General features: G+C 64.8%; 113 protein-coding genes (2 of these 113 only partly in view). 52 read left to right on the forward strand and 61 right to left on the reverse strand.

Annotated elements, in window-relative coordinates:
* The 4 genes from OSH05_RS18850 to OSH05_RS18865 all read left to right on the forward strand — a co-directional run.
* On the forward strand, positions 1-811 hold the 3' end of the coding sequence (locus OSH05_RS18850) for a bifunctional rhamnulose-1-phosphate aldolase/short-chain dehydrogenase (RefSeq protein ID WP_104218104.1). 1,292 nt of this gene lie to the left of the window's left edge; the window shows 811 of its 2,103 coding nt (coding positions 1,293-2,103); its start codon lies off the left edge, out of view; its stop codon occupies positions 809-811.
* Between the two features lie 189 nt (positions 812-1,000).
* The gene (rhaI, locus tag OSH05_RS18855) at positions 1,001-2,293 is read left to right on the forward strand and encodes an L-rhamnose catabolism isomerase (protein ID WP_104218103.1); all 1,293 of its coding nucleotides are present in this window, start codon (positions 1,001-1,003) and stop codon (positions 2,291-2,293) included.
* Between the two features lie 225 nt (positions 2,294-2,518).
* Positions 2,519-2,788 carry a glycine zipper domain-containing protein gene (locus OSH05_RS18860; RefSeq protein WP_104218102.1) on the forward strand — a complete coding sequence of 90 codons (270 nt, stop codon included), beginning with the start codon at positions 2,519-2,521 and terminating at the stop codon, positions 2,786-2,788.
* A gap of 157 nt (positions 2,789-2,945) precedes the next feature.
* Positions 2,946-3,218, forward strand: a complete 273-nt coding sequence (locus tag OSH05_RS18865; protein ID WP_104218101.1) for a glycine zipper domain-containing protein — start codon at positions 2,946-2,948, stop codon at positions 3,216-3,218.
* 74 nt (positions 3,219-3,292) lie between these two features.
* Here OSH05_RS18865 and OSH05_RS18870 read toward each other — a convergent pair whose 3' ends face one another.
* Both OSH05_RS18870 and OSH05_RS18875 read right to left on the reverse strand, forming a co-directional pair.
* Positions 3,293-4,915 carry a peptide ABC transporter substrate-binding protein gene (locus OSH05_RS18870; RefSeq protein ID WP_104218100.1) on the reverse strand — a complete coding sequence of 541 codons (1,623 nt, stop codon included), beginning with the start codon at positions 4,913-4,915 and terminating at the stop codon, positions 3,293-3,295.
* 126 nt (positions 4,916-5,041) lie between these two features.
* Positions 5,042-5,446 (reverse strand): YbaK/EbsC family protein, encoded by a 405-nt coding sequence (locus tag OSH05_RS18875; RefSeq protein WP_266352799.1) that lies wholly within the window; start codon positions 5,444-5,446, stop codon positions 5,042-5,044.
* Positions 5,447-5,632: 186 nt separating this feature from the next.
* Between OSH05_RS18875 and OSH05_RS18880 the strand changes: the two genes are divergently transcribed.
* A complete protein-coding gene (locus OSH05_RS18880; RefSeq protein WP_104218098.1) occupies positions 5,633-6,250 on the forward strand; it encodes a hypothetical protein in 618 nt (205 codons plus the stop codon).
* Positions 6,251-6,279: 29 nt separating this feature from the next.
* On the opposite strand, the gene OSH05_RS18885 is transcribed toward OSH05_RS18880, so the two are convergent.
* Entirely contained in the window at positions 6,280-7,176 is an 897-nt protein-coding gene (locus OSH05_RS18885; protein WP_104218097.1) for a metallophosphoesterase family protein, read from the reverse strand.
* Between the two features lie 110 nt (positions 7,177-7,286).
* Here OSH05_RS18885 and OSH05_RS18890 point away from each other — a divergent pair, with 110 nt between their 5' ends.
* From OSH05_RS18890 to OSH05_RS18900, 3 genes are all read left to right on the forward strand, one after another.
* Complete coding sequence (locus OSH05_RS18890) at positions 7,287-7,748, forward strand: NUDIX domain-containing protein (RefSeq protein WP_266352802.1); 462 nt, start codon at positions 7,287-7,289, stop codon at positions 7,746-7,748.
* 219 nt (positions 7,749-7,967) lie between these two features.
* The gene (locus OSH05_RS18895) at positions 7,968-8,468 is read left to right on the forward strand and encodes a GNAT family N-acetyltransferase (protein ID WP_104218096.1); all 501 of its coding nucleotides are present in this window, start codon (positions 7,968-7,970) and stop codon (positions 8,466-8,468) included.
* Between the two features lie 77 nt (positions 8,469-8,545).
* Entirely contained in the window at positions 8,546-9,976 is a 1,431-nt protein-coding gene (locus OSH05_RS18900) for an arylsulfatase B (RefSeq protein ID WP_104218095.1), read from the forward strand.
* A gap of 7 nt (positions 9,977-9,983) precedes the next feature.
* Here the strand turns inward: OSH05_RS18900 and OSH05_RS18905 are convergent, their stop codons facing one another.
* From OSH05_RS18905 to OSH05_RS18920, 4 genes are read right to left on the reverse strand one after another with little or no spacing between them, the layout of a single operon-like run.
* Entirely contained in the window at positions 9,984-12,062 is a 2,079-nt protein-coding gene (locus tag OSH05_RS18905) for a hypothetical protein (protein ID WP_104218094.1), read from the reverse strand.
* Positions 12,059-14,872, reverse strand: a complete 2,814-nt coding sequence (locus OSH05_RS18910) for a DUF4159 domain-containing protein (RefSeq protein ID WP_104218093.1) — start codon at positions 14,870-14,872, stop codon at positions 12,059-12,061. The genes OSH05_RS18905 and OSH05_RS18910 overlap by 4 nt, the downstream gene beginning before the upstream one ends.
* Positions 14,869-15,786 carry a DUF58 domain-containing protein gene (locus OSH05_RS18915; RefSeq protein ID WP_407660420.1) on the reverse strand — a complete coding sequence of 306 codons (918 nt, stop codon included), beginning with the start codon at positions 15,784-15,786 and terminating at the stop codon, positions 14,869-14,871. Before OSH05_RS18915 ends, OSH05_RS18910 begins: the two co-directional genes overlap by 4 nt.
* A gap of 5 nt (positions 15,787-15,791) precedes the next feature.
* Positions 15,792-16,808: an AAA family ATPase gene (locus OSH05_RS18920; RefSeq protein WP_104218091.1), complete on the reverse strand. Its 1,017-nt coding sequence runs from the start codon at positions 16,806-16,808 to the stop codon at positions 15,792-15,794.
* 108 nt (positions 16,809-16,916) lie between these two features.
* On the opposite strand from OSH05_RS18920, the gene OSH05_RS18925 reads away from it, so the two are divergent.
* The 4 genes from OSH05_RS18925 to OSH05_RS18940 are packed head-to-tail and all read left to right on the forward strand — an operon-like array spanning position 16,917 to position 19,645.
* Entirely contained in the window at positions 16,917-17,522 is a 606-nt protein-coding gene (locus tag OSH05_RS18925; protein WP_104218090.1) for a DUF1285 domain-containing protein, read from the forward strand.
* Positions 17,523-17,524: 2 nt separating this feature from the next.
* Complete coding sequence (locus tag OSH05_RS18930) at positions 17,525-18,157, forward strand: CoA pyrophosphatase (protein WP_104218089.1); 633 nt, start codon at positions 17,525-17,527, stop codon at positions 18,155-18,157.
* Between the two features lies 1 nt (position 18,158).
* Entirely contained in the window at positions 18,159-18,422 is a 264-nt protein-coding gene (locus tag OSH05_RS18935; RefSeq protein WP_104218088.1) for a DUF6111 family protein, read from the forward strand.
* Positions 18,419-19,645 (forward strand): CCA tRNA nucleotidyltransferase, encoded by a 1,227-nt coding sequence (locus OSH05_RS18940; protein WP_104218087.1) that lies wholly within the window; start codon positions 18,419-18,421, stop codon positions 19,643-19,645. Before OSH05_RS18935 ends, OSH05_RS18940 begins: the two co-directional genes overlap by 4 nt.
* A gap of 73 nt (positions 19,646-19,718) precedes the next feature.
* Here OSH05_RS18940 and OSH05_RS18945 read toward each other — a convergent pair whose 3' ends face one another.
* The 4 genes from OSH05_RS18945 to OSH05_RS18960 all read right to left on the reverse strand — a co-directional run bounded on the left by OSH05_RS18945 (position 19,719) and on the right by OSH05_RS18960 (position 24,606).
* Complete coding sequence (locus OSH05_RS18945; RefSeq protein ID WP_104218232.1) at positions 19,719-20,606, reverse strand: cytochrome c1; 888 nt, start codon at positions 20,604-20,606, stop codon at positions 19,719-19,721.
* A gap of 29 nt (positions 20,607-20,635) precedes the next feature.
* Entirely contained in the window at positions 20,636-21,904 is a 1,269-nt protein-coding gene (locus OSH05_RS18950) for a cytochrome b (protein ID WP_104218086.1), read from the reverse strand.
* 19 nt (positions 21,905-21,923) lie between these two features.
* Positions 21,924-22,484 (reverse strand): ubiquinol-cytochrome c reductase iron-sulfur subunit, encoded by a 561-nt coding sequence (gene petA / locus OSH05_RS18955; protein ID WP_104218085.1) that lies wholly within the window; start codon positions 22,482-22,484, stop codon positions 21,924-21,926.
* Between the two features lie 292 nt (positions 22,485-22,776).
* A complete protein-coding gene (locus tag OSH05_RS18960) occupies positions 22,777-24,606 on the reverse strand; it encodes an ABC transporter ATP-binding protein (RefSeq protein WP_104218084.1) in 1,830 nt (609 codons plus the stop codon).
* A gap of 410 nt (positions 24,607-25,016) precedes the next feature.
* Here OSH05_RS18960 and OSH05_RS18965 point away from each other — a divergent pair, with 410 nt between their 5' ends.
* Positions 25,017-25,484, forward strand: a complete 468-nt coding sequence (locus tag OSH05_RS18965) for an SRPBCC family protein (RefSeq protein WP_104218083.1) — start codon at positions 25,017-25,019, stop codon at positions 25,482-25,484.
* A 2-nt stretch (positions 25,485-25,486) separates the two neighbouring features.
* On the opposite strand, the gene OSH05_RS18970 is transcribed toward OSH05_RS18965, so the two are convergent.
* Positions 25,487-27,337, reverse strand: a complete 1,851-nt coding sequence (locus OSH05_RS18970; protein WP_104218082.1) for an ABC transporter ATP-binding protein — start codon at positions 27,335-27,337, stop codon at positions 25,487-25,489.
* Between the two features lie 63 nt (positions 27,338-27,400).
* Between OSH05_RS18970 and OSH05_RS18975 the strand changes: the two genes are divergently transcribed.
* From OSH05_RS18975 to OSH05_RS19000, 6 genes are all read left to right on the forward strand, one after another.
* On the forward strand, positions 27,401-27,880 hold the full coding sequence (locus OSH05_RS18975; protein ID WP_104218231.1) for a tRNA (cytidine(34)-2'-O)-methyltransferase: 480 nt from the start codon (positions 27,401-27,403) through the stop codon (positions 27,878-27,880).
* A complete protein-coding gene (gene hemF, locus OSH05_RS18980) occupies positions 27,877-28,764 on the forward strand; it encodes an oxygen-dependent coproporphyrinogen oxidase (protein ID WP_104218081.1) in 888 nt (295 codons plus the stop codon). The genes OSH05_RS18975 and hemF overlap by 4 nt, the downstream gene beginning before the upstream one ends.
* Positions 28,765-28,783: 19 nt before the next feature.
* On the forward strand, positions 28,784-29,653 hold the full coding sequence (locus tag OSH05_RS18985) for an S-methyl-5'-thioadenosine phosphorylase (protein WP_104218080.1): 870 nt from the start codon (positions 28,784-28,786) through the stop codon (positions 29,651-29,653).
* Between the two features lie 83 nt (positions 29,654-29,736).
* On the forward strand, positions 29,737-30,279 hold the full coding sequence (locus OSH05_RS18990) for an adenine phosphoribosyltransferase (RefSeq protein ID WP_104218079.1): 543 nt from the start codon (positions 29,737-29,739) through the stop codon (positions 30,277-30,279).
* Positions 30,280-30,281: 2 nt separating this feature from the next.
* Positions 30,282-30,926: a glutathione S-transferase family protein gene (locus OSH05_RS18995; RefSeq protein ID WP_104218078.1), complete on the forward strand. Its 645-nt coding sequence runs from the start codon at positions 30,282-30,284 to the stop codon at positions 30,924-30,926.
* A gap of 90 nt (positions 30,927-31,016) precedes the next feature.
* Positions 31,017-32,465 (forward strand): DUF4282 domain-containing protein, encoded by a 1,449-nt coding sequence (locus OSH05_RS19000; RefSeq protein WP_104218077.1) that lies wholly within the window; start codon positions 31,017-31,019, stop codon positions 32,463-32,465.
* A 118-nt stretch (positions 32,466-32,583) separates the two neighbouring features.
* Here the strand turns inward: OSH05_RS19000 and ychF are convergent, their stop codons facing one another.
* From ychF to OSH05_RS19015, 3 genes are all read right to left on the reverse strand, one after another.
* Entirely contained in the window at positions 32,584-33,678 is a 1,095-nt protein-coding gene (ychF, locus tag OSH05_RS19005) for a redox-regulated ATPase YchF (RefSeq protein WP_104218076.1), read from the reverse strand.
* Between the two features lie 167 nt (positions 33,679-33,845).
* Positions 33,846-34,553, reverse strand: a complete 708-nt coding sequence (pth, locus tag OSH05_RS19010) for an aminoacyl-tRNA hydrolase (RefSeq protein WP_104218075.1) — start codon at positions 34,551-34,553, stop codon at positions 33,846-33,848.
* A gap of 36 nt (positions 34,554-34,589) precedes the next feature.
* Entirely contained in the window at positions 34,590-35,204 is a 615-nt protein-coding gene (locus OSH05_RS19015; protein ID WP_104218074.1) for a 50S ribosomal protein L25/general stress protein Ctc, read from the reverse strand.
* A 201-nt stretch (positions 35,205-35,405) separates the two neighbouring features.
* Here OSH05_RS19015 and OSH05_RS19020 point away from each other — a divergent pair, with 201 nt between their 5' ends.
* From OSH05_RS19020 to OSH05_RS19035, 4 genes are all read left to right on the forward strand, one after another.
* Positions 35,406-37,454, forward strand: coding sequence for an acyltransferase family protein (locus OSH05_RS19020; RefSeq protein ID WP_104218073.1), 2,049 nt, complete (start codon positions 35,406-35,408; stop codon positions 37,452-37,454).
* 82 nt (positions 37,455-37,536) lie between these two features.
* Positions 37,537-38,409, forward strand: a complete 873-nt coding sequence (gene exbB, locus OSH05_RS19025) for a tonB-system energizer ExbB (protein ID WP_266352813.1) — start codon at positions 37,537-37,539, stop codon at positions 38,407-38,409.
* A 5-nt stretch (positions 38,410-38,414) separates the two neighbouring features.
* Entirely contained in the window at positions 38,415-38,834 is a 420-nt protein-coding gene (gene exbD / locus OSH05_RS19030; RefSeq protein WP_104218072.1) for a TonB system transport protein ExbD, read from the forward strand.
* Positions 38,835-39,033: 199 nt separating this feature from the next.
* A complete protein-coding gene (locus tag OSH05_RS19035) occupies positions 39,034-39,381 on the forward strand; it encodes a hypothetical protein (protein WP_104218071.1) in 348 nt (115 codons plus the stop codon).
* A gap of 69 nt (positions 39,382-39,450) precedes the next feature.
* Here OSH05_RS19035 and OSH05_RS19040 read toward each other — a convergent pair whose 3' ends face one another.
* The 5 genes from OSH05_RS19040 to lgt all read right to left on the reverse strand — a co-directional run bounded on the left by OSH05_RS19040 (position 39,451) and on the right by lgt (position 43,843).
* Entirely contained in the window at positions 39,451-40,383 is a 933-nt protein-coding gene (locus tag OSH05_RS19040; protein ID WP_104218229.1) for a ribose-phosphate pyrophosphokinase, read from the reverse strand.
* A gap of 147 nt (positions 40,384-40,530) precedes the next feature.
* Positions 40,531-41,046, reverse strand: coding sequence for a hypothetical protein (locus OSH05_RS19045; protein WP_133163067.1), 516 nt, complete (start codon positions 41,044-41,046; stop codon positions 40,531-40,533).
* Positions 41,047-41,160: 114 nt separating this feature from the next.
* A complete protein-coding gene (pgeF, locus tag OSH05_RS19050) occupies positions 41,161-41,931 on the reverse strand; it encodes a peptidoglycan editing factor PgeF (protein WP_104218069.1) in 771 nt (256 codons plus the stop codon).
* Positions 41,928-43,016 (reverse strand): class I SAM-dependent methyltransferase, encoded by a 1,089-nt coding sequence (locus OSH05_RS19055; protein ID WP_104218068.1) that lies wholly within the window; start codon positions 43,014-43,016, stop codon positions 41,928-41,930. The genes pgeF and OSH05_RS19055 overlap by 4 nt, the downstream gene beginning before the upstream one ends.
* Positions 43,013-43,843 carry a prolipoprotein diacylglyceryl transferase gene (gene lgt / locus OSH05_RS19060; protein ID WP_104218228.1) on the reverse strand — a complete coding sequence of 277 codons (831 nt, stop codon included), beginning with the start codon at positions 43,841-43,843 and terminating at the stop codon, positions 43,013-43,015. Before lgt ends, OSH05_RS19055 begins: the two co-directional genes overlap by 4 nt.
* 166 nt (positions 43,844-44,009) lie before the next feature.
* On the opposite strand from lgt, the gene OSH05_RS19065 reads away from it, so the two are divergent.
* On the forward strand, positions 44,010-44,300 hold the full coding sequence (locus OSH05_RS19065; RefSeq protein ID WP_104218067.1) for an accessory factor UbiK family protein: 291 nt from the start codon (positions 44,010-44,012) through the stop codon (positions 44,298-44,300).
* Between the two features lie 25 nt (positions 44,301-44,325).
* Here the strand turns inward: OSH05_RS19065 and OSH05_RS19070 are convergent, their stop codons facing one another.
* Positions 44,326-44,754: a DUF1330 domain-containing protein gene (locus tag OSH05_RS19070; protein ID WP_266352817.1), complete on the reverse strand. Its 429-nt coding sequence runs from the start codon at positions 44,752-44,754 to the stop codon at positions 44,326-44,328.
* Positions 44,755-44,865: 111 nt separating this feature from the next.
* On the opposite strand from OSH05_RS19070, the gene OSH05_RS19075 reads away from it, so the two are divergent.
* Positions 44,866-45,201 (forward strand): GIY-YIG nuclease family protein, encoded by a 336-nt coding sequence (locus OSH05_RS19075; RefSeq protein ID WP_104218065.1) that lies wholly within the window; start codon positions 44,866-44,868, stop codon positions 45,199-45,201.
* Between the two features lie 147 nt (positions 45,202-45,348).
* Here the strand turns inward: OSH05_RS19075 and OSH05_RS19080 are convergent, their stop codons facing one another.
* Complete coding sequence (locus OSH05_RS19080; protein ID WP_104218064.1) at positions 45,349-45,852, reverse strand: type III secretion system chaperone family protein; 504 nt, start codon at positions 45,850-45,852, stop codon at positions 45,349-45,351.
* A gap of 326 nt (positions 45,853-46,178) precedes the next feature.
* Complete coding sequence (locus OSH05_RS19085; RefSeq protein ID WP_104218063.1) at positions 46,179-46,391, reverse strand: cold-shock protein; 213 nt, start codon at positions 46,389-46,391, stop codon at positions 46,179-46,181.
* A 448-nt stretch (positions 46,392-46,839) separates the two neighbouring features.
* On the opposite strand from OSH05_RS19085, the gene OSH05_RS19090 reads away from it, so the two are divergent.
* A complete protein-coding gene (locus OSH05_RS19090; RefSeq protein WP_104218227.1) occupies positions 46,840-47,691 on the forward strand; it encodes a dienelactone hydrolase family protein in 852 nt (283 codons plus the stop codon).
* A 478-nt stretch (positions 47,692-48,169) separates the two neighbouring features.
* On the opposite strand, the gene OSH05_RS19095 is transcribed toward OSH05_RS19090, so the two are convergent.
* From OSH05_RS19095 to lepB, 3 genes are all read right to left on the reverse strand, one after another.
* Complete coding sequence (locus OSH05_RS19095; protein ID WP_104218062.1) at positions 48,170-48,910, reverse strand: hypothetical protein; 741 nt, start codon at positions 48,908-48,910, stop codon at positions 48,170-48,172.
* Between the two features lie 144 nt (positions 48,911-49,054).
* Positions 49,055-50,227 (reverse strand): MFS transporter, encoded by a 1,173-nt coding sequence (locus OSH05_RS19100; protein ID WP_104218061.1) that lies wholly within the window; start codon positions 50,225-50,227, stop codon positions 49,055-49,057.
* Between the two features lie 101 nt (positions 50,228-50,328).
* A complete protein-coding gene (lepB, locus tag OSH05_RS19105) occupies positions 50,329-51,111 on the reverse strand; it encodes a signal peptidase I (RefSeq protein ID WP_104218060.1) in 783 nt (260 codons plus the stop codon).
* Between the two features lie 187 nt (positions 51,112-51,298).
* Between lepB and OSH05_RS19110 the strand changes: the two genes are divergently transcribed.
* The 5 genes from OSH05_RS19110 to minE all read left to right on the forward strand — a co-directional run bounded on the left by OSH05_RS19110 (position 51,299) and on the right by minE (position 55,336).
* On the forward strand, positions 51,299-52,120 hold the full coding sequence (locus OSH05_RS19110; protein ID WP_165801510.1) for an SH3 domain-containing protein: 822 nt from the start codon (positions 51,299-51,301) through the stop codon (positions 52,118-52,120).
* 157 nt (positions 52,121-52,277) lie between these two features.
* Positions 52,278-53,360: an LLM class flavin-dependent oxidoreductase gene (locus tag OSH05_RS19115; RefSeq protein ID WP_104218058.1), complete on the forward strand. Its 1,083-nt coding sequence runs from the start codon at positions 52,278-52,280 to the stop codon at positions 53,358-53,360.
* A gap of 163 nt (positions 53,361-53,523) precedes the next feature.
* Entirely contained in the window at positions 53,524-54,234 is a 711-nt protein-coding gene (minC, locus tag OSH05_RS19120) for a septum site-determining protein MinC (protein ID WP_104218057.1), read from the forward strand.
* Between the two features lie 26 nt (positions 54,235-54,260).
* A complete protein-coding gene (gene minD, locus OSH05_RS19125; protein WP_104218056.1) occupies positions 54,261-55,076 on the forward strand; it encodes a septum site-determining protein MinD in 816 nt (271 codons plus the stop codon).
* Entirely contained in the window at positions 55,073-55,336 is a 264-nt protein-coding gene (gene minE / locus OSH05_RS19130) for a cell division topological specificity factor MinE (RefSeq protein ID WP_104218055.1), read from the forward strand. The genes minD and minE overlap by 4 nt, the downstream gene beginning before the upstream one ends.
* A 21-nt stretch (positions 55,337-55,357) precedes the next feature.
* On the opposite strand, the gene OSH05_RS19135 is transcribed toward minE, so the two are convergent.
* The 4 genes from OSH05_RS19135 to parA are packed head-to-tail and all read right to left on the reverse strand — an operon-like array spanning position 55,358 to position 58,249.
* Entirely contained in the window at positions 55,358-55,663 is a 306-nt protein-coding gene (locus OSH05_RS19135; protein ID WP_104218054.1) for a UBP-type zinc finger domain-containing protein, read from the reverse strand.
* Positions 55,660-57,339 (reverse strand): FAD-dependent oxidoreductase, encoded by a 1,680-nt coding sequence (locus OSH05_RS19140; RefSeq protein WP_104218053.1) that lies wholly within the window; start codon positions 57,337-57,339, stop codon positions 55,660-55,662. Before OSH05_RS19140 ends, OSH05_RS19135 begins: the two co-directional genes overlap by 4 nt.
* 38 nt (positions 57,340-57,377) lie before the next feature.
* Positions 57,378-57,605: a SlyX family protein gene (locus tag OSH05_RS19145; protein ID WP_104218052.1), complete on the reverse strand. Its 228-nt coding sequence runs from the start codon at positions 57,603-57,605 to the stop codon at positions 57,378-57,380.
* On the reverse strand, positions 57,602-58,249 hold the full coding sequence (parA, locus tag OSH05_RS19150; RefSeq protein ID WP_104218051.1) for a ParA family partition ATPase: 648 nt from the start codon (positions 58,247-58,249) through the stop codon (positions 57,602-57,604). Before parA ends, OSH05_RS19145 begins: the two co-directional genes overlap by 4 nt.
* A gap of 177 nt (positions 58,250-58,426) precedes the next feature.
* Here parA and uvrB point away from each other — a divergent pair, with 177 nt between their 5' ends.
* The 3 genes from uvrB to OSH05_RS19165 all read left to right on the forward strand — a co-directional run bounded on the left by uvrB (position 58,427) and on the right by OSH05_RS19165 (position 62,660).
* Positions 58,427-61,255, forward strand: a complete 2,829-nt coding sequence (uvrB, locus tag OSH05_RS19155; RefSeq protein ID WP_104218050.1) for an excinuclease ABC subunit UvrB — start codon at positions 58,427-58,429, stop codon at positions 61,253-61,255.
* Between the two features lie 341 nt (positions 61,256-61,596).
* On the forward strand, positions 61,597-62,220 hold the full coding sequence (locus OSH05_RS19160; protein ID WP_104218049.1) for a glycoside hydrolase family 25 protein: 624 nt from the start codon (positions 61,597-61,599) through the stop codon (positions 62,218-62,220).
* Positions 62,220-62,660 carry a hypothetical protein gene (locus tag OSH05_RS19165; protein WP_133163065.1) on the forward strand — a complete coding sequence of 147 codons (441 nt, stop codon included), beginning with the start codon at positions 62,220-62,222 and terminating at the stop codon, positions 62,658-62,660. The genes OSH05_RS19160 and OSH05_RS19165 overlap by 1 nt, the downstream gene beginning before the upstream one ends.
* Before the next feature lie 44 nt (positions 62,661-62,704).
* On the opposite strand, the gene OSH05_RS19170 is transcribed toward OSH05_RS19165, so the two are convergent.
* A complete protein-coding gene (locus tag OSH05_RS19170) occupies positions 62,705-63,430 on the reverse strand; it encodes a phytochelatin synthase family protein (RefSeq protein ID WP_104218047.1) in 726 nt (241 codons plus the stop codon).
* 61 nt (positions 63,431-63,491) lie between these two features.
* Entirely contained in the window at positions 63,492-64,319 is an 828-nt protein-coding gene (locus tag OSH05_RS19175; RefSeq protein ID WP_104218046.1) for an SDR family NAD(P)-dependent oxidoreductase, read from the reverse strand.
* Positions 64,320-64,471: 152 nt separating this feature from the next.
* On the opposite strand from OSH05_RS19175, the gene OSH05_RS19180 reads away from it, so the two are divergent.
* Entirely contained in the window at positions 64,472-64,729 is a 258-nt protein-coding gene (locus tag OSH05_RS19180; RefSeq protein ID WP_104218045.1) for a hypothetical protein, read from the forward strand.
* A 16-nt stretch (positions 64,730-64,745) separates the two neighbouring features.
* Here OSH05_RS19180 and OSH05_RS19185 read toward each other — a convergent pair whose 3' ends face one another.
* Entirely contained in the window at positions 64,746-65,096 is a 351-nt protein-coding gene (locus tag OSH05_RS19185; protein WP_104218044.1) for a lysozyme inhibitor LprI family protein, read from the reverse strand.
* A gap of 88 nt (positions 65,097-65,184) precedes the next feature.
* Between OSH05_RS19185 and arfB the strand changes: the two genes are divergently transcribed.
* A complete protein-coding gene (gene arfB / locus OSH05_RS19190; protein WP_104218043.1) occupies positions 65,185-65,604 on the forward strand; it encodes an alternative ribosome rescue aminoacyl-tRNA hydrolase ArfB in 420 nt (139 codons plus the stop codon).
* 81 nt (positions 65,605-65,685) lie between these two features.
* Entirely contained in the window at positions 65,686-65,940 is a 255-nt protein-coding gene (locus OSH05_RS19195; protein WP_104218042.1) for a GlsB/YeaQ/YmgE family stress response membrane protein, read from the forward strand.
* A gap of 3 nt (positions 65,941-65,943) precedes the next feature.
* Here the strand turns inward: OSH05_RS19195 and OSH05_RS19200 are convergent, their stop codons facing one another.
* Complete coding sequence (locus OSH05_RS19200) at positions 65,944-66,192, reverse strand: YgaP family membrane protein (RefSeq protein WP_104218041.1); 249 nt, start codon at positions 66,190-66,192, stop codon at positions 65,944-65,946.
* A gap of 73 nt (positions 66,193-66,265) precedes the next feature.
* Here OSH05_RS19200 and OSH05_RS19205 point away from each other — a divergent pair, with 73 nt between their 5' ends.
* Both OSH05_RS19205 and OSH05_RS19210 read left to right on the forward strand, forming a co-directional pair.
* Positions 66,266-67,060, forward strand: a complete 795-nt coding sequence (locus tag OSH05_RS19205; protein WP_104218040.1) for a DUF72 domain-containing protein — start codon at positions 66,266-66,268, stop codon at positions 67,058-67,060.
* A gap of 199 nt (positions 67,061-67,259) precedes the next feature.
* Positions 67,260-67,658 (forward strand): septal ring lytic transglycosylase RlpA family protein, encoded by a 399-nt coding sequence (locus OSH05_RS19210; RefSeq protein WP_104218039.1) that lies wholly within the window; start codon positions 67,260-67,262, stop codon positions 67,656-67,658.
* Positions 67,659-67,665: 7 nt separating this feature from the next.
* Here OSH05_RS19210 and modC read toward each other — a convergent pair whose 3' ends face one another.
* The 3 genes from modC to modA are packed head-to-tail and all read right to left on the reverse strand — an operon-like array spanning position 67,666 to position 70,284.
* Positions 67,666-68,739: a molybdenum ABC transporter ATP-binding protein gene (gene modC / locus OSH05_RS19215; RefSeq protein ID WP_104218226.1), complete on the reverse strand. Its 1,074-nt coding sequence runs from the start codon at positions 68,737-68,739 to the stop codon at positions 67,666-67,668.
* The gene (modB, locus tag OSH05_RS19220; protein WP_104218038.1) at positions 68,736-69,431 is read right to left on the reverse strand and encodes a molybdate ABC transporter permease subunit; all 696 of its coding nucleotides are present in this window, start codon (positions 69,429-69,431) and stop codon (positions 68,736-68,738) included. The genes modC and modB overlap by 4 nt, the downstream gene beginning before the upstream one ends.
* A gap of 55 nt (positions 69,432-69,486) precedes the next feature.
* Positions 69,487-70,284 carry a molybdate ABC transporter substrate-binding protein gene (modA, locus tag OSH05_RS19225; protein WP_104218037.1) on the reverse strand — a complete coding sequence of 266 codons (798 nt, stop codon included), beginning with the start codon at positions 70,282-70,284 and terminating at the stop codon, positions 69,487-69,489.
* A gap of 174 nt (positions 70,285-70,458) precedes the next feature.
* On the opposite strand from modA, the gene OSH05_RS19230 reads away from it, so the two are divergent.
* The gene (locus OSH05_RS19230; RefSeq protein ID WP_104218225.1) at positions 70,459-71,079 is read left to right on the forward strand and encodes a glutathione S-transferase family protein; all 621 of its coding nucleotides are present in this window, start codon (positions 70,459-70,461) and stop codon (positions 71,077-71,079) included.
* Between the two features lie 206 nt (positions 71,080-71,285).
* Entirely contained in the window at positions 71,286-71,621 is a 336-nt protein-coding gene (locus OSH05_RS19235) for a hypothetical protein (RefSeq protein ID WP_133163064.1), read from the forward strand.
* Between the two features lie 14 nt (positions 71,622-71,635).
* On the opposite strand, the gene OSH05_RS19240 is transcribed toward OSH05_RS19235, so the two are convergent.
* Together OSH05_RS19240 and OSH05_RS19245 are read right to left on the reverse strand one after the other, a co-directional pair.
* Entirely contained in the window at positions 71,636-71,989 is a 354-nt protein-coding gene (locus tag OSH05_RS19240) for a DMT family protein (RefSeq protein ID WP_104218035.1), read from the reverse strand.
* A 205-nt stretch (positions 71,990-72,194) separates the two neighbouring features.
* Positions 72,195-73,187, reverse strand: a complete 993-nt coding sequence (locus tag OSH05_RS19245; RefSeq protein ID WP_104218034.1) for a substrate-binding domain-containing protein — start codon at positions 73,185-73,187, stop codon at positions 72,195-72,197.
* A gap of 494 nt (positions 73,188-73,681) precedes the next feature.
* Here OSH05_RS19245 and OSH05_RS19250 point away from each other — a divergent pair, with 494 nt between their 5' ends.
* From OSH05_RS19250 to OSH05_RS19260, 3 genes are all read left to right on the forward strand, one after another.
* Positions 73,682-74,425 (forward strand): ATP-binding cassette domain-containing protein, encoded by a 744-nt coding sequence (locus OSH05_RS19250; RefSeq protein WP_104218033.1) that lies wholly within the window; start codon positions 73,682-73,684, stop codon positions 74,423-74,425.
* 37 nt (positions 74,426-74,462) lie between these two features.
* A complete protein-coding gene (locus tag OSH05_RS19255; protein WP_104218032.1) occupies positions 74,463-75,461 on the forward strand; it encodes an ABC transporter permease in 999 nt (332 codons plus the stop codon).
* A gap of 69 nt (positions 75,462-75,530) precedes the next feature.
* On the forward strand, positions 75,531-75,887 hold the full coding sequence (locus OSH05_RS19260) for a winged helix-turn-helix domain-containing protein (RefSeq protein WP_104218031.1): 357 nt from the start codon (positions 75,531-75,533) through the stop codon (positions 75,885-75,887).
* Here OSH05_RS19260 and OSH05_RS19265 read toward each other — a convergent pair.
* The 5 genes from OSH05_RS19265 to OSH05_RS19285 form a co-directional block, all read right to left on the reverse strand.
* Positions 75,867-77,156, reverse strand: a complete 1,290-nt coding sequence (locus tag OSH05_RS19265; RefSeq protein ID WP_104218030.1) for a BaiN/RdsA family NAD(P)/FAD-dependent oxidoreductase — start codon at positions 77,154-77,156, stop codon at positions 75,867-75,869. The genes OSH05_RS19260 and OSH05_RS19265 overlap by 21 nt on opposite strands.
* A 365-nt stretch (positions 77,157-77,521) precedes the next feature.
* Positions 77,522-78,343 (reverse strand): lytic murein transglycosylase, encoded by an 822-nt coding sequence (locus OSH05_RS19270; protein ID WP_104218029.1) that lies wholly within the window; start codon positions 78,341-78,343, stop codon positions 77,522-77,524.
* A 135-nt stretch (positions 78,344-78,478) separates the two neighbouring features.
* Entirely contained in the window at positions 78,479-78,955 is a 477-nt protein-coding gene (locus OSH05_RS19275) for a YaiI/YqxD family protein (protein ID WP_104218028.1), read from the reverse strand.
* Positions 78,956-79,227: 272 nt separating this feature from the next.
* Positions 79,228-82,422, reverse strand: a complete 3,195-nt coding sequence (locus OSH05_RS19280; RefSeq protein ID WP_165801509.1) for an autotransporter outer membrane beta-barrel domain-containing protein — start codon at positions 82,420-82,422, stop codon at positions 79,228-79,230.
* Between the two features lie 309 nt (positions 82,423-82,731).
* Positions 82,732-83,964, reverse strand: a complete 1,233-nt coding sequence (locus OSH05_RS19285) for a lytic murein transglycosylase (RefSeq protein ID WP_104218026.1) — start codon at positions 83,962-83,964, stop codon at positions 82,732-82,734.
* Between the two features lie 190 nt (positions 83,965-84,154).
* On the opposite strand from OSH05_RS19285, the gene OSH05_RS19290 reads away from it, so the two are divergent.
* Positions 84,155-85,660 carry a DHA2 family efflux MFS transporter permease subunit gene (locus OSH05_RS19290; RefSeq protein WP_104218025.1) on the forward strand — a complete coding sequence of 502 codons (1,506 nt, stop codon included), beginning with the start codon at positions 84,155-84,157 and terminating at the stop codon, positions 85,658-85,660.
* Here the strand turns inward: OSH05_RS19290 and OSH05_RS19295 are convergent.
* Positions 85,657-87,723, reverse strand: coding sequence for an elongation factor G (locus OSH05_RS19295; RefSeq protein ID WP_104218024.1), 2,067 nt, complete (start codon positions 87,721-87,723; stop codon positions 85,657-85,659). The genes OSH05_RS19290 and OSH05_RS19295 overlap by 4 nt on opposite strands.
* Positions 87,724-87,930: 207 nt before the next feature.
* Positions 87,931-88,440 carry a DUF992 domain-containing protein gene (locus OSH05_RS19300; RefSeq protein ID WP_104218023.1) on the reverse strand — a complete coding sequence of 170 codons (510 nt, stop codon included), beginning with the start codon at positions 88,438-88,440 and terminating at the stop codon, positions 87,931-87,933.
* A gap of 216 nt (positions 88,441-88,656) precedes the next feature.
* Here OSH05_RS19300 and OSH05_RS19305 point away from each other — a divergent pair, with 216 nt between their 5' ends.
* Positions 88,657-89,622 carry a magnesium transporter CorA family protein gene (locus tag OSH05_RS19305; protein ID WP_104218022.1) on the forward strand — a complete coding sequence of 322 codons (966 nt, stop codon included), beginning with the start codon at positions 88,657-88,659 and terminating at the stop codon, positions 89,620-89,622.
* Between the two features lie 6 nt (positions 89,623-89,628).
* Here the strand turns inward: OSH05_RS19305 and OSH05_RS19310 are convergent, their stop codons facing one another.
* The 3 genes from OSH05_RS19310 to OSH05_RS19320 form a co-directional block, all read right to left on the reverse strand.
* Positions 89,629-91,071, reverse strand: a complete 1,443-nt coding sequence (locus OSH05_RS19310; protein ID WP_104218021.1) for a phospholipase D-like domain-containing protein — start codon at positions 91,069-91,071, stop codon at positions 89,629-89,631.
* A gap of 19 nt (positions 91,072-91,090) precedes the next feature.
* Positions 91,091-91,534, reverse strand: a complete 444-nt coding sequence (locus OSH05_RS19315) for a VOC family protein (RefSeq protein WP_104218020.1) — start codon at positions 91,532-91,534, stop codon at positions 91,091-91,093.
* Positions 91,535-91,637: 103 nt separating this feature from the next.
* A complete protein-coding gene (locus OSH05_RS19320) occupies positions 91,638-92,840 on the reverse strand; it encodes a pyridoxal phosphate-dependent aminotransferase (RefSeq protein WP_104218019.1) in 1,203 nt (400 codons plus the stop codon).
* A 190-nt stretch (positions 92,841-93,030) separates the two neighbouring features.
* Between OSH05_RS19320 and msrP the strand changes: the two genes are divergently transcribed.
* Positions 93,031-93,990 (forward strand): protein-methionine-sulfoxide reductase catalytic subunit MsrP, encoded by a 960-nt coding sequence (msrP, locus tag OSH05_RS19325; protein WP_104218018.1) that lies wholly within the window; start codon positions 93,031-93,033, stop codon positions 93,988-93,990.
* 3 nt (positions 93,991-93,993) lie between these two features.
* On the opposite strand, the gene OSH05_RS19330 is transcribed toward msrP, so the two are convergent.
* From OSH05_RS19330 to trxB, 3 genes are all read right to left on the reverse strand, one after another.
* Positions 93,994-94,686, reverse strand: coding sequence for an alpha/beta fold hydrolase (locus tag OSH05_RS19330; RefSeq protein WP_104218017.1), 693 nt, complete (start codon positions 94,684-94,686; stop codon positions 93,994-93,996).
* A gap of 476 nt (positions 94,687-95,162) precedes the next feature.
* Entirely contained in the window at positions 95,163-96,053 is an 891-nt protein-coding gene (locus OSH05_RS19335) for a LysR family transcriptional regulator (protein ID WP_104218016.1), read from the reverse strand.
* Positions 96,054-96,089: 36 nt separating this feature from the next.
* Positions 96,090-97,058, reverse strand: a complete 969-nt coding sequence (gene trxB / locus OSH05_RS19340) for a thioredoxin-disulfide reductase (protein ID WP_104218015.1) — start codon at positions 97,056-97,058, stop codon at positions 96,090-96,092.
* Between the two features lie 206 nt (positions 97,059-97,264).
* Here trxB and OSH05_RS19345 point away from each other — a divergent pair, with 206 nt between their 5' ends.
* Complete coding sequence (locus tag OSH05_RS19345) at positions 97,265-97,729, forward strand: Lrp/AsnC family transcriptional regulator (RefSeq protein WP_104218224.1); 465 nt, start codon at positions 97,265-97,267, stop codon at positions 97,727-97,729.
* 138 nt (positions 97,730-97,867) lie between these two features.
* Here the strand turns inward: OSH05_RS19345 and OSH05_RS19350 are convergent, their stop codons facing one another.
* The 4 genes from OSH05_RS19350 to carB form a co-directional block, all read right to left on the reverse strand.
* The gene (locus tag OSH05_RS19350; protein WP_165801508.1) at positions 97,868-98,077 is read right to left on the reverse strand and encodes a hypothetical protein; all 210 of its coding nucleotides are present in this window, start codon (positions 98,075-98,077) and stop codon (positions 97,868-97,870) included.
* A complete protein-coding gene (locus OSH05_RS19355) occupies positions 98,074-98,616 on the reverse strand; it encodes a DUF1697 domain-containing protein (RefSeq protein ID WP_104218014.1) in 543 nt (180 codons plus the stop codon). The genes OSH05_RS19350 and OSH05_RS19355 overlap by 4 nt, the downstream gene beginning before the upstream one ends.
* A 7-nt stretch (positions 98,617-98,623) precedes the next feature.
* The gene (gene greA / locus OSH05_RS19360; RefSeq protein WP_104218013.1) at positions 98,624-99,097 is read right to left on the reverse strand and encodes a transcription elongation factor GreA; all 474 of its coding nucleotides are present in this window, start codon (positions 99,095-99,097) and stop codon (positions 98,624-98,626) included.
* Positions 99,098-99,348: 251 nt separating this feature from the next.
* Complete coding sequence (gene carB, locus OSH05_RS19365) at positions 99,349-102,663, reverse strand: carbamoyl-phosphate synthase large subunit (RefSeq protein ID WP_104218012.1); 3,315 nt, start codon at positions 102,661-102,663, stop codon at positions 99,349-99,351.
* A 232-nt stretch (positions 102,664-102,895) separates the two neighbouring features.
* Here carB and ypfJ point away from each other — a divergent pair, with 232 nt between their 5' ends.
* Genes ypfJ through OSH05_RS19380 form a run of 3 tightly spaced genes read left to right on the forward strand, consistent with a single transcriptional unit; the run spans position 102,896 to position 104,936 of the window.
* Positions 102,896-103,816 (forward strand): KPN_02809 family neutral zinc metallopeptidase, encoded by a 921-nt coding sequence (gene ypfJ, locus OSH05_RS19370; protein ID WP_104218011.1) that lies wholly within the window; start codon positions 102,896-102,898, stop codon positions 103,814-103,816.
* A gap of 6 nt (positions 103,817-103,822) precedes the next feature.
* Positions 103,823-104,419, forward strand: coding sequence for a DUF1003 domain-containing protein (locus OSH05_RS19375; protein WP_104218010.1), 597 nt, complete (start codon positions 103,823-103,825; stop codon positions 104,417-104,419).
* Positions 104,406-104,936 carry an Imm26 family immunity protein gene (locus tag OSH05_RS19380; protein WP_104218009.1) on the forward strand — a complete coding sequence of 177 codons (531 nt, stop codon included), beginning with the start codon at positions 104,406-104,408 and terminating at the stop codon, positions 104,934-104,936. The genes OSH05_RS19375 and OSH05_RS19380 overlap by 14 nt, the downstream gene beginning before the upstream one ends.
* A 39-nt stretch (positions 104,937-104,975) precedes the next feature.
* On the opposite strand, the gene OSH05_RS19385 is transcribed toward OSH05_RS19380, so the two are convergent.
* Complete coding sequence (locus OSH05_RS19385; RefSeq protein ID WP_104218008.1) at positions 104,976-105,890, reverse strand: alpha/beta fold hydrolase; 915 nt, start codon at positions 105,888-105,890, stop codon at positions 104,976-104,978.
* A gap of 260 nt (positions 105,891-106,150) precedes the next feature.
* Here OSH05_RS19385 and OSH05_RS19390 point away from each other — a divergent pair, with 260 nt between their 5' ends.
* Complete coding sequence (locus OSH05_RS19390; protein WP_104218007.1) at positions 106,151-108,265, forward strand: DUF6600 domain-containing protein; 2,115 nt, start codon at positions 106,151-106,153, stop codon at positions 108,263-108,265.
* A 121-nt stretch (positions 108,266-108,386) separates the two neighbouring features.
* On the opposite strand, the gene OSH05_RS19395 is transcribed toward OSH05_RS19390, so the two are convergent.
* From OSH05_RS19395 to dnaG, 4 genes are all read right to left on the reverse strand, one after another.
* Positions 108,387-108,677 (reverse strand): HlyU family transcriptional regulator, encoded by a 291-nt coding sequence (locus OSH05_RS19395; RefSeq protein WP_104218006.1) that lies wholly within the window; start codon positions 108,675-108,677, stop codon positions 108,387-108,389.
* A 71-nt stretch (positions 108,678-108,748) separates the two neighbouring features.
* Positions 108,749-109,330: a Uma2 family endonuclease gene (locus OSH05_RS19400; RefSeq protein ID WP_104218005.1), complete on the reverse strand. Its 582-nt coding sequence runs from the start codon at positions 109,328-109,330 to the stop codon at positions 108,749-108,751.
* Between the two features lie 67 nt (positions 109,331-109,397).
* Positions 109,398-111,377, reverse strand: coding sequence for an RNA polymerase sigma factor RpoD (gene rpoD, locus OSH05_RS19405; RefSeq protein ID WP_104218004.1), 1,980 nt, complete (start codon positions 111,375-111,377; stop codon positions 109,398-109,400).
* Between the two features lie 166 nt (positions 111,378-111,543).
* A protein-coding gene (gene dnaG / locus OSH05_RS19410) for a DNA primase (protein WP_104218003.1) crosses the window boundary here: on the reverse strand, positions 111,544-112,156 show its final stretch. It continues 1,325 nt past the right edge of the window; 613 of the gene's 1,938 nt are visible here — the last part of the coding sequence; its start codon lies beyond the right edge, outside the window; the stop codon is at positions 111,544-111,546.

Consider the following 112,156-nt stretch of genomic DNA (forward strand, 5'->3'; position numbering starts at 1 on the left):
GAAGGCGAAGAGCCTCGCCGGTCGCATCGCCTTCATCACGGGAGGCGCCGGCGGTATCGGCTCGGCGACGGCCGTGCGTTATCTGCAGGAAGGCGCGGTCGTCATGATCGCCGATATCGACCAGTCGGCGCTCGACCAGAGCGTCGAGGGGCTCGGCAAGCGTTTCGGCAAGGACAATGTCCGCGGTGTCCTCGCCAACGTCACCGACGAAGCCGGCGTGATCGACGCGTTCCGCACGACACTGATCGAGTTCGGCGGCCTCGACATCCTCGTGTCCAATGCCGGCATCTCCTCGGCGGCGCCGTTCGAGGATACGACGCTGGAGGTGTGGGACAAGAATATCGCCATTCTCGCCACCGGCTATTTCCTTGTGTCGCGCGAGGCCTACCGCATCCTGAAGCGGCAGAAGCTCGGCGGATCGATCGTCTTCATCGCCTCGAAGAACGGACTCGCGGCCTCGGCGGGCGCGTCGGCCTATGGCGCGGCGAAGGCGGCGGAAATCCATCTGGCCCGCTGCCTCGCGCTGGAGGGTGCGCCCTTCGGCATCCGCGTCAACACGGTCAATCCCGATGCAGTGCTGCGAGGCTCGAAGATCTGGCAGGGCGAATGGCGCCAGCAGCGCGCCCAGTCGAACAAGATCGGCGAGGATGATCTCGAGGAGTTCTACCGCAAGCGTTCGCTGCTGCAGCGCAGTGTGTTCCCTGAGGATATCGCCGAGGCCGCTTACTTTCTCGCTTCCGACCTCTCGGCCAAGTCGACCGGCAATATCATCAATGTCGATGCCGGCAATGCGGTGAGCTTTACGCGCTGAGGCCGCCGTCCATTCTACTATGCTGGTCCTCTGACGTGACTTTCTGCGCTTCCCGTGCTCACGGACGAAAATCCGCTCGGCTCCGGTTCTCGAAAGCCACGCCAGCCCGCCACGCCTAGAAAATGGTCGGTCGATCTCTGTCGAGCATCGACACGAAGAAAACGAAATCCCACGGGGAGGACCCGCCCAATGACCGATCTTCCGATTTCCGCCGAGCACCTCGCCGAGAGCAACAAAGCGGAGGAAGCCGCGCTCGCCAACGACTATTCGCATCTCGGCGAGCAACTCGACCGGCGCGGCATCGATATCGACGCGATCACCCGGAAGGTCGCGGCCTTCCATGTGGCGATTCCCTCCTGGGGCGTTGGCACGGGCGGGACGCGTTTTGCCCGCTTCGCCGGTCCCGGCGAGCCGCGCGGCATCTTCGAAAAGCTCGACGACTGCGCGGTCATCCAGCAATTGACGCGCGCGACGCCGACCGTCTCGCTGCATAATCCCTGGGACAAGGTCGATCCCAAGGCGCTGAAGGCCAAGGGCGACGCGCTCGGCCTCGGCTTCGACGCGATGAACTCGAACACCTTCTCGGACGCCAAGGACCAGAAGCACTCCTACAAGTTCGGATCGCTCTCGCACACCGACGCGGCCGTCCGGCAGCAGGCGATCGAGCACAACATCGAGACGATCGAAATCGGCAAGGCGCTGGGTTCAAAGGCTCTGACCGTCTGGATCGGCGATGGCTCGAACTTCCCGGGCCAGTCCAATTTCACGCGCGCCTTCGAGCGTTATCTGGATTCGATGAAGTCCGTCTATGCGGCGCTGCCCGACGATTGGCGCATCTATTCCGAACACAAGCTCTACGAGCCGGCCTTCTATTCGACCGTCGTGCAGGATTGGGGCACCAATTACCTGATCGCACGGGAACTGGGTCCCAAGGCCTTCGCCCTTGTCGATCTCGGCCATCATGCGCCGAACGTCAACATCGAGATGATCGTCGCGCGGCTGATCCAGTTCGAAAAGCTGGCCGGCTTCCACTTCAACGATTCGAAATATGGCGACGACGATCTCGATTCGGGCTCGATCAACCCGTTCCAGCTTTTCCTCGTCTTCAACGAACTCGTCGATGCCGAGCATAGAAAGGCCAAGAGCTTCAGCCCGGCCTATATGATCGACCAGTCGCACAACGTCACCGACCCGATCGAGAGCCTGATGGCGAGTGCGATCGAGATCCTGCGTGCCTATACGCAGGCGCTGCTCATCGATCGCACGGCGCTCGAAGGCTATCAGGACGCCAATGACGCGCTGATGGCGAACCAGACGCTGAAGCGCGCCTTCACCACGGACGTTGGCCCGATCCTCGCTAAGGCGCGCCTTGCCAAGGGCGGCGCGATCGATCCGCTCGCGAGCTATCGGGCTTCCGGCTACCGGGCGAAGGTGACGGCGGAACGCCCCTCTACAGGTGGCAGTTCGAGCGGGATCGTCTGATCAGTGACGGCCGTCACAGTTTCGTGACGGCCGCAGACATGCCCTCTTCTCGCCTCACGGCGAAACGGCTAGTGTTGCCGCGAGCTTGGCCCCGGTGAAGAAGAGGTCAAGCACCGCGACGCTAACGGCGAGGCGCTCTCGTCGGTCGGGGTTGCGATCGGGCGTTGCGCCTGGACGGCTGGACATGGGCGTGGCTTGAGGCCGTCGCCGACAGGAGATTTGAAAATGAAGAAGATCCCGACTCTCGTTACGCTGGCACTTCTCGGCGCCGTCGCGGCCGGCTGCTCGCCGACCACCGGTTCTCGCACCGGCGACGGTGCCGTCCTGGGCGCCGCTGCGGGCGGGGCCATCGGCGGTCTTGCGACCGGAACCTGGGGTGGCGCTGCCATCGGTGCCGGCATTGGCGCGGTAACCGGCGCGATCATCGCTGACGCGACGGGTAAGTGCTACTGGGTCGACAAGAACGGCCGCAAGAACTACGTCGCCTGCCGCTGATCCAGGCGGACGATCCATCGGAAAACGGCCGGGCTTTGCCCGGCCGTTTTGTTTTGTGTCGTTCCATGGATGGAACCGGATCGCCTTCGGCGGCTTGAGAAAGGCGTAGTCACGCCAAGCTCAGGCGCATGACCTGCGGCGACAGGAGGTTCATTCCATGAAGAAATCAGCTCTGATCGGCATTGTGATACTCGCGGGCGCCATCTCGGCCGGCTGTTCGCCGACGACCGGATCGAGCACCGGCGATGGTGCTGTGGTCGGCGGCCTTGCCGGCGGCGCCATCGGCGGCCTTGCCACGGGCACATGGGGCGGTGCAGCGGTCGGCGCTGGCGTCGGTGCGGTGACCGGCGCGATCATTGCCGATGCCAGGACCAATCGCTGTTACTGGGTCGACCGCTACGGCCGCCGCCAATACGTCGCCTGCCGCTGAGCGACGTCTCGCAACCGCATTTTCAAAGGCCCGGAAGTGATTCCGGGCCTTTATCACTTGTGGAACGCAAAGGCTTACGGCGAAACAGTCCGCAGGAAGCGGCTGGGGTGGCGATTGACGAGGTTCGGCTCCCAGCCCTTCAGCGTCGGGGATACCAGCGACAGCGATGCATAGCCGAGCAGCGGGATGACTGGCTGGTCGGTGTCGATGATGGTCTCGGCCTCGCCCAGCAGCTTCTGCCGCTTCGCGGGATCCAATTCCGTATCGGCGCTGGCGATGATCGCGTCATAGTCGCGATTGCTGTAGCGCGAATAATTGAAGCGGATGTTGTCGCTTTTGAGCAGTTCCAGGATGTCGATCGGATCGGCTTCGTCGAGAATCCAGCCGGCCCGCGCCACTTGGAACGCAGCGCCGTCACGAAGCCGCGCAAAATGGTCGCTGTTCGTCTCGGTCACGATCCTGGTCTCGACCCCGATCTTCTTCCAGTCCGCCGCGACCAGCTTGGCGGTCTTTTCATGCTCGGCGCCGGTGCCGACGCGGATCTCAACCTCCAGCGGCTTGATCTTCTTTTTATCCGAGGTCTTGGCAGCGCCAAAGCCCGCCTCGGCAAGCAGGGCCCGGGCGCGGTCCTGGCGTTCGCCGATCGGCGCCGCGGGCGGCATAGGCATGGCCGAGAGATCCCTCGGGACAAGGGTGTCGGCAGGCACCATACCGCCGGACCAGGCGCTCTGGGCCAATGCCTCGCGGTCGATGGCGAGCGACAGCGACTGGCGGATTCGCGCGTCGTCGAAGGGCTTCTGCGTCGTCGATAATGCGTAGAAATAGGTGCCCATATAGGGCGCGATCTCCAACGTCGGCCCGAACTCAGCCTTCAATTCACCGAGGTTTGCCGTGGGCACATCCGAGCACGTCAGCACGTTCTTCTGGCGGAAGGCTTCCACGCAGTCGGCAGCGTCGGCGAAGGTCTTGTAGGCGACAATGTCGGCCTCGATGTCGTCGGCGGCGCGGAAGCCCTTGTTCTTCAGCAGAACATAGCCGTCCTCGCGGTCGATGGCGCCGAGGCGGTAGGGACCGTTCGAGACGATTTTGCCGCTCGTGCCGAAATCGGCGCCGAGCTTCTTGATCGAGGCAACATTGACCGGAAAGGCTGCCGGCTGGGCAAGCCGGAGCAGGAAAGTCGGCGTCGGCTGCTCCAGCGTGATTTCGAGCGTCTTGGAATCGACCGCGACGACGCCGAGCGTATCGGGCTTGGCGAGGCCCTGCTTCACCAGAACCGCGCCCTTGATCACCTGAAGCGGCCCGTCCTCGGTCGCGTCGGTGGAGGGAGCGAACAGCCGGCGGAACGAGGCAACGAAATCCGCGGCCTTCACGGCTTCGCCGTTGGACCAGCGGCCATCCGCCCGCAGTGTGAAGGTATAGACGCGGCCGTCGGGGGATACGGTCCAGCTTTCGGCGGCGCCCGGTACCGAACGGCCGAGCGCGTCGAGCGAGACGAGCCCCTCGAAGAGATCGGTGAGGATCGTGCCTTCCTCGAAGGTAGCAGCCAGTTGGGGATCGAGGGTTCCGACATTGCCGACGAGGCCGCGCCGGATCGTGACATCGGCAGCGTTGGCCGGTCCGGGAACGCAAAGGAGTGCGAGGAGGGCCAGCGGAACAAATGTCCCGGCCCTGGCAACGCCGCGTACTGAATTCCGCATTCCGATCCTCCGATTCGCCCCGGCACAGATTGGCGATAAGCCTGACTTTTCCGGCGATCTCAAGCATTTGCCAGTTGGGATGTGACCATGGTCACGACACGCTCTCGTGATCGCCCAATGGCCGCCTCAGGAGCCGCGCATGGCAACCACCTGGCCTCCCACCGCCCGGCAGAGCGCTTTCGGTTCGACCCAAAAGACGGCGAAGGGCGTACCCGCCGCCGCCCATACCTGCTCGTAGGCCAGCAGGTCGCGATCGAACCAGGTCTCCAGCGGCCGGGCATGGGCGAAAGGCGGGATGCCGCCGATGGCATAGCCGGTCACCTCGCGCACGAAGGCGGCGTTCGGGCGTTCGATCGGCTCGCCGATATGGGCGGCGATCGCCGCTTCGTCGACCCGGTTGGCGCCGGAAACGAGAAGCAGCACCGGGCGGCCCGTCTCGCGCGTGCGGAATACCAGCGACTTGACGATTTCCCCGACGCTGCAGCCGCAGGCGGATGCGGCCTCTTCCGCTGTACGGGTCGACTCGGGCATAGTGCGAATCGTCACGGATAAGCCGAAGGATTCGGCGGCATCGCGAACGCGCGCTGCGGGTCCGTTGATCTCATTCATGGTGGTTGTTGTGCATCCCTTGTCGCTTTGGCGGATGAGGTGGTGCGCTCACGCACCAAATTTGCTAAACGAAGCCTAAAGAACTTCGCTTCAATTCGGAGTCAATTGATGAACGACGCCAGCGGCAGGAACGGAAATTCCTCCAACGTCCGCAATCTGACCGATGCCATCCGCAAGGTGCGCGTCGCCGAATCCGAACGGACCGACGTCGTGGTCGAACTGCGCGAAGCGGAGCGGACGCGTCTGGACCTGCTGGCCGACGAGTTGCGGGGCGTTTTCGCCGAGGTTCCAGGTGACGACGACCAGTTCATCTTCCAGGTCGCTTCGGGCACGCAGCCGCGCCTGTGGATCGATATGACGTCGCTGGTCATCATGGGCCGCGACCGCCGTACCTATCGCTTCGTCAAGGATACGCGGCTTGGCCGCACCGTCATCCTGGAGACCGCGGATCTCGATGATATGGCCGATTGCGTCACGCAATATGTGGCCGAGCGGATCATCGAGCGCGAGCGAGCGATGGAAGGTGACTGGCTGGCGAAGCGCATCGCCGAGCAGGACCCGCCGGCGCGTCCCGAGAAGACCGCCATCAGCCGGCTGCGCCAAGCCCCGGCGCTGCAGCCTGCGCCCGCCAAGATCCATCCGGGCTGGATCGTCTCGGCCTTCCTGGGCGGCATCCTCGTCGGAGCGGCGGTATTGCTGGCCTATGCCTGGGTGCATGTCGGGTAGGGTCGACCTATATCGGGCGCGTCCGCGAACTACCAGATCTTCCGCTCGCGTATGATGCCGATCTCTGAACCTGGTCCGGCATAGCCGCGCTCGGTCATGTGGCAATGCCACGCGCCGGGCTCGCCGCCGATCTCGAAAATATTGTAGCGGGCGGCTGGCTTGTGTCCGCCCGGCGTGTTGGAGGCCGAGGGCACGCCGATGACCGGGATCGGCTTGTCGCCACCATCGATTTCGACATGGGAATCGACATGGGTATGGCCGTGCAGGACCAGTTCGGCACCGGCCTCACGCAGCACCGCGCGGATGCGACCGGAGCCGACGAGGCGCTTGTGCCAATTCGTGGCGTTGATCGTTGGCGGATGATGGATCAGCACGACCCGGAACAGCCCGTCGCGGCGGGCCCGCACCAGTTCGTCATGCAGCGCCGGAAGCACGGAGCTGTCGACATGGCCGGTCGCCATGAAGGGCGCCGACGCGCGAGCCGAGGAGAGGGCGATGATCGCGACCGGCCCGCGACGACGCAGGAAGGGGAAGATCACGCGGCCGGGTGGCGTGCCGTGGTCACCGGTCGCATAGGGCGCCCAGGCGACAAGTGCCTTCCGGAGTGCGCCCGGCACATAGGCGTCGTGGTTGCCGGGAATGACGGTGATCCGGTCGGGCGGCCCGAAGGCTTCAAGCCAGTCGCGGGCGGCGATGATTTCGCCTGGCAGGCCGAGATTCATGAGATCGCCCGTTACCGCGATGTGGTCGGGCGCATGGGCAAGGACATCCTCAACCAGATTGCCGAGCACCGGCCCGGCGAGCGAGCGCATCCGGTTGCGCCGCCAATTGACGTAGCCGATCACCCGCTTCGAGGCGAATTCCATCGTCCGCAGGCGTGGCAGCGGGCCGAGATGGGGGTCGGAGAGGTGGGCGAGGCGAAACATCGGCTTCTGGAATAGGGGCTTCGCGGGGCCAGCGGAAGACCGGGACGCGAAGAACTGTGGATCGGTGACGGCTTTGCTGGCAAGCTCGCAACTCAACGCACGAGCCCACCTTGCCGATCCGTTCCGCTCTCTCCCGTCTTTCCGGCCTGATCGCGCCCGTTACTCGCGGCATGACGCTTGGCGTGCGCGGCGCCTGCCTCGACGCGGAGGGCCGCGTGTTCATGGTCCGCCATTCCTATATGCCGGGATGGTATCTGCCGGGCGGCGGGGTCGAGCGCGGCGAGAGTGCCGCCGAGGCGCTGGAGCGCGAACTCGAGGAGGAAGGCGGCATCGTGCTGGGAGCGCCGGCAACGCTCTTCGCCGTCTACTGGAACCGCAAGCGCGCTCGCGACCACGTCGTGCTGTTCGTGGCGCGGGACTTTGCCCGGCCGCGCCCGCCAGCCTACCCGAACCATGAGATCGCCGAGGTCGGTTTTTTCGATCCCTTGTCGCCTCCGACCGAGACGAGCCCGGCAACGCGGCGTCGTCTCACCGAGATCCTGAACGGCACGCCGCCCGACCCGCATTGGTGATCGCCGTTGCGGCGTGCGCCCCCGCATGTTATGCGCGATCGTCTTTTGATTTTCCGGAAACCTGCCATGGTTTCGAGGCCCCTTTCGCGACGACGTCGCTCCGGCCGTGACCTTGCGTCACTGAAGGCCGAGCTTCCGTTTGTCCTGCGGCCTCTGCCCGTCTGATCGGTGCGCGCCCGTCGGACGCCGCTACCGCCATCCGACGAGATAACCTTTCCCATGAAGATCGACAGCTTCACAGTCTTGGCCGAACAGGCCGCGGACGATCCTGCCATCGAAGCCCTGCACGAGACCGCCTTCGGCCCCGGCCGCTTCGCGCGCGCTGCCTCGATCCTGCGCGAGGGTGTGCCGCATGATCCCGAACTCTCCTTCGTGGCGAAATCCGGACTGGACCTCGTCGGCTCGGTGCGGCTGACGCCGATCCGGATCGGCGCAAAGCCGGCGCTGCTGCTTGGCCCGCTTGCCGTCGTGAACAGCTGGAAGGGCAGGGGAGCCGGCAAATCGCTGATGCGCACGGCGCTCGCCGCCGCGACAGAGGCAGGCCATCAACTTGTGCTGCTGGTCGGCGACGAGCCCTATTACGGCCCCTTCGGCTTCCAGCGCGTGGCGCCCTATCAGGTGACCCTGCCTGCCCCGGCGGATCCGGCCCGCATCCTCGTGTGCCCGCTCGTCCAGGGCGCGATGGAAGGACTCGGCGGCGTGGTGACGCGGCGCGCGTAAGCCACTCGACAGCCGCCGGGCAGGGCGACTAAATTCCCGCCGTCCGGCCGGTGGGAGCCGGTTTGGAGCTTCTTGCAATGACGATCTGCATTCGGTGGGCAGCCGCTCTGCTTGCGGCTTTCTGCATGGTCCTCGGCGCGATTTCCATCGCTGCCGCAGCCGCCAAGCCGCCGAACATCGTCTATATTGTCGCGGACGATCTCGGCTTCGCCGATGTCGGCTACCATGGCTCCGAGATCAAGACGCCGACGATCGATGCGCTCGCCAAGGGTGGCGCCCAGCTCAATTCATTCTATGCCCAGCCCATGTGCACGCCGACCCGAGCGGCCATCATGACCGGGCGCTATCCGCTGCGCTACGGGCTGCAGAGTTTCGTGATCCTGCCCGAGCAGACTTACGGAATCCCGACCGACGAGAAGCTGCTGCCTCAGATCCTCAAGGAGGCTGGCTACCAGACGGCGATCGTCGGCAAATGGCATCTGGGCCATGCCGATCCGGCCTATCTGCCGATGGCGCGCGGCTTCGACAGCCAATATGGGCCGTTGATCGGCGAGATCGATTACTACACCCACGAGGTGCACCATGTCGTCGATTGGTACAGGAACGACAAGGTACTGCACGAAAAGGGCTATTCGACCGAGCTGATCGGCCGGGAGGCGGTCCGTGTCATTGACGCCCACGATACGGCGAAGCCGCTGTTCCTCTATCTCGCCTTCAATGCCCCGCACACGCCCTATCAGGCGCCTCAGGCCTATATCGATCGCTACAAGGATATATCCGACCCGAACCGGCGGACCTATGCGGCCATGGTTTCCGCGATGGACGACCAGATCGCCGATGTCCTCAACGCGCTCGACCAGCGCGGCATGCGCGACGATACGATCATCGTGTTCCAAAGCGACAATGGCGGCGTCCGCGATGCGCTGTTTGCGGGCGAGATCGAGACGAAGGGCGATCTACCAGCCTCCAATGCCCCGTATCGCAACGGCAAGGGCTCGCTCTACGAGGGCGGCACGCGCGCCGTCGCCCTCGTCAACTGGCCGGGCCACGTCAAGCCGGGCGAGGTCGACGGGATGATCCATGTCGTCGACATGCTGCCGACGCTCGCCGGACAAGCCGGAGCCAGTCTCGCCGGAACGAAGCCGCTGGACGGCATAGATGTCTGGAAGACGATCAGCGAGGGCGCCCCGTCGCCGCGCAATGAGATCGTCTACAATGTCGAGATGTTCCGTGGCGGTGTCCGCGAAGGCGACATGAAGCTGATCTGGCAGACGCCGCTGCCGCAGCGCGTCGAGCTCTATGACATCGCCAAAGACCCGAAGGAGACGACCAACCTCGCCGACGCACAGCCAGAGACGGTGGCGAAGCTTCAGGCCCGAATCCAGCAACTCGGCCAGGAAAGCGCCAAGTCGCTGTTCATGCAGGCGACCATGGGCGCCTATATGCACCGCGAACTCGGAACGCCGGCCCTGCCGAACGATCCGGCCTTCTTCGAGCAGGGCGACTGAGGGCCGCCTATCGTCCCTCGCGGTACCAGGTCGCGGCGGCGGCGCCTAGGAGGATGGCGAGGCCGAGGAAGCCGGAAAAGAGCGGCAGGCGGTCGACGCCCTTCAGCACTGATGCCTCGGTCATCCGGATGCCGATCCAGTCTTGACCGGCCATGGAGCGGCCGGAGCGGACGGGAACGATGCGCGGCGTGTCGAGGCGGCCATCGGCGCCGGTCATGCGGGCGATCCGTCCGCCCGAGGCCTGTACGACCGGCGCCAGCTTTTCCTCCGTCGAACGCACATCGGTGAATTCGCGCGGATTGGCCGGGCCGACATGGGCGAAGGCGCGCTGGTCGCCATCCTCGACCCGCCAGAGGCCGATCTCGCCGGCGGGGACTTCGGCGCGGAAACGCCCGGGTCCATCGGCCACCAGCGGCACGTTGCTCGTCTTGCCCGAGGGCGCCGTCAGGGTTGCCGGCGCGGCATTGTCCTTCATGGTCTGGCGCTCGATGACGAGATTGGCGCCGTCGGCCGTGACCTTCAGCGCTTCCTCTTCGAGATCCGGCTCCTTCATCAGCCAGTGGGCGAGGCGGCGCAGCAGGTCGACATGCGGGCCGCCGCCCTCATAGCCGCGCGCCCAGAGCCAGACTTGATCCGAGAGCATGAGCGCGACGCGGCCCTTGCCCTCGCGCTGCAGAACCAGCAGCGGGTCGCCATCGGCGCCCTTCATGATCACTTCGCCGCTGGGCTTGTCCGTCTCGACCTGGCGGAACCAGCGGCTCCAATGCGGCGGGGTCGCGTCGCCGCCTTCAAGGCCGCGCGTCACCGGATGACGCTTGCCGAGATCGGTGACTTCCGGCGTGAATGGCTTCTCGATGACCCGCCCGGTCGGCGCGGCCGGCAGCACGTCGGCGAGCGGCGTGCCGTAGAGGCTGCCCTCCGACGCATAATCGGGTCCGGAGGCGACGAGCAGCGCGCCGCCATCGCGGACATAGCGGGCGATGTTGTCGAAGTAGAGGATCGGCAGCACGCCGCGCTGGGCATAGCGGTCGAAGATGATCAGGTCGAACTGGTCGATCTTGACGGAGAAAAGTTCGCGCGTGGGAAACGCGATCAGCGACAATTCGTCGATCGGCGTGCCGTCCTGCTTCTCCGGCGGTCGCAGGATGGTGAAATGCACCAGATCGACCGAGGCGTCGGATTTGAGCAGGTTGCGCCAGATGCGCTCGCCGGCATGCGGCTCACCGGAGACGAGCAGGACGCGCAAATTTTCGCGGATGCCGTCGACGACTGCGGCGGCGCGGTTGTTGACCGCGGTGAGTTCGCCGGTGAGCGGCGCCGCCTCGAATTCGTAGATGTTCTGTCCAGCATGGGCGATGTCGATGCCGAAGCGACTGACCTCGCCCGGCATGACGATCTCGGTTGCCAGCGGCTCGCCGTCGCGCGTGATCGTCACCTGCACCGGGCCGCTATCGGACACGCCGCTGTCGATGACGCTGTATTCGATGGTCTGCTTCTCGCCGACGATGGCGAAGCGGGGCGCCTGCCGAATCACGATCTGGCGGTCGATCTCGTCCGGCTTGCCCGAGATCAGCGCGTGCAGCGGCGCGCCGCCCAGGATCTCGGCCGGCGGTTTTGGAACGTCATGGACCTCGCCATCCGTCAGCATGACAACGGCGCCAATGCGTTCCGGCGCGACATCGGCGAGCGCCGAGCCGACCGCCTTGAACAGTTCGGTACCATCGACCGGCTGACCGTTGGCCGTGCTGCCGACCTCGATCGTGCGCAGTTCGATATTGCGCAGGTCGCCGAAGCGCTTCTCGATCGCGGCACGCATGGCCGTCGTGGTCGCCGCGCGATCGGAAAGGCCCTGGCTGGCGGTCTTATCGACGACGACAGCGACCACGGTCGGCAGCGGTTCGCGTTCCTCGGCGAGCAGCACGGGTCCCGCAAGGGCGGCAACAAGACAGGCGAGCGCCAGCAGCCGCAGCCAGGCACCGCGGATCCGGCGGATGAGCAGCGGCAACGCGACGATGAGGGCGACCGCCGCGAGGGCGAGCAGCGCCGGCAGCGGCACGACCGGCGCGAAGGTCAGGGACCAGTTCACTGTCCGAGCCTTTCCAGGAGCGCCGGCACATGAACCTGATCGGCCTTGTAGTTGCCGGTCAGCGCATACATGACGATGTTGACGCCGGTGCGGAACGCCATCTCGCGCTGGCGCGGATCCGGCGGAACGGTCGGGTAGAGATAGCGCCCATCGGCATCGGTGGCCCAGGCGCCGGCGAGGTCGTTCTCGGTGATCAGGATCGAGGAAACGCCATCGCTGGGCCGCGCCGGCCGATCGGCCGCCGCCGCGGCATCGTCGGGAGGCAGCGCCTCGACCCAGAGCGGCCCGCCGGAATAGCGGCCGGGAAAATCGGCCAGCAGATAAAAGGCCTTGGTCAGCACGTGGTTGCTCGGCACCGGCTCCAACTGCGGAATGTCGAGACCGGACAGCATGTCGCGCAGCCGTTCGGCCGCGGGCGTGCCGGCGAAGCCGGTATCGCCCGGCGTGCGGTCCAACTCGTCGCGGGTGTCGAACAGAATAGAGCCGCCCTGCTTCATATAGGCATCGATCCGGGCGAGCGTCGCCGAGGAGGGCATCGGACTCGCCGGATCGATCGGCCAATAGAGCAGCGGGAAGAACGAGAGCTCGTCCTTGGCGATGTCGACGCCCATCGGATCGCCGGGCTCCAGAGCCGTGCGATTGGCCAGTTCGCGGGATAGACCGGCAAGCCCGGCTCGGCTGGTATCGTCTATCTCGGCGTTGCCGGTCGTCACATAGGCGAGACGGGTCTGGTTCGCTGCCTGAAGCGCGAACTGGTCCGATGCCTCGTCGGCGCGCGATGGATGAACCCAGCCCCCGATCAGGATCGCCGCAAAGATCAGCGCGGCAGGCGCGGCACGGCGAAAACGCCAGCCGCCATTCAGCCAGAGCACGGCGAGCGCATCGGCAAAGAGCAGCACCAGCGCCGCCACCAGGAGATAGGGCGAGAGGTCCTGCGGCGCCGTGGTCGGATAGGGGCGGATATCGGCGCCCTGCAGCGACGAGGCATCCAAGGGCGGCAGCGTCGCGTCGGGCGCAAGAACGTTGACGGCCCGGAAGCCCTCGTCCGAGCCGTAGAGGCCGGGCGGATGCTCACGATCGGCCGTCACCGCCTGCGCATTCGTCGGAAGCGGCCGAGCGAAGGGGTCGCTGGTGGTGAAATGGCCGAAGCCGTCGAGCAGGCGATAGGGCGGCAGCGTCGCGGACTGTCCTGAGCCCGAAGCGCTCTTGGCTGAACCATCGGCCGGCGGCGAGGCAAAGGCGACGATCCGGCGCAGCATATCGACGAAAGTCCCCGAGAGCGGCAAGTTCGACCAGCTCGTATCGGCGGTGACATGGAAAAGAATCAGCCATCCCTTGCCGAGTGGCGCGGCGGTGACGAGCGGCGTGCCATCGGCGAGAGCCGCCCAGGTGCGGCCGGCGAGGTTGCTGTCGGGGTCGGCCAGCACCTGGCGCCGGATCTCGACATCCTTGGGCACGGAAAGGCCGGCAAAGGGGCTGCCATCCGAAAACGAGGCGAGGGGCTGCGGGGTCGACCAGGACAGACTGCCGCCGAGGACCCGGCCGCCTTCGCGCAGCCGCACCGGGATCAGCATGTTCTGGCTCGCATTGGCCGCGGCAAGGCGTGGACCGGCAAAGCGCAGCAATGTGCCGCCATTCTCGACCCATTGGCCGAGCTTCTGTTCGACGTCGGGCGTCAGTGTGCCGATATCGGCCATGGCGATCACTGCGGCCCCGTCATCGACCATCTTCGGCACGGCGATTTCGGCATTGGCATCGCGCGTGTCGAGCACGTCGGCGGAGGGCTGCAGAGCCCGACTTAGATAATAGAGCGGCGAGAGCAGCGGCTGCGCATTGTCGTTGGAGCCGCCGGAGAGGAGGCCAACGCGTCGGCGCTGGAAGCGATCGTCCAGCAATTGCACGGCGCCGGCCGTGGAAGCGCCGGCAATCTCGATGCGAGCCATGTCGTTGCGCAACTCGGTCGGCAGCTCGAACGCCGCCTCGGCCTTGGTCTCGCCGGGCTTGAACGCGAATTCGGCGGTTCCGATCGGGCGGCCCTTGAGATCCTGCGCCAGGAGGCTGCCGCTGTCCTCTCCGGCGCCGTCGCTGCGCAGGACGGTCAGCGTCAGCGCGTCGGCCGTGGAGCGGGGATTGGCGAGGCCGACGAGGCGGGCGGGGGTGCCGAGATAGAGCGTGGTCGGCACCTTCAAGCGATCGTTCAGGAAGCTTGCAAACGCATCGGCATCGGCGCCGCCGAGCCCGCTTGCCAGCCAGACCGTTCCGCCGATCGAGCCAACCGTGCCGGCGAGCGCGGCGGCGAGAGCCGCGCGGTTGGCGGCATAGGGGCGGGGGGCGAGCGCGTCCAGTCTTGTGCGGATCGTCGCGGCATCGGCAGGCGCCAGCTCCTGGTTGGCCGGATCGGCGGTCGCGACCAGGACGATCGGCCGGCCGACGCGATCGGCAAGGTCGACGATCCGCTTCGCCGTGTCGAGGCGGGACGGCCAATCGCGAGCGGCGGCCCAGTCATTGTCGATGGCGAGCAGCAGCGTGCCGTCGCCGGCCGCGTTCTCGCCGGCGGGGCGCCAGACGGGACCGGCGAGCGCCAGGATGACCAAGGCGGCGAGCAGCAGGCGGAGCGCCGTCAGCCACCAGGGGCTGCGCGCCGGCTGCTCTTCCTTCGCCGCGATCTCAGCCAGGATCCGGGTCGGCGGGAAGCTCTCGACGCGCGGACGCGGCGGCGTCAGCTTCAGCAGCCACCATATTGCCGGCAGCAACACCAGCGCCGAAAGCACAAACGGCGCGGCGAAGGCGAGGGGTAGGCTTCCGATCATGTCACTCTCCCGGCACCGATTCGCTCGGCCAGTCGCCGATGCAGGGCAAGCAGTGGCTCGGTGGCAGGATGATCGGTGCGGTGGACGAGATAGGTCCAGCCAAGTCGGCGGCAGAGCGCCGTCAGATGCTCGCGGCGGGCCGCGATCTGGCGAAGATAGGCCTCGGCGATGCGCTCCGCCCGGCCGGCGGTATAGATAGCTCCGCTCTCCGCGTCGCGGAACTCGGTGCGTCCGGCATAGGGGAACGTCTCCTCATAGGGATCGCGAATCTCGACGAGATGGACCGTGGCGCCGGCCCGGGCGAACTCGCCGAAGCGACGCTCGATCTCATCCATCGGATCGAGAAAATCGCCGATGACGACCAGATCGGAAAAGCGCGTCAGGCGGCGGGCGTCGGGAAGGGCGGTCGCGCCGTCGGTACCATACGAGAGCGTCAATGCCAGTCGTTCGGCTGCATTGCGGGCGAGGACGGGATCGGCAAGGCCGAGCAGGCCGATCCGCTCGCCGGCTTCCGACAGCATTTCGGCGAGTGCGAGCAGCAGCACCAGTGCCCGGTCTGCCTTGGCGGCAAGCGCCAGGGGCGAGCGAAATTCCATCGAGGCGGAGAGATCGGCGGCGAGCCAGACCGTGTGCGCCGCTTCCCATTCGCGCTCGCGGACATAGAGATGATCGTCGTGGGCCGAGCGGCGCCAGTCTATCCGCCCGGGCGCTTCGCCGGTGACGAAAGGACGGAACTGCCAGAACGTCTCGCCCGAGCCAGCGCGGCGACGGCCATGCCAGCCGGCAAGAACGGTGGTCGCGACGTGGCGTGCTTCGACGAGCAAAGAAGGCAATCGATCCGCAAGCGTCTTCGCCTCGCCGAGCGAGCGGTTCGGCCGCTCCCGGCCCGCCGATGACGCGGCGCTTCCGTTCACCCGATTCACCCGATCCGAGACTTGAGCCGCGCGATGACGTCGCGCACGGAGAGGCCGTCAGCCCGCGCCGCATAGGAAAGGCTCATGCGGTGCTGCAGGACCGGCTCAGCCAGCGCCAGCACGTCGTCAATCGACGGGGCGTAGCGGCCGTCGATCAGCGCGCGGGCGCGAACGGCGAGCATCAGCGCCTGGCTGGCGCGCGGACCAGGCCCCCAGGCGATCGCTTCGGTCAGCTTCGCATCCGGAATCCCGCCGGGCCGCGCGGAGCGAACGAGGCTGAGAATCGCCTCGACGACGCTCTCGCCGACGGGCAGGCGGCGGACGAGATGCTGCATCGCCTGCAGCTCGGCCGCCGTCGTGACGGCCTTCGGCGCCGCCTCGCTGGCGCCCGTCGTCTCGAACAGCATGCGCCGCTCGGCTTCAAGATCGGGATAGAGCACGTCGATCTGCAGCAGGAAGCGGTCGAGCTGCGCCTCGGGCAGGGGATAGGTGCCCTCCTGCTCCAGAGGATTCTGCGTTGCCAGCACATGGAACGGAGCCGGCAGATCGTAGCGCTGGCCCGCTATGGTGACGTGATATTCCTGCATGGCCTGCAGCAGCGCGGACTGCGTGCGTGGGCTGGCGCGGTTGATCTCGTCGGCCATCAGGAGCTGGGCGAAGACCGGCCCTTTGACGAAGCGGAAGGCCCGGCGGCCATCGGCATCCTGGTCCATGACCTCGGAGCCGAGGATGTCTGAAGGCATCAGGTCGGGCGTGAACTGGACGCGGCGTTCATCGAGGCCGAGGACGGTCGCGAGTGTCTCGACCAGCTTGGTCTTGGCAAGGCCCGGCACGCCGACGAGCAGGCCATGGCCGCCGGCGAGCAGCGTCACGAGCGCCCGCTCGACCACCATCTCCTGGCCGAAGATGACCTTGCCGATCGCCTCGCGCGCCGACTTGATCGTCGCCACGGCCGCATCGGCATCCGCCACCAGCCTGGCTGGGTCGGCGGCGTGAACTTCGCTCTGATTGAATACGCTCATGGCCACCCATATAGTTTCGATCGACGGGGAGACGAGAGCGCGCTTGGCGATCGCCCGAAGAGGATCGGCCCGGTCTTCACTGCCGTCATCGCAGGAACTTCAAGAAGCATGCCAGTGTCAAAGGAAGGCGAAACGAAGGCCGAGACGGAATTCGGACCCGTTTCGTACCTCGCACGCTGGGCTGCCGCCGTCGAGGGCGGAACGAGCGGCGCCCCCGTTCATCTGTGGAATCCTGCGCTCTGCAGTTCGATCGACATCCGCATCGACCGCGCCGGGGCGTGGTATCACGAGGGCCGCCGGATCGAGCGCGAGGCGATGACGCGCCTCTTTGCCCGCATTCTCCGCCGAGAAGCGGATGGCTCCTATGTGCTCGTGACGCCTTATGAAAAGCTCACGATCGAGGTCGAGGATGTTCCGTTCCTGGCGGTAGATCTCGGCTATGAGGAGGGGCCGCCACGGAGGCTCCTTATCCTGACCAATCTTGGCGAAGCCGTGCCGGTTGATGCCGACCATCCGCTGCGCATCCAGGTAGGTGCGAGGGACGATGCCTTCATTCCCTATGTCATGGTGCGGCCGCGCCTCGAGGCGCGGCTGACCCGCGCCGCCGCTGCCAGCCTCGTCGGGATTCTTGAAGAGCGGGATGATCGGCTGGGGGTCGAATCAGCCGGTCAATTCTTCGTCATTGCCGAGAGCCATCCGGCCGGGCGGAGCTAGCGATGCGACCCGAGAGCGATCCATTCCGGCCGAGTGTCTTCTTTCCCCATGCCAGGCTGCGGCTGGCGCCGCTGGCACCGGGCGGCGGCATCGTCGAAGGCGAGACGGTGCTCAATCCCGAGTTTCATCCGCCGGCGGGCTTCAAGGCGCGGCCGGCCGCCGTCCTGATCCCGGTCGTGGGACGCGACGAGCCGACCCTTTTGATGACGCGCCGAACGGCAACGCTGCGCCAGCACGCCGGCCAGATTTCGTTTCCCGGCGGCTCCATCGATCCTGAGGATGCCGATGCCGCGGCCGCCGCCATTCGCGAGGCGCAGGAGGAGATAGGGCTGGATCCGGCGCTGGTCGAACCGATCGGTCGGCTCGATCCGTATATTGCAGGTACGGGCTTCCACATCACGCCGGTCGTCGCTCGCGTCGATCCCCGCCACCACCTCGTGCTCAATCCACACGAGGTCGATCTCGCCTTCGAAGTCCCGCTCGCCTTCCTGATGAGCCCGCGCAATCACCACATCGGCAGCCGCGAATTCGACGGCGTTCGCCATTCCTTCTACGAAATGCCCTATGATGAGCACTATATCTGGGGGATCACCGCCGGGATCATCCGCGGTCTCTATGAAAGGCTGTTTGCCTGAAATGGTGCGCTTCCTGGCCTTTACTGTCGTCGCCTTCCTGCTGCCCTTTGTCTTCTATGGCGGATGGCGGTTCGTCACCGCTGGCGTGGTGCCGGGGCGCGAGGACTGGTCGCTCAAGCTCTGGGGCCGCCTGGCAGCCGCCGGGGTGGTCCTCATGCTGATCGCGATCGGCGTCCTTGTTTCGGTCTCCGGCAATGGCGAGAAGACCACCTATCATCCGGCCCGAATCGAAAATGGTCAGCTTGTCCCCGGGAGTTTTGATTGAGCGCACTGGATCTTTCGGCGGCGGCTTTTCTCGCCGAGCCCCTGGTGCAGCGGGTGCTGGGCCTGCTTTCGGAAGACGGCGAGGAGGCGAGGGTGGTCGGCGGCGCCGTCCGAAACCACCTCATGGGCTTGCCTGACCAGGGCGATATCGACATCGCGACGACGGCCCTCCCGGAGACAATCGTGAAGCGAGCCGGCGCGGCCGGGCTCAAGACCGTCCCGACCGGTATCGACCATGGCACGATCACCATCATCGGCTACCACCGCGTGGTCGAGGTCACGACGCTGCGTGTCGATGTCGAGACGGATGGGCGCCGCGCCGTCGTCCGCTTTGGCCGCGACTGGGAAGCCGATGCGACGCGCCGCGACTTCACCATGAATGCGCTGTCCGTCGATGCCGATGGCCGGCTCTACGATTTCGTCGGCGGGCTCGGCGATATCGAGGCACGACGCGTACGCTTCATCGGTTCTGCTGAGCGGCGGATCGAGGAAGACCGGCTGCGGGTGCTTCGCTTTTTCCGTTTCCACGCGGCCTTCGGCGAAGGGGCCCCCGACGCCGAGGGGCTGGGCGCGGCGATCCGTGCCCGACAGGATCTGACGGAGCTTTCCGCCGAGCGGATCGGGCTGGAGATGCGCAAGCTCGTCGTCGCCCGCCGAGCGGCCGATACGATCGCGCTGATGCAGGAAAGCGGCATCCTGCCCTTGGTCGCGGCGGGCGTCGCCGACCTCGCGGCGTTCCATCGCTTCGTCGAACTCTTCGGCAAGGAGGGAGTGCCGGCGCTGCGCTTTGCCGTGATCTTCGCCATGGTCGGCGAGGATATCGACCGCATCGCCCGGCGGTTCCGCCTTTCCGGTAAGGAGCGCGACCGCATGGTGGCGGCACTGGCGGCGGTACCAGCGGCTCGCGTCGGTGGCCCCGACGAGGACCGGGTGCAGCTCTATAGGATCGGCCGGGAAGCATTCCAAGACGGCTTGCTCTACGCAGCCGCGAAAGGGTTCCTGGCGCCCGAGGAAGCTCGAACGAGGTGTGACGACGCAAGCAACTGGGCCATCCCGGAATTCCCGCTGTCGGGCCGCGACGTGGTCGAGCAGGGCATCGGCCGTGGGCCGCTGGTCGGTCTCGTGCTTCGCGATCTGGAACGCTGGTGGATCGCGCAGGGCTTCGCGCCGGACGTCGAGGCGCTAAGGCGGCGGTTGCAGATGATGGTCGCCGCCCAGCAATAGACCCCTCGCGAACCAAAAAACCGGCGCCGCGAGGCGGCGCCGGTCATGATCGGGTGAAACCAGGGCAGGGTCGTCAGTGAGCGACCTTGGCCCAGATCTTCTTCTTCGTCACATAGAGCAGTCCGGCGAAGACCAGCAGGAAGATGATGACCTGGAAACCCGTGCGCTTGCGCGCGTCCAGATGGGGCTCGGCGCCCCACATCAGGAAAGCCGAGACGTCGCGCGCATACTGGTCGACCGTCTGCGGCGAGCCGTCGGTATAGGTCACCTGGCCGTCCGAGAGGGGGGGCGGCATGGCAATCGCCGGGCCGCTGACGAAATGCGGGTTGTAGTGCAGGCCCGGCGGGATCGTCATGCCGGGAGGCGCATCCTTATAGCCTGTCAGCAGGCCATGGATGTAGTCCGGGCCACCCTCTTCGTACTGGGTGAAGAGATCGAGGACGAACCAGGGGAAACCGCGCTCGACGGCGCGCGCCTTCGCCATCAGCGACAGGTCCGGCGGCGCCTTGCCATTGTTGGCGGCGGCGGCGGCTTCCGGATTGGGGAAGGGCGACGGGAAGCGGTCCGAGAGGCGGCCGGGACGCTCGAACATGTCGCCTGCGTCGTTCGGGCCGTCCTGGACCTGGTAGCTGGCGGCGACGGTCTGCGCCTGCGCAACGCTGAAGCTCGGCCCACCCGGCTGCGCCAGATTGCGGAACGAGAGCAGGTGCATCGAGTGGCAGGCGGCGCAGACTTCCTTGTAGACCTGATAACCGCGCTGGAGCTGAGCCGTATCGTAGCGGCCGAAGATCCCGGCAAAGGACCAGGGCTCCAGATTGGGCTTCACGATCGGGAAGTGCGTCGGAGCGGCTTCCGCGCCTTCTTCATTGGCAGCCGCTGGGCCGCCGACGAAGGAGAATGCGGCGGCGCCGAGCATCAGGCCGAGGCCGATGCGGGCGAAGGTACCGGAAAGCGTCTTCATCATGGTCGATCCGTTTCCTGTCCCGCCGGTCACTTGCTCTGCGGCGCCGAGGGCGCCCCCGCCGTCACCGGCGCGCCACCCTTGCCGAGCACCGACTCCATGATCGAGGCCGGCAGCGGCTTCGGCTTCTCGAGAAGGCCGAGAAGCGGCAGGATGACCAGGAAGTGAATGAAGTAATAGGCGGTGAGGATGCGGCCGACGATCAGATAGGCACCCTCCGGCGGCATGGCGCCGATATAGCCGAGCCCGACGGCCACGATCGCCCAGATCCAGAAGAACTGGCGATAGAGCGGGCGGAAATTCGCCGAGCGGACCTTCGACGTATCGAGCCACGGCACGACGAACAGCACGGCAATGGCGCCGAACATCGCGATGACGCCCGAGAGCTTGTCAGGGATCGAACGCAGGATCGCGTAGAACGGCAGGAAATACCATTCCGGAACGATATGGGCAGGCGTCACCAGCGGGTTGGCCTCGATGTAGTTGTCGGCGTGGCCCATATAGTTCGGCGCGTAGAATACGAACCAGCAATAGAAGATCAGGAAGATGACGAGGCCGAGCGCGTCCTTGACGGTGAAGTAGGGGTGGAAGGGCAGGGTGTCCTGCTTGTCCTTCACCGATACGCCCGTCGGGTTGTTCGATCCCGGCACATGCAGCGCCCAGATGTGCAGGACGACGACGCCCGCGATCATGAAGGGCAGGAGATAGTGCAGGGCGAAGAAGCGGTTCAGCGTCGGATTGTCGACGGAGAAGCCTCCCCACAGCCAGGTCACGATCGAATTGCCGACCAGCGGAATGGCGCTGAAGAGATTGGTGATCACGGTCGCGCCCCAGAACGACATCTGGCCCCAGGGCAGAACGTATCCCATGAAGCCGGTGGCCATCATGAGCAGGAAGATGATCATGCCAAGGATCCACAGCACTTCGCGCGGCGCCTTGTAGGAGCCGTAATAAAGGCCGCGGAAGATATGGATGTAGACGGCGATGAAGAACATCGACGCGCCATTGGCATGCAGATAGCGCAGCATCCAGCCGCCATTCACGTCGCGCATGATGCCTTCGACCGAAGCGAAGGCCAGCGTCGTGTGGGCGGTGTAGTGCATGGCGAGTACCACGCCTGTCGCGATCTGCGCGACGAGCATGAAGGCGAGAATGCCGCCGAAGGTCCAGAAATAGTTCAGGTTCCGCGGGTTCGGGAACACGATGAACGAGGAATGGATCAGCCCGCCGATTGGCAGGCGCGCCTCCAGCCACTTCAGGGCGGGATTTTTCGGCTGGTATGTTGATGGTCCGGACATGATTTTGCCTTGGCTCCCGTCAGCCGATCTTGATCTTGGTGTCGCTCAGGAACGAATAGACCGGAACGGCCATGTTCTCCGGCGCGGGTCCCTTGCGGATGCGTCCCGCCGTATCATAGACCGAGCCGTGGCAGGGGCAGAACCAGCCATTGTACTCGCCCTCCTGGCCCAGCGGAATGCAGCCGAGATGGGTGCACACATTCACCATCACGAACCAGTTTTCCTTGCCGGTAGCGGCGCGGTTGGCATCGGTCGCGGCCGCATCCGCGGGGAGGTTCGCGTTGCGGGCGATCGGGTCCTTCAGATCGGAGAGCGCCGCGGCCTTCGCCTCGTCGATCTCCTTGGCCGTGCGATTACGCACGACGACCGGCTTGCCGCGCCACTTCACCGTGACGGACTCGCCTTCCTTGACCGAGCTGATGTCGACTTCGGTCGAGGCGAGCGCCAGAGCCGAGGCGTCGGGGTTCATCTGGTTGATGAAAGGCCACACCGTCGCCGCCAGGCCGACTGCTCCAACCGCACCGGTGGCGATGAAGAGAAAGTCGCGGCGGGTCGGTTCTGCCGTAGCGCTGGATGCCAAGATAACTCCCCTCTCTCAATCCGTCGGGACAATCTGCCCCTCGTCCGTGTCCGGCTTTCTCGGGCCAATACCCGATCACCGAAGCTCGGCCGAAATTGCGGGATGCCATGCGGCTTCCCACCGTTCAGGTTAGAAGCTGTTTAGCCACCGTCCAGCCACAATGTCCAGAGAGCGCGACGGCCATGCGCCAATTGTCGCGGAGGCAGGCCGGGACGGGTGGTCGGCGCGACCGGATGCAGTGCCACATCGTCGACCAAAGGCCGCTGCCCGACAAGGGGCAGCGGCCTTTCGCTCACGCTGCGTCGAGAAATCCGCCCGACTGGCGGTGCCAAAGGCTGGCATAGAGGCCGCCTGCGCGCAGCAGCTCGTCATGGCGGCCGGTCTCGACGATGCGGCCGCGGTCGAGCACGACCAGACGGTCCATCGCCGCGATGGTCGAGAGGCGGTGGGCGATCGCGATCACCGTCTTGCCGGCCATCAGCTCGGTGAAGCTCTCCTGGATCGCGGCCTCGACTTCCGAATCAAGCGCCGAGGTGGCCTCGTCGAGCACCAGGATCGGCGCGTCCTTCAGCAGGACGCGGGCGATGGCGATGCGCTGGCGCTGGCCGCCGGAGAGCTTGACCCCGCGCTCGCCGACATGAGCGTCGAGGCCGATGCGCCCATGCGGATCGGACAGACCGACAATGAAGCCGTCGGCATGGGCGCGCCGCGTCGCCTCCAGCACTTCGGCCTCGCTGCCCTCCGGCCGCCCGTACAGGATGTTGTCGCGGACGGAACGGTGGAGCAGGGAGGTGTCCTGCGTGACGAGGCCGATCTGCTGGCGCAGCGAATCCTGGCGCACGGCCGAGACATCCTGCCCGTCGATGCGGATCGAGCCGCCCTCCGTGTCGTAGAAGCGCAGCAGCAGGTTGACGAGCGTCGACTTGCCCGCGCCCGATCGTCCCACGAGGCCGACCTTCTCGCCCGGCTTGATCGTCAGCGACAGGTCCTCGATGACGCCGCCTTTCTTGCCGTAGTGGAAGTGGACCTTGTCGAAGCGGATCTCGCCCTTGGAGACGACGAGGTTCTCAGCCTCCGGCTTGTCGAGCAGCGAATAGGGGCGCGCGATCGTCTCGAGCCCTTCCTGCACGGTTCCCATCTGCTCGAAGATGCCGATCGAGACCCACATGATCCAGCCGGACATATTGGAGATGCGGATCGCGAGGCCCGAGGCGACGGCAATCGAGCCGAGCGTGATGCTCGCCGTCGACCACAGCCAGACGGCCAGCGCGCCGGTCGCGACGATGAGCGTGCCGTTCAGCACCGAGACGAGGGCGTTCATCATCGTGATGAGACGCGTCTCGCTCTGGAAGGTCGCGAGATGTTCCGTGAGGATCTCGTGCGCGTAGTCGTCCTCCCGGTCGGGGTGGGCGAACAGCTTGACCGTCTGGATATTGGTGTAGCTGTCGACGATGCGCCCGGTGAGAACCGAGCGTACCTCCGACATCGCGGTGGCGCGGTCGCGAATCCGCGGCACGAAATAGACGAGGGTCGTCGTATAGAGGACGATCCAGACCGAAAGCGGAATCGTCAGCCGCCAGTCGGCATCGAAGAAAATGATCAGTGCTGACACTGCGAAGATGATCACGAACCAGATCGCATCGATGATTTGCGTCACCGATTCCCGCAACGCCGGGCCGGTCTGCACAATCTTCGAGGCAATGCGGCCCGCGAAATCATTGGCGAAGAAAGTCATGGACTGGCGCAGCACGTAGCGGTGCGTCTGCCAGCGGACCAGATTGGTCAAGGAGGGCGCGATCGCCTGCTGGTTCAGGAGGTCGTGCAATATGTGCGAGATCGGCGCCGCCACCATGATGACGAAGCCCATCCACAGGAAAGTGGGCCCGTAATCGGCGAAGACCTGGCTCGGCGACGTCGTTTTCAGGACGTCCACGATCGAGCCGATGTAGCGCATCATCGAAACTTCGATGAGCGACACGACGAGCCCAACGACCATCAAGGCGAGCAGCCACGGCCAGACCTGCCGGCAATAGCGCATGTAGAAGCCCCACAGCGTCGTGGGCGGCATCGACGTGTCGCTCGGCTTGAACGGATCGATGCGGGTCTCAAAGAAACGGAACATGGCTGAACCTTGAAGGCATGGCCTCTATGCGCAAGGTGGGCGCATGCGGGCTGACCGGAAATGAGCAACCCGCCGCTGGCGCAGGCCAGGCGGATCACGGACGATGGAAGAAGAGGAAATAAGGGAAGCCGGTCGTCGAGCCGTCCGGCCGCTATCCGCTGGCGATAGGGCTAGTGGCGGGTAGCCATTGCCTCAAACGGACGGAATTCGGCGCGGACAGCGGAGCGATTGATCTTCATCCAGCCCTCCATGACCTCGAATCCGTCCGCGACCGTCGCGGCGACAGGTAGGTTTCGCTTATAATCCGATCCGCGCCAAAGGCGACCGCTTTTGCAACCCCTGTGCTGCATTCGCGTCGCCCTGTTGCGATTTCGCGACAGAGGACAACTTGCAGAGCGGAGAGACCCAGCATGAGCGTGTCGCCGACTAACTACGTCATCTACATCGCCGCGACGCGCGAGGCGATCTGGTCGGCGCTTACCGAAGGCCTGCAGAGCCGGCGCTACTTTTTCGGCCGCACCGTCGAATCAGACTGGCGGCCGGGCGGGGTCGTTCGATATCGCATGCCGGACGGCAACGTCGACGTCTCGGGCACCATCGCCGAGATTGACCCGCCGCGCCTCGTTCGCTTCACGTGGACCGTCGAGGCGCTGAAGGCGGCGGACCTGCCGGAGACGATGGTTTCCTTCGAGATTGAGCCCGCTGGCGAAGCCTGCCGCCTGACCATGACCGAGGACCATGCCGGGCCGATCTCCGAGGCGTTCCTCGAAGGCGGAAGACGCGGCTGGCCGATCATCCTGTCCGGGCTCAAGAGCCTTCTGGAGACCGGCCGCGTGCCGGAAATCGACATGCGGCATGCGATGGGGGAGGGGGACTGAACCTACTCTGCCGCGATCTCGTGCGGGGCGCGGTCGCCGATGAAGCCGCCGGACTGTCGGGCCCAGAGTTGGGCGTAGAGGCCCTGTCGCTCCAGCAACTCCTGATGCGTGCCGGTCTCGATGATGCGGCCGTCATCCATGACGATGAGGCGGTCCATCGCAGCGATGGTCGAGAGCCGGTGCGCGATCGCGATCACCGTCTTGCCGTCCATCAGGGTCGAAAGCTGTTCCTGGATCACTGCCTCGATCTCGGAATCGAGCGCCGAGGTCGCCTCGTCCAGAATCAGGATCGGCGCGTCCTTGAGCAGGACGCGGGCGATGGCGATGCGCTGGCGCTGGCCGCCCGAGAGCTTGACGCCGCGCTCGCCGACATGGGCGTCGAGGCCCTTGCGGCCGCGCGGGTCGACGAGATGGGCGATGAAGCCGTCGGCGGCGGCGCGCCGGGTCGCCTCGATGATCGACGCCTCGTCGGCGTCCGGCCGGCCCAGGCGAATATTGTCGCGGATCGACCGGTTGAGCAGGGCGGTGTCCTGCGTGACGACGCCGATCGCGGTGCGCAGCGAGGCCTGCGTCACGTCGGAAATATCCTGCCCGTCGATGCGGATTGCTCCGGCTTCCAGATCGTAGAGGCGCAGCAGCAGGCTGACCAAGGTCGTCTTGCCGGCGCCCGAACGGCCGACCAGGCCGATGCGCTCGCCGGGGCGGACCGTCAAATCAATATCGTGCAGCACGGGCGTCGGGCCGCCATAGGCGAAGCCGACATGGTCGAAGACGATCTCGCCCTTGCGAACAACGAGGTCGGGCGCATCCTCTCGATCGACAAGGCCATGCGGCTTGGCGATGGTGCGCATGCCGTCCTCGACCGTGCCGACATTGTCGAAAAGGCCGGTGAGCGTCATCATCACGCGGCCGGACATGACGGTGAGCCGCATGACGAGCCCGAGCGCCACGGCGGTTTCGCCCGGGCTGATCGCGGTGCGCATCCAGAGCGCGACGGCAATGGCGCCGGTCGCCCCAATCAGCAGGGCGTTCGAGATCTGCAGCAGGATCGAGAGCGTGGTCAGCAGGCGATTCTGGTCGAGCAGGCGCCCGGTCTGTTCAGCAATGGCGACCTTGGCCGTCTCTTCCTCACGGCCATCGCGGGCGAAGAGCTTCACCGTCTGGATATTGCCGTAAATGTCGGCGAGCTTGCCGGTCAGCAGCGAACGCGCCTCGGAAGCGGCGGCGGCGCGCTTGCGCACGCGCGGCACGAACAGCGCCGCCAGCGTCGCCAGCACGGCGACCCAGATCACCAGCGGCGCGGCCATCCACCAGCTCACCTCGGCGAAGATCACCAGCGCGCTGACAACAAAGACGGAGATCACCCAGAGCGCGTCGATCACTTGCGTGATCGATTGCGTCATCGCCGAGCCGGTCTGCACGATCTTGGTGACGATGCGGCCGGAAAAATCGTTCTGGAAGAAGGAATAGGACTGGCCGACGACATGAAGATGGTTGAGCCAGCGGATGCGTGCGGTCAGCGCCGGCGGCAGAGTCTGGTTGGAAAGAACGGTCTGCACCGCGTTGACGAGCGGGCGCAGGATGACGACGACGATCGCCATCGTGGCGAGCTGCCAGCCATACTGGCCGACAAAATCCGCCGCCGTGGCGTGGCTCATCATGTCGACGAGGCGGCCGACATAGGAGTAGATCGCGACTTCGGCGAGCGAGACGGCGAGGCCGGCGGCCATGAGTGCGACGACATAGGGCCAGACGGGCAGCAGGAAATGGCGATAGAAAGCGAGCAGTCCGCTCGGCGGATTGTCGCCGGCCGGCGCGAAGGGGTCGATCAGATGTTCGAAGAAGCGGAGCATTTTTGACCTTGTGCCGCCGTCGCCGGCATTCCTTCAACGAAGATGGAGCGCGTTTCCGTCCCGATGCCCCGTATCGTCCTCTACCAGCCCGACATTCCGCACAATACCGGCGCGATCCTGCGTTTCGCCGCCTGTCTCGGCGTGGAGGTCGATTTGATCGAGCCGGCCGGGTTCGATCTTTCGGATCGCGGGCTGAAGCGGGCCGGCATGGACTATGTGGAGCAGGCGGTGCTCCGCCGCCACCTTTCCTTTGCGGCCTTCGACCAAACGCGACGGCGCGACGGCGGGCGGCTGGTGCTCTTTACGACGGGTGGCGATCGGTCCTATGTCGATTTCGGCTTTGCAGCCGATGATTTCCTGCTGTTTGGGCGGGAGAGCGCCGGGGTGCCGGCTTCCGTTCACGCGACGGCGGATGCCCGTCTCCTCGTGCCGATGCGGCCGGGCTTGCGCTCGATCAATCTTGCCATGACGGTCGCCATGGTAGCGGGCGAGGCGCTGCGGCAGATCGGCGGGTTCGCAAGTCTTTCAGGAAATGAAGCATGAGTTTGCCCGAGGGGATCGAGGAGAAGAAGGCGCGCGCGGCCGCCTGGTTCGCCGAGCTGCAGGGCCGGATCATCGCCGCTTTCGAGCAGCTGGAGGCTGAGGCCCCGGCGGGGGTCCATCCCGGCGAACCGGCACGTTTCGTGAGGAAGCCGTGGCAGCGAACCGATCATACGGGGGCCGATGGTGGCGGCGGCACCATGGCGCTGATGCATGGCCGGCTGTTCGAGAAGGTCGGCGTGCATGTCTCGACGGTCCATGGCAGCTTCGCGCCGGAATTCGCCAAGGACATGCCGGGGGCCGCCGAAGATCCGCGCTTCTGGGCCGCCGGCATCTCGCTGATCGCCCATATGACGAACCCGAACGTCCCGGCCGTGCATATGAACACGCGCATGGTGGTGACGACGAAGCAATGGTTCGGCGGCGGCGCCGATCTGACCCCGGTGCTGATTCGCCGACGCACGCAGGAAGATCCCGATTCGGTTCGGTTCCATGCGGCGATGCGGTCGGCCTGCGAGCCGCACGCCGTCGCCGACTATCCCCGATACAAAGCCTGGTGCGACGAGTATTTCTTCCTGAAGCATCGCGGCGAGTCCCGCGGCATCGGCGGCATCTTCTATGACGGGCTGCATTCCGGCGATTTCGACGCCGATTTCGCCTTCACGCAGGATGTCGGCCGCGCCTTCCTCGATGCCTATCCGGCGATCGTGCGCGCCAATTACGAAACGCCTTGGACCGAGGCCGACCGCGAGGAGCAATTGATCCGCCGCGGGCGCTATGTCGAATTCAACCTGCTCTACGATCGCGGCACGATCTTCGGCTTGAAAACCGGCGGCAATATCGACTCGATCCTCTCTTCCATGCCACCAGTCGTGAAATGGCCGTGAGACGGCGAAGGAGCGGCACATGACCAAGGCGGTTCTCGGCATCATCGGCGGATCGGGTCTCTACGATCTTCCCGGCCTCGAAGACGCGGAATGGCGCGACGTGCCGAGCCCCTGGGGCCAGCCTTCAGACCAACTGCGCTTCGGGCGCATCGGCATGACGGAGATCGTCTTTCTGCCGCGCCACGGACGTGGCCATCGTCTGTCGCCATCGGGCATCGACTACCGCGCCAATATCGACGCGCTGAAGCGGGCCGGCGTCACCGATCTCGTCTCGGTCTCGGCGGTCGGCTCGCTGAAGCAGGAGCTTTTTCCCGGCGATTTCGTGCTCATCGACCAGTTCATCGACAAGACGGTGGCGCGCGCGTCGTCCTTCTTCGGCAATGGCTGCGTCGGCCATGTCTCCTTCGCTCATCCCGTGGCGCCGAAGCTCGTCGAGCGCATCCGGCTCGCCGCGGTTGCTGAAGCCATCGACCATCATGTCGGCGGCACCTATGTCGCCATGGAGGGTCCGCAATTTTCCTCCGCCGCCGAATCGCACCTGCACCGGAGCTGGGGCGCGGACGTTATCGGCATGACCAACATGCCGGAGGCGAAGCTCGCCCGCGAGGCCGAGATCGCCTATGCGACGATCGCCATGGTGACCGATTATGACGGCTGGCATCCCGGCCATGCGGCGGTGAGCGTCGAGCAAGTCATCGCGGTTCTGGGGGACAATCGCGACAAGGCGCAGCGGCTTGTCGCCCGGCTGGCGCTGGATTTCCCGGCCGAACACGAGCTCTGCCCGATCGGCTCGGATCGATCCCTCGACCACGCCATCATGACCGCCCCCCATGCCCGCGATCCTGAACTCGTGGCCAAGCTCGACGCAGTGGCGGGGAGGGTGCTGTGATCGAATTCGCGGCGTTTCTCTGGACGCGGGCCCAAAGCTGAGGCAAGCCTAACGCCCAACCCGTATTCGACGTGAAAGCCAGCATGAGCTCCGTTCCCTTCGATATCGCCGCCGCCATTCGCTCGATCCCGGATCACCCGTCTCCCGGCATCCTGTTCCGTGACATCACTACGCTGCTCGGCGATGCGAGAGCCTTCCGCCGCACGGTGGACGAACTGGTCCAGCCCTGGGCCGGCGCCAAGATCGACAAGGTTGCCGGGATCGAGGCGCGCGGCTTCATCGTCGGCGGTGCCGTGGCGCACCAGCTTTCGGCCGGCTTCGTGCCGATCCGCAAGAAGGGCAAGCTGCCCTGGAAGACGGTGAGCACGACCTACGCGCTGGAATATGGCACCGACCAGATCGAGATGCATGTCGATGCGATCGTTCCGGGCGAGCGGGTGCTCCTCGTCGATGATTTGATCGCGACGGGCGGTACGGCTGAAGCGGCGGTGAAGCTTCTGCGCGAGATGGGGGCGGTGGTCGAAGCGGCCTGCTTCATCATCGACCTGCCGGCGCTCGGCGGCGCGGACAAGCTGCGCGCGCTCGGCGTTCCGATTCGCACGCTCGTCAGCTTCGAGGGACATTGAGATTGGCCGATTTCACCATCGTCCTGGGAACGCGCATCTGGTCAACCTGGTCGATGCGCCCCTGGATGGTCCTTCACCGCACCGGCGCCACGTTCGACGAGACGGTGATTCGCCTGCGCTCGGACGGCACGACCGCCGCGATTTCGGAATTTAGCCCGTCGCGCCTCGTCCCGGCGCTCATCGATCGCCGGGGACCGGAGCCGCTCACGGTCTGGGATTCGCTGGCGATCTGCGAATATCTCGCCGAATGCTACCCGGAGAAGCAGCTCTGGCCTCGAAATCCCGCGGCTAGAGCGATCGCTCGGTCGGTTTCGGCCGAGATGCACTCCGGCTTCCATCGCATGCGCAAATTCCTGCCGATGGATCTGTTCGCCGAGAGGCCCGGCGAAGGGCTCGGCGAGGATGGCGTTGCTGCCGATGTCGCGCGGATCGAAGCGATCTTTAAAGCGTGCCGCAGCCGATTCGGAGCTGGCGGTCCCTATCTCTTCGGCGCCTTCACGATTGCCGATGCAATGTTCGCCCCGGTCGTGAGCCGCTTCCGCAGCTATGCACCGCCCCTCTCCACAGTTTCGGCCGAATATGTCGCAACACTGACGAAAGACCCGGGATTCCTGGCCTGGGAGGCGGCGGCGCGCGCGGAGCTGTGACGCGGCTGCAACAATTTCGGCATTGACCGCAACCGGCCTTACCAGCACGGCTTGCAGCCTGTACCATCCGGTCTCGGTCGGGATGATGGAATGAACTCGTTCTTCGACATCTTCAGATGGGATCGCTTCGTCGCCACAAACGCGATCGAGGTCCTGTTCTGGCTTGTGGCTGGGCTGTCGGTCCTTGGCGGCGGCTATGGCGTGCTGGCGGGAGTCCACTCCCTGCAGGCCGACGAAGTCGGTGGCCTGATCGTAATCGCGCTATCGATCATCGGCGGCGTCACGGGAATCGTGTTTGCGCGTATCCTCTGCGAAGCGATCGTCATTCTCTTCCGCATCAACGATAATCTCGCCGATCTGGTGGAACGCGATGCCGATGCGCCGGCCAGTGACGACAACCGCGATGCCGATTGGGCGCGCACGGACCGCCGCCCGGCAGGTGCCCAGCCGGAACGGCGCGATCCGCTGGCCGTCGAGCTCGCTGCGATCGATCATCGCGTGGCCGCCGCGGAAGCGATGGATGACCGTCTCCCCGATTTGAAGCTTGCCGAGGCGCGAAACTGGGAGACGCGCGAGACGGCGGCACGCCGGGTCGAGCCACGCTCTTGGGACCTTCGGGCGCCGGAGCCGAGGGCAGCCGAACCGGCTTCCCGCCGTTCCTTCGAGGAGCGGCACGCTGAACCGCGTCATCCGGAACCGGGTAGCCATCGCGCAGAAGAGCGCCTTCATGCCGAGGCCCGGCGAGCTGAGTCCCGGGGTGCAGCCCAGCGTCCGGCCGAGCCGCGGCGGCCGGAGCCGCATCCGATCGAGCCGCATGTCGAGTCCCGTCTTTCGGAACGAAGAGCAACTGAAAGCCGGCCGCCGGAGCCGCGAAGCTTCGAATCGCGGCTGATTGAGGGGCGCGCTTCCGAGGTAAGGCCTCGAGACGCGCGTCCGGTGGACAATCATACGGCTGCCCATGCGGCTCGTCCGGAACCCGCTCCGGGGTCCGACCCGCGGCACGCGCCGATGCGGCCTGCGGACCGTCTCCCGCAACTGCCTCAGCCGGGGTCAGCCGAGGCGCCGCGTCACGCCTCCCCGGCTGCGCCGCGTGAGGGCACCGCGATGCGCTCTCCCGACGCTCGGGATGCAAGCGGCGCCCGTCCTGCTTTGCCACCGACACGTCAGGCACAGGCCGCCGTGCCTCCGAGGACTGAGCCGGCGCGGAATGAAGCCGAATTCGTGCCGCCACGGGATGCGGGCTCGATCGCTTCCGACCCGGCGCGCAACGGCGTCGAGGCTCCCCAGAACAGCGTTCCGGTGAGGTTGCCCGTTGCGGAACTGCCGGCCTTGCCGGTTCAGGTTCTGGAATATTCGCCAGAGGCATCCGCGGAGGTGGCGCCCGCTAGTGCGGAGCGCGTACCGGAGCGCAAGGACAGCGAGGCTCGCGGTCCGAATGGCAAGGGAAGCCCCGGCCGCTCGGGGCGGCGGGGGAAAGCGTCCCAGAAGCCATCCACGCCGCGCGGCGGCCCGCAGAAAGCCGGCGACACCGCCGGATAGCGGACGGTGACCGGCTTCAAGCCATCCCGCGTTTCCTCAGAAGCGCCGAATGGCTTTATGTCGTCGTTGGGCCGCGCTTTCCTTGCGCGAGCCTTGGTCCACTTCGCTCTAGGCCAGTCTAGGTGTTGAAGCGGAAGAGCAGCACGTCGCCGTCCGCCACGACATATTCCTTGCCTTCATCGCGAGCGCGGCCAACTTCCTTCGCGCCGGATTCGCCGCCGAACTTTACATAGTCGTCGAAGGCGATCGTCTGGGCGCGGATGAATCCACGCTCGAAATCGGAGTGGATGACGCCGGCCGCCTGCGGGGCCTTGGTGCCGACGGTGATCGTCCAGGCGCGCGTTTCCTTCGGGCCCACCGTGAAATAGGTGATGAGGCCCAGAAGTTCGTAGCCGGCGCGGATCAGCCGGTCGAGGCCGGGTTCTTCGAGGCCGAGCGTATCCAGGAAGTCCGTCTGTTCGGCGGCGTCGAGCTGCGCGATTTCGGCCTCGATCGCCGCGGAGATCACGACGCAGCCGGCGCCCTCGGCGGCCGCCATCTCGACGACCCGCTGCGAATAGGCGTTGCCGGTGGCGGCCGAAGCCTCCTCGACATTGCAGACATAAAGCACCGGCTTCGAGGTGAGCAGGTTCAGCGCGTCGAAGGTTGCGCGGTCGTCGTCGGAGACCTTCAGCTTGCGGGCCGGCTTGCCCTCGCGAAGCAGTTCGAGCGCACCGTCCATCAATGCGACCTGGTGCTTCGCTTCCTTGTCGGTGGCGGAGCGCTTGCGGAGCGGGACGACGCGGCGCTCCAGACTGTCGAGATCGGCGAGCATCAACTCGGTCTCGACGGTCTCGGCATCGGCGACCGGATCGATCCGGTTCTCGACATGGGTGATGTCGCCATCCTCGAAGCAGCGCAGCACATGCGCAATGGCGTCAACCTCGCGGATATTGGCCAGGAACTGGTTGCCGAGGCCCTCGCCCTTCGACGCGCCGCGCACGAGGCCGGCGATGTCGACGAAGGTGAGACGCGTCGGAACGATTTCCTTCGATTTGCCGGCTGCCGCGAGCTGGGCAAGGCGCGGATCCGGTACGGCGACCTCGCCCGTATTCGGTTCGATGGTGCAGAACGGATAGTTGGCCGCCTGTGCCGCCGCCGTCTTGGTGAGAGCGTTGAACAAGGTCGACTTGCCGACATTCGGCAGACCGACGATCCCGCATTTGAAGCCCATGGTGCTTTCTCAGTTCTTGTCGAGGATGACGGATGGGCCGATCTCAAAGGGATTGATCAGGCGGACCGTCCGGATGATCCGGTTGTGTTGCATATCTTCCGAGAGCAGGTATCGGCAACCCGCCTTCAACGCCGATGCGACGATCAGACAGCCAAGGCGCGTGCGAATCAGCCGTTCTTGCCGAAAAGGCGCTTCAGCCCGGCGGCGAAGGGCCCGTCCGGAGGCGTATCCGGCGCCGGCTGGTCCGGCTGGCGAGCGGCCTCGGAAGGTACGGCCTCCGCCTTCCTGACTGGCCGTGCCGGCTTCTCGGCTTCGCCGATGCGATGGAGGCGGTTGGCGAAGCTGTTATCTTTGCCGTCGGCGAGGAGCGGGGCGGCGTCGGCGATGGCGTCCAGCAGCGGATTGATCCATTCGGCGTCGACGCGGGCGAAATCATGCAGCACATGCGCGTGCACGAGTTCCTTGGCGCCAGGATGGCCGATGCCCACGCGCAGGCGGCGATAGTCCTCGCCGATATGGGCACTGATCGACCGCAGCCCGTTATGGCCGCCATGGCCGCCGCCGATTTTCATGCGGGTCTTGCCGGGCGGAAGGTCCAGTTCGTCATGGATGACGACGATGTCGGCATTGGGGATCTTGAGGAAGCGAGACGCATCGGCGACGGCTCGGCCGCTGTCGTTCATATAGGTCTGCGGCTTCATCAGCAGCACCTTGCGGCCTGCGAGCGTGCCCTCGGCGATCTCGGCGGAAAAGCGCGAGCGCCAGGGGCCGAAGCCATGGCGGCGGTGGATGGCATCCGCCGCCATGAAACCGATATTGTGCCGGTTGAGCGCATATTGGCCGCCGGGATTTCCGAGGCCGACGATGAGGAGCATGTCGCGTCTCCCTTGCTCGAACCGGCAGGCTGCGGCTTACGCCTTAGCCGCCGCCGCATCCGCCTCGGCCTGCTCCTGCGAGGTCAGGGCCGCCGGCGCTGCGATCGTCGCGATGGTAAAGTCTCGATCGATGACGGGCTTTACATTGGCGGGCAGCTGAATGGCCGAGATGTGCACCGAGTCGTTGATGTCGAGGCCCGTCAGATCCACGACGATGTGCTCGGGGATCGAGTCCGCAGGGCAGTTCACCTCGACTTCGTGACGAACGATGTTGAGAACGCCGCCGCGCTTCAGGCCCGGGGACTTGTCCTCGTTGATGAACTGCACGGGGATCTCGACATGGATGGTCGAGCCGGCCGAGACGCGCAGGAAGTCAACGTGGACCGGCTGATCCGTGACCGGATGCAGCGAGTAGTCGCGGGGGATGACGCGGATCTTTTCACCATCGACGTCGATCGTCGCGACAGTGGTCAGGAAGCCGCCAGCATGAAGCTTCAGATAGACATCCTTGTGCGACAGTTCGATCGCGATCGGAGCCTGCTTGTCGCCGTAAATAACGGCCGGTATCTTGCCTTCGCGACGCGACGCCCGGGCGGCCCCCTTGCCCACGCGGTTGCGCACGGAGGCCGTGAGCTCGTAAGCGGTGCTCATCGGTATTCTCCTTCTATGAAACAACAAAAGGCCGCGGTGCCTCCAGGGGTGTCGGCGCGGCCGCGCTGCTTATAGACGAGCGGCGGCGGCGCGGCAAGCAAGCCGCCTTCGATTCGCCAAAGCAGAAATGGCTGGGTTTCGCTTGATGCGGCAGGCCGTGTGCCGCATAAACCTGCCATTCGCGTGCCGGGAAAGGGTCCGATGCTTCTTGTTTCCGACAGCGCCCGCGGGCGCCCCGGCCGATCCTCCGCGCAAACGTCGGATGCCTACAAGCCGCATATCGATGGCCTCCGGGCGATCTCGATCATCGCGGTGCTCGGTTATCACGGCGCGATATCCGGATTTGGCGGCGGCTTTGTCGGCGTTGACATCTTCTTCGTCATCTCCGGTTTCCTGATCATCAACCAGATCACGGCTTCGCTCTCGGCGCAGCGTTTCTCGATCTGGGATTTCTATGCCCGGCGCGCGCTGCGAATCCTGCCGCCCTATTATCTGGTGCTGATCGTCACCTTCCTGATCGCGCTGCTACTCTTGCGATCCCCGCGGGAACTGGACGATTTCCGCCGCGCGGCGTTGCTCGCGCCCATCTTCCTCACCAATGTGCATTTCTTCCTGAAGAGCGGCTATTTCGACCTCGATTCGCATGAGAAGCCGCTGCTGCACACTTGGTCGCTCGCGGTCGAAGAGCAGTTCTATCTTCTGGCGCCGCTAATCCTCATGGCTGCCTTCTATTTCGCGCGACGCGGGCGGTTCAAGGATAGCCGTGTCGTCTTCGCCACCGCGCTCGTCATCGGCGTCGCGAGTTTCATCGGCTGCATCCTCTTCACGCTGCCGGGCCGCAATCCTGCCTTCTACCTGCCGATGTGGCGCGCCTGGGAATTCGTGGCCGGCGGCGCGGTCGGTGCCCTGGCGACGCTACGCTTCGGGCGCTGGAACGATGCGGTCGGTACGCTCACCGGCCTCGTCGGGCTGACGCTGATCGTCTCCAGCGTCACGCTGTTCGGCGAGGTGACTGCGTTTCCCGGCTCGGCGGCGGCCATTCCTGTCCTGGGCGCGGTGCTTGTCCTGTTCTCGGGGCTTGCCGCGCCGTCGGCGCCGGTCGCAGTCGTGCTGTCGACCGTTCCGTTCCGCTTCGTGGGGCGAATTTCCTACGCGCTCTATCTCTGGCATTGGCCGTTCCTCGTCTTCGGCCGCTTCCTGCCCTTCGAAGTCTCCGACACCGTCGTCGTCACCGTCGCCCTGTCGCTCTCCTTCATCTTCGCGGTCGCGACGCATTATGCGATCGAGCGGCCCATCGTCGACTGGCGGCGCAAATCCGCCTTCGCCCGGGAGCCCCGCCTGCAGCGCAAGGTGGTCTATGTCGCCGTCGGCGCGTCGATCCTCGGCGCCGTCGCCATGGGATCGGTAAGCTGGTTCGCGTTCTGGGCCGTCAAGCAGAATCCGATGCTCGCGGCCGTAGAAATGGCCAACGTCAAGGGCAGCGGCGCGTGCCTCGATCCGACCGGCGATGCAGAGAAGTCCTGCCTCGATGGTACCAAGCCGCTCGGCTTCATCGTCGGCGATTCCCATGCCCTGGCCATCCAGGGGCGCGTTGAATATGAGGCCGAGCAGGATGGCGACCGCCTGCTGTCGCTGGTGATCGCCGGGTGCAATCCGGTTGTTTTCGTCACCAACCCGACCTTCGGAGCGACCAATTCCGTCTGCGCGCCGCTGTTCAAGAAATTCGAGCATTTCACGGGTGAAATGGGCGCCGAGCCGCAATTCGCCGTGGTTGCCGGCATCTGGAATGTCGTCATCGAGAATGCCGCCCCGACCGATGAGGGCGCGGAGACTCGTTTCCGCGACGGCATGGCGAAATTGCTCTCGATCCTCGCCGAGGGTGGCCAAAGGCGCGTTCTGCTCGTGGGGCCGGTGCCGGAACTACACCTGAAGGACCCCTACAATTGCATCGCGCTGAAGCGCAGCTTCGGCCTTTCGGTCGAGAGCTGCGGCGTGCCGCGCGCTGAAGTCGAGGCGCGGCGCAAGCGCACCGTCACGATCATGAAGGCGCTGGCGGCGGAGCATCCGAATGTGCGCTTCATCGATCCGGTCGATGTCTTCTGCGATGCGAAGCTCTGTCTTCCTCTCAAGGATGGAGCCATCGCCTATATGGACAGCAACCATCTCAATCCCTACGGCGCGAAGATTCTCTTCAACCGCTTCCGGTCCGATTTTCTCTGGGCTTTCAAAGGCGACGGCGCCAAGAGCTGATCAGGGCCGAGTTTTCGGTTGAACCGGAGCGCCGACCGTTTTATTCGGAATATAGAAGTCAACTTTTATTCCGAAGGACGCCATGCCGGACATGCTCCGCCGCGTCGCCGCGTCGATCCTCGCGACGATCCTTCTCGCCATGCCGCTGACGACGCTCGCCCGGGCCCAGTCAACGATCCAGGTCGAATCCATGGAGGCAGCGCCGGCTGCCCAGACGGCCGTTTCTGCCGAGGAAGCCGTCGATCCGAAGACGCTGCCGCATGATCTTTCGCCTGTCGGAATGTTTCTTGGCGCCGACTATGTCGTGAAGTCGGTGATCGGTGGTCTCGCCGCCGCCTCCGTGGCGACTTGGGCCATCTTCTTCATGAAATCGTTCGAGCTGGCGTCGGTGCGCCGCCGCTGGACCGGATTTCGGTCGCGGCTCGCCCGGGCGGATACGCTGGACGATGCGCTGGAACTCGCCGGTCGTCGCCGCGACGCCGCGGCGCGCCTCGTCCGCGCGGCCACGGATGAGCTCGAGCTTTCGCGGGGCTTGCCGGCTTCCGGTATCAAGGAGCGCGTCGCAATCCGGTTCGATCGCATCCAGGCCGGGGCAGGGCGAGAGATGGGGCGTGGCACGGGCGTCCTTGCCAGCGTCGGGTCGCTCTCGCCCTTTGTCGGCCTGTTCGGCACCGTGTGGGGAATCATGAATTCCTTCATCGGTATCAGCCAATCCAACACGACCAACCTTGCCATCGTCGCGCCCGGTATAGCCGAGGCGCTGTTCGCGACGGGCGTCGGGCTCGCCGCCGCCATTCCTGCCGTGCTGTTCTACAATGTGTTTGCCCGCATGATCTCCGGCAACAAGGCGGCGCTCGCCGATGTCGCCGCCGAAGTCCTCGGGCTGCTTTCGCGCGATTTGGATCGCTCGGCGCAGCGCGGCCCGCTGCGCATTGTCGCTGCGGCGGCGGAGTAGGGCAGATGGCGGTCCGGCTTGGAGGCGACGAGGACGAACTCGCCGAGAATAGCGAGATCAATGTCACGCCGTTCATTGATGTGATGCTGGTGTTGCTGATCGTTTTCATGATCGCGGCGCCGCTGGCGACGGTCGATGCGCCGGTCGATCTGCCGCGCTCGAATGCCAAATCGGCGCCGCCTGAGGGCAAACCGATTTTCCTTTCGATCAGTCAGGATCTCTCGCTTCGGCTTGGCAATGACGCGGTGTCGCGGGAGGAGCTGGCGAGGGCCGTCGAACGTGCAAGCGGCGGTAACCGGGAGGAACGCATCTATCTGCGCGCCGATCGCCGTGTCGACTATGGCGAGGTCATGGAAGTGATGAACAGACTGCGCGAAGCGGGCTATGGCAAGGTAGCGCTCGTCGGCCTCGATTCAGGCCGGTAGCGCGTTCAAGCCCGAACCATCGCCGGTTCGAGACTTAACATTGAATCCTGCCAACGTGACCCGAAGTGGGTTCGGGCGGCATTTCCGCCGCCAGCGTCGTCCGGCTCCTCGCGAAATCCGCCAGAGAGGGTATTGGCCAATTCGTATGCTCGACGCATGATCCCCTCGCGGGTTGGGGCGATTTCTAAAAGGGGATGACATGAGCTGCGAATGCGAGTCTCAATGCCCGACGGCCACGCACTGCTATTGCATCTACACCTATGAGGATGGCATCTGCGTTTGCGTCTGCGACTATCCCATGGTGCTGCCGGCCAGCGCACGAGCGCCGAAGTCGCTCACCAGCATGGTCGATCTCTGCATCAAGAATGTGGAACTCGCCGATCTCGCCGCAGCGCTCGACAGTCTCAGCGATGCCAATGTCCTAATCCCGGCGGCGCGCGCCAGAACCAAGGTGTCGCTGCATATGCACAAGATTCCGCTTGGGGACGCGCTCTCTAAGCTCGGTCTGTTGACCGATTCGAGTCCGTCGCCACAGGTGGCGTCCTGAGGCTCAGCCCTTAGCTGGGACGGGCGATATAGGGACCCGCAAGGACCGCGGATCCTCGCCACTCCACGATCAGATGAACAGGCTCGATACCGACTTCTCGCTGGCCGTGCGGTTGATCGCCTCGCCGATCAGCGTCGCGATCGAGGTGACGCGGATATTCGACGCCTGCTGGACCGCCTCGGTCGGCTGGATCGAATCGGTGATCACCAGTTCCTTCAACATGGACGAGGCGATGCGCGCCACGGCGCCTCCCGACAGCACGCCATGGGTGATGTAGGCGACGACGGATCGCGCACCCTTGGTGAGCAGCGCCTCGGCCGCGTTGCAGAGCGTACCGCCGGAATCGACGATGTCGTCAAACAGGATGCAGTCCTTGCCCTCGACATTGCCGATGATGTTCATCACTTCGGATTCGCCCGGGCGCTCACGGCGCTTGTCGACGATGGCGAGCGGCGCGTCGATCCGCTTGGCCAGCGCACGGGCACGGACCACGCCGCCGACATCCGGCGACACCACCATGACGTTCTCTAGCTCGTAATGCTCCTTGATGTCGCGCGTGATGACGGGGACGGCAAAGAGATTATCCGTGGGGATATCGAAGAAGCCCTGGATCTGGCCGGCATGGAGGTCGAGCGTCAGGACGCGGTCGGCGCCGGCATGGGTGATCAGATTGGCGACCAGCTTGGCCGAGATCGGCGTACGAGGCCCTGCCTTCCGATCCTGTCGCGCATAGCCGAAATAGGGAAGCACGGCGGTTATGCGGCGCGCGGAGGACCGGCGCAACGCGTCGATCAGGATGAGCAGTTCCATCAGATGATCATTAGCCGGGAAGCTCGTCGACTGGATGACAAAAACATCCTCGCCGCGAACGTTTTCCTGGATCTCGACAAAAATCTCCTCGTCGGCGAAGCGCCGTACCAGGCATTTTGCGAGCGGAATTTCGAGATAGTTGGCGATCGCCTCAGCGAGCACCCGATTGGAGTTTCCGGCAACCAGCTTCAAGGTTTCGGGTCCCGTCGTCAAAGGCAAGGCCGCACCCGACTCCGTGAGGAGGGGCCAGACGGCGGCGTTGTAGCAACTGAGGTGACGCACTGCAAACGCGGATTGTGGTGGACAAGCCCGCCAGCCTGAATCGTACCCTGTGATCGTCTACCGGCTCGCTCCCCAGGCGACGATCGAGGTGATGGTCTTCTGGGCAACGCTGGTCGCCGTCGCCCCATCGACGCCGGCCCAAGGGTCGTTCGACGCTCCGGCCGTCGAGGTCTCCTGACCCGAGATTCGGTGGACGCGCCGGCCGGCCGTGTCGAAGATATCCCAGACATAGACGAGAATCGTGCCGGAGGAGTCGCCGACCGCCGACAGGTAGCCCTTGACGACGTAGGTCGCCGAAGGATCGCCGGAGGGCACCAAGGTCACATGCTGGGCAAAGGCTTCCTTGCCCAATTCGGAGGAGATCCTCGTCAGGACAGAGGCAGGAGCCCCCGTAACCGGGGCAAAGGCGAACTTGGCCTGGTTGAAGGGTACCGCCGGGGCCGCAGGCGCGATCGAGCCGGACCCTTGCGAGGCTGCGGGGGCGCCGCTGGGCGCGCTTCCGCAGGCTGAAAGATATGAGGCCGCAACCAGCAGCAAGGCCAGTTGCAGAAGCCGATTTCCCTTAACCATCATGGCGATCGTCCTGCCGGCCCGGTCGTCCAGAACCCTGAATTCTTCCTATCCGCAAATGCGGATCGGGTCCAGAACGGCTTCTCCGGGAAACTTGCCTCGCCCTGGAATTCTTGATCAAGGCGCGAGGCTGATGGCGTGCAGCAGGCGGCCATAGTCCGGCTCGCCTCGATGCGTCGTGCGGCGGTAGGAGAAGAAACGCTCCGGATCGGCGTAGGTGCAAAGCGCCAGATCCTCGAAACGGCCGATCTGATTCGCCGAAAGGCGCGCGCCGATATAGGCGGGCAGGTCGAAGCGATGATGGCCCTCGCGGTCCGACGGCTCGAAATAGCGCGCATTCGCCGCATCGGCGTCGAGGAAGCGCTCCCGGAATTCGGGCCCGACCTCATAGGCCGCGCGGGAGATCGTCGGCCCTAGAACGGCAACGATCCGCGATCGGTCGGCTCCCAGCTGTTCCATCGCCTCGATCGTTGCCTCGAGAATGCCGGTGAACGCGCCTTTCCAGCCGGCATGGGCGGCGCCGACGACGCCGCCTTGCGCATCGGCGAAGAGCACGGGGCCGCAATCGGCAGTGCCGACGCCGACGGCGATGCCGGGACGCGCGGTTACGACCGCGTCGGCCTTCGGCCCTTCTCCGGGAAGCCAGGGCTCGTCGACGATGACGGCGTCGGCGCTGTGGACCTGATAGGGCGTGGCGAGGCTTGGCGCCGGAACGCCGAGCGCGGCGGCGACGCGGGCGCGGTTCTCGGTGACGGCGGCCCGCTCATCATGGGATCCGACGCCGCAATTGAGGCTCTCATAGATCCCGCCGGAAATGCCGCCCTGCCGCGTGAAGAAACCATGCCGGATCGAGGGTAGGGCCGATAGCGCGTCGGAGGTCAGCTTCATGATGCGGCGGTCACTTTCGCGAAGGGTGGAACGTCGAGGCCGGGTGATGCGACGCAGAGCACCTTGAAGAGGTGGCCCATCGCGGCAGAACCCGCAAGCCGCTCAACGGCCGCGCGGATTGCGTCCTGCGTTTCGGCCGGCTTATCGGCGCCAAGTCGGCCGGCGCGCTCCAGGAGGCCGAGCGCCAGGAGAAAATCGCCCTGCGTCATGACTGGCGCCGGAATGGCTCCGGCGGAACGGGCGGCTCCGGCGAGTTCCTGAAAGTCGACGTGAACCGTCAAGTCCGCCATGCCGGGATGGGCGAGTGGCGGGTCGTAGCGGTGTTCCAGCATAGCCTGCAGCGTATCGCCGTGACCCGCGCCGTCATGGCCGTAGTCGATGGCGAGAAAGGCGCCGCCCTCCCGCGCGATCCTGCCGGCGAGCGCCCGCATGATCGTCTCGGACCAGGCCGCGACCTCAACCGTATCGCCCGCTGCGACACTGGCGGGGCCGGCGAAGTCGGGCGCTGGGCGCAGGACGAAGGTGAGCGCGTCCGCTTCAAGCCCAACCATGCGCTCCGACCAGCCATCCATGCCGCGAACATATTGCCGGACGGGCAGAGCGTCGAAGAACTCGTTGGCGAGCACGATGGCCGGGCCCGGCGGCAGATCTTCGTGCGAACGCACCCAGGTCGCTTCATGCCCCGCCAGACGCTCCCGCTGGACCATCGATAGATGCGGGCTGGTTTCGACGAGGGCAATGCGGGCCGCCGCCTCGAAGGCCGGAACCAACCTTGCGGCGCGCAGGGCGTCGGCCATCAGCGTGCCACGGCCCGGGCCGAATTCGGCGAGGACGAAAGAGGCGGGCGATCCCATCCGTTGCCAGGTCTCGACAGCCCAGAGGCCGATGAGTTCGCCGAACATCTGGCTGATCTCGGGGGCGGTGATGAAGTCCCCGGCCGCGCCGAACGGGTCGCGCGTCATGTAGTAGCCGTGCTGCGGGTCGCCGAGGCAGGCTTCCATATAGTCCGCGATCGTCATCGGGCCGGAATTGGCGATCCGCGCGGCGAGGCGCAGCGCCAGCGGCGTCGGCTGCCCCTCGATCATGAAGCCGAGGCAGGCGCCGGACGGCGCAGCACGAAGACGAGCAGCGCGATGCCGGCCAGAAGAAGCGGCAGCGACAGGAGCATGCCCATGGTCAGGCCGCCAGCGAAATAGCCGATCTGAATATCGGGCTCCCGGAAGAACTCCGAGACGATGCGCGCCATCGAATAGCCGATGGCAAAGACCGCCGCGACGAAGCCGGGCTGGCGGAGCCGAAGCTGCCTGTGCGTCAGGAAACGCAGCACGAGGAACAGCACCAGCCCTTCGAGCCCCGCCTCATAGAGCTGGCTCGGATGGCGGGGCTGCAAGTCGGCGGTCGGGAAGACCATTGCCCAGGGCACATCGCTCGGGCGGCCCCAGAGTTCGCCATTGACGAAATTAGCCAGCCGTCCGAGCAGGAGGCCGACCGTCACCGAAGGGGCGATAACGTCGATCAGTGACAAGATCGGGATCTTCCGGTTGCGGGCGAACAGGACCATGGCGATCACGGTGCCGAGAAAGCCGCCATGGAACGACATGCCGCCATGCCAGACTTCGAAGATCGTCAAAGGCTCGGCGAGAAACTTGCCGAGATCGTAGAAGAGCACATAGCCGAGACGGCCGCCGACGATAATCCCAATGGTCGCCCAGACCACGAGGTCGTCGAGGTCGATCATGCGTAGCGGCGCGCCGGCGGGCCCCCAGAGGCGGGCATTGCTGACCAGCCGGCGGGCGTACCACCAGCCGAACAGGATGCCGACGATATAGGCGAGGGCGTACCAGCGGATCGCGAACGGGCCGACCTGGATGAGCACCGGGTTGATGGCCGGAAAGGGGAGAACGTTGAGCATGGGGCGCCCCGGATTGCGGTCGGCCGCATAGGTGCGCCGACAGCGGAGAGGGGTCAAGCCCCGCCGCGTGACGCTGTGCCACCCCTTCGAACCCACCTCCGCCCTTGCCGATGCCGGTACGGCCACCCATACTCTCCACCAGCGCAGTCCCGTCGGAGGAGCATCCATGGAACAGGGTCCAAGCCGTCTGTTCGACGAATTCGCCAAGCTCATGACCGACGCGGCCGGAATGGCGCAGGGCGTGCGCCGCGAGGCCGAGACGGCGATGAAGCATCAGGCGGAGCGGTTCTTCTCCGACATGGACTTCGTCAAGCGCGAGGAATTCGACGTCGTGCGCGAGATGGCCCAAAAGGCCCGCGCCGAGAACGAGGCCCTGTCGGTTCGTATCGCCGACCTCGAGGCCAAGCTTGCCGTGCTGACGGCCGGGCACATCGTCGCCGCGCCGCCGGTCGAGTAAGCCCGATCTCCACAGTTTTCCGACGTCAGCCGACCCGCGCGCTTTCCGTGAGCGGCAGCAGACGCGAATCCTCCAGCGCCGCCGTCCTGTGCCCGAGGCCGGCGAGATAAGCCTCGTCTCTCGCAAAGGCGAGGAAAGCGTCGACGCTCGCTTGCCGGATCAAGAGGACGCGGTCCCAGCGCTCCGCCTCCGGGCCGATCAGGAATGCCCTTCCGTCATAGCTCGCCACGATGCTTCCGCCGCTTCGCCGGAGATGGGGGAGCGTATGGGCGATATAGCGGCTGAACGCCGCCGCGCCCGAGATCGGCGTAGGCGGTGCCAGCGTCGGATCGGCCGAATAGTCGGCTATGGCGCGAAACCGCAGCAGATCGAGCATGGTGACCGGACCCCGGATGGCACGGGCTACGAAAGCCCGGCCCTGGCTTTCCGTCACGCTGAGATAAGGCTCCCTCATCGGCATCGATCTCCCCTTCCTCTGGTTGATTATTTTATCCGGATATTATTGACCGTTCAATAATATCCGGATAAAAATAAGTCAATCTATGACCAGGAAAAGGAGGCGGGGATGAACGGTGAGACCCGCAAAGCGGCGATCGCGGCCTACAAGAAGCGCGAACGCCCGATCGGCATCTATGAACTTCGATGCGGGCCGACGGGAGAGGTATGGGTTGGCCGTACGACCGATCTGGAGGCGATCCGCAATCGCCTGACCTTCACGCTCGATCGCGGCAGCGGCACGGTGCCGAGCCTGCAGAAGGCCTGGCGCGACCATGGCAGCGCGGCGTTCACATTCACCGTGCTGGAGCAGCTGGAAGAGGAGGAAACGGCCTATATCCTCAATGCGCAATTGAAAGAGCGCTGGACGTATTGGCGGGACAGGCTGGACGCGCAGGCGGCCTGACGTCGAGCAGGGGTACCGATCAAGACCGCTCCAATCTTCGTCAGTCCCGTGTAGGCGGAGATATATGAAGGCTGAGACGTTTCGGCTGCTGGCATCCCGGCTTTCGCCGGGATGGCTGGGAATCGGGTGCGGTGGAAGCGGCCCCGCTCAGGCCTCGCCGACCGTCTCGAACATCACGGTTTCGAGCGCTTCGGCGGCAGACTTTCCAGCCCAGACGACAAACTGGAAGGCTTGATAATAGCGCTCGCAACTCTCGACCGCGTTTTCGAGCAGGCCTTCGATCTGGGCTGAATTGGGTTCGGCACCACCCGCCAGAAGCAGCGTCTGACGGTACATGACGACGCCCTCCTTGCTCCAGAGGTCGAAATGGCCGATCCAGAGTTGCTCGTTCACGAGCGAGAGCAGCCGCATCACCTCAAGCTTGCGCGGCTCGGTGACCTTCAGATCGAAGGCGCAGGCGAGATGCACGGCCTCCATGTCTTCCATCCAGGAGAAGGAGACGTGGTAGTCGCACCAGCCTCCGCCGACCGAGATCGTGATCTCGTCGTCTGCCGACCGCTCGAAGCTCCAGTCATTGGCCGCGGCAAAGTTCTCGACACGGTCGAGCGGGTTCGCCTGACGATCTTCTGTCTCGAATTCCATGAGGCTCATAGCCGATCCTCGCGCTTGATCGGTGGATGGGACGCATCAACGGCATTCCGAAAGGGAACCCATGGCTCTCCTTCGTTTCGACCAAGAAATGTCCCTCAGCCAAGGAGGAACGCCCTTGTCTTTTCGAGATCAATGTCGTGGCCTGAGCACGACAGCGCGAATCTCATCTGCCTTCAGTATATAGGGCGGGGCCGGCTTGGCGAGATCACTTTTCTTCGCAACTGCGAACGAAGTGTTGAAATCGCGTGGGGAGCCAAAGCAAACGACGATGATCCGCGCCGGGCCTGGCGGCGCAGATCATGGGGAAAGCCAGTCGCCGCTGTTCGTCAGGCTGGAAGTAGATCCACAGCCTTCGGGCCTTTGCCGCGCTTGTCCGGCTCGGTCTCATAGGAGATCCGCATACCGTCGTTGAGCGCGCCGATGCCGGAGCGCTCCACAGCGGTCACATGCACAAAGACGTCCTTGCCGCCATCATCCGGTGTGATGAAGCCGAAGCCCTTGGACGCATTGAAGAATTTGACGGTTCCCGTCTGACGCATTCCCGGTCCTTCCTTCCGCTCGTAGCCGGCTCATGCCGAAGCCGGCGCTGTCAGGCACTCCGATGTCGGTGAAAGGTCTCAGCGTCTTCAACTGGCGCCCTGAGCCGATGCACTGCAGCGGACCCGATCCTCCAAGCATCGAACGCGGCGTCGTCCAGTCTCCGTCAGCTTCTCGTCTGCCCTCGCCATCAAAGAATGCGATACAAACACCGTGAACGCAACGATATTGCTTGGCCTGCCTAGTCCGTCCCGCCATGAGTTCTGAAACGGCGTCGCGGCGCTCGGTCGGCTACGGCCGGGATCGTGATACGGTATCGGGCGCTAAACACGGCAAGACTTGCGCGCAAGGCTTGATCACGGCCGCTGAAGTCCCAAGTTCAATCCATCGGATGAATTTGAAGGAGGTGTAGCTGTGCCGGAACCGACCCGACCTGTCGTCACGCAGGAGATGATCCGTCTCTATGACGAATATACCCACCTGACGCTCGATCGCCGCGGCTTTCTCGATAAGCTGACACGGCTCGTCGGCAGTTCCGCCGCGGCGGCGGCGATCGTTCCGATGCTCTCTGCGAGCAAGGCGCAAGCCGCCATCATCGCCGCCGACGATGCCCGGATAAGCGCCGAGAAGGTCGGTTTTCCAGGACCTGGCGGCATCACGATTTCGGGCTATCTGGCCCGGCCGGCCAACGCCGGCGGCAAGCTTCCCGCCGTGCTCGTCATTCATGAAAATCGCGGGCTCAATCCGCATCTGGAGGACGTTGCGCGCCGCTTCGCGGCCGACGGCTTCATAGCGCTCGCTGTCGATCTCCTGAGCCGCTCCGGCGGTACGCCGACGGATGAGGACGTTGCCCGGCAGAAGATCGGCGAGTTGGATCCGGCGTTGACAATTGCCGATGCCGTGGCGGCGCTCGAATATCTGAAGACAGCGCCCGGTTCGAACGGCAGGGTCGGCGCCGTCGGCTTCTGCTGGGGCGGCGGGCTCGTCAACCGCCTTGCCGTTGCAACACCGGATCTGGTCGCGGGCGTCGCCTATTACGGCATGCAGGTGCCGGCGGCGGATGTGCCCAAGATCAAGGCGAAGCTGATGCTTCACTATGCGGGTCTGGATGATCGGATCAATGCCGGCATTCCGGCCTATGAGGCGGCGCTGAAATCCACGGGCGTCGACTACCAGATCTTCGTCTATGACGGGGTCAATCACGCCTTCAACAACGATACGTCGACGGCCCGCTACGACGCGGCGGCGGCGAAGCTGGCGTGGTCACGAACGATCGACTTCTTGAAGCAGAATCTTTCCTGACAGGCGCGTAACTCCCTGCCTCGTCATCAAATTGGCACGATCACTGCATATTTAGAGACGAAACATCCGGTTCCAGAAAGCCGCTGGGCTTCAGGGAACCGGATGCCTCTCAGAATCGTTCCCATTTGTATTGCCGAGATCGTCGGAGGGTTGCGTCATGTCCAGACTGGGCGCTGAGAGTTGGCTGGCCGCCGGAGCCGTCTGGCTCCTGATCATGCTGCCGAGCGCCGCCTTTGGCGGCAACGGTCCGGAAGCCACAAGGTCCATTGCCGGAGGAATGGCATCCGTCGTTGAGACATCTCTGGGTCTCGCCGGATTTTAGCCTCGGTACTGACGGCAGGGCATGAACGCGGTACCGTAGACACGGTGTTGAGCCCGTATTGTGGTCTTGCCGCAATTTCAAAGTTCAAGCCGCGCTGGCTTAGTGATCACGGCCCCTCCGCAGGGGCCGTGATTTTTGCAAGGATCCGCGGTTAGCCTAGTAGCAAGGCGGATAGGGGTAATAGCCGCAAGCCGGAGGCGGCGGCGCGTAGGGGTAAGGGTAGGGGTAACGCGGCGCTGTAGCAGCCATTCCAACGGCGGCTCCAACCGCCGCTCCGGCTACAGCCGCGCCAGCCACCGCGCCGGTGCCGTACCAGGCCCCGTGATAGACCGGAGCGTGATAATAGCCCGCGCCGCCCACAACGGTGCCGTGATAGCCGGCGCCGCCGTAATGGGCCGCGAACCAGTCGATGAACACCGCTGCCGGTCCCTTGGCGCCGTCAAGGTTGCCCTCGAGCACCGCGACGTCGAAGGTCAGCGTCGTCCCGTCCAGCTTTGCCGATTTCAGCGTCACGACCGCGTCGCTGACATCCGATCCATCACCGCCGAGAACGGAGACGGTCGCGTTGGGCGGATCGATGCCAAAGCTGTTCTTGCCGACGTCCCACTGTTCGATGAACTGCGCGGTCGTGACGTGGCCGGCGGCCCGGATCGGGCGGTCGGCGAAGACGATGGTGTTGGCGGTGACGCCCGTCAGCACGAGCTTGTTGCCCTCAAGCGTGGCGCCGGCCGAATTGATCACGGCAAGCGACGGCTCGGGCCCGGTCGGCGTGACCTGCCCGATGGTCTTCTGCAGCGGCACATGGGGCTTCTTGGCTGCGTCTTGCGCCGTCGCCGCGCCGCTTGCGAGCAGCAAGCAGCTCAGGACGGCTGACATGGATGCAATATGTCGAATCATATGGGCGAATCCTCCTTGGTTCCGCGGGCAGCTCAATCTGATTAAACCATCCAGACGTGAAATAAATGTACGCAAAGGGCGCTTCGCTCGGTAGGCGCTTGCGATGCCCGGGTGTCCAGACGCGTGAAATGTCGGCGGTGTGACCTATTCGGCAGCGAGCGGAGCCGCTGCGCCGCGTTTCGCCAGATCGCGCGAAGCCAGCGCGATAACGAGTGCTGCCACCGCCAGGGCGGCGCCGACCAGCGGCAGGTGGTCGTAGCTGGCGCCGAACGTCAGCGCGAGCCCGCCAATCCACGCACCGCCGGCATTGCCGAGGTTGAACGCCCCCTGATTGAGCGTCGAGGCCAGGTTCGGCGCTTCCCCGGCGCATTCGATCACCCGCATCTGCAGCGGTGGCACCAGAGTGAACAGCACAACGCCCCAGAGGAAGATCGTGACGCCGGCCGCGATCGGCGAATGGCTTGATATGGTGAACTGCGCCAGCACGAGGATCAGCAGCACGAGCGCGCCGATGATGGTCGCCATCAGCTTCCAGTCGGCGAGACGGCCGCCAACGAGGTTGCCGATCGTGATGCCGAAGCCGAAGAGCAGCAGCATCCAGGTCGTCGTCTGCGGCGAGACGCCGGTCACTTCCTGCAGGATCGGCGCGATATAGGTGAAGACCGAGAACAGGCTCGCCGCCGTCATGACGCTGATCGCCATGGCGAGCCAGACCTGGGCATTGCGGAAGACGCGGAATTCGCTGATCAGGCTGGTCGGCGCCTTTACGCCCTTGGCGCTCGGCACCCAGAATGCGATGGCCGCGACCGAGACGAGGCCGATGGCGACGACGACATAGAAGGTCGAGCGCCAGCTGAAGGCATGGCCGAGTGCCGTGCCTGCCGGAACGCCGAGGATATTGGCGAGCGTCAGCCCGGCAAAGAGCATCGCCATCGCACGGGCCCTCTGGCCATAGGGCACGAGACTCGCCGCGACGATGGCGCCGATGCCGAAGAAGGCGCCATGGCCGAGCGCCGTGATGACGCGGGCCGCCATCAGGAAGGCATAGTTCGGCGCAAGCGCGCAGAGGAGATTGCCGAGACAGAAGAGACAGGCGAGGCCGATCAGTGTCGTCTTGCGCGGCAGCTTGGCCGTCGCCACCGCGATCACCGGTCCGCCAACGACCACGCCGAGCGCATAGCCCGTGATGAGCAGGCCGGCCTGCGGGATTGTCACGCCGAGATCGGCGGCGACGTCCGGCAACAGGCCCATGATGACGAATTCAGTGGTGCCGATGCCGAACGAGGCAACGGCAAGGGCGAAGAGCGCCAAAGGCATGGGAGTTCCGGAAGTCGGGAGAACATCCGGATTAGATGCCAAACCGAACTATTTTGCAACGCAACATTCTATGAAATCCGCCAGCGCTCCGTGATCGGGCGTCAGCGGACAATGGTGAACATGCGGCCGAAGCGGATCGACCAGGGCCACTCCCAGAACTTCCAGAGCGACGAGCGCTCGTCGACGGAAAGGAAAATCATCTGCGCCTTGCCTTCGAGATTTTCGAGCGGGACATAGCCCATCTCGTTCATGACGCGGCTGTCGGCTGAGTTGTCGCGATTGTCTCCCATCATGAAGACATGATCCGGCGGCACCTCGAAGCGTGGCGTATTGTCGAGGTCGCCGTGATCTCCCGCGATCTCGATGATGCGGTGCTTCACGCCGTTGGGCAGCGTCTCTTCATATTGCGGGGCGTCTTCGATCTGGCCGAAGGAATCGCGGTAGGGGTGGGGCGCCATCGGCTGGCGGTCGACCAGCTTGTCGTTGATATAGAGGCGCCCATCCTTCATCTGGACGGTATCGCCCGGCAGTCCGATGACACGCTTGATGTAGTCCTTCGAGCCGTCGAACGTGCCACGGAAAACCGCGATATCGCCCTGGGTGGGCAACTGGCCGAGGATGCGGCCCGAGAAGGGTGCGATGCCGAACGGGAACGAATAGCGCGAATAGCCGTAGGAGTATTTGGAGACGAAGAGATAGTCGCCAATCTCCAGCGTTGGAATCAGAGAGCCCGATGGGATCTCGAAGGGTTGGAACAGGAAGGTGCGGACGATGAGCGCGATGATCAGCGCTTCGGCGAAGACGCGGATGGTTCCGCCGAGGCCGTCCTTCGACGGCTTTTCGGATGCGCTCTTGGCGGACGAGGTCTTTTCGATTTCGGTCATCCGCGCGGGTTCCGGCCTGTTGGGTTGGGCGTCATTTAGGCGAAGCGCAGGCCAACGGCAATCCGCTCCAGAAAAAGTGCTTGATCGGGCCGCCCCGTGTCCGACCGCCACCATATTGTCCGACTCTGCGGCGAAACTTCGTCCCGAAATGGCGGGCGCCGGTTCTATTCAACAAGGGAGAAACGATTTGTCTTCTATCGGCCCAGTAAACCGGGCAGCCGGTCGCCTGTGGCGACGGTTCCGCGCCGGAGGGCTACGGACGCTCGCCCTTTGCGCCGGGCTTGTCCTCGCGCCGTCGCTTGCCCTGGCGGTGAACGGCTTCACGACCGGCAATGTCAACATGCGGACCGGTCCTGGCACCGGCTTCGACAAGATCACGACGCTTCCGGCCGGCATCGGCGTCGAGGTACTCGGCTGTACGAATAATGGCTGGTGCCAGGTTTCGGCCGGCGGACCGCCCGGCTGGATCTCGGGCAGCTATCTCGAACGCATGTCAGGACCGCGACCGGTCTATGAGGGGCCACCAATCGTCGTCCAGCCACCGGTGGTCGTCGAGCCGCCCTATTACGGCCCGGACTACTACGAGCCCGGCTATCCGCCGCCGCCTCCCTATTACCGTCCTGGCTATCGTCCGCCGCCGCCACGCTACTATGACGAACCGGGCTATCGCCCGCCGCCGCCTGGCTATGGGGCTCCTGGCTATCGTCCGCCGCCACCTGGCTATGGTAACCAGCCGGGTTATCGGCCGCCGCCACCCCCCGGTAACCAGCCGGGCTATCGCCCTCCGCCGCCAGGCAACCAACCCGGCTATCGGCCCCCGCCGCCGGGCAATCAGCCGGGCAATAGGCCGCCTCCGCCCGGCAACCCCCCGCCCTATCAGCCGCCGCAGCCCCAGCCGCAACAGCCGCAGCAGCCTGGGCTGATCAAGCCGGGCGTGCAGAAGGTCCAGCCGGGCAAGGGACAGATGTTCCCGTGCCAGCCGGATGCGCTGATCCAGTGTCAGCAATAGGCTAAGCCCGCTTCCTTCCGCCCCGGCGTAGGACCCTGCGCCGGGGCGGTTTTGGTTGACGGTCCGTCTCCCGGGCGGGTCTCGCCAGGAGGTGCAGCCGTCGCCATATATCCATGATTGCCGCGACGCCGCGGCCCGGCGGACGGAGCGCAGAGCGATGGAATTCGGCATCTATACCTTCGGCGACAACATGCCGGACCCGCATACCGGCATCCGGCTCGAACCGGCCCATCGCATGCGCAATCTCCTCGAGGAGATCGAACTCGCCGATCAGGTCGGCCTGGACGTCTTCGGTCTCGGCGAGCACCACCGCCCCGACTACATGATCTCGTCGCCGGAAATGGTGCTGGCCGCTGCCGCCGCGCGCACGAAGACCATCCGCCTGACCAGCGCCGTGACGGTCCTTTCCTCCGACGACCCGGTTCGCGTCTTTCAGCGCTTTGCCACGCTCGACCTGATCTCGAACGGCCGTGCCGAGATCATGGCGGGGCGGGGCTCCTTCATCGAATCCTTCCCGCTCTTCGGCTATGACCTCGCCGATTATGATGAACTCTTTACCGAGAAGCTCGATCTGCTGCTGGCGCTGCGGGAGAGCGAGCGCGTCACCTGGGCGGGCCAGCAGAGGGCAGCGATCAACGATCTCGGTGTCTATCCGCGACCGGTGCAGGAGCCCATCCCGCTCTGGATCGCCGTCGGCGGCACGCCGCAATCCGTCGCGCGCGCCGGCGCCCTCGGCCTGCCACTGGCCATCGCTATCATCGGCGGCGAGCCGGAACGCTTCGCACCGCTGGTGAAACTCTATCGAGAGGCGGCACGCCGCGCCGGTCAGGACGCCGCCAAACTCGCCGTCGGCATCAATTCGCACGGCTTCATCGCGGAAACCTCGCGGGAGGCGGCCGATATTGCCTATGCGCCCTTCACCGAGGCGATGAACCGGATCGGCCGAGAGCGTGGCTGGCCGCCGTCGGGACGTGGCCAGTTCGAGGCCTCGCGCAAGCTGCGCGGCGCGCTCTTCGTCGGCAGCCCGAATGAAGTCGCGGAGAAGATCCTGTTTCAGCACGAGTTCTTCGAGCACCAGCGCTGCCTGATCCAGTTCACCGTGGGCTCGATCCCGCATGACAAGATGCTGAAGTCGATCGAGCTGTTCGGGTCGAAGGTCGTGCCGCAGGTTCGCGCCGCGCTCGCCCGCGCCGGCAACGAATCGGCCCCCGCAGCGCCCGGCGCCGTTAACCTCGCCTAACGCGACGTCGATCGCGGCGGCGTTCGTCAACATTTTTTAGTAGGCCTGGAAGGCCGGAAATCCACGATTTCCGGCCTTCTTTCCATTCGTCCGGTATTGTCATTAACGGGTCGTTAACCACGGTGGCTTCACACATTCCTTAACGAGGAGCGGAAGAGCGATCGTGACTACAGCCACCAAACAGCGTCCGACGATCCGGTTTCGAGGCAGGTCCTTCCTGGCGACGGTCCTGGCACCGCAGATGCCGATTGCCGAATGGCTGGCCGAACTGGAACGCCTCGCTTCGCGTTCCGCCGGCTATTTCGCCCACCGCCCCGTCATTCTCGACGTCTCCGGCCTTCCCATCACGCAGCGGGACTTCAAGGATCTGCTGCAGGCGCTGTTCGAGCGCGACATCAAGGTGATGGGCGTCGAAGGCGCCGACCCGTCCTGGCTCGGCTTCGGCATGCCCCCCTCCGTGAGCGGCGGCAAGCAGACGGAGATCATCCACCGGCCTTCGGCCGAGCCACCCACCGCAGGCAAACCGACCTTCGGCGATCGCGCGATTCCCTCGCTGCTGGTCGAGACGCCGGTTCGCTCCGGCCAGTCGATCATCTTTCCGCAAGGCGACGTGACCGTGCTCGGCTCGGTCGCCTCGGGCGCCGAGATAATCGCCGGCAATTGCGTCCACATCTACGGCACGCTGCGCGGCCGGGCGATCGCGGGTTCCACCGGCAACGCCTCGGCGCGGATCTTCTGCCAGAAATTCGAGGCCGAACTGATCGCGATCGATGGCCTCTACCAGACCGCCGACGAAATCGACGCGAAGTTCCGCGGCAAGGCGATCCAGGCCTGGCTCGCACGCGACCAGATGAACATGGCGGTTCTCGCCTGAGACGAATGCGCGAAGGAGACTAGGAAATGTCGCAGGTTCTGGTGGTGACATCGGGCAAGGGCGGGGTGGGCAAGACCACATCGACCGCGGCGCTGGGAGCCGCCTTGGCGCTCTCGGGCAACCGCGTCGCCGTCGTCGATTTCGACGTCGGCCTGCGCAATCTCGACCTCGTCATGGGCGCCGAGCGCCGCGTCGTCTACGACCTCATCAATGTGGTTCAGGGCGAGGCGAAGCTGCAACAGGCTCTGATCCGCGACAAGCGGCTCGAGACGCTCTATCTGCTGCCGGCCTCGCAGACCCGCGACAAGGACGCCCTGACCGCCGAGGGCGTCGCCCGCGTCATGGCAGAGCTGCGCGACACGTTCGACTGGGTCGTCTGCGATTCTCCCGCCGGCATCGAGCGCGGCGCGATGCTCGCCATGCGCCATGCGGATGTGGCCGTCGTCGTTACCAATCCGGAAGTCTCGTCGGTGCGCGACAGCGATCGGATCATCGGCATGCTCGACGCCAAGACCGAGAAGGCCGAGCGCGGCGAATATATGGAGAAGCACCTGCTTCTCACCCGCTACGACGCAGCGCGGGCCGAACGCGGCCAGATGCTGAAGGTCGAGGATGTGCTCGAGATCCTTTCGATCCCGCTGCTTGGCATCATCCCGGAGAGCGAGGCCGTGCTGAACGCCTCCAATCTCGGCTGCCCGGTGACGCTGAACGCCGCCGAAAGCGCGCCGGCCAAGGCCTATATCGACGCCGCCCGCCGGCTGGAAGGCGACGTGATCCCGATGGTCGTGCCGATGGAACGTCGCGGCCTGATGAGCAAGCTTTTCGGTCGGAGGGCGGCATGACCATCTTCGATTTCTTCAAGCCCGCGCGCTCGGCGCCGGTCGCGCGAGACCGGCTGCAGATCCTGCTTCAGCACGAGCGCGTCAGCGCCGGTGCCAGCGATCTCATCAACGTGCTCCGCGAAGAGATCCTCGCCGTGATCTCCCGCCACGTCGACATCCCGGCCGACAAGGTCCAGGTCAAGATGCAGCGCGGCGACGCGATCTCGACGCTGGAAGTCGAGATCGAACTGCCAAACCCGATCCGCCGCCGCGCGGCGTAAGGGGCACCGAGCCCGCGTTTCTCAGATGAAGCGCGGGATCGGGCCGTCTTGCGGGGTCTGGTCGGGCAGGTCGATGAAGATTTCGTCGACATAGCACCAGCCCCAGCCCTCCGGCGGGTCATAGCCCTCGATGATGGGGTGGGCCGTCGCCTGGAAGTGACGGGTCGCGTGCTGGTTCGGCGACTGGTCGCAGCAGCCGACATGGCCGCAGGTCCGGCATAGCCGCAGATGGACCCACCAACTTCCGATCTTCAGGCATTCCTCGCAGCCCTTGGCGCTCGGCTTCACCGTACGGATCGTGCCGGTATGGGTGCATGCGTCGGTCATGGGCGATCGTCTCCGGTTGGGGGCAGGGCAGGAGCGGCCGAGCGGGCGGCGAGGTAGGCGTGGATCGCGGCGACGACCTGCGCGCCCTCGCCGACGGCGGCGGCCACGCGCTTGACCGACCCGGCACGGACGTCGCCGACGGCGAATATGCCCGGCAGGCTGGTCTCTAGCGCATGGTGAGCGGGACCGGCGCCGGTGAGCACGAAGCCCTTGCTGTCGACGCCGATCGCGCAGCCTTCCAGCCAGCCGGTATTCGGATCGGCGCCGATGAACAGGAAGAGGTGCCGGATCGGGCGGGTCGTCGTCATCCCCGACTGCCGGTGGCGCCACGCCACGCTGTCCAGCGCGCCACTGTTCCCATGCAGTTCGATCACCTCGCTCTGCGTGACGAGTTCGATATTGGGCGTCGCCTGGATGCGGTCGATCAGATAACGCGACATGCTCGCTTCCAGCCCCGGGGCGCGGATGATCATCCAGACCTTTGCGGCCATGCCGGCGAGAAATACCGCTGCCTGACCGGCGGAATTGCCGCCGCCCACAAGCACTGCCTCGGTATCCGCGACCAGCTTTCGCTCCAGCGGCGAGGCCCAGTAGTGGACGCTCGTGCCTTCGAAATCCTCGATCCCCGGAATAGGCGGCCGGCGATAGCGCGCGCCACTGGCGATGACGACCGTCCGCGCCGATGCCGCCTCCGTCGTGCCGAGGCGCAGGCGGAAGCAAGGCGATCCGTCGACCTCCCGCGGCTCGACGAATCGGGCCTCGTCGGGGATGGCGAAGTCGGTGCCGAATTTCTGCGCCTGATTATAGGCGCGCGCCATCAGTGCCATGCCGGTAATGCCGGTCGGGAAGCCCAGATAATTCTCGATCCGGGCCGATGCGCCGGCCTGGCCGCCAAAGGCGCGCGAGTCGAGCACGAGGACGGACAATCCCTCCGAGCCGGCATAGACGGCGGTTGCCAGTCCGGCCGGTCCGGCGCCGACAACCGCGACATCATAGAGCCGGTCCGGATCGATCGTGCCGACGAGGCCCAGACAGCGCGCCAGTTCCTGTTCCGATGGATTGCGCAGGATCTGTCCGGCCGGGCAGAGGACGATGGGCATTTCCTCGGCGGTGAGATGAAGCCGCTCCATCAGCGCGGCCGATGCAGGGTCGGCGGCCGAATCGATCCATTGATACGGGTGGCCGTTGCGGCCGAGGAAGCCCTGGAGCCGCAGCAAGTCGCCTTGGCCGGCGGGAGCCACGATCACCGGCCCGGCACCCGATTCGATCAATCCGACGCGACGCAGAATCAGCGCCCGCATAAGCCGCTCGCCGAGGTCGGCCTCGGCGATCATCAAGGCCCGCAACTTTTCCGACGGAACGAGCAGCGCCTCGACTGCACCCGCCGTGCGCGCGTCGACAAGGGCAGGGCGGCCAGAGAGCTGGCTGAGTTCGCCGACGAATTCGCCATGCCCGTGCTGGACGATCAGATGATCCACCCCGGCGGAATCGCGCCGCGTGACGGCAACCTCGCCGCTGAGGATCAGGAACAGGCCCGGCGATGTTCCCCCAGCGGCAATGATCGAGACGCCGGCGCCATAGAGGACGCGGGAGCCGAAGCGCTCCACGCGTCGGATATCCGCTTCGCTCAAGCGGGGGAACATCTGATCGCGGCGTGTTTCGACTGTCGTGGCCATAGGGTGCGTTCCGCCAGAAGTTCCGCTGTGCGACGTGGTCAATAATGCGGTGGGGGAGGTTCCACCGCAGGCGCTCCAGGCCGAGCGGCGGCTGTTTCGTCGAGTTCGGCTTTCAGTCGGTCATACTGGCGCGTCAACCGGTCGATCACCTTCCACTGTGCGGTGATCATCTCGTTCAGTTCCTCGATCGTGCGCTCCTGGAATGCGGCGCGCGCCTCGAGGTCTTCAACGCGGGTGGCGAGCGTCGGCGGGAAGGAGTCGCTCATGGCGCCGCCACGTCGAGATGACCCTGGAGTTCGGCGGCGACGGCCTCGATTTCCTCGGCGGCCTTGCTGCCGGGGAAGGCCTCCATGACCGTCGAGCCGATCCCCATCGTCGAGCCGAAGGCAACGCGATTGCCGATCCTGGCCGTCAGTGACTCGGCGCCGAGCTCGGCCAGCTTGGCGATCAGCTGCGCGGTGGTCTGGGCGCGGGATGGTGCGCGGTTGATGACGATCACGGCGGGCGGTCCGCCACGCTCGGCGATTTCCAGCGTCGCCTGGGTCGCCCAGAGGTCGACCGGCGTCGGCTGCACCGGAATGGCAATCAGGTCGGCCGATTCGATGACATTGCGCGCTTCGAGGTCCGAGCGCGGCGGCATGTCGATCAGCACGAGGTCATGGTCGCGGGCGAGGCTGCGCGCCTCGCGCTTGGCGCCCCAGCCGCTGGCGGTGCGCAGGATCAGGCCGGTGGCGTCCTCACCCACGCGCCGTTCGCGGATCTCGAACCATTGGCCGAGACTGCCCTGTGGATCGACATCGAGGATGGCGACCCGAAGCTTCCTGGAAAAGGCGACGGCCAGATGGGCCGCGAGAGTCGTCTTGCCCGAGCCGCCCTTCTGCTGCGCGATTACCAGAGTTCTACCGGTCAAATTCTCATCCGTCCGACATCCATTCGCCGCCGCAACGAGGTATCTCCGGGTTGCAATGCAGCATCCTACAGAATGTCGGCGCCTCCGTCTGCCCGTAAAGGCCGAGTGTCCGCGCCGGACGCAAATCTTCGCGGCCGACCCTTCAAATCGGCAATGACTCGTTCTACTTTCGTACCCATGGCCAAACGTCCTCCATCTCCCGGTTTCGGCGAAGCGCCGCAGGCTTCCTTTGAAGGCGAGGCGCTCTCGGGCAACATCGCCGACTGGATCGACGAGATCGCCCGCGCGGCCGATTCCGAGCCGATCGCGCCGAAGCCGAAACGGGCGCCGCGGGCGCGCGGCGAGCGCATGCAGCTCGTCGATTTGCCGGTCGATGCCGGCAAGAAGCCGAAGAAGAAGGCCGGCGAGGCGCAGACGACACATAAGTCCAGCCGCGGGACCTCGATTGGCATTGCCGGTTCGGCGCGCGAGCGCGCGGCCAGCGGATTGATGCCGGTTTCCGGTCTCGACATCGGGCTTGAGGAGGCGGAAGCCGTCGGCAGCCTCGCTTCGTCCTCGGTGACGGCAACGGTGGCGGCGCTGACGGCGCTGATCGAGACCGGGCGCAAGGAAATCGGCGACAAGACCTGGGTGCCGCACCGCCCGCCGCGCCCGGAGAAATCGGAAGGCGGCCAACCCTTCAAGATCGTTTCCGATTTCGAGCCGCGCGGTGACCAGCCGACGGCTATCCGCGACCTGGTCGGCGGCATCGCCGAGCAGGAGCGCGACCAGGTGCTGCTCGGCGTCACTGGCTCGGGCAAGACTTTCACCATGGCCAAGGTGATCGAGGAGACGCAGCGCCCGGCGCTGATCCTGGCGCCGAACAAGACGCTGGCGGCGCAGCTCTATGGCGAGTTCAAGTCGTTCTTCCCGGACAATGCCGTGGAGTACTTCGTCTCCTATTACGACTACTATCAGCCCGAGGCTTATGTGCCGCGAACCGATACCTTCATTGAAAAGGAATCGTCGGTAAACGAACAGATCGACCGCATGCGCCATTCGGCGACGCGATCGCTGCTGGAGCGCGACGACGTCATCATCGTCGCCTCGGTGTCGTGCATCTACGGTATCGGCTCGGTCGAGACCTATACGGCGATGACCTTCGGCATCGAGGTCGGCGAAAAGCTCGACCAGCGGCAATTGCTCGCCGATCTCGTGGCCCTGCAATACAAGCGGCAGGACCTGAACTTCGTCCGTGGTTCTTTCCGCGTGCGCGGCGATACGGTCGAGATCTTTCCGGCCCATCTGGAGGATCGCGCCTGGAGGATCTCCCTGTTCGGCGACGAGGTCGAGAGCATCACCGAGTTCGATCCGCTGACCGGTACCAAGACGTCCGAGCTGAAATTCGTCAAGGTCTACGCCAACTCCCACTATGTGACGCCGAAGCCGACGCTCGCCCAGGCGATCCAGTCGATCAAGACCGAGCTGCGCGGGCGTCTGGCCGAACTGGAAGCCGCCGGGCGGTTGCTGGAAGCGCAGCGGCTGGAGCAGCGCTGCCGCTTCGATATCGAGATGATCGAGGCGACGGGTTCCTGCGCTGGCATCGAGAATTATTCGCGCTATCTGACCGGCCGCCTGCCGGGCGAGCCACCGCCGACCCTGTTCGAATATCTTCCCGACAATGCGCTCGTCTTCACCGATGAGAGCCATGTCACGATCCCGCAGATCGGCGGCATGTATCGCGGCGACTTTCGGCGCAAGGCGACCTTGGCGGAATATGGTTTCCGCCTGCCGTCCTGCATGGATAACCGGCCGCTACGCTTCGAGGAATGGGACGCGATGCGTCCGCAGACCGTCCATGTCTCGGCGACGCCGGGCGGCTGGGAAATGGACGCGACCGGCGGCGTCTTCGTCGAGCAGGTCATCCGCCCGACCGGTCTGATCGATCCGCCGGTCGAGATCCGGCCTGCCAAGAGCCAGGTCGATGATCTGCTGGGCGAGGTGCGCGAGGTCGCGAAGAAGGGCTATCGCACGCTCGTCACGACGCTGACCAAGCGCATGGCCGAGGATCTGACCGAATATCTGCACGAGAATGGCGTCCGCGTCCGCTACATGCATTCCGACGTCGATACGCTGGAGCGGATCGAGATCATCCGCGATCTGCGGCTCGGTGCCTTCGACGTGCTGATCGGCATCAATCTACTGCGCGAGGGCCTCGACATTCCCGAATGCGCGTTGGTGGCGATCCTGGATGCCGACAAGGAAGGCTTCCTGCGTTCCGAGACGTCGCTGATCCAGACGATCGGCCGCGCGGCACGCAATGTCGACGGCAAGGTCGTGCTGTATGCCGATCACATCACCGGCTCGATGGAGCGGGCGATGGCCGAGACGGCACGACGGCGCGAGCGGCAGACGGCCTATAATGTCGAGCACGGCATCACGCCGGAATCGGTCAAGAAGTCGATCGGCGACATCATGGCCTCGGTCTATGAGCAGGACCATGTGACCGTCGATGCCGGCCTCGCCGATGCGCCGATGATCGGCAACAATCTGAAGGCGCATCTCGGCGATCTCGAAAAGCGCATGCGCGAAGCGGCGATGAACCTCGAATTCGAGACCGCGGCGCGGCTGCGCGACGAGATCAAGCGGCTCAAAGAGACCGAACTTGCGATCGCCGACGATCCGCTGGCGCGCCAGTCTGCGATCGACGACCGCACCGGCGGCTATCAGGGCGAGAAGAAATATGGCCGTGCCGCCAACCTGCCGCCGGAACCGTCAAGCCGTGCCCGCAAGAACGATCTGAACGAGATGACGGTGAAGAGGACCGAAATCCCCGCCGGCACCCGCGCGCGCAAGCCGACGCTCGACGAGATGGGCGAAAGCTCGAACATGACGAGCAAGGCCGCCGACGAGCATGAACGCCCGCAGCGTCCCGACCCGATGACGACCAATCACCGACCGGGCGGCAGGTCGATCGGCGGGCGGGCGGGGAGCCATGCGGGGAAGAAGGGACCGAAGCGACGGTAGGGGTGGGGCACGCGATCTCTGCCCCTGCCACCAGCTCCTAACAGTCGTTCCAGCGTCTGGACGCCACACTATTTTGTCGTGCCCGGCCGGAACTTTAGGTTGGCGCTTCAGCAACCCTTCTTCGCGATCGTCTGGTCCGCCGCTTCTTGAGTTGAGCATGGCTGCTCACAACAGCCTGCTACGACATGCGACGGCTACCGGGTGCAGGCTAGAAGCGGCAAGCCGAAGACGAGCCCGCTCAGAGTCTCGATAGGAAAATACTCGTCAAAAGAGTATTTGTTGACGTTACAATTTTTAGGAGCAGACTGCCGAGGCGTGTTGAACGCTTCGGGAGGGTGCTCATGGTCGCTGGAAGCAACGTCGTCGTAGACATTTCCCATCACAATGGCCCGGTTGGCTTTGGCAAGCTGGCTGCTGCAGGGATTGTCGGGGTCATTCAGAAGGCAACCCAAGGCCAGAGTGGCCGCGATCCGACCTATGGACCCAACAGGAAGAAGGCGCTTGCCGCTGGCCTGTTGTGGGGTGCCTATCATTTCGCCACCGGCAGCGACGGCCTGAAGCAGGCCGACAATTTTCTGGATGCCGTGGGGGACTTCGATTCCACCGTCCTTGTGCTGGATTTCGAGCCGAACCCGACCGGTCCCAGCATGTCCCTCGAGGAAGCACGCTCCTTCGTGTCCCGAATCCATGATGTCACGGGCCGCTACCCAGGCTTCTACTCCGGCCACTACATCAAGCAACTTCTCGGCACCGGGTCCGATCCGGTGCTTGCGAAATGCTGGTTCTGGCTTGCCCAATATGGTCCGACGCCGGTAGTGCCGCCGAATTGGACCACGTGGACGCTGTGGCAATACACCGACGGTGCCATGGGCCCGCAGCCGCATGGCGTGCCGGGTGCCGGCCGCTTCGATCGGGATACCTACAACGGTGACGTGGCGTCCTTGAAGGCGTTCTGGGGCACGTGATGCGCAAAAGAATGCCTCGCGGTGAAGCCGCCAGATCAAAGATAGCGTCGATCATCCTGGCGATAGTGCTGGCGGGAGGATGTACGCCTGCGATCGCCTCGTCGCGATTTCTTTGCGTGGTCGGCGCAACCATCGCCTGTCCCAACGACAGGTGCACGACGAAACCTGCCGACGATGAACCTCCAGCTTTCAACCTGGATCTGCGCAAGCGCTCGGCTGGTTTGATGGACGGCGAAGGCACTCGCAGTGGCCGGATCGATGTCCGCGAGGACAAGGACAGCTTTGCCATCGTCGGCAAGTTCGGACCTGCGCGTCAGGGAAAGCGGCTGGTATCCGAAGAGGCGTCGGACTCTATGGTGGCCTCGCTTTACATCGAGAAGTCGACACGGAAGTTCGTCGGCATCCTGCATGGGGCCGTCATTCAGGGGGAATGCGATTGATGGGCGGGACGCCATTGGCCAACAGCTGACTAGGCCAACGGAGACTACGGCCCCACCTTCTTCGCAATCAGCACATAGCCCCGCGACCTGTTCCCATTGTCCGAATCCGGTGTGTTCATCGCGGCGTAGAGATCGGCGCTCGTGACCCATACCGGGGGATATTTGTAGCGGGCGACGTCGAGGATCAGGAAGCGGTCGGTGTCTTCGTCATAGGCGGCGAGCGGCGAAATGTGGCCGCCGGTCTGCTGGCCCATCGCCTTGCGCAGATAATTGACGATGACGAAATGGCCGTCCTTCGCCAGATAGTCGCGCGCTTCGGTGCGGAAGGTGTCGAGGCTGGTGTCGGCGGCATGGCGGACCGTCGCCTCGACCGGCTTGGTAGCGATGGCCGCGCCGAGTTGGTCGAGCGTCATGCCCATCTTCAGGATCGTCGCCTTCGGGATCACCACCTCGGTCTTGTCGTCGAGGACGTTGTCCTGCGTGAAAGTGTTGTAGGGCACATATTCCGGCACGGCAGGCGCCGGGATGGCCATGGCGTTGAACACCATGGTCATCGAGGCTACGCCGCAGAAGGACTGGGTCTTCTGGGTGACGAAATTGTCGGCGAGCGAAAAATAGGCCTCGCGCGCCTCGGCGCCGACGAGCAAAGCCTCGCCTGCATCGGTCGACGCGCCGACGAGATTGGCGGGGAGGGGAAGCGTCTGCGCAAAGGCGATGGCAGGCGCGAACAACAGCGCGTAGCCCAGGATCCGCAACTGGCGAAGGCTCATGGCAGCTCTCCTTACGAGAGCCGCATCATGGCGCAATCCGCGCGCCGCAACCATACTTGGTCTACCCCTTCAAAAACGCCTTGAACTTGTCGCCCCAATCCTTGTGCCAGCGCGACAGGGGCGGGCGGTTTTCGGCGATGTCGCCGGCGGCCCAGAGGATGCGCTTTTCGTCGGTGGCGCGGTCGACATCATTGTCGGGGCAGAGGATGTAGAAATCGCCGCGCTCGATCGAGGCCAGCATGAAATCGATCGTCTGTTCCGGCGTCCAGGCGCCGGCCGGCTTTTCGGTGCGGCCCTCGGTGGTGAGGTGGGTCCAGACGAAGCCGGGGATCAGCAGCTTGGCCTCGACCTTGCCGCCCTCGATATTGCGCAGTTCGTGCTGGAGACCCTCGGTCAGCACCTTCACGCCGGCTTTGGAAACATTGTAGGCGGTATCGCCCGGCGGCGTGGTGATGCCCTGCTTCGAGCCGGTATTGATGACGAGGCCTGGACGGCCGGAGGCGATCATGCCCGGCACGATCGCCTGCACCCCATGGACGATGCCCCACAGATTGGTGCCGATGACGCGCTCCCAACTGGGAAGTTCGCCGAGCGCCGGGCCGCCATTTCCCGTGCCGGCATTGTTCATCAGCACGTTGATAGGGCCGAAGCGGGAAAGTACGGCCTCGCGCAGCGCCTCGACGGCCTCGCGCTTCGAGACGTCCGTACGCACAGCGAGCGCATCCGGTCCGAGCTCGGCGGTCGCGGCATCGAGCGCTTCCAGCCGGCTGTCGGCGATCGCGACATGGAGGCCGAGCGCGCGAAATTTCTTCGCCGCTGCGAGCCCGATCCCGGACGCTCCCCCGGTGATGAGCGCGACATGATTCGGGGCGATAGCGGGGTGGGTCATGGCGAGGTTTCCTGTTTCGTCCTGGCGCAGAGGCCGCGGCCGCGTTGCTCCCGCCATCTTCTCATTCGAGCCGGTCGGGGAACCGTGGCTATAAAAGCGCCTTCATCGATCTATATCGATAGAAGGTCTTTCCAGCGACAAGGATCCATCCGATGCGCCGACTGCTTCTCGCTCTGCCGCTCCTTCTCATGGCTGCGCCCGCCGCCTTCGCCTGTACCGAGGACGAATTGCAGGCGAAGGCGATCCAGCTTTCCGATCTCGTCAAGACGATCGTCGCCAGCGACCCCAGCAAGGCCGATGCGTGGCGCGAGAAGCAGATCCAGGTAGACCGCACGGCCGAGCGCACGACCAATCTTGATGAGATCTGCGCCGCCTATGACAAGGCGATCAGCGAGGCGAAGCCGCAATAGCGGTGGGCCGGCACCTTCAGAGGCCGAACTGCGCCTGCCAGCCGCGCAGCTTGTCGATCCGCCGTTCATAGGCGCGGGCGACGCAGCCATTATCGTAGCCGCAGGCGTTGCGGCGGGCGATCCAGTTCGTCTGCTCGCCCTTGATCTGCCGGACGGCCCAGCCCGGCGCGTAGTTGGTCAGGCGGAAATAGCGTTGCGCCATCTCCTGGTCGAGTTCGCCGAGGCCGGGGCTGTTGCAGATGGCCATTTCGACGGGAAGGCTCGCCCGGGCGCAGTTGAAGGACGCGGCGTTGGCGGGGCCTGCCATGATCGCCATGGCGAGAGCGGCGCCGCCGATGGCCAGGGATGTCGCAACAAAGCTCTTCATAACGGTTCTCCTCCCGATCGGCTCGCCCTGAGGCCGGGCCTGTGTCATATCGCTGGTCTGAATTAGGACGGCCCGGAGGCCCGCCGCCATGATCCCCGTCACAGACACGATCTTTCTCGACGAGAGCGAGATTGAGGAGAGCTTCATCCGCTCGTCCGGTCCGGGCGGGCAGAACGTCAACAAGGTGTCGAGCGCCGTGCAGATCCGCTTCGATGCGCGCCGCTCGCGCTCTCTGCCGGACGCCGTAGCGGTAAGGCTGATGCGGCTGGCCGGATCGAAGCTGACGCAGGACGGCGTCATCGTCATCACGGCGCAGCGTCATCGCGACCAGGCGAGGAACCGGGTTGATGCGGTGGATAGGCTGGTTGGGCTCATCCGCGAGGCCGTGCCCCCGCCAGTCCCGAGGCGTGCAACCAAGCCGACCAAGGCCTCGAAGGAGAGGCGCCTCGAGGGCAAGGCCAACCGCTCCGGCGTGAAGTCGATGCGCGGCCGGATCAAGTTGGACTGACCGCCTCGTCAAACGGTCGTTTCGCGTGCAGGATGAGCTTCGTAGGCGCGATGTCGCGACTCACTGCGGAGGAAGCTGTTCATGGGCATCATCTGGACGATCATCATCGGCGGCGTCGCCGGCATCATCGCGAAGTTCATTACCCCCGGCGACAATGAGCCAAAGGGCTTCATCCTGACGATTCTGCTCGGCATAGCCGGCGCCTTCATTGCTACCTGGCTCGGCCAGGCGATCGGCTGGTATGGGCCGAACGATCAGGCCGGGTTCATCGGCGCGATCGTCGGCGCGGTCATCCTGCTGCTGATCTGGGGCGCGGTCGTCCGCAAGCGCGGCTGACGGTTAGCGAGCCCGGGGGTCCGGATCGCCGAAGCGTTCCTCGAATGCTTCGGTGATCGGGCAATGGCCGGTGGCGCCGCGATAGGCGAGGTAGGAACCGGTCGCGAGAGCCAGCACGGAAAGGAAGCGGTTCGGCCGTGGCCGGACCGATGCGGCGGCGAGCACCAGCCCCGCAATTACGGACAGGGTGCGTCCTGCCGGGGAAATCTCCGGAACGACGACGGGCGGCTGCTGTCTTGAGCGAAAGATCATGTCTTATCTCCTGGACTACTGACCGCATAACGCCGTGGAAGCGGCTCCGTTCCCGGCGAGCGAGGTTTCCCTCATGATCTATGTCGGCATTGGCGGCTGGGTATTTGAGCCCTGGCGCGGCACATTCTATCCGGACAAGCTGCCACAGAAGCGCGAACTCGAATACGCATCGGGCAAGCTCACCGCGATCGAGGTGAACGGCACCTATTATGGCTCGCAGAAGCCTGAGAGCTTCCGCAAATGGGCGGCTGACACGCCTGAGGGCTTCGTCTTCTCACTGAAGGGCTCGCGATTCACCACCAATCGCCGTGTCCTCGCGGAGGCGGGGGAGTCAATCGACCGCTTGATCGGCAGCGGAATCACGGAACTTGGCGCGAAGCTCGGGCCGATCAACTGGCAGTTCATGGAGACGAAGAAGTTCGACGCGGAGGACTTCGAGGCCTTCCTGGCGCTGCTGCCGAAGGCGGTCGACGGAGTGCGTCTTCGCCATGTCGTCGAAGTGCGCCACGAGAGCTTCCAGACACCCGAATTCATCGACTTGGCGCGCCGATATGGCGTCGCCATCGTGCTCGCGGACTCGGTCAAGTTCCCGATGATCGCCGATCCGACCGCTCCCGACTTCGTTTATGCGCGGCTCCAGGATGCCAGCGAGGGCGAAGAACTGGGCTATTCCGCCGCAGCCCTGGACCTGTGGCGGGACCGGGCGCTGGCCTGGGAGCGCGGCGGTGTGCCGGACGACCTGCCGCTCCTCGCCGAGCCGCCTAAGGAAAACGGGCCGCGCGACGTTTTCCTGTTCATGATCAATGGCTTCAAGCCGAAGGCGCCGCATGCCGCCATGGCCTTGATTGAGCGGCTTCGCCGCGGCTGAGTCCGACCTTCGCAGGCTCCGGAGTCAGGCTGGCGGCAGCCGCTTCTTTGCCGTCTCAGCGCCAAACCGCTGGTTTGGTTGACAATCCCTGCCGTATTCTCGCCTTTTTCGTCCCATTGATAAACAACGAAGCCTTTGTCGTTTCGGGAAATCGGGTGTGGTCCGCGCCAAGCGAGCGCGAATAGCAGAGAGATACGTTTTGAGTTCCAAGCTACGTCTCGCGGCGATTGCCGCTGCCTTCGTTGCCGCCACAGCGGCATATTCGGTGGGAACGAAGCCGGCGGAAGCCGGAAGCCAGTGCGGCAGGGCCTCCTGGTACAAGCTCGGCGGCAAGACCGCGAGTGGCGAACGCAACAATCCGAGCGCCCTGACGGCGGCGCATCGCTCTCTCCCTTTCGGCACTCGCGTCAAGGTCGAGAACCTCAAGAACGGCAAGTTCGTGGTCGTGCGGATCAATGATCGCGGACCGTTCACCGGTGGTCGTGTCATCGACCTCTCCCGCGCCGCGGCCCAGCAGATCGGCATGCTGTCGAGCGGCACTGCCAAGGTCCGCCTCGTCGTCGACGGCGGCAATCTACGCGGCGCCTGCCCGGCCTGAGGCCGGCTCAACCCCTCCGCTCTTCCAGAGCTACCGCCTTGACCAGCACGGTGACCGACAGGCCCGGCGCCAGTTCGAGTTCGCGGGCGGCGTCGCGCGTGATGCGCGCGACCAGCGGTTCGCCGCCAATGTCGAGACGGACGGCGACATCGGGGGGGCTGCGCTCGGCGATCTCGAGGACCGTCGCGTTGAGGCGGTTCCTTACCGATAGCCGGCCCGGCTCGCCGACGGCGAGCGTCACGTCGCGCGAGCGGATGCGCAGGCGTACCCGGCTGCCGGCCGGCTTGCCGACATGGGGAACCAGCAGCGGGCCAGCAGGATGGTCGAGACGGCTCAGCCCGTCGCGTTCCGGCTCCGCCGAAACCGTGGCCGTCAGCACGGCGCCGGCCTCGAAATCGCCATCCGAGTCGATCGCGGCGAATATCTCTCCGACGGGACCGCTCGCCGCGACGCGCCCGCCTTCGATCCGCACCACCTGATCGGCGAGGCGGGCGACCTCATCGACCGAATGGCTGACATAGACGATCGGCAGCTTCATCTCGTCGCGCAGGCGCTCGATGAAGGGCAGGATTTCGGCCTTGCGCGCGCCGTCCAGCGCCGCCAATGGCTCATCCATCAACAGACACTCGGGGCTGGAGAGCAAGGCGCGGCCGATGGCGACGCGCTGTTTCTCGCCCCCGGATAGATCGCGTGGCCAGCGCGCCAGCAGGTGGCCGATAGCGAGTAGATCCACGATCGCGTCGACATCCCCCCAGCGGCGCGCTTTCGGCGTGAGCCAGCGGCCATAGGTCAGATTGGCGCGCACCGACAGATGCGGGAACAGGCGCCCTTCCTGGAACACATAGCCGATCCGCCGCTTTGGCGGCCGCAGGAAGATGCCGGATGCGGTATCGGCGAGGACGCGGCCGTCCAGCACGATCACTCCATCATCGGGGGCGATCAGGCCGGCGATGAGATTGACCAGCGTCGTCTTGCCCGAACCGGAGGGGCCGAACAGAGCCGTGAGACCGCCGCTGGCTTCAAAGCGCATATCGAGCGCGAATGTGCCCAGCCGCTTGCGAACGTCCACCCGCAGCGTCACGGCTTGCTCTCCCGGCGGATGCGCGCGGCGAGCCATTCGGACAGCAGGATGGCAGCGATCGAGATGGCGATGGAGACCAGCGTGAGCCGCAAGGCCGCCTGATCGCCATCCGGCGACTGGAGCAGCGCATAGATCGCGGAGGGGATGGTCTGCGTCTCGCCGGGGATGTTCGAGACGAAGGTGATCGTCGCGCCGAACTCGCCAAGCGAGCGGGCGAAGGCGAGGACGAGGCCGGCGAGGATACCGGGGAGGGCAAGGGGCAGCGTTACGGTCAGGAACACCATGGCGCGGTCGGCGCCGAGCGTCGACGCGGCATCCTCAAGCTTGCGGTCGATCGCGTCGATCGAGAGACCGATGGCGCGCACCATGAGCGGGAAGCCCATGACGGCCGCGGCCAGCGCGGCGCCTGTCCAGCGAAAGGCGAACACGAGGCCAAAGGTCTGGTCGAGAAAGGCGCCGATCGGTCCCTTGCGGCCAAACGCTATCAGCAGCAGGTAGCCGGTGACGACCGGCGGCATCACCAAGGGTAGCGAGACGAGGCCGGCAAGGAGCGAGCGGCCGGGAAAGCGGACGCGCGACAGCAGCATGGCCATGGCGATGCCGACCGGCAGGCTCGCCAGCGTCGCGACGCTGGCGACCTTCAGGCTGAGGCCGATCGCCGTCCATTCGTCGGCGGTGAAGAGCGAGTCCATCGGCTCATTTCTGACCGGATTCGGGCCCGGCGGCTACGCGGTTGATGCCGGCGGCTCAACCCTTCGCGCCGACGAGGGTGAAGCCCTGGGCCTCGAAGGCGGGCTTTGCCTCTGGCGAGAGCAGGAAGCTCAAGAACGCCTTGGCATCGGCGCTGGTCCCCCTCTTGGTGAGGGCGACCGGGTAGACGATTGGCGGATGGCTGTCCTCCGGGAAGGTCGCGATCACTTTCACGGCCGGCTCGGCATGGGCGTCGGTGCCGTAGACGATGCCGAACGGCGCCTCGCCCCTGGCGACGAATGCCAGAGCGGCGCGGACATTGTCGGCTTGCGCGACATGCGGCTCGACGGCCGCCCAGACGCCGAGCTTCTCCAGCGCCGCCTTGCCATATTTGCCGGCCGGGACCGAGGCGACGGTTCCCATGGCGAGCTTGCCGTCCTTGCCGAGGGCCTCGGCGAGCGGGAAGTCCTTGGCGACGGTCAGCGAAGCGGTCGAATCCTTCGGCGCCACCAGCACCAGCGTGTTGCCGAGCAGCGTCACGCGCGAGGCGGTATCAATCAGGTCCTTTTTGGCCAGATAGTCCATCCAGTCGAGATCGGCCGAGAAGAAGATGTCGGCCGGCGCCCCGGCCTCGATCTGCTTGGCGAGGGCCGAGGAGGCGGCATAGCTGACGGCGATGTCCTTGCCAGTCTTCGCCTTGTAGGCGGAGGTTGCCGTGTCGAGCGCGTTTTTGAGGCTGGCGGCCGCGAAGACCGTGACGTCGGCGGCGCGAGCGATGCCGGCTCCGAGGGGCGCGGCGAGGAGGAGGGCGCCGGCAAGGGCGAGAAGGCTGCGGCGAAGGCGGCTCGGCGACATGGAGGGTCTCCCTGAAGGTTATCGACATTTCTGCACGGAAATGTCGATGGGATCAACCGAGACAGAACCGATCGCGGAGATTGATGGATCCTTCAACAAACAGAATTGGACGGCGGCGGCACGATCGCCATAGTTCAGGGCGCGCAGCCAGCGCGCACGAGCAGGGGGATGATCATGACCGTGGCCTACACGCTCTATTCGATGCACGGCTCTGGCAACTGCTACAAGATCCGCCTCGTTCTGCACGAACTCGGCCTTCCGTTTCGCATCATCGATGTCGAGAAGGGCAGCGGCATCACAACCTCGCCCGACTTCCTCGCCCTCAACGCCAATGCCCAGGTGCCGCTGCTCGTGCTGCCGGACGGCAGGCCGCTCGCCGAATCGGGGGCGATGCTCCTCCATCTGGCCGAAGGCACGGCGCTCATCCCGGCCGACCCCTATGAGCGCGCGCTCTGCTGGCAGTGGATGTTCTTCGAGCAATATAGCCACGAGCCGGTCATCGCGGTGGCGCGTAACTGGCTGTTCCTGACGCCGGGCGGGCGCGAAAGGATGGCGCACCGGATCGATGAGTGGCAGACGAAGGGTTACCGCGTCCTCTCCGTCATGGAGGGCCGGCTGGAGCAATCGGACTTCTTCTCCGGCCCGACCTTCTCGGTCGCCGACATCGCGCTTTATGCCTATACGCATGTGGCGGAGGAGGCCGATTACGATCTCTCGGCCTATCCGGCGATCCGCGCCTGGCTCGCCCGCGTCGCGTCGCGCCCGCGCCATGTCGGGATCGGCTGGCGCGGCTGAGGCCGATCGGCTCCCTTACAATTCCGCCTTGATGTTCGATCGCCGATCACGCTCTGTGACTTTGATCACAGACAGCGTGAACATCGCCGGCTAATGTCATGCTGGTGCAGCATTTTTGGCACGCGGCGGCCGGCCTCATTTTGGTCACGACAACTGTCGTCTCTCGCCACATTGCCCCCGAATGGCTGCCGCACTCGGCGGCCTAAATGGAACGCATGGGGAATGCGAAGTTCTGGGGCGAACTTCTGAATGACCGGGGAACGATCATGGATACCGACGACACCAACATCCCGACCAAGACCACCAGAATGCACGCGAAGCGCGAGACGGCGACCCGTCGCGCGTTCTACATCTGGATGGCCGCCTATGCCGCCGTGATCGTGACGATCGCTCTGGTGCATTCGATCACCGGTATCGCACCGGGCATCACGATTGATGCCAACGGCGTCCGCACGCAGCAGGCCAAGATCGTCGGCGAGCCGCAGAGCTCGATTGCCGGCCGCATCTTGCCGCAGGCCGTCCGCGCTGACGTCGAAGGCTGACCGGGCCCGCCCAATCAGAACTTGTGGAAGATGAAGGCGGCGCCGCCGGCGATCAGCGCGAAGCCGACGAGATGGTTCCAGCCGAGCGGCTCTTTCAAATACAGGGCCGAGAACAGGGCGAAGACGACGAGGGTAATGACCTCCTGCATCGTCTTCAGCTGCGCGGCCGAATAGACCTGATGCCCGATGCGGTTCGCCGGCACCGCTAGGCAATATTCGAAGAGCGCCAGACCCCAGCTGATCAGAATGACCTTGAAGAGCGGTGTTGTGGGGAATTTCAGGTGCCAGTACCACGCCGTGGTCATGAAGACGTTCGAAGCGATGAGAAGCAGAATTGGGGAGATCGCTGGCGAAATCAGGTTGGGCATGAAGAAGGGCCTTGCGTGGGGTTGACCGTCGCAATGTGACGCGCGCGGTGGCGCGGTCAAGAGCGGCGAATGGCGGCAGGCAACGCCGCCCCACCCGCCAGGATCCGGAAAGCCCGATCACGACTTCGTACATCGGCCAAAGGACGATGACCCAAAGAAAAGGGGCGCCGGAGCGCCCCTCGCAGTTAGAGAACGGCGATCTTGATTATTTCTGGATACAGGTGTCAGCCGTGTCCTTGGTGCACTCGTCAAGGCCGGTGAAGACCGGGTCCTCGACCTTCTCGCCCTTGATCAGCTGGATCATGACGCTGGGCGCCTTGTAGCCCATCTCGAAGGGACGCTGGCCGACCAGCGCTTCGACGCGGCCTTCCTTGGCGAGTGCGACTTCATCGCCGATCGTATCGGCAGCGACGATCACGAGGTCCTTCGAAGCGATCCGATCCTTGTACTGGTCGGTCAGCTGGCGATAGGGCTGCGGCGCTCCGAACAGCGGCCAGCCGCCTTCGATCACGAACGCATCGAGCTTGGGATTGGCCGTCAGGATGTCGGACATCGCCTGGACGCCGGCAGGGCCGTCGTCGTTGGTGAAGACCGGGCAGCCGGCAATCTCGGTCCAGCCGCCTTCACCCTTCAGCATATCGAGATCTTTCTTGCCCGACAGAGCCTCGCGCGTGCCAGCGGCACGGCGGAGAATGTTGTCGGCCGCAGCATTGCCCTCAATGAGGCAGACGGTGCCGCCATTGGGCTTGGCCTTCTTCAGATATTCGCCGAGCTTGAAGCCCATCAGGTAGTTGTCGGTGCCGAGATAGGTCTTGCGAAGGGCGGCATCTTCCTTCTTCAGGTCCGCGTCCAGCGTCATGATCGGGATCGACGGATTGGCGGACTTGATCGTGTTGGCGATCAGCGGCGCGTTGGACGGCGAGATCGCCATCGCTACCGTCGTCGGCTTGCCGAGCATGTCCTGAACGATCTGCGCTTCGCCAGCTTCATCCGAAGTGGAGGCGGGGCCGGTGTAGAAGCATTCGAATTCCGAGTCGGCGTTCTCCTTGTTCCACCTCTCGCAGCCCTGATGGATGGCTTCGAAGAAAGGATTATCGAGACCCTTCACGACGATGACGAGCTGCTTCTTGGCGGCAAGGGCATCACCAGCCGACAGCGCAAAGGCTGCCGCGGCGATCAACAGCAAAGCTTTTCTCATGGTCTCCTCCCGAGACGTTGAAAAGGTGTCTGATTTGGCCGAAACGCGCTGGCGACTTCCTCCCGCTTGATGCGTGGATGGCGTTCGCCGGCGTTCGGCCCGCTTCTGGAAAAGCAACATCCCTGGCGGCTCTACGGCCATTCCCCGGGGCTCGCTCATCCGTGAGGCGAACACAACTACATTCGCAATTCGAACAAAGTCAATCCGAATGATCGTATGAAAACGTATGCATGGGCTAACGGTCCATATGTTGCTGCATTGCATTAAATTGTGCGATGCGGAAATTGCAGTGCATATATCGCATCATAGGCCCGATGACTGGGGAGATCGCGGGGCTTTCGTAGTTGCGGCAACCAAGCCTTTTCGGGTGGAGCCGATCTATTCATCGGATGTTATCGTTGACGTCGATCGGGGCGCCCATTATTGCTCAGGCTGTTTCATCAAGCGTTCGCGATCCGGGCAGGATCGACGGTTGCATGCGGAGGGGAGGCCGGATGCCGGTCCTGGAGCTTCAGAACATCTCCAAGCACTTTGGCGCGATCCACGCGTTGAGCGACGTTTCGCTCGCCATCGAGCCGGGCGAAGTCGTCGGCCTGATGGGCGACAACGGCGCCGGCAAGTCGACTCTTGTGAAGATCATCGCCGGCAATTTCCGCCCTACGCATGGGCAGATGCGGCTGGAGGGACGCGACATCGTCCTGCACAAGCCTGTCGAGGCGCGCCAGCATGGCATCGAGATCGTGCACCAGGACCTGGCGCTTTGCGACAATCTGACGGCGGCGGCGAATGTCTTCCTGGGCCGCGAGGTCCGGAAAGGTTTGGGTCCACTCCAGGTGCTTGACTATGGCGCGATGTACAAACGCGCCGGCGAGCTCTTCAAGGAACTGAAATCGGAGACGCGGCCACGCGACCTCGTCAAGCAGATGTCGGGCGGCCAGCGCCAGGCGGTGGCGATCGCGCGCACCCGCCTCTCGGACGCGAAGATCGTGCTGATGGACGAGCCGACGGCGGCGATCTCGGTGCGCCAGGTAGCGGAGGTGTTGAATCTCATCCGCCAGTTGCGCGACCAGGGCATCGCGGTGGTGCTGATCAGCCATCGCATGCCTGACGTCTTTTCGGTTGCCGACCGGGTCATCGTGATGCGCCGGGGCCGCAAGGTTGCCGACCGGCAGATCGCGGCCAGTTCGCCGGAGGAGGTCACCGGCCTCATCACCGGCGCGATCGAGCAGGTTCACTAGAGCCCCGAGGGGCGTTCCGGGCGAGGAAAAGCCAAAGATGGCAGCGACGATCGACGACCATATCGGCCAGAAGCAGCATAGCTGGCTTTCCTGGCTGACCGGCCGCCAGACCTTCTGGGTCATGCTCGCCGTGATCGTGGCCTGCGTGTTCCTGTCCTTCGCGACGGATAGCTTCGCGACGTCGAACAATCTTTTCAACGTCACGCGCAATTTCACTTTTGTCGGAATCATCGCGCTCGGAATGACGGTTGTGATCATTTCCGGCGGCATCGACCTCTCCGTCGGCTCGGTGCTCTGCCTGTGCTCGATGGTCCTCGCCGTCACCATGCATGCCGGCTTCTCGATCTATGTCGGCATCGGCGCCTCGATCGGAACGGCACTTCTGATCGGGCTCGTCAACGGCGTGCTCATTGCCTATGTCGGGATGCCGCCCTTCGTCGTGACGCTTGGCATGCTGTCGATCGCCCGCAGCCTGGCCATGGTGACGTCCAACAATACCGTCGTGTTCGAATTCGGTCCCGATCATGCCAAGCTGCTGGCGCTGGGTGGTGGCGCCTTCTTCTTTGGCATTGCCAATCCGGTTCTCTACATGCTGGCGCTGGCACTGATCACCGGCTTCGTGCTGCGCTGGACCCGGTTCGGGCGTCACGTTTATGCGATCGGCGGCAACGAGCACGCCGCGGTGCTGACCGGCGTGCCGGTTCGGCAGATCAAGGTCGCGGTCTATATGATCTCGTCGCTCTCGGCGGGCATTGCCGGCATCGTCGAGACGGGCTGGCTCGGCGCGGTGACGACCAATCTCGGCACCGGCATGGAGCTTCAGGTGATCGCGGCGGCCGTCATCGGCGGCGCCAACCTCGCCGGCGGCGTCGGCACTGCCTTCGGCGCGCTGGTCGGCGCGGCTTTGATCGAGATCATCCGAAACAGCCTCGGCCTGCTTGGCATCAATGCCTTTTGGCAGGGCGCCTTCATCGGCTCGTTCATCATCATTGCCGTGCTGTTCGACCGGATCAAGAATCTGCGCCAGCGCGAATAGAAGCTTTCGCGTCGACGGCTGGCGCAGCGTCGCGCATGATGGCGTGACTATGTCCGCAGGTACCATCCGATGCGAATTCCGAACCAGACCGAAGGACTGCGATTTCGCCTCGTCCTCAAGCCCGGCTTTGCACTGGGGCCCGGCAAGGCGGATCTCCTTGAGGCGATCGAGGCGACGGGATCGCTTGCGGGCGCCGGCGCGCGCCTCGACATGAGCCCCAAACGCGTCTGGACGCTGGTGCGAGAGATGAACGAGGCGTTTCGGGAGCCGCTGATCGAGACAGAGAAGGGCGGCCCCGGCGGCGGTGGCGGCGCACGGCTCTCGCAACTCGGCCGTTGGGTGCTCGCCCGCTACCGCGCCATGGAGCGGGATGCGAATGCCGTGGTCGCCTCCGGTATCGAAGAACTACGCACCTTGCTCCGGTGAATTCGGTTCGGGCGCTGGTTCCGGCCCGTCCGGGATCCGCACCTGGGAGGGCAGGCCGAGATAGGCCAGCATGCCTTCTGCCGCGGCGATCCCGGTTGAAAAGCTCGCCTGCAACAGATAGCCGCCGGTCGGCGCTTCCCAGTCGAGCATTTCGCCGGCCGCGAACACGCCGGGTAGGCTCCGGATCATCAGATGCTCGTCCAGCTCGGCGAAGGGAATGCCGCCCGCGCTCGATATGGCGCGCTCGATACCCTCGGCTGCATTGAGGCGGATCGGTACGGCCTTGATCCGTCGGGCGAGCGCTTCGGTCTCGCGCGGCGGCGGACCCGCTTCGCGCAACAGGTTGGCCGCGACGGGCGCGAGATGCAGCGCCTTGCGCAGTCGGTTGGCGAGCGACTGCGACGGATTTTGCCGCGCGAGGCGAGTCGCGATCTCCGCTTCCGTCATGGCCGGCCGCAGGTCGATCTCGACCAGCGCCGATCCGTCCTTTGCAATCGCATCCCGAAGCGGTCCCGACAAGGCGTAGATCGCGCCGCCTTCTAAGCCGTAGCGCGTTACGACCGCCTCACCTCGCACGCTGCGCCCTTCGAAATTGAGCGCGATGGCCTTCAACGGTCCGCCCGCGAAGCGATCCCGGAACGTCTGAGACCAGTCCGCGCGAAAACCGACATTGGCGGGTTCGAAGGGCTGGATCGCAACGCCCCGGCCGCCGAGCCAGGCCGTCCAGGCGCCGTTCGAGCCGAGGCGCGGCCAGCTCGCGCCGCCCAGCGCCAGCATCACGGCATCCGGCCGTATCGTTTCCTCGCCCTCCGGACTCACAAACCGCAGGGCGCCGATCTCCGTCCAGCCTTGCCAGTCGCGGCGCATGGCGAAGGTGACGTTAAGGTCGGTGAGACGGGCCAGCAGGGCGCGCAGCAGCGGCGAGGCCTTCAGGGCCTTCGGGAAGATCCTGCCACTGGATCCGACGAATGTTGGCTGACCAAGATTCTCCGCCCAGGCCACCAGCATCGCCGGCGAAAAGGCCTCGATGAAGGGTCGCAGCGCGCTTTCCGCAGCGCCGTAGCGGCCGAGGAAGGCCTTGAGCGGTTCGGAATGGGTCAGGTTCAGCCCGCCGCGACCGGCCATGAGCCATTTGCGGCCAGGGCTCGGCATGCGGTCATAGACGGTGACGGCGCAGCCCGACGCGGCGAGACGTTCGGCGGCGATAAGCCCGGCGGGACCGGCGCCGATGATCGCTACGGCCGGTGAGGAGGAAAAGGGGTTTGACATGCCCGCCTTCTCTGCCGAAACAGCGCCGCCCGCAAGAGCCAGTTGCCAACGAGTTCTGCGATCGCTCCGCTTGCTGCCATGGATCTGTAAGGGCGCCAGATCCGAAAGCCAATGCCCAGCAGAATGGCGCGACGCCGGAGCCGGCGCGAAGGGGCGAGGCTTCCGGCGTCGCTGGCGGCTTCTCCCGAAGCCGGACGCAAAAAACAGGCGCCGGTCCGACCGCTCCGTTCCGCCGTCCGGGGGAACGGCGAAACACGCGCAATCCTATAGAGGCGCGATCTTCGGCTGGAATAGCGAGACGTCTCAGCGATAGACCGGCTGTCCCGAATTGGGGAGGCCGACCTCGTTGTCGCCGGTTGCGCGGATTATTGCTTGCCAATCAGCTTGTCGGCAAAGAGCGCGGCGCTCTTGGCATAGACTTCGGCCTTGTTCCACTGGCGCAGCACGTCGAAATTGGCGGAGCCTTCCTCCCAGCTGCCGCCCCTTTGCCAGCCATAGCCCTTCAGGTAATTGGCGGTGGAGGCCAGCACGTCGACAGGGCTGTGGCGGAGGTCGGCATGACCATCGCCATCGAAATCGACGGCGAAGCGTACATAGGAGGACGGCATGAACTGGGTCTGGCCGAGTTCGCCGGCCCAGGCCCCCTTCATCTCCGCCGGGGAAAGGTCCCCGCGCTCGGCGATCTTCAGCGCGTCCAGCAATTGGTCCTGGAAGAAATCGGTGCGGCGGCAGTCGAAGGCGAGCGTAGCCACCGAGCGAAAGGTCTGCATGTTGCCGCTGCCGGCGCCGAAATCGGTCTCCATGCCCCAGATCGCGATCAGGATCGGCCCTGGCACGCCATAGGTCTTCTCGATCCGGGCGAGGGCGTTGGAATATTGGTTCAGTAACTGCTTACCGCGAGCAACGCGGCCCGGCGAGACGACGCGCTTCGAATAGACCTCGAAGGGTTGCTTGAAGTGCTTCTGGTTGCGGTCGAGCTTGATGACCCGAGGATCATAGGTGATACCCTGCAAGGCGGAGTCCACTGTCCGCCGCGATATGCCGCTGGACACGGCATAGGCCTTGAAGCTCTCCAGCCATTGCGGGAATTGGGATGGATCCTGGCCGCATGTTACGGCTTCGGCCCTTGCTAGCCCGGCCAGAAGGATCAGCGACACGGCCAGAATACGGAATTTCGAAGAAGTCATGGTCAGCCTGCGTTTTCCTCGCGGTCTATTCTTGCGCCCGTCCCCACGCGCGTGGGGACACTAATTCGGCTCTGACAGTTTTGCAGTGGAAATAGCAACCGGAGACCACTTTTGCAGTGGGGCGTGGCAAAGCTGCTATGAGGCGGCGCCGAAGCCTGCCCGCTTCAGGCGAACGATGGCAAGGTCCAGAGCGGAGAGAAACGCGGATCGGTCCTTCGGCGCGAAGGGACGGGGGCCGCCCGTGATCGTGCCGGCGGAGCGCAGTTCCTCCATCAGATTGCGCGTTGCCAGCGTCATGCCGATCGACGCCTCCGTGAAGGCTTTGCCCGTTGGGGAAATCACGTCGGCGCCGGCCTTGACGCAGCGATCGGCAAGCGGGATGTCGGCGGTGACGACGACATCGCCGCGCACGGCGCGCTCGGCGATCCAGTCATCGGCCACATCGAGGCCGCCGGGCACGACGATGCGCTGGATCCAGCTCTCGCGCGGGACGGCGATCGGGCTGTTCGCCACGACGAAGACGTCGAGGCGGTGGCGCTCGGCCACCTTGTAGATTTCCGCCTTCACCGGACAGGCGTCGGCATCGACATAGACGAGGATCGGTCGGGTCATTTCCAGCTTCCGAAACAAGAAGGGCCACCCGAGGGCGGCCCTTCCATTGTCATACCGCGTTCCGGCGGAGCCGGAAAAGACCGATCACGCGGCGGAAACTCCAACCAAGTCAGAGATCCGGACCATCACGAGCGACGCACGCGGCGAACGACAATGAGACACAGGATCACCTCCTTTCGATTGTTGATACTGGAGGCAGGATAGCCATCGAATACCGAGTCGGTAAAGCCCTCTTTTGCTGCCGCCGCGATCGTCCGGCAGTAGGGCGGGGGTCAGAACCTCACATTCAGAGTTCCCTTGACCGCGTTGTCCTGGAGGCCGTCGCCGAACTGTCCATTATAGGAGAGACCGGCGGACAGGGTTTCGTTGAAGCCGTAGTCGATACCGGCACCGATCACGGCGGTATCCTGCGCAATCGGCACGCCGCTGACGGCGAAGGGCAGACTTCCGCTGGCAAAGGCGAGACTGGCGGTGGGGTTCACGTCGCCGAAGGCGTGCTGCCAGGCGAGGCTCACGCGCGGGGTCAGGATTGCCGCATTGGCCAGCTTGATCGTGGTGGCGGCCCGCGCACCGAGCGTCACATAGAACAGGTCTTCGCCATCGGTCGAGCCGATGAGCGCCGAGGTCGAGCCAGTCTCGGTAATGTCGCCCGACGAAAGATTGACATAGGCCGGGCTGACGAAGGGCTCGAGCCACGTCTTGCCATAGGCTGACTCGCTGCCGTTCGGCGTCAGGTCGAAGCGCCAGTTCGCCTCGCCGAAGATCTGCGTCGTGCCGACATCGAAGCTCGAGCTATTGGCGCCGAGATAGCCGGGGAACGCGACGGTGCGTCCCATGGAAACGTCGTTCCAGCTGTAGGTCGCGGCACCGAGCAGGCCGAGACCACCGATCCGCGCGCCGCCATAGGCGCCCAGATCATAGGTGTCGATATCTCCGGAGGAAGCCCGGTCGTCGATCGAGAATGTCGAGCGGCCATAGCCGCCGACAACGCCGAGGCGCACGCCATCGGCGACGGCCCCATCGACGCCGGCGAAGAAGCCGCCGATGTCGCGCGAGACCGAGGCGGCGTTGCCGTCTCCGTCGACGTCGCCCCAGGCCCCATAGCCCTGGCCCCAGACGGTGAGGCCGGTCGCGGCCCCGAGCTTGGCCGCAGTCGGCCCATCGCCCGCCGCACTGGCACTACCGGCGAGGCCCTGCCACACGCGCGCGCCGACCGCTTGGCGCAGGAAGATCGAATCCTGCGCGATAATCGAAGCGGCGCTGGCATAGGCTTCGCCGGAGAGTGCATCGAATGCGCCGAGCGCCTGCATGGCGGTCAACTGCAGCACGGCGTCGTAGACCGGATTGCCGAAGCCAAGCGATTCGGCGGAACCAGCGACGCCCTGTTGGTTTGGCGTCTTCGCCAGCGAGGCGAAGGCCACGACGTTGCGCACCAGCTTCAGATAGACATTGTTGGCATCGTAAGTCAGCGTAGGGTCGAGAAAGGCGTAGTTCATCGTCGCGTCGGAGAAGGTTCCCGTTATGCCGCCCGCCGCGGTCAGGATCGAATAGGTGGTGAAGGGATCGACGTCCGATGCGGCGTTGATTTGCACCGTTCCGCCATTGAGCGTTGCGGTACCGGTTGCGGCGATGAGATCATGCGCGCCTGAAGCCGCGATATCCACGACATAGGTTGAACCGGCGGCGAACGCGACATCGCCGTTGACGGTGAGCGTTCCCGGCGAGTAGCCGGGCGAGACCGTGCCGCCGGCATTCACGACGAGGCCGCCGACCGAGCCGGTGCCGCTGAGAACGCCGCCATTCACCGTGAAGACCGCCGCGGAGGCGGCGCCGCTCGCAAGTTGCAACGTGCCTTGATCGATGGTGGCTGAGCCAGTCAGGCTGCCGCCGCTCCCCGACAGGACCCAGAGGCCGGAGCCGGATTTCGTCAAATTGCTGAAGCCTTCATAGGTGCCGGTGTCACTGACATCGCCGAGGTTCAGCGTGCCGCTCGCCTCGCCGGTGATTTCAAGCATGTTGCCAGAGCTTTCGTTCGTCACATTGCCGACCAGGGTCGATGTGTCGGACATCACGAATCGGTTGCTGCCGGCTCCCATGGCGACCGCCACGCCGTCGGCCGAGCCGGCCGAAATCGTGCCGTAATTGGCGACCGTCGTATCACCGTCGCCGCTGGCCACCGCTGTGGCGCCGGTCGTTGCCAGAGTCCCGTAGTTGACGAGGCCGTTCGTCTCGCCGTCCATCCAGACTGCGAGATCTGTCGCGGAAACGCCGCCATAGTTGGTAATCGAGATGGCGCCTAGCGTCATGCTGGTCTCGGCCGACGTGTAGCCGGAGGCGAAGCCGCTATCGGCCGAGATGCCGGTGGCGGCAGTGACGAAGCCGTTGTTGACGATCGTGATGTCACCCTCGGGCGTCTCGGCGCGCAGGCCGGCGTCCCGGCCGGCGGTCACGAGGCCGGACGTGTCGTTGGTGATCTCGATGTCACCGGAAATGACGGCGGTGGCGCGAAGCGCATTGTAGCCTTGGGCGGCCTTGAGCGCAGCATGGCCTGCGTCGAGAGCGGGATCTCCGTCGGCGGTGACGAGGCCGTTATTGTAGACGGTAGAATCACCCGTCTCGGTAGATGCGAAGATGGCGTTGTCGTTCCCGGAGGTCACGACGCCGTAGTTGCTGATGCTGGCATCGCCATTCGCCGACCAGGCGATCAGTCCCTGCTGGAAGTACGCCTTGACGGTTCCCTGGTTCACAATCTCGGCAAGGCCGAAATAGTCGATCACGCGGATGCCGGCCGTCATGGCCAGGATGGTGCCGGACAGGGTGTTGGTCACCGAGACGGTCTGCATCGCGCCATCCGTCTCGCCGCGATAATTGCCGTCGGCATAGATGCCGCGGGCCGTCGAATTGACGAAGCCGGAGTTGACGATGGTGACGCCGCCGAGATTGGTCGCGGCGTCGATGGCCGCGCTTCCGGGGTAGGACGTCGGTCCCTCCCAGTGGATCATCCCGGCATTGTTGATCGAGATGTTGCCGGCGTAGTCGTTACGGACCCAGATCGTACCGAAACCGCTGGCCGCCGAGGCGCGGACTGTGCTGTCGATCGTCACATCGGCATTGACGGTCACCGGGATGACCTGGGCCGACGGATCGGTGCCGAACTGCATGATCAGGGCGCTGTAGTTCGAATTGCTCAGTACCGTGCTGCCGGTAAGCCAGACCGTCTGGTCATAGGTGCCGGCGGTCTGCGGCGAGGCATAGCCGACAGAAACCGTGCCGACGCCGTCGACCGTCAGCGACCCGGCGCCTGGCGTCATCGAGACGCCAACGCCGGACGAATCGCATTGAACGAGCGTCGTCGTGCCAGTCACCGTGCAAGCCGCTTCGGCGGGACGTGCTGTGGCAGCCGACAGCATCAGCCCGCCTCCCAAGAGGCCGGGCAGGGCCGCGCTCGTCAGCAGAAGCCGCCGCAAGGGCCGGCTCCGACGCCGCCCTCTTTTGCCGTTTGCCTCTGTCTCGCCGCCGAAATGAGACCCCGCCTGACAACCCACTGACATAACGCCCCCGGAATGAATATCGAGTTGGCGTCGTATTGTTGGTCCAGACAAACGGGAGACGAGGCGAGCAGGCGCGGCTCCCCCGATTCCCATCGCATAGCCCCCAATGCGACTTCCTTCAAAACCTAGCGGCTCAACCGCCGGTCTATCTATCGAAGAAATGACGACAGGAGCGTTGCAGGACGACTCGTGTCAAAGTTGCAACAGAAGCGACGAGTTGGAGGCCTACCGGATCGCCTTCAGCAAGGCGGTGTCGGGAAAGCATGTCGCGTTGTGGCCGTTGGCCTGCTGCCACTCGCCGATCGCTATGCGCGTCTTGTAGCCGACGAGGCCATCGGGATTGCCGACATCGACGCCGCGTGCCTGAAGGCGCTTTTGCATGGCGCGCACGTCGGAGCGCTTGAAGCCGCCCACATCGCCCCAGGCTCCTGCAATTGCCGAGCCGCCACGGATGCGGTCGGCGAGGTGGCCGATGAAAAGGGCGTAGAGGTCCGAATTGTTGTAGGTTTTCAGGATGTAGAAGTTCTTCGAGACGATAAAGGCCGGGCCGTAGCGGCCGGCCGGCATCATCAGATGGCCGATGCGTTTGGCGTTTTTGCCCGCGAGTGGCTTGCCGTCGAGGGTGCGGATGCCCATCGCCTCCCAGGCGCCAAGTGGCTTGCCTTGGTCCGGGCCTTCGAGGCTGCAGGATACGCTGTCGGGCAGGCTTACCTCGACGCCCCAGGCCGCGCCCGCTTCCCAACCATTCTGCTTGAGATAGTTGGCGATCGAAGCGAGCACGTCCGGTACCGATTCCCAGATATCGCGCCGGCCGTCGCCGTCGAAATCAACCGCCGTAGTCAGATATTTGGTCGGCAGGAACTGCGGCTGGCCAAGGGCACCGGCCCAGGAACTGCGCATCTCCGACAGCGGGATGTGGTCGCCCTCGAGGATCTGCAAGGCCGCGATCAGCTCGGGATAGAAATTCGCCTTGCGCGCGCCCATGAACGCTTCGGTCGCCAGCGTGCGGATCGCCGAATAGGGGATCTTCGCGGCGCCATAGCCGGATTCTCGACCCCAGATCGCGACCAGGATCGAGGCGGGAACGCCGTAGCGCTTCTCGATCGCCGACAGCGTCTTGGACCATTGTTGGTAGCGGGCGCGGCCCGCATTGGTCAGTCCTGCGAGCTTCGCCTCGTTGAAATAGCGCGCGGGACCGGAAAACTCCGCCTGGCGCTGCGGCTCCTCGCGGCCGGGCGGTGCGCCGGGCGGGGCGAGGTCGGGAAGCTTCCAGTCGAGGGTCAGTCCGGCAAAGGCGGCTGCGATCGTCGCGTCGGAGACGCCTGCGTTCCGCGCATCCGGCTTCACCTTCGCGGCGAGCCAGCGCTGGAAGCTCTGTTCGACGGCAGCGTTCTGCGCATGCGCGGCCACGGGCAGGAGGAGGGGGATCAGCAGCGCGAGAGAGGCGAGGAGGCGCAAGGCTTCATTCCATTCCGGCTACGGGATCGATTCGCCGCCGAGCTTCGCCAATCGGACCGGATGGCGCAACCTCGCGCCGCGGGTGACGACAAATCCGGCAAGGCAGCGCATGATCCGATCCTTCTGCGGTTCGGTGCCTGCTTTCAAAGGTAGAGCAGGACGCGGGCGGTGCAATGCGGAAAGGGACGCGATGTCGGAGCCGGCGAGGAACGCGAACGCGGAAGCGACGGGCCGATTCGTGCTGGTGGCGACGATCCTCGCTTCCGGCATGGCGTTCATGGATGGTTCGGTCATCACCGTGGCGCTGCCGGCCATCCGCTCCGGGCTCGGCGCCAGCTTCGCCGAGGCGCAATGGACCTCGAACGCCTATACTCTGACGCTCGCCGCCTTCACGCTGCTGGGCGGCGCGGCGGGCGATGCCTTTGGCCTTCGCCGGGTGTTCATGCTCGGTATCGGGCTGTTCGGTCTGGCCTCGGCAGCCTGTGGGATCGCCTGGTCGGCCGAGAGCCTCATCGTCGCCCGCGCCATCCAGGGCATGGGCGGCGCGCTGATGGTGCCTGGCTCGCTGGCCCTGATCTCGGCGCATTATCCGCCGGCGGTTCGCGGCCGGGCGATCGGCGCCTGGGCAGCCGCGTCGTCCATCGCGCCGGCTATAGGGCCGGTCATTGGCGGCGCGCTGGTCGATGCCGGCTCGTGGCGGGCGATTTTCCTCATCAATGTGCCGATCACTGTGATCGCGCTCTTCGTCTGCCGGGCGAAGGTGCCGGCGGATCAGCCGCATGCAGGGCGTCGAATGGACTGGACCGGCGGCGGTCTCGCGGTGCTTGGCCTCGGCCTCGTCGCCTATGGATTGACGCGGCTCGGCGAGCCGGAGGCTGGCGGCGGGCATGCGGACGCGATCGGCCTGACGGTTGCCGGTTTTGTCGTTCTGGCCGGCTTCCTCATCTGGCAACAGCGCTCGCGCGATCCCATGATGCCGCTGGCGCTCTTTGCCAACCGGACCTTCTCCGGCGTCAATGCGCTGACGCTGCTGCTCTATTTTGCACTCGCCGGGGCCCTGTTCTTCCTGCCGACAGCGCTGATCCAGGCGCATCACTATCCCGCGACGCTGGCCGGCTCGGTGTTCTTGCCCTTCGTCCTCGTCATGGGCCTCCTGTCGCGCTATGGCGGCGGACTCGCCGACCGGATCGGTACGCGTCCTTGCCTCACCATCGGCCCAATCGTGACCGGCATCGCCTTCTGCCTGCTGGCGCCGGCCGTGGCGGCCGGCGGCTTCTGGACAGCCATCGTGCCGGTCATGCTGCTGATGGGGCTCGGCATGGGCATCACGGTGGCGCCGCTATCGACGGCGGTGATGAATTCGGCGCCGGAGAGCCGGCGCGGCGCCGCGTCCGGCATCAATAATGCCGTCGCCCGCGTCGCCTCGCTGCTGGCGGTGGCTTCTCTCGGCATCGCCGTTGGGATCGGCTTTGCCATGGTGCTGGGCGGGGAGACGAGCGAGGCGACGCGCCTCGTGGCCGAGGCCGGCTTCGGCGGCACGCTGGCCTCCACCGACGGGGCGACGATCGCGCTGTGGTCGAGCGCGACCATCGCCGGTTTCTCCGCCGTGACGATCCTGTGCGGCGTCCTGGCGATCCTCTCCGGTGTCATCGGCTGGCTGTTCACCGCCAATGCGGAGCCGGCAGGGACGTCTTAAGCCGCGCGCACACTTCCCTTCTTCTCCGCGATTTGGCCGGCAAGGCGGCCGGTGAGCTCCGCGAGGTGGTCGAAGCGGCTGACATAGGAGCCAACGCCCGCCGTCGCCGAACGAAGTTCGACGATGAGGCCGCGCATTTCGCCTTCGGGAATCTCGGCCTCGACGATGTCCCAGCCGGGCCACCCCGGCTTTGCGTCGAAGCCGAGCAACTGGCCGCGCCGCTGCGTCACCATCATGTTGACGCGCGGGCTCGCCTCGGAGGGAGCCGTGATCGAGACATGGAGGACCGGCTCCAGCAGCACCGACCGGCAAGTCTCCAACCCTTCGCGCATGCCGATTTGTGCCGCTATGCGGAAGGCCTGATCGGAGGAATCGACGCTGTGATAGGAGCCGTCGACGAGCTTCACCGCGACATCGACGACGGGGAAGCCGAGAGGCCCACGCTTGAGGACATCGGTGACGCCGCTCTCGATCGCGGGGATATAATTGCGCGGCACGACACCGCCTGCGATGGCATCCTCGAAGCGGAAGCCGGTTCCGCGCGGCTCAGGACGGATTTCGAGCACGCAGTCGCCGAACTGGCCGTGACCGCCGGACTGCTTTTTGTGCCGGCCGCGCACCTTGGCCTCACCGCTGATCGTTTCGCGATAGGGAATGCTGGGCGGCCGCGTCTCGATGGCGAGCCCGTACCGCCCGGCAAGACGCTCGATCGAGACGCGCAGATGCATCTCGCCCTGGCCCTCGAGGCGGATCTCGCCCGCCTCTTCGTCCTGGCGCACCAGCAGGCCAGTGTTCTCATCGGCAAGACGCGCAAGCGCGGCCGAGAGCCTCGCCTCGTCCTTGCGATCGACCGGGCTGATGGCGAGGGCGATCACCGCCTGGAGCGGGGTTGCGGGCGCGAGTTGCACCGGCGCCGTCTTGCCGGCGGCCAGGGTCATGCCGGTATGGGCGCCGTCGAGCTTGCCGAGGCCGACTACATCGCCCGCACTCGCCGCCTCGCGCTTCGTCATGGACTGACCGAGCAGGCGCAGAACGCCGGAGATGCGGCCGACCGAGCCATCCGGACCCTGCAGTTCCGTGCCGTCGGCAATCGTGCCGCGCAGCACGCGGCCGACGGAGAGTTTGCCGGCATGGCCGGTATGGATGGTCTTCACCACCTGGAAGGTCGGCTCGCCCTCCGGTGCGAGGCCGAGGCGGACCGCGGTATCGGCGATATCGGGCGCTTCATGGCGGATCGCCTTCATCAGCCGGCCGACGCCATGGCCATAAAGCGCCGAACCGATCAGAACGGGGCAGAGAAGGCCGGCGCGCGTATCGGCGACAAGATCGGCGAAGACATGTTCGCGGCTCGGCTGGATGTCCTCCAGCAATTCCTCCATCAGCGTGTCGTCATAGTCGGCGAGCTTTTCCAGCATCGCATAGCGCGCCTTTTCCTCCTCCACGCGGTCGGGTCCGCTGAGCTCGACGAGTTCGCTCGGCGCATGCTCGCGGTAGAGGAAGGCGCGTTCCAGGGCGAGGTCGACGAAGCCGGTGATCGTGCCCTGCTTGCGCATCGGGATGTGACGCAGCAGCAGCGGCGCGCGGCTGGCCGGCTGCAGCAGGGCCAGCGCCTCCTGCATGTCGAGTTCGCTACGGTCGATCTTGTTCAGGAACAGGAAGCGCGGAATGCCGCGATCCTCGAGTTGGCGCAGGATCAATTGCAGGGCAGGGACCTTCTTCTCGTCCGCCTCGGCAACGACGATGGCGCAATCGGCGACGGCCAGTGCGGCGTCGGCCTCGCTGGCGAACTCGATCGATCCGGGACAATCGAGGATCGTCACGGTCTCGGCCATGAATCCGGTCTCGGCGACATTCATCTCGACGCTCATCTTGTGGGCGCGCGCCTCGGACGAGGCATCGCCCACGGAAGTTCCGTCGCCGACCGCGCCCTGGCGGGCGATCGCGCCGGTGCGGGCGAGCATCGCTTCCAACAAGGTGGTCTTGCCGCTGCCGATCGGTCCGACGAGGACCACAGCCTTAGGACCGGCTCTTCTGCCGGGGCCGCCTCCATCCCTGTTCGTCATCGCTTCCTCCGTTCATGAAATGTTCTTGTCTCATTCTCATGGTGGGGCGCGAGAACCGGACCCGGAAGCCCGGACCGCGAGGACATCGTCTCAGGGAAGGGCAGGCGTGGCAAGGCGCATTCGGGTATGCCGCCTCATCACGGCTGGTGGCACAAAATGAAAAAGGCCCGCGAGAGGCGGGCCTTTCGATGCCGATCGGGCTGGAATTCAGCGAACGACAGGGTTCAGCGTCAGCGCGGCGCCGCCGGCGGCGACATTGAGGCCGAGCTGGCCCGTAACGCTGACCATCTGCAGGGCGATCGAGCCGCCCGTGCCACCGACGAGGACATTGGCACCGAGGCCGGCAACGACGGTCGCTTCAGCGGTTGCGCCGAGATAGAGGCCCGAGAGCGCGCCGGAATGATAGCCGGCAACCGGGGCAAACACCGCCCAGATCAGCGTGCCGCGCTTGGTGACGCCGATATCGACGCCGAGCTTCTTGATATTGCCGGTGTAATGCTCGACGCGGCCGCGGGTCGACTTGAAGGTGCAGTTGATTTCCTTCGCCGAGCCGATGACATAGCCAAGGCCGCCGTCAATGTCGCAGGTCAACATGCCGACCTTCACGCCGCCGCGCAGATCGTCCTCGTACTTGACGTCGGCGTCAGCTGCATGGGCGGAGCCGGCGAAAGCGGTCGCGAAGGCGAGGGCTGCAACCTTGAGCGAGACGTTCTTCATCGTTTGAAATTCCTTTTGCGTCGTCAACCTGAGCTATTCGCGCCGCTTGGCGGCACACTCCGGCGCGTGGTAACGGATCTCGCGCGCATTCGTTCAGCGCGAAACTCGTCGCCGGTTTGGCAGAACGCCGGAGACGGCGCAAGTGAACTCAATCACTTGTGGTGAACGGAACCCAAGCGCGGCCGGCGTGCCGCCCCTTTGCCTCCGGGAAGAGCCATGCTGACCGCCTATTCAACCACCGACCGCGGGCCCGAGGCGCAGGCGCCTCAATCGACGGTGCCGACCAGCTGGATCGACCTCTATGAACCGACGCCCGAGGAGGATCGGACGGCTGAGGCGTTTCTGGGCGGCGAGATTCCGACCCAGGAAGAGGCGCGCGAGATCGAGTTCTCCAGCCGCTTCTACGTCGAGAACGGCATCGTCTTCATGACCGCCAGCCTGCTCGTCGGTGTCGAGGACGGGACGCCGGGACTGACGCCATTCACCTTCGCCATGCGCAAGGACAAGCTGGTGACGCTGCGCTATGCCAATATGACGGCGTTCCGCCAGTTTCTCGCTCGCGCTTCCAAGGCGGACGCGGCCTGCACGACATCGGCCGGCGTGTTCGCCGGATTGCTGGATGCGATCATCGATCGCACGGCGGACGTGATCGAACACATCACGCAGGACGTCGATCGGCTCAATGACGAGATTTTCCTGCGCAAGCGGGGGCGCAAGCGAAGCCAGTTTCTGGCCGCGGCGCTGGGCGGGCTCGGGAAGCAGGGCAATCTGGCCTCGAAGTCGCGCGAGAGCCTCGCCTCGCTGGAGCGGCTTGTCCAATATGCGGCGACGGTAATGCCGGAGCGGGGTGCCAAGGGGGATGGTCTATCGGCGCGGCTGAAGCTGGCGCTGCGCGACATACGCTCGCTCGAGGACCACGTTACCTTCCTGCTGAGCAAGATCACGTTCTTGCTGGACGCGACGCTCGGCCTCGTCTCGAACGAGCAGAACCGCGTCGTCAGCGTGCTCACCGTCGTCTCGACGATCCTGCTGCCGCCGATGCTGATCGGCACGATCTACGGCATGAACTTCAAGGACATGCCGGAGCTGGAATGGGTGTTCGGCTATCCGGTCGCGGTGAGCGCGATGATCCTGTCGGCCATCCTGCCCTACCTGTTCTTCAAGCTGCGCGGCTGGATGTAGGCCTGGCTAGAGATAGGGCGAGGCCAGGCGCGTCGCGGAATCGCGCAGGCGAGCGACGAGCGAGCGGCGGCGAAGATCGTCGAGCGTCACGATCCGGGAGCCCTGGACCTTGGCGTCGATGATGGCGTCGCAGGTGGCGACGAAGGCGGCGGAATAGGCCTCGACATTGAACTCGAAATTGAGGCGGAGGCTGCGCGCATCCCAATTGCCGCTGCCGAGCAACACCCACGCGCCGTCCACCGTCATCAGTTTGGAGTGATCGAACGGCCCTGGCGCACGCCGAATGACGCAGCCGGCCCGCAGCAGCGGGGCGAAAAGCGCATTCATCGCCCAGTCCATGTAGAGATGGTTGGACCGCTCCGGAATGACGAGTTCGACATCAACCCCGCGTACCGCCGCCAGCGTCAATTGCGAGGTGATGCGGTCGTCGGGCACAAAATAGGGCGTCAGGATGCGGACGCTCCGGTCTGCCCGGCCGATGGCGGCGGCCATCGTCCACATCAGCTTCTCATTGTCCTCGTCCGGCCCGCTGGCAATGCCGCGCGCCGGTACGTCGCCGGCGGCACCGATCTCGGGGAACCAGGGGGCACCCTCCAGGACTTCACTCGTGGTGAAGGCCCAGTCCTCGGCGAAGGTCTCCATCAGATGCGCGACGACGGGACCCTCGACGCGGAAATGCACGTCCTGCACCGCCTTGGAGGGTGGGATCTCGATCTTGCGGAACAGATTGACCGCGGCGATGTTCATGCCGCCGGTAAAGCCATGGCGTCCGTCAACCACCAGCACCTTCTTGTGGCTTCTCAAATTGACGAAGGACATCTTCCACGGCGCGACTTCATGCATGAAGCGCTCGGCGCGAACGCCGTTCGCCATCAGGCGGGCACAGACGGGGCTGCGCAGATAGCCTGAGCCGATGCCGTCGACGAGGACGCGCACGGCAACGCCGCGCTTCTGCGCCTCGATCAGCGCATCGATGATCGGGCCGCCGCCTTCGTCGTCATGGAAGATGAACGAGCCGATCGCGACGCTGATGCTGGCTTCCTCGATAGCGGCGATCATGGCCGGATAGGCATTGTCGCCGTCGATGAGCGGCGTGAAGGAATTGCCGTCGAGCAGCGGCCGGCCGGTGAGGCGCAGGCCGAATTTGGCGAGCGGTTCCAGATGCACCTCGCCGCGCCGCTCGATCGCTTCCGGCGACAGTGCGAATGGCGAATGCGGCGCATCGACGTCGCCATCCGGGCCGGTCAGCTTGATCGCCTTGCGGCGGACGCGGTTGACGCCGAAGAGGAAGTAGAGAACCGGCCCGATATAGGGCGACAGCCAGGCGAGGCCGATCCAGCCGATGGTCGATTGTGGCGCGAGGCGCGTCAGCAGCGCGTGCACCGTGACGGCCGACGCCATCGCAATGTGGAGCAGCGACAGGAAGAGGGCGAAATCGTTGGTGGTCATCGCTGCGTCTGCCCGCGCTTCATGCGGTGCCCGTCGTCGGCCAGAGCGGCGGCTGCTCTGCCGGGGCGCCGTTCACCTCGATGATGTTGCCGTCGGGATCGCGGACATAAAGCTGCGGGAACCCGGCGAGACCCTGGCGCAGCACCATGATGTGCCACGGATCGTCCACCGGTACATTTTCGCGAAAACCCATCGCCAGGAGATGATCCAGCACCTCGTAGAAATTGTCGGTACGGAAGGAGAAGTGCCAGTCATTGTTGTCGACGGTCGGCACCGGGCGGAAGCTGCCGGCCGGATTGTGCACGAGGTGGATCTGGATATCGCCGCAAGCGAGCCAGACGCCCGGCGTCTTGAAAGGCGGCCGGGCAAGGCGGTCGAGCCCGAAGGCGCGTTGGTAGAAATCGAGCGCGCGATCGAGATCGGTGACGATCAGCGATACATGATGCAGAGTGACGCTGAGCATGGATTTCCCCCCGAGGCCGGATCGACCGGTTAAACGGAGGATACGACCCCAGGCCGCACCTGTCGCCATCGATTTCGCCAGGCGGCAGCCCGGAGGCGAACCGTCAGCGGAGATTGGCGCAGAAGCGCTGGATACGCGAGCAGGCGTCTTCGAGCAGGGCCTCGGACGTCGCATAGGAGATGCGGAAATACGGCGCGAGGCCGAAAGCCGAGCCCTGCACCACCGCGACGCCTTCCTCTTCCAGCAGCGCCGTGACGAAGTCCTCGTCGGTCTTTAGCAACTTGCCGCCCGCCGTCGTCTTGCCGAGCGTGCCGGCGCAGGACGGGAACACGTAGAACGCGCCTTCCGGGTTCGGGCAGACGATCCCGTTCGCCTGGTTCAGCATCGACACGACGAGGTCGCGGCGCTTCCTGAAGATCTCGGCGTTCTTCGGGATGTAGTCCTGCGTCCCGTTCAGCGCCTCGACTGCCGCCCATTGCGAAATGGAGGAGGGGTTGGACGTCGACTGCGACTGGATCGTCCCGATCGCCTTGATCAGTTCGACCGGACCACCGGCATAGCCGATGCGCCAGCCGGTCATGGCATAGGCCTTGGAGACGCCGTTCACGGTCAGCGTGCGATCGAACAGCTTCGGCTCGACCTCGGCGATGGTCGCGAACTTGAAGCCGTCGAAGACGAGATGCTCATACATGTCGTCGGTCAGGATCCAGACCTGCGGATGCTTGAGCAGCACGTCGGCGAGCGCGCGCAGTTCCTCGCGCGTGTAGCCGGCGCCGGTCGGGTTCGACGGCGAGTTCAGGATCAGCCACTTGGTCTTCGGCGTGATCGCCGCTTCGAGGGCCGCCGCATTGATCTTGAAGCCCTGCTCCTGCGGTCCGACGATCTCGACGGGCGTGCCGCCGCCGAGCGCCACGATCTCGGGATAGGAGACCCAGTAGGGCGCTGGAATGATCACCTCGTCGCCGGGATTCAGCGTCGCCATGAGCGCGTTGTAGAGCACCTGCTTGCCGCCGGTTCCGACCGTGATCTGGTTCGGCGTGTAGGTCAGGTTGTTCTCGCGCTTGAACTTCGCGACGATCGCGGCCTTCAATTCCGGAATGCCGTCGACGGCAGTGTACTTCGTCTTGCCCTCGCGGATCGCGGCGATGGCCGCTTCCTTGATGTTGTCGGGCGTATCGAAATCCGGCTCGCCAGCGCCGAGGCCGATGACGTCGCGGCCCGCTGCTTTCAGCTCGCGCGCCTTGTTCGTGACCGCAATGGTCGCGGAAGGCTTGATGCGGGAGAGGCTGTCGGCGAGGAAGGCCATGATCGGGGCTCCGGGAGATCGGCTTGACGCGGGAGGCGCGCGGCGCGGAACCTAGTGCCACGATCCCGCGATGGCAAGCTGCGCCATGGCTTTCCGGCGTTTCCTACGCCATCGTGAATTGACGTCGCGCCGTCCTTCACTAGCTGTTGCGTAAGGACCACTCATTCGCCGCGACCGGCCGGAGGACATCATGCTGATCCGCAGGAAAAAGGGCTGGGAAATCCCGGAGCGCGAAGCGACGCCCGAAAGCGTCTTCCTGAACCGGCGCGACCTGCTCGCGGCCGGCGGATTCGGGCTCGCGGGCTTCGCGCTGCCACGCGGCGCCCTTGCGGCGGAGGATGCCGATCCAAGTGCAGGCCTTTATCCAGCCAAGCGAAATGACCGCTACACGGTCGACCGGCCCATCACTCCCGAGGAGATCAACGCGCACTACAATAATTTCTACGAATATTCGACCGACAAGGAACTTGCCGATGCGGCGCAGGCGCTGAAGACGCGGCCCTGGACGATCGCCTTTGGTGGCATGGTCGAAGCGCCGAGAACCGTCGGCATCGACGATCTCCTGAAGGCGATGAAGCTGGAGGAGCGAGTCTATCGCCATCGATGCGTCGAGGCCTGGTCGATGACAGTTCCCTGGACCGGCTTCCCGCTCGCCGATCTCGTCGCCTATGCGAAGCCCTTGTCCGGCGCGAAATATATCCGGATGGAAACCTTCATGAACCCGGAGATGGCGCCGGGCCAGAACCAGCCCTTCTATCCCTGGCCCTATGTCGAAGGGCTGACGATGGCCGAGGCAACCAACGAGCTCGCCTTCATGGTGACGGGTGTCTACGGCAAGCCGCTCCTGAAGCAGATGGGCGCGCCGATCCGCCTGCATACGCCGTGGAAATATGGCTTCAAGAGCGTCAAATCGATCGTGAAGATCGACTTCGTCGAGGAACAGCCGCTGAATTTCTGGCAGCAGCTTCAGTCCTCGGAATATGGCTTCTGGGCCAATGTGAACCCGGAAGTGCCGCATCCGCGCTGGAGCCAGGCGAGCGAGACGGTGCTCGGCAGCAATGAGCGCGTGCCGACGCAACTCTTCAACGGCTACGCGCCCTTCGTCGCCGACCTCTACAAGGGGCTCCAGGACCAGCCGCTCTATATGTGAGGATCAGCCGGTGATCCATTCGATCATGGCGCGGTTGACGGCTTCAGGCTGTTCCAGCGTCGAGGAGTGACCGCATTCCGGCACGATCACAAGCTTAGCGCCGCGAATGGCTGCCGCTATTTCCTCTGAGCGGTCCGGCGGCGTCAGTGTATCGCTGTCGCCGACAAGGACGAGCGTCGGGACAGATATGTCTGCGAGACTGGGGCGGCTATCTATCCGGCCGATGATAGCTTCTGTCTGACGGGCAAAGCCGCCGATACCGACCGTCAGCCCCATGCCGATCATGACGTCGAGCACGGCGGAATCGTCGCGATGCGCGGGATGGAGAAGCGTGACAAACACCTGTGCCAGAAGCGATTTGAAAATGCCGGTCCGAGCGTGGGTCAACAGCGCGCGGCGCTTGGTAATCTCTTCGGGTGTATCCGGGCGGGCGGATGTGTCGAGCAGGGCCAGCTTGTTCACACGCTCAGGCGCCTGCCGCATGATCTCGAGGCAGATATAGCCGCCCATCGAAATGCCGGCGAGCGCGAAGCGCGGCGGTGCGGTGGCGAGAATGGATGCGGCGATCTCCGCCATTGTCTCCCCTGCCATCGTGGAGGCGACCGTGACCGGACCATGTGGCCACAACGCCGCGACCTGGGGAGTGAAGACTTCTGCCGAGCAGAGTAGCCCAGGCACTAGAACGATTGGGACCATGCGGCTTATCCGGAATCAGCAATGCGGGGGGCTTCGAGCTATCCGGATGATATAGCGCGGCGGGGTCGTTTCATCCGCCAGAAAAGAAAAGGCCGGGCACTCTTGCGAGGCCCGGCGAGTCTTGATTGCTGCGGCAGGGAAAGCGCAGCAAACACCTTCCAGAGGGAACAGTTGAGGCCGACCGGTCCGCAGGGAGGAGAAAGCGGGGGCCAACACATCAACTGATGCGTATATGGAATGGTCAGGCTGCCTAAACAACCGGCATATGTGCATCGCAGCTATGCATTCTGCGAATGTCAGAAAATGCGGCCAAAAATCACGAGAATTTGAGAATGACGGCGAGGAAATCGGCCAAATTCGGGGCTAATTTTCCGCGAATCTCTCAAAAAACGCAGTGTTCCAGCGGCGCACGCTGCGTTGCGGCGCGCGCGGTGCGAAATTGTCGCTTCGGCTGGTTCAAAACTGAGCAGGCAGGGTCAGAACTGCCAGTTCTGCGCCTTTGCCAGCATGAAATCGCGGAAGGCGGTGACGCGGGCGGAATTCTTGAGTTCGGCCGGATAGCAGAAATAGGTCGGGAAGCTCGGCACCTGCGCCTCGGGCATCAGCTTCACGAGGGCTGAGTCGGCCTCGATCATATAGTCGGGCAGGATCGCAATGCCGGTGCCTCGCTCAACGGCGGCCTTGATGGCGTAGATATTGTTGATGCGCACAATCGGCTCGCGCGGATTGTCGGTCGAGCGGCCGGCGATTTCCAGCCAGTTCACATCGCGGATATTGGGCGGCACGGGGACGCCGAAGGTTACGATGCGGTGCTTGTCGAGATCTTCCAGCGTCTCGGGGCTGCCAAAGCGCTCGACATAGGCCGGCGCCGCATAGACGTGGTAATGCGTCGTGAACAGGCGCCGCTGGATCAGGTCCGGCTGCACCGGTTGGCGCAGACGGATCGCTACGTCGGCCTGCCGCATCGTCAGGTCCAACTCCTGATCGTCGAGGATCAGGTGAAGATTGACACCGGGATGCATGTCGACGAATTCGTTCAGACGCTCCGTCAGCCAGGTCGAGCCGAGCGCTACCGTCGTGGTGATGCGCAGCGTACCGGTCGGCTTCTCGCGGGAATCGGTGAGGCGAACGCGAACGCCTTCCAGCTTCATCATCACGTCCTGCGACGTGCGATAGAGCAGTTCACCCTGCTCGGAAAGGATGAGGCCGCGGGCGTGGCGATGGAACAGCGGCACGCCGAGATCCTGCTCCAGCGCGCTGACCTGGCGGCTGACGGCGGATTGGCTCATGCCCAGCGCCTCGCCGGCATGGGTGAACGACCCCGCCTGCGCGGCGGCGTGGAAAATCCGAAGCTTGTCCCAGTCCATGGTCAGGCCGTCCCCGTCGGCGCCGATCCGTCTCGGCTATTCCGCCGCGACGGCGGTCAGTTCACCCGTCCCGGCCGTGGCGAGCCAGCGCTCGGCTTCGAGCGCGGCCATGCAGCCTTGCCCGGCGGCGGTCACCGCCTGGCGGAAGGTCTCGTCGGTGACGTCGCCGGCGGCGAAGACGCCCTCGACGCTGGTCTGCGTCGAATCGGGCGCCGTCCAGATATAGCCGGAGGGCTTCAAGTCGAGCTGGCCGCGGATCAGGTCGACCGATGGCGCATGGCCGATGGCGATGAAGACGCCATGGGTTTCGCGCTCGGTGATCTCGCCGGTCACGACGTTCTTCAGCTTCAAGCCCGTCACCGATGGCGGGAAACCGCCCGAGCCGACGACCTCTTCGATGGCCGTATTCCATAGCACGTCGACATTCGGCAGCTTCGCGAGGCGGTTCTGCAGGATCCGCTCGGCGCGGAAATGATCGCGGCGATGGACGATCGTGACCTTCTTGGCGATATGGGCGAGGTAGAGCGCTTCCTCGACCGCGGTGTTGCCGCCGCCGACGACATAGACTTCCTTGCCGCGATAGAAGAAACCGTCGCAGGTGGCGCAAGCCGAAACGCCGAAGCCCTTGAAGCGCTGCTCGCTGTCGATGCCGAGCCAGCGTGCCTGCGCGCCGGTCGCGATGATCAGCGCGTCGGCGGTGTAGGTCTCGCCGGAATCGCCCTTCAGGACGAAGGGGCGGCTTGAGAGGTCGGTCTCGACGATATGGTCGTTGACCATCCGCGTTCCGACATGCTCTGCCTGAAGGCGCATCTGCTCCATCAGCCAGGGGCCCTGGATGACATCGGCGAAGCCGGGATAGTTCTCGACATCCGTGGTAATGGTGAGCTGACCGCCCGGCTGGATACCGGCGATCAGCATCGGCTCCAACATGGCGCGGGCGGCATAGATCGCCGCCGTGTAGCCGGCCGGACCCGATCCGACGATGATGAGTTTCGCGTGCTGCATGATGAGCCGTAAATGGTGTCGAAGGCCGCTTTCCGGAAGCCCTCAAGTTTAGAGGGTTGTGTCCAGCGCATGCAAGGCCACGAGCCATGCATTCCTGTGAGTTCTCAACGACAATTGTTTCCGAATCATGGCGCTTCGGTCAGAATCGCGCCGAACCGGCGGCGCCGCCAACCTTTCGGCGATCCGGCCCGTTCCGAGGCAAGCGCGTGAAGGCCAATCTCGACGCCATCGACTGGAAGATCCTGAAGGAGCTTCAGGCAGACGGCCGTATTACCAATGTGGAACTCGCGAGGCGCGTCGGTATCTCGGCGCCGCCATGCCTGCGCCGGGTGCGGGGGCTGGAGGAGGCCGGCATCATCACCGGCTATCGCGCCCTCGTCGACGAGAAGGTGCTCGGCTTCGACGTGACCATGTTCGCTATGGTCGGGCTGTCGAGTCAGGCCGAGGCGGATCTTTCCGCCTTCGCCGCCAGGGTGCAGGGCTGGGCCACCGTGCGCGAATGCTACATGCTCTCCGGCGAGGCCGATTTCATCTTGAAATGTGTCGCCCCGACGCTGCGGGCCTTCCAGGCTTTCGTCGAGGAACTGACCTCCGCTGCCAATGTCGAGAGCGTCAAGACATCGCTGACGATCCGGCGGATCAAGGACGAGGCGGTGGTGCCGATCGGGTAAGCTGCTTGGAAGCTGGTGCGGCCACTCGGTTCGGTTTGCACGGTTGAAAGGCCGCAAGACGGAGTTTTGGTCGTGAGCAAAGAGATCGATGGGTTTGGCTTCGCGATCGATCCTGCCGAACGCATGCAACAGGTCATGTTAGCGCTTCACGATCTTCTGGATCAATCCAACATGGCCGGATTTCCCGAAGAACTGGTTGGTCAGCTTGATCTGGTTCGGCGGAAATACCTGGACGAGTTTGAGCGCCGATGTCCGGGCTACGGCAGTGGCCGCGCCATCTGGCGACAGTCCAGCGAAGGCTGCGACCAAAGTCTGGCCGCGGCTGAACTGTCCGGTGGTGTTCGTCACCCGTCCGCTATCGCCGCAACCTTCATCGCCGTGTTCCAGTTTCGCCCGGTGCCGCGGAGGCCCAGCTTCTTTTCGATGAGCGGCAAGGTCAGTTTCGACGTGCCGATGCCGTCGGGATAAACGACGTAGAGGACGCGGCCATTCACCTCAACCCGTTCGGGCCCCTGGATCGCAGCGCGCAGCGCTTCGACATCGGCCGGCTTCGGCTCGCCCTTCAGCACCACCAGAACAAGATGGCTCGGATCCATCTCGGCTTCGCTCCGAAACGGATTCGCGGCAAGGACTTCGCGCCATTCGTCGAGCGGACGGACGAAGACGTCCGTGTGAAGGCCGAGCGCTTCACGCGCCGCTGTCTCCAGCCGGCGTTCGAGCGCGGCATCGGCCGGTTCGTCGGCCTCGAAAACGAGATTTCCAGTCTGGAGCAGGGAGCGGACGCCCCGAAGGCCAAGGCCCTCGCAGAGCGTCCGCAGATCCGCCATCGCGATCCTGCCGGCGCCACCGACATTGACGGCGCGAAGCAGCGCGATCGTGGTCGTCATCGATCCGTCAGCGGAAGCCCACTTCCAGGATCTCGTAGGAGCGCTCGCCGCCTGGCGCCTGGACGTTCACGGTGTCGCCGACGGTCTTGCCGATCAGGGCACGGGCGATGGGCGAGGAGATCGAGATGCGGCCCTTCTTCACGTCCGCCTCCAGATCGCCGACGATCTGGTAGCTCTTCTCTTCCTCGGTGTCCTCGTCGACGAGCTTCACCGTCGCGCCGAACTTGACAGACTTGCCGCTCAGCTTCGAGACGTCGATGATCTCCGCGCGCGACAGCTTATCCTCAAGCTCGTTGATGCGGCCCTCGTTCAGGCTCTGCGCTTCCTTCGCGGCGTGATATTCGGCGTTTTCGGAGAGATCGCCATGCGCACGCGCCTCCGAGATCGCCGCGATGATGCGCGGGCGCTCTTCAGAGGTGAGGCGCTTCAGCTCGATTTCGAGAGCTGCGTGCCCACCGGCGGTCATGGGAACCTTTTCCATGGTGTTCCAAGCCTTTTCTTCGTTTTGCGGTTCACGCGGTTTGGGCGCGGGAACACAATAATACACGGCACCAGCCCGAAAGCCGGTCCGTTCCTTTGATCGCATCAGCAACGTGGGGACTGTCCTAGGCCGGCGCAAGCAGCGCCGGCTCCCCCTTCGGGGCGCCTCCCGGCAAACCCAAGCGACGAGTTTCCCCTACGATCGCGGCAAGCGCAAGGCCCGTTTTCCGCCAATCCCCGCCGCCCGAAACCTCAGGCGGCGTCGAAATAGGATTGCAGCGGGCGAACTTCCAGAACCCCGGTCGCATAGGCCTCAATGCCCAGCGAGGCGGCGATCGCGCCGGCAAGTGTCGTGTAATAGGGGACCTTATGTTGCAGGGCGGCGCGTCGCATCGAACGGCTGTCGCCCAGCGCGCGGGCGCCCTCGGTCGTGTTGAAGACCAGGTGGACGTCGCCATTGCGGATTGCGTCCGCGATGTGCGGACGGCCCTCGCCGACCTTGTTGATCTTGGCGCACGCGATGCCTTGCTCCGCCAGATAACGCTGCGTGCCGCTGGTGGCGATGATCTTGAAGCCGAGCGCGGCGAGACGCCGGGTCGGCTCGACAATCCCGTCCTTGTCGGCATCGCGCATCGACACGAACACCGTGCCGGAAACGGGCAGGGCGTTGCCTGCGCCGAGCTGGCTCTTGGCGAAGGCGATCGCATAGTCCCAGTCGAGGCCCATGACTTCGCCGGTCGAGCGCATTTCCGGCCCGAGCAGTGTGTCGACGCCGGGGAAACGCGCGAAGGGGAAGACCGCTTCCTTGACCGCGATATGATCGTGCTTCGGCGGCGTCAGCCCGAACGAGGCGAGGCTTTCGCCGGCCATGATGCGCGAGGCGATCTTCGCGACCGGCTGGCCGATCGTCTTGGCGACGAAAGGCACGGTCCGCGAGGCGCGCGGGTTCACTTCGAGCACGTAGATCTCGCCATCCTTGATCGCATATTGCACGTTCATGAGGCCGCCGACCTTCAGCGCCAGGGCGAGCTTCTTCGTCTGCGCTTCGAGCTCGGCGAGGGCCTCGGCCGAGAGCGAATGCGGCGGCAGAGAACAGGCCGAATCGCCCGAATGGATGCCGGCCTCCTCGATATGCTCCATGATGCCGGCGACGAAGACGTCCTTGCCGTCGCAGAGCGCATCGACGTCGATCTCGATCGCGTCCGACAGATAGCGGTCGAACAGCAGCGGGTTCTTGCCGAGCAGCGTGTTGATCTGGCCGGTCTTGTCGTTCGGATAGCGCGCCTTGACGTCGGAAGGCACCAGCTCCGGCAATGTGCCGAGCAGATAGTCGCTGAGCGCCTCGTCCTCGCGGATCACCTGCATGGCACGGCCGCCCAGCACGTAGGACGGGCGTACCACCAGCGGATAGCCGAGATCGGCGACGACGAGCCGCGCCTGCTCGACGGAATAGGCAATCCCGTTCTTCGGCTGGCGGATGCCGAGCTTGACCAGCAGCTTGGAGAAGCGGTCACGGTCCTCGGCGAGGTCGATCGCATCCGGCGAAGTGCCGAGGATCGGGATGCCGGCAGCTTCGAGCGCTCCGGCCAGCTTCAGAGGCGTCTGGCCGCCAAACTGGACGATCACGCCGTGCAGCCTGCCGTTGCTCATCTCGACGCGCAGGATCTCCAGCACGTCCTCGGCGGTCAGCGGCTCGAAATAGAGCCGGTCCGAGGTGTCGTAGTCGGTCGACACCGTTTCCGGATTGCAGTTGATCATGATCGCTTCATAGCCGGCATCGCGCAGCGCGAAAGCGGCATGGCAGCAGCAATAGTCGAATTCGATGCCCTGGCCGATTCGATTCGGGCCGCCGCCGAGGATGACGACCTTGCGGGCGTCCGAAGGCTGCGCCTCGCTGATGGCGGTGCCGGCAAAGGGCGTCTCGTAGGTCGAGTACATATAGGGCGTGGGCGAGGCGAATTCGGCCGCGCAGGTATCGATGCGCTTGTAGACCGGATGAACGCCGAGCTTCTGGCGCGTCGCTGCGATGTCGCTTTCGCCGCTACCAGTGAGAGCAGCGAGACGCTGGTCGGAGAAGCCCATCGCCTTCAGCTTGCGCAATCCATTGGCGGTCGGCGGCAGGCCGTGCATGCGAACCTTCGCCTCCGTCTGCACGATGCCTTCGATCTCGCGGAGGAACCACGGATCGATCTTGCAGCTCTCATGCACGGCCTCGACCGATTGGCCGAGCCGCATCGCCTGGGCCACCTTCAGCAGGCGGTCGGGTGTCGGCGTGCCGAGAGCGGCGCGGATGGCGTTCGTGTCGTCGCCCTGGCCGAGGCCGGCGATTTCGACCTCGTCGAGGCCGGAAAGCCCCGTCTCCAGGCCGCGCAGAGCCTTTTGCAACGATTCCTGGAAGGTGCGGCCGATCGCCATGACTTCGCCGACCGACTTCATGGCAGTGGTCAGCACTGGCGAGGCGCCCGGGAATTTCTCGAAGGCGAAGCGCGGAATCTTGGTGACGACATAGTCGATCGTCGGCTCGAACGAGGCCGGGGTGGCGCCGCCGGTGATATCGTTTTCGAGTTCGTCGAGCGTGTAGCCGACGGCGAGCTTGGCCGCGACCTTGGCGATGGGGAAGCCGGTTGCCTTGGATGCGAGCGCCGAGGAGCGCGACACGCGCGGGTTCATCTCGATGACGATGAGCCTTCCGTCCTCGGGATTGACCGCGAACTGGACGTTGGAGCCGCCGGTCTCGACGCCGATCTCGCGCAGCACCGCAAGCGATGCATCGCGCATGATCTGGTATTCCTTGTCGGTCAGCGTCAGCGCCGGCGCGACGGTGATCGAATCGCCGGTATGGACGCCCATCGGATCGATGTTCTCGATCGAGCAGATGATGATGCAGTTGTCCGCCTTGTCGCGGACGACCTCCATCTCATATTCCTTCCAGCCGAGGACGCTCTCCTCAATCAGGACCTCGTTGGTGGGCGAGGCGTCGACGCCTCGCTCGACGATCTCGATGAATTCCTCGCGCGTATAGGCGATGCCGCCGCCCGTGCCGCCCAGCGTGAAGGACGGGCGGATGATGGCGGGCAGGCCGATATCAACGAGCGCCGGCAGCGCCTCCGTCAGCGAATGGGCGAGGCGCGAGCGCGGCGTCTCCAGCCCGATCTTGGTCATGGCGTCGCGGAAAAGCTCGCGGTCTTCCGCCTTGTCGATCGCCTCGGCGGTGGCGCCGATCATCTCGACATTGAACTTGTCGAGGACGCCCATCTTCTTCAGCGACAGCGCCGTGTTCAGCGCGGTCTGGCCGCCCATAGTCGGCAGCAGCGCATCGGGGCGCTCCTTCTCGATGATCTTCGCCACGATTTCGGGCGTGATCGGCTCGATATAGGTCGCGTGGGCCAGCTCCGGGTCCGTCATGATCGTCGCCGGATTGGAGTTCACCAGGATGATCCGGTAGCCCTCTTCCTTCAGCGCCTTGCAGGCCTGCGTTCCGGAATAATCGAACTCGCAGGCCTGGCCGATGATGATCGGGCCGGCACCGATGATCAGGATGGATTGGATGTCTGTACGTTTCGGCATGGGGTCTCGCGCGGCGCAAAGCGCCCGCGCGGCTATCCGTGCGGGAGCTTGACTAGGGTCCGATTCAGGCTAGGGCGGCCTTATAGGGGAAAAGGCGGGAAGGGGGAACCCCCGGAACCGGAGCGGGTCAGGCGACTTGAAGGCGTGCGTCTGGCGGTTCGCCGAACGGCAGCTTATTGTCGGTCCATATTCCTGGGGTGGCTGGGCACCATCCCTTTCCGGAGGAAATTCGATGCGTCTCGACAATCAGCGCGAGAGCAACAATGTCGAGGATCGGCGCGGTGACGGCGGTGGCGGTTTCGGCGGCGGCGGAATGCGGCAGGCCGGCATGGGCATTCCGCTCAAGGGCGGCTCGCTTGTCACCATCGCCGTCCTGGTCGGCATCGGCTGGCTCGTCTTCGGCATCAACCCGCTCCAGATGCTTTCGATGCTGACCGGCGGCGGCGGAAGCATGACGCAGGAGGAGAGCTATCAGCCATCCTCGCCGCAGACCTCGACCAGCAATGGCGGCGCCCAGGATGCCGGCAAGCAGTTCGTCGCCAAGGTGCTGGGCAGCACGGAGGATGTCTGGACCGAGATCTTCGCCGCCGGGGGCAAGAGCTATACGCCGACGCCTCTGGTCCTTTTCTCCGGCTCGACCGCTTCGGCCTGCGGTTCGGCGAGCGCGGCCTCGGGGCCGTTCTACTGCCCGGTCGACAAGAAGGTCTATATCGATCTCGCCTTCTACAACGAACTCAAGAACCGCTTCGGCGCGCCGGGCGATTTCGCTCAGGCCTATGTGATCGCGCATGAGGTCGGCCACCACGTGCAGGATCTCGTCGGCGTGCTGCCGGAATTCAACCGCCAGCGCCAGCAGATGAGCAAGGCCGAGGCGAACGACATGTCGGTCCGGGTCGAGCTGCAGGCGGATTGCTATGCCGGCATCTGGGCCAATCGCACCGACCAGAAGGGCATGCTGGAGGCCGGCGATATCGAGGAGGCGCTGAATGCGGCAACGCAGATCGGCGACGACACGATCCAGAAGCGCAGCCAGGGCTATGTCGTGCCGGACTCCTTCACGCATGGCACGTCGGCGCAGCGCAGCGGCTGGTTCAATCGCGGCTACAAGAGCGGCCGCATGGACCAGTGCGATACGTTCTCTGGAAGTATCTGAGCGACCATGAGCGAGGGGTCGATCCGGCAACTGGCGGAACGGCTCCTCGTCGAGGGTGCCGCCAGCCTATCGGCTCATGATCGAAAGCTGCTGGAGAAGATCGCCCAGCGCATTCCCGTCGTGCGCGACATCAACAGCGAATTCGATTCGCAACTCACCTTCGGGGAGCGACTGTCCGATCGGGTCGCCGAGATCGGCGGCTCCTGGAGCTTCATTATCGGCTTCGGCGCCATAATCGTGACTTGGGTGATACTGAATTCGATCGTTCTGGTCCGGTGGGGCGGAAGTTTCGACGCCTATCCGTACATCTTTCTCAACCTCGTCCTCTCCATGGTCGCCGCGCTTCAGGCCCCGATCATCATGATGTCGCAGAACCGGCAATCGGACAGGGACCGGTTGGCGGCGCGGCTGGATTATGAGGTCAATCTCAAGGCCGAGCTTGAGATTACAGCCCTGCACGAGAAGCTCGATCAGCTGCGCTCCGGCGAGGTGAAATCGATCCTCGGCCACATCGAGACGCTGCTGGAGCGGCATCTCGCGGAGGAGGAACTGCGCGAGACATTAGGCCAGCAGAAGGGACGAACCGCCGATGAAATGCTCTGATAGGCCCGATGGCCGTTCCGAGGCTCGTCCTATCAGGACCAAGAATGGCGATTTGTTCCTAGTCCAGGACGATGGCGATCTTCTGGCGCTGGGCTTGATAGCGCGAGGCAATAACAGGGCAATAAAGCTTGGCTATTTCTTTGATCCGTCAAATTTATGTCAGTTTAATAATGTCGATAGAATGAATCTATCGGCTTCAGACGCCATATATATAGCGAAATTCAGCTACCTGCACTTGAAGAATGGCAAATGGCCTATTGTTGGGCATCTGGCGGACTTCTCCCGAGAAACTTGGCCAATGCCAGTTTTCCAGTATCGAAATATACTTACCAACATTATGCAATATAGAATGTATGATGAAGAAAAATTAGAATATATGATTGGAGAGTATGACGAATTTTCTATAGAAGACTATGCGAAATCGAGTATTATGGCAAGTGATGGCTTGGATGGCGCGATTTATGTTGAAAATTTCTTGAGAGGAATACTTAATAATTTGAAAAATTCCCTGAACTAGATCGATTCTGGATCTGATAATTGGTTTTTCTATCTGACGTCAATATCCGTCCACCTGCAGCATCCAGTTGATCACCTGGCGCCAGTCGGTCATGCGGATCGGCGTGCCGTGCGAGCCGGTGTTGAAGAGGACGAATTGGGTCGGATATCCCGGCGCCTGCTTGCGGATCGTGTCGTAGAAGGCCGCTTGCGCCTTCCAGTCGAACACCTTGTCGTCGCTGCCATGGCCGAAATAGAGCGGGATGCGGCGGCCTCCCGGCTTCATCGCCGGATTGCCGAAAAAGACCGGATCGTCGAGCGAGCCCAGCAGCAGCATGCCGGATAGGATCGAGCTCACCTGCGGGTCATCCATCAGCTTCCAGCAGACATTGCCGCCGAAGGACCCGCAGGCCAGGAAGACCGGCGCGCCCGGCGACTTCTTCGCATAGGCGAGCATCAGCGCCTTGACGTCGGCGGCGCCGTTGTCGTTAAAATCGGTGAAGTCGGGCGAGAGATAGACGCCGCCGGCATTCACCACCATGTTCTTGATGCGGTTGAAGTTTCCGCCGAAGGACCAGTCGTCGGCGCCGAGGAAGCGGGTGCCGTTCTGGCCGTGCAGGAAGACGACGATCATCTTGGCCGGCTTGTTGACGGCGCCGACGCCGACATACCGCAGCTTGCGGCCATTGCCGCCCGTGTAATCGTAATGCGCCTGCGCCCAGTTCACGCCGGTCGAGACATATTGCCATTTGACCTTGCGCTCGGGGATCTCGTCCCGCTGATGGATGTCGCGCATCTTGTCATAGTCGACGACGATGAAGTCGCCTCCGTCCTTCGTTTCCAGGATCCCGGGGAAGGCGAAGAGCTTGTCCTTTTCAGGCCCAAGCCGAAGCTGGGCGGCGGCCGGCAGGGCGGCGAGCAAGGCCAATGCGCAGCCGAGAATCGCCGCCAGCGTTGCTGATCGAATGCGCACCATGCCGATTCACCTGTCCTGATCCGGCCGACAAGATGGCATCCCGGCGCTCCGCCGCCAACCGGGCTCCGCGGCATGGTCATGAAGTTCCGCTATTCAGGGAACGTTCAGCCCCGTGAGCCGATTAGGAGCCTGCGGGTGTCCGGCTGCCGCTTTCGCGACCGGATCGGGCCTCCGCCTTGCCGTTTTCCTCGTGTTGAATACGGCGAATCGTTGAATGTGTCCCTCGCCTCGGGCGGCGGAGTGGAAGCGGGAAGGTTGACATGAAGACACTGGGAATCGTCGCGGCGGCGTTGCTGGGAGGTGTCGCGGTCGCGGCAGCCGGCATTGCTACGGGCGTCGTCGACTTGCCCTATCGGATCTCGCTGACGCCGAAATCCGACACTCTCGGCCAGCCCACGCCGGCCGATGCGACCACCGATACCGATACCTATGACGAGGAGACCGCGGCGGAGGCCGCTGCTGACCCGGCTCCGGCGCCAGCCGCCGTTCAGCCGCCGGTCAAGGTCGCCGCCGCGCCGCCGAAGCCGCGTCCGAAGCCCGTCGCCGCCGCCCCGGCACGGCCGCGCCCGATCCCCGTCGCCAGCCAGCCCAGCGGCAAGATCGACTATTTCTTCAACGAGCTCGCGCCCTACGGCAATTGGGTCGACGATCCGGATTATGGCTATGTCTTTGTGCCCAAGCGGCGCGGAGCTGGCTGGCGCCCCTATGAGCAGGGCGAGTGGATCTGGACCGACGATTATGGTTGGTACTGGGAGTCCAGCGAGCCTTTCGGCTGGGCGACCTATCATTATGGCCGCTGGGATTACAGCCCCGTCTATGGCTGGTTCTGGGTGCCCGGCGATACCTGGGCGCCGGCCTGGGTGACGTTCCGCGTCGGCAAAGACGCGGTCGGCTGGGCGCCGATCGCGCCGGATCGCTCCGGCTATGCCTATGGCGCGCCACGCCGCTATGATCCGCCGGTGGCGGAGAGCTGGATCTTCGTCGATCGCCGCGAATTCGGCGCCGGCGATGTCGGGCAATATGCGGCGCCGGTCGACGAGGTCGGCGGCTATTTCGGCCGGGCTACCGATGTCCGCCGCCCGCAGTTTCAGGATGGGCGCTACTACAACGAGCCGATCGGCCGGCCTGACCGCCCGAGCCGCGAGCTGGTCTATGTCGACCGTCAGGACGATATTTTCCAGGATGATCGTGGCGGACGCCTCGGCGTGTTCCGCCCGCAGATCGAGGACGGCTCCTTCGATCAACGCCCCGGACGCGTCGCAAGGGACCTGCAGCCTGCGGACCGGACGCTGATCAATCAATATGTGCCGCAGGACCAATTGGCAGCCGGCGCGTTTTCGGCGGCGCTGCTCTCGGTCCTCGATCCCGGCGAGCGGCAGGATCTGCGCCGCGTCCGCGCTCAGTCGTCGAACCAGGCGATGAAGGTGCAGATCGACAAGCTCAACGCCGAAAAGGCGGCGCTGGTCGAACAGCAGCGTCGCGACGCCGCCAACCAGCAGGCCCAGATCGACGCAGCCGTGAAGAAGGCCGCGGCCCAGCGAGACGCAGAGCAGCAGCGTTTGCAGCAGGAGCGCGCCGCCAAGGCGCCCGAGGTGCTGAAGGCGATCGAGGCCAAGCCGGCTCCGGCGGCGCCCCAGCCGGAAGCCACTCCGGCACCGGCCCCGCAGCCGGAACCGGCTCCGGCCCCGCAACCAGCGCCAGCGCCGCAACCCGAGCCGCCCGCCGCAACGCCTCCGCCGGCCGCCGAAACGCCGGCAGCGCCCGCGCCGGAAGCCCCGCCCGAGAAGCCGCGCAGGAAGCGTCCGCCGGCCGCCGAGCAGCCTGCGGCCGAGCCATCGGCGCCCGCCGCAGTACCCGAGCCGCAACCGGCCCAGCCGCCGGCTGCGGAGCCTCAGGCTCCAGCCGCCGAGCCGGCCGCGCCCGCGGCCGAAACGCCAGCGCCTCCGGCCGATAATGCTCCGCCGAAACGCAAGAAGCGCCCGGCGGACGAAGCGCCGGCTGCCCAGCCGGAACAGCTGGCCCAGCCCGCGCCAGAGCCGCAGCCGGCGCCTGCTGCGGAGCCTGCACCGCAGCCCGAGCCGCCGGCTCCCGCCCCGGCACCGGAGCCGCCCGCCACTGAGCCGCAGCCCGCACCGGCCGCGCCGCCGGCGGCCGAACCCGCGCCGCAGCCCGAGCCTCCGGCCGCCGCACCGGCTCCTGAGCCAGCGCCTGCCCCAGCCGCCGAGCCTCCGCCCGCGCCGCAGGCGGAGCCCGCTCCCGCGCCTCAGCCCGAGGCGGCGCCGGCACCCGCCGAGCCAGCGGCTCCGCCGCCAGCGCCTGCCTGCCCGGAGGGCACGCAGCCCCAAGCCGATGGAAACTGTGCCGCGCCGCAGTGATGGAAAACGAAACAGCCGCCGGCTTGGGCCGGCGGCTGAACGGGTAAGCCAAGGGCTGTTTGGCGCGCCTCAGAAGGGCACTGCCGATCGCTTTGCCCCGATGCGGCGCAAAGCTCGGCCGTCAGGGGGTCTGGTCGTAGATCCGGTCGCCCTGCTCGTCGATGATCTGTTGGCCCTTCATCACGATCAGCGTCACCGCGTCGTCGCGGCTCGCATGTTTGTCGACGCGGATGAAACGATAGGATTTCGTGACACCGTTCACGTCCTTCTCGATGAACCCGGCAACCTGGAACTGGCCGCCGACGGCCATCGGCGCCGGGCGGATGCGGTGACCCCGATATTCGGTCGCCTCATCGATCGTCTCGGCGCTGCCGCCCTTGCTTCCGAAGAGCTTGCTCAAGAAACCGGCCATCGGCGTTCTCCTGTTGTCGTCATGGAGGGCGAAACTAGCCAAGACAGGCCGCGCGCGCCATCCCGCCGAGTTCAATCACCGAGATCGAGGTCGGCGAGACGCAGCCTGAACTCCGAGGGCGCAAAGGCCGGCACCACGAGGTCGTCCGCGCCCCAGGGCGTGATCGAGCCGTAGCGTTGGTCCACGGGGTCGCGGTGGACGTGGATCCTCTTCTCGATCGCATCGATGACCCAGAGTTCGCGCAGTCCGAAATGGGCATAGACGAGCGCCTTAGGCCCGAGGTCGTAGCCGAGAGACGAGTCCGAGATTTCGACGGCGAGGAGGACATTGTCCGGTGCCAGTCGTGGGATTCGGACCGTGCGTGGAAACACCAGGACGTCGGGCTCGAGGAATGTATCGTCCGAAAGGCGGAAGGTCGTTTCCGGAATGAGGCCGACATCCTTGTGTTGGATGCCGCCCCATCGGTCGAGCAGCGCAAACTTCAGCGTCTCGTGGCGGCCGCCTTTCGCATTCATCGGAACGAGCTCTCCCCCGAGCAGCTCGATGCGCTCGTCCTCGCGGATCAGGCCGATCTCGCCCATGCGCTCGACTTCCTTCACGGTGAAGGTGCGGCGAGGGAGATCATCGGTGCCAGTGAGCGCGCGCATGTTCATAGGGCTATCCTAACGAAAAAAGGCCGCTCTTTCGAGCGGCCTTTCGGTGACGGGTCTGGAGGTGACTTCAGTTGTCCAGGAAGCTCCGCAGCTTCCTTGACCGGCTCGGGTGCTTAAGTTTCCGCAGAGCCTTCGCCTCGATCTGGCGGATGCGCTCGCGTGTCACGCTGAATTGCTGGCCGACTTCTTCCAGCGTGTGATCGGTGTTCATGCCGATGCCGAAGCGCATTCTGAGCACGCGCTCCTCGCGGGGCGTCAGCGAGGCGAGGACGCGGGTCGTCGTCTCGCGCAGGTTCGACTGGATCGCGGCGTCGATGGGCAGGATCGCCATCTTGTCCTCGATAAAGTCACCCAGATGCGAATCCTCCTCGTCGCCGATCGGCGTCTCGAGACTGATCGGTTCCTTGGCGATCTTCAGGACCTTGCGGACCTTTTCGAGCGGCATGGCGAGCTTTTCGGCCAGCTCTTCCGGCGTCGGCTCGCGTCCGATCTCGTGCAGCATCTGGCGCGAGGTGCGGACGATCTTGTTGATCGTCTCGATCATGTGCACCGGGATGCGGATCGTGCGGGCCTGGTCGGCGATCGAGCGGGTGATCGCCTGGCGGATCCACCAAGTCGCATAGGTCGAGAACTTGTAGCCGCGGCGATACTCGAACTTATCGACCGCCTTCATCAGGCCGATATTGCCTTCCTGGATGAGATCCAGGAACTGCAGCCCGCGGTTGGTGTATTTCTTGGCGATCGAGATGACGAGGCGCAGATTGGCCTCGACCATTTCCTTCTTGGCCTGACGGGCTTCTTTCTCGCCCTTTTGGACCATGTGGACGATGCGGCGATACTCGATGATCTCGAGGCCGGTCTCGGTCGCGAGGTTCTGGATCTCGCCGCGCAGCTCGCGGATCTTGTCCTTGCCGTTGGAGACAAAGTCCTTCCAGCCGCGGCCGCCAAGATTGGCCACCCGGCGCAGCCAGTTCGGATCGAGCTCCGAGCCCTGATATTCGCGCAGGAATTCCTCGCGCGACACGCGGTAGCTCTCGGCCAGCCGCAGCAGCCTGCCTTCCGAACTGACGAGGCTCTTGTTGATCGTGTAGAGCTGCTCGACCAGCGAATCGATGCGATTCTGGTTGAGCGAGAGCGACTTGACCTCGAGGATCAGGTCGTCCTTCAGCTTCTTGTAGCGGCGCTCCTGGCTGGGCGAGAGCGTCTCGTTCTTGAGGCGACCCTCGACTAGCTGGTCTTGCAGGCGGCGCAGCTTCTTGTAGTTCTCGGCGACGTTCTCGAAGGTCTCGACGACCTTCGGCTTCAGCTCGGCCTCCATGGCGGCGAGCGACATGTTATTTTCCATGTCGTCTTCGTCGTCGGCATCGCCTTCGGTCGGAACCGGCGGTTCGACCTCCTCGGCGGCCTCCTCGAATTCGGCGCCGCCCGGGCCGGCGATCGGGGCGTTCTTGGCGTCCGGACCGGCATAGGTCGCTTCGAGATCGATGATGTCGCGCAGCAGGATCTTGCCCTCGGCAAGCTCCTCCTTCCAGATGATGATCGCCTGGAAGGTGAGGGGGCTCTCGCACAGGCCCGCGATCATCGTCTCGCGGCCGGCCTCGATGCGCTTGGCGATGGCGATTTCGCCTTCGCGCGACAGAAGTTCGACCGAACCCATCTCGCGCAGATACATGCGCACGGGATCGTCGGTGCGGTCCGTCGGCTCGCGCGCGGTCGTCGTCTTGGCAACGGCGGTGCCGGTTGATTCGGCAAGCTCGCCTGCCTCTTCCTCGGCGTCGGCCGGGGTTTCTTCCTCGGTCTCGACCTCGTCGGCCTCGATCACATTGATGCCCATTTCGGAGAGCATCGAGAGGATATCCTCGATCTGCTCCGAACCGACCTGCTCCGACGGAAGAACGGAATTGAGCTCGTCATAGGTGACAAAGCCGCGCTTCTTGGCGACCTTGATCATCCGCTTGACGGCGGCATCCGAGAGGTCCAGAAGCGGGCCGTCCTGGGGTTCGGCCGCCTCTTGAGCCTCTTCGTTCTCCTGAACCTTCGTCGCCATGCTCTTCTCCGTATTGACGGTGGCAGCGCGCCAGACTTCCTGTCCGTCCGTCGCGTCCCGCCGCCGCCGATCCCATTTCGCCCGGCACCGAGGCTGGTACCGAATCGTCTGTATGAACTAGACTTTTCCTATTAAGGTCCGCCTAACCATCTAATGCCTTCGCGGCCTAGACGGATTTAAGAAGCCTGCCCGAACTCGCTCCAAATCCTTCGATCAGAGCTTCCGTGCCTTCGCTGTTCGCTAATTGGTTCTGGATGTCGAGAAAATGAGCCAGATTGGCATCGCTTCCGTCGGAGGCAAGCGCAGCCTCGGCATCCTTGAGTTCCTTATGTAAAGTGCGCGCCTTCCTATGCAAGGTCAGTGCCTGAATCCATCCGTCTAGCGCGTCTCCGTCGGAGGCTGCCGCTCCCGCCTGCCATATGCTGCTGCGCTGGATCTGAAGTTCCAGCCGGTCCAGCAATTCGCCCGCTCCCGCACCGGCGAGCCGGTGCCGCAGAGCCTCCGCCTCGATATGCGGCTCATCGGCCGCAATCTCTAGAATTTGCGAACGAAGAGAGTCAAGTTCGCGATTCGCAAGCTCGATTTCGGCGAAGGCCGCGAAATGCTCCGCAATCAGCGCGGGATGGTTGACCATGGTCATGACGAGGACGATCTCGCGCGGTCCCGGCAGGGGTCGGCTCTTGGTCTGCTGCAGGGTTTGCGAGACCTGAACCGGCTTGGTGCGGAAGGTCGGGACATAGTGCGGCGCGTCCGGCGCATCCTGCCGGCCGACGCGACCC

Source organism: Kaistia algarum, from assembly GCF_026343945.1.
GTDB classification, from domain to species: domain Bacteria; phylum Pseudomonadota; class Alphaproteobacteria; order Rhizobiales; family Kaistiaceae; genus Kaistia; species Kaistia algarum.

Coding starts and splice junctions, on each gene's coding strand:
- rhaI (WP_104218103.1), top strand. CDS start 1,001: ATGACCGATCTTCCGATTTCCGCCGAGCACCTCGCCGAGAGCAACAAA.
- OSH05_RS18860 (WP_104218102.1), top strand. CDS start 2,519: ATGAAGAAGATCCCGACTCTCGTTACGCTGGCACTTCTCGGCGCCGTC.
- OSH05_RS18865 (WP_104218101.1), top strand. CDS start 2,946: ATGAAGAAATCAGCTCTGATCGGCATTGTGATACTCGCGGGCGCCATC.
- OSH05_RS18870 (WP_104218100.1), bottom strand. CDS start 4,915: ATGCGGAATTCAGTACGCGGCGTTGCCAGGGCCGGGACATTTGTTCCG.
- OSH05_RS18875 (WP_266352799.1), bottom strand. CDS start 5,446: ATGCCCGAGTCGACCCGTACAGCGGAAGAGGCCGCATCCGCCTGCGGC.
- OSH05_RS18880 (WP_104218098.1), top strand. CDS start 5,633: ATGAACGACGCCAGCGGCAGGAACGGAAATTCCTCCAACGTCCGCAAT.
- OSH05_RS18885 (WP_104218097.1), bottom strand. CDS start 7,176: ATGTTTCGCCTCGCCCACCTCTCCGACCCCCATCTCGGCCCGCTGCCA.
- OSH05_RS18895 (WP_104218096.1), top strand. CDS start 7,968: ATGAAGATCGACAGCTTCACAGTCTTGGCCGAACAGGCCGCGGACGAT.
- OSH05_RS18900 (WP_104218095.1), top strand. CDS start 8,546: ATGACGATCTGCATTCGGTGGGCAGCCGCTCTGCTTGCGGCTTTCTGC.
- OSH05_RS18910 (WP_104218093.1), bottom strand. CDS start 14,872: ATGATCGGAAGCCTACCCCTCGCCTTCGCCGCGCCGTTTGTGCTTTCG.
- OSH05_RS18920 (WP_104218091.1), bottom strand. CDS start 16,808: ATGAGCGTATTCAATCAGAGCGAAGTTCACGCCGCCGACCCAGCCAGG.
- OSH05_RS18925 (WP_104218090.1), top strand. CDS start 16,917: ATGCCAGTGTCAAAGGAAGGCGAAACGAAGGCCGAGACGGAATTCGGA.
- OSH05_RS18930 (WP_104218089.1), top strand. CDS start 17,525: ATGCGACCCGAGAGCGATCCATTCCGGCCGAGTGTCTTCTTTCCCCAT.
- OSH05_RS18935 (WP_104218088.1), top strand. CDS start 18,159: ATGGTGCGCTTCCTGGCCTTTACTGTCGTCGCCTTCCTGCTGCCCTTT.
- OSH05_RS18945 (WP_104218232.1), bottom strand. CDS start 20,606: ATGAAGACGCTTTCCGGTACCTTCGCCCGCATCGGCCTCGGCCTGATG.
- OSH05_RS18950 (WP_104218086.1), bottom strand. CDS start 21,904: ATGTCCGGACCATCAACATACCAGCCGAAAAATCCCGCCCTGAAGTGG.
- OSH05_RS18960 (WP_104218084.1), bottom strand. CDS start 24,606: ATGTTCCGTTTCTTTGAGACCCGCATCGATCCGTTCAAGCCGAGCGAC.
- OSH05_RS18965 (WP_104218083.1), top strand. CDS start 25,017: ATGAGCGTGTCGCCGACTAACTACGTCATCTACATCGCCGCGACGCGC.
- OSH05_RS18970 (WP_104218082.1), bottom strand. CDS start 27,337: ATGCTCCGCTTCTTCGAACATCTGATCGACCCCTTCGCGCCGGCCGGC.
- OSH05_RS18975 (WP_104218231.1), top strand. CDS start 27,401: ATGCCCCGTATCGTCCTCTACCAGCCCGACATTCCGCACAATACCGGC.
- hemF (WP_104218081.1), top strand. CDS start 27,877: ATGAGTTTGCCCGAGGGGATCGAGGAGAAGAAGGCGCGCGCGGCCGCC.
- OSH05_RS18985 (WP_104218080.1), top strand. CDS start 28,784: ATGACCAAGGCGGTTCTCGGCATCATCGGCGGATCGGGTCTCTACGAT.
- OSH05_RS18990 (WP_104218079.1), top strand. CDS start 29,737: ATGAGCTCCGTTCCCTTCGATATCGCCGCCGCCATTCGCTCGATCCCG.
- OSH05_RS19000 (WP_104218077.1), top strand. CDS start 31,017: ATGAACTCGTTCTTCGACATCTTCAGATGGGATCGCTTCGTCGCCACA.
- ychF (WP_104218076.1), bottom strand. CDS start 33,678: ATGGGCTTCAAATGCGGGATCGTCGGTCTGCCGAATGTCGGCAAGTCG.
- pth (WP_104218075.1), bottom strand. CDS start 34,553: ATGCTCCTCATCGTCGGCCTCGGAAATCCCGGCGGCCAATATGCGCTC.
- OSH05_RS19015 (WP_104218074.1), bottom strand. CDS start 35,204: ATGAGCACCGCTTACGAGCTCACGGCCTCCGTGCGCAACCGCGTGGGC.
- OSH05_RS19020 (WP_104218073.1), top strand. CDS start 35,406: ATGCTTCTTGTTTCCGACAGCGCCCGCGGGCGCCCCGGCCGATCCTCC.
- exbB (WP_266352813.1), top strand. CDS start 37,537: ATGCCGGACATGCTCCGCCGCGTCGCCGCGTCGATCCTCGCGACGATC.
- exbD (WP_104218072.1), top strand. CDS start 38,415: ATGGCGGTCCGGCTTGGAGGCGACGAGGACGAACTCGCCGAGAATAGC.
- OSH05_RS19035 (WP_104218071.1), top strand. CDS start 39,034: ATGAGCTGCGAATGCGAGTCTCAATGCCCGACGGCCACGCACTGCTAT.
- OSH05_RS19045 (WP_133163067.1), bottom strand. CDS start 41,046: ATGATGGTTAAGGGAAATCGGCTTCTGCAACTGGCCTTGCTGCTGGTT.
- pgeF (WP_104218069.1), bottom strand. CDS start 41,931: ATGAAGCTGACCTCCGACGCGCTATCGGCCCTACCCTCGATCCGGCAT.
- OSH05_RS19055 (WP_104218068.1), bottom strand. CDS start 43,016: ATGATCGAGGGGCAGCCGACGCCGCTGGCGCTGCGCCTCGCCGCGCGG.
- lgt (WP_104218228.1), bottom strand. CDS start 43,843: ATGCTCAACGTTCTCCCCTTTCCGGCCATCAACCCGGTGCTCATCCAG.
- OSH05_RS19065 (WP_104218067.1), top strand. CDS start 44,010: ATGGAACAGGGTCCAAGCCGTCTGTTCGACGAATTCGCCAAGCTCATG.
- OSH05_RS19070 (WP_266352817.1), bottom strand. CDS start 44,754: ATGAGGGAGCCTTATCTCAGCGTGACGGAAAGCCAGGGCCGGGCTTTC.
- OSH05_RS19075 (WP_104218065.1), top strand. CDS start 44,866: ATGAACGGTGAGACCCGCAAAGCGGCGATCGCGGCCTACAAGAAGCGC.
- OSH05_RS19080 (WP_104218064.1), bottom strand. CDS start 45,852: ATGAGCCTCATGGAATTCGAGACAGAAGATCGTCAGGCGAACCCGCTC.
- OSH05_RS19085 (WP_104218063.1), bottom strand. CDS start 46,391: ATGCGTCAGACGGGAACCGTCAAATTCTTCAATGCGTCCAAGGGCTTC.
- OSH05_RS19090 (WP_104218227.1), top strand. CDS start 46,840: ATGATCCGTCTCTATGACGAATATACCCACCTGACGCTCGATCGCCGC.
- OSH05_RS19095 (WP_104218062.1), bottom strand. CDS start 48,910: ATGATTCGACATATTGCATCCATGTCAGCCGTCCTGAGCTGCTTGCTG.
- OSH05_RS19100 (WP_104218061.1), bottom strand. CDS start 50,227: ATGCCTTTGGCGCTCTTCGCCCTTGCCGTTGCCTCGTTCGGCATCGGC.
- lepB (WP_104218060.1), bottom strand. CDS start 51,111: ATGACCGAAATCGAAAAGACCTCGTCCGCCAAGAGCGCATCCGAAAAG.
- OSH05_RS19115 (WP_104218058.1), top strand. CDS start 52,278: ATGGAATTCGGCATCTATACCTTCGGCGACAACATGCCGGACCCGCAT.
- minD (WP_104218056.1), top strand. CDS start 54,261: ATGTCGCAGGTTCTGGTGGTGACATCGGGCAAGGGCGGGGTGGGCAAG.
- minE (WP_104218055.1), top strand. CDS start 55,073: ATGACCATCTTCGATTTCTTCAAGCCCGCGCGCTCGGCGCCGGTCGCG.
- OSH05_RS19135 (WP_104218054.1), bottom strand. CDS start 55,663: ATGACCGACGCATGCACCCATACCGGCACGATCCGTACGGTGAAGCCG.
- OSH05_RS19140 (WP_104218053.1), bottom strand. CDS start 57,339: ATGGCCACGACAGTCGAAACACGCCGCGATCAGATGTTCCCCCGCTTG.
- OSH05_RS19145 (WP_104218052.1), bottom strand. CDS start 57,605: ATGAGCGACTCCTTCCCGCCGACGCTCGCCACCCGCGTTGAAGACCTC.
- uvrB (WP_104218050.1), top strand. CDS start 58,427: ATGGCCAAACGTCCTCCATCTCCCGGTTTCGGCGAAGCGCCGCAGGCT.
- OSH05_RS19160 (WP_104218049.1), top strand. CDS start 61,597: ATGGTCGCTGGAAGCAACGTCGTCGTAGACATTTCCCATCACAATGGC.
- OSH05_RS19165 (WP_133163065.1), top strand. CDS start 62,220: ATGCGCAAAAGAATGCCTCGCGGTGAAGCCGCCAGATCAAAGATAGCG.
- OSH05_RS19170 (WP_104218047.1), bottom strand. CDS start 63,430: ATGAGCCTTCGCCAGTTGCGGATCCTGGGCTACGCGCTGTTGTTCGCG.
- OSH05_RS19175 (WP_104218046.1), bottom strand. CDS start 64,319: ATGACCCACCCCGCTATCGCCCCGAATCATGTCGCGCTCATCACCGGG.
- OSH05_RS19180 (WP_104218045.1), top strand. CDS start 64,472: ATGCGCCGACTGCTTCTCGCTCTGCCGCTCCTTCTCATGGCTGCGCCC.
- OSH05_RS19185 (WP_104218044.1), bottom strand. CDS start 65,096: ATGAAGAGCTTTGTTGCGACATCCCTGGCCATCGGCGGCGCCGCTCTC.
- arfB (WP_104218043.1), top strand. CDS start 65,185: ATGATCCCCGTCACAGACACGATCTTTCTCGACGAGAGCGAGATTGAG.
- OSH05_RS19195 (WP_104218042.1), top strand. CDS start 65,686: ATGGGCATCATCTGGACGATCATCATCGGCGGCGTCGCCGGCATCATC.
- OSH05_RS19200 (WP_104218041.1), bottom strand. CDS start 66,192: ATGATCTTTCGCTCAAGACAGCAGCCGCCCGTCGTCGTTCCGGAGATT.
- OSH05_RS19205 (WP_104218040.1), top strand. CDS start 66,266: ATGATCTATGTCGGCATTGGCGGCTGGGTATTTGAGCCCTGGCGCGGC.
- modB (WP_104218038.1), bottom strand. CDS start 69,431: ATGGACTCGCTCTTCACCGCCGACGAATGGACGGCGATCGGCCTCAGC.
- modA (WP_104218037.1), bottom strand. CDS start 70,284: ATGTCGCCGAGCCGCCTTCGCCGCAGCCTTCTCGCCCTTGCCGGCGCC.
- OSH05_RS19230 (WP_104218225.1), top strand. CDS start 70,459: ATGACCGTGGCCTACACGCTCTATTCGATGCACGGCTCTGGCAACTGC.
- OSH05_RS19235 (WP_133163064.1), top strand. CDS start 71,286: ATGGAACGCATGGGGAATGCGAAGTTCTGGGGCGAACTTCTGAATGAC.
- OSH05_RS19240 (WP_104218035.1), bottom strand. CDS start 71,989: ATGCCCAACCTGATTTCGCCAGCGATCTCCCCAATTCTGCTTCTCATC.
- OSH05_RS19245 (WP_104218034.1), bottom strand. CDS start 73,187: ATGAGAAAAGCTTTGCTGTTGATCGCCGCGGCAGCCTTTGCGCTGTCG.
- OSH05_RS19250 (WP_104218033.1), top strand. CDS start 73,682: ATGCCGGTCCTGGAGCTTCAGAACATCTCCAAGCACTTTGGCGCGATC.
- OSH05_RS19255 (WP_104218032.1), top strand. CDS start 74,463: ATGGCAGCGACGATCGACGACCATATCGGCCAGAAGCAGCATAGCTGG.
- OSH05_RS19260 (WP_104218031.1), top strand. CDS start 75,531: ATGCGAATTCCGAACCAGACCGAAGGACTGCGATTTCGCCTCGTCCTC.
- OSH05_RS19265 (WP_104218030.1), bottom strand. CDS start 77,156: ATGTCAAACCCCTTTTCCTCCTCACCGGCCGTAGCGATCATCGGCGCC.
- OSH05_RS19270 (WP_104218029.1), bottom strand. CDS start 78,343: ATGACTTCTTCGAAATTCCGTATTCTGGCCGTGTCGCTGATCCTTCTG.
- OSH05_RS19275 (WP_104218028.1), bottom strand. CDS start 78,955: ATGACCCGACCGATCCTCGTCTATGTCGATGCCGACGCCTGTCCGGTG.
- OSH05_RS19290 (WP_104218025.1), top strand. CDS start 84,155: ATGTCGGAGCCGGCGAGGAACGCGAACGCGGAAGCGACGGGCCGATTC.
- OSH05_RS19295 (WP_104218024.1), bottom strand. CDS start 87,723: ATGACGAACAGGGATGGAGGCGGCCCCGGCAGAAGAGCCGGTCCTAAG.
- OSH05_RS19300 (WP_104218023.1), bottom strand. CDS start 88,440: ATGAAGAACGTCTCGCTCAAGGTTGCAGCCCTCGCCTTCGCGACCGCT.
- OSH05_RS19305 (WP_104218022.1), top strand. CDS start 88,657: ATGCTGACCGCCTATTCAACCACCGACCGCGGGCCCGAGGCGCAGGCG.
- OSH05_RS19310 (WP_104218021.1), bottom strand. CDS start 91,071: ATGACCACCAACGATTTCGCCCTCTTCCTGTCGCTGCTCCACATTGCG.
- OSH05_RS19315 (WP_104218020.1), bottom strand. CDS start 91,534: ATGCTCAGCGTCACTCTGCATCATGTATCGCTGATCGTCACCGATCTC.
- OSH05_RS19320 (WP_104218019.1), bottom strand. CDS start 92,840: ATGGCCTTCCTCGCCGACAGCCTCTCCCGCATCAAGCCTTCCGCGACC.
- msrP (WP_104218018.1), top strand. CDS start 93,031: ATGCTGATCCGCAGGAAAAAGGGCTGGGAAATCCCGGAGCGCGAAGCG.
- OSH05_RS19330 (WP_104218017.1), bottom strand. CDS start 94,686: ATGGTCCCAATCGTTCTAGTGCCTGGGCTACTCTGCTCGGCAGAAGTC.
- OSH05_RS19335 (WP_104218016.1), bottom strand. CDS start 96,053: ATGGACTGGGACAAGCTTCGGATTTTCCACGCCGCCGCGCAGGCGGGG.
- trxB (WP_104218015.1), bottom strand. CDS start 97,058: ATGCAGCACGCGAAACTCATCATCGTCGGATCGGGTCCGGCCGGCTAC.
- OSH05_RS19355 (WP_104218014.1), bottom strand. CDS start 98,616: ATGACGACCACGATCGCGCTGCTTCGCGCCGTCAATGTCGGTGGCGCC.
- greA (WP_104218013.1), bottom strand. CDS start 99,097: ATGGAAAAGGTTCCCATGACCGCCGGTGGGCACGCAGCTCTCGAAATC.
- carB (WP_104218012.1), bottom strand. CDS start 102,663: ATGCCGAAACGTACAGACATCCAATCCATCCTGATCATCGGTGCCGGC.
- ypfJ (WP_104218011.1), top strand. CDS start 102,896: ATGCGTCTCGACAATCAGCGCGAGAGCAACAATGTCGAGGATCGGCGC.
- OSH05_RS19375 (WP_104218010.1), top strand. CDS start 103,823: ATGAGCGAGGGGTCGATCCGGCAACTGGCGGAACGGCTCCTCGTCGAG.
- OSH05_RS19380 (WP_104218009.1), top strand. CDS start 104,406: ATGAAATGCTCTGATAGGCCCGATGGCCGTTCCGAGGCTCGTCCTATC.
- OSH05_RS19385 (WP_104218008.1), bottom strand. CDS start 105,890: ATGGTGCGCATTCGATCAGCAACGCTGGCGGCGATTCTCGGCTGCGCA.
- OSH05_RS19390 (WP_104218007.1), top strand. CDS start 106,151: ATGAAGACACTGGGAATCGTCGCGGCGGCGTTGCTGGGAGGTGTCGCG.
- OSH05_RS19395 (WP_104218006.1), bottom strand. CDS start 108,677: ATGGCCGGTTTCTTGAGCAAGCTCTTCGGAAGCAAGGGCGGCAGCGCC.
- OSH05_RS19400 (WP_104218005.1), bottom strand. CDS start 109,330: ATGAACATGCGCGCGCTCACTGGCACCGATGATCTCCCTCGCCGCACC.
- rpoD (WP_104218004.1), bottom strand. CDS start 111,377: ATGGCGACGAAGGTTCAGGAGAACGAAGAGGCTCAAGAGGCGGCCGAA.